Origin of the sequence: Celeribacter baekdonensis (genome assembly GCF_900102315.1) — a bacterium.
Taxonomy (GTDB): Bacteria; Pseudomonadota; Alphaproteobacteria; order Rhodobacterales; family Rhodobacteraceae; genus Celeribacter; species Celeribacter baekdonensis.
On the sequence record NZ_FNBL01000012.1, the window covers coordinates 1 to 111415 of the forward strand.

General features: G+C 60.0%; 119 protein-coding genes and 1 pseudogene (1 of these 120 cut by a window edge). 64 read left to right on the forward strand and 56 right to left on the reverse strand.

Annotated elements, in window-relative coordinates; genetic code table 11:
* The 3 genes and pseudogenes from BLT54_RS16550 to BLT54_RS16560 all read right to left on the reverse strand — a co-directional run.
* A pseudogene (locus BLT54_RS16550) lies at nt 1-401 on the reverse strand (helix-turn-helix domain-containing protein); the annotation flags it as partial.
* 129 nt (nt 402-530) lie between these two features.
* Nucleotides 531-1295, reverse strand: coding sequence for a TniB family NTP-binding protein (locus BLT54_RS16555; RefSeq protein WP_245708040.1), 765 nt, complete (start codon nt 1293-1295; stop codon nt 531-533).
* A gap of 90 nt (nt 1296-1385) precedes the next feature.
* Nucleotides 1386-2318: an IS5-like element ISRhba5 family transposase gene (locus tag BLT54_RS16560; protein WP_007803217.1), complete on the reverse strand. Its 933-nt coding sequence runs from the start codon at nt 2316-2318 to the stop codon at nt 1386-1388.
* A 251-nt stretch (nt 2319-2569) separates the two neighbouring features.
* On the opposite strand from BLT54_RS16560, the gene BLT54_RS16565 reads away from it, so the two are divergent.
* Nucleotides 2570-3412, forward strand: coding sequence for a hypothetical protein (locus BLT54_RS16565; protein WP_007803218.1), 843 nt, complete (start codon nt 2570-2572; stop codon nt 3410-3412).
* A 58-nt stretch (nt 3413-3470) separates the two neighbouring features.
* Here BLT54_RS16565 and BLT54_RS16570 read toward each other — a convergent pair whose 3' ends face one another.
* The 3 genes from BLT54_RS16570 to BLT54_RS16580 form a co-directional block, all read right to left on the reverse strand.
* Complete coding sequence (locus BLT54_RS16570) at nt 3471-4040, reverse strand: PIN domain-containing protein (RefSeq protein WP_007803220.1); 570 nt, start codon at nt 4038-4040, stop codon at nt 3471-3473.
* Nucleotides 4037-4501 carry an excisionase family DNA-binding protein gene (locus BLT54_RS16575; protein WP_007803221.1) on the reverse strand — a complete coding sequence of 155 codons (465 nt, stop codon included), beginning with the start codon at nt 4499-4501 and terminating at the stop codon, nt 4037-4039. The genes BLT54_RS16570 and BLT54_RS16575 overlap by 4 nt, the downstream gene beginning before the upstream one ends.
* 149 nt (nt 4502-4650) lie before the next feature.
* Nucleotides 4651-5718: a helix-turn-helix domain-containing protein gene (locus BLT54_RS16580; RefSeq protein WP_007803223.1), complete on the reverse strand. Its 1068-nt coding sequence runs from the start codon at nt 5716-5718 to the stop codon at nt 4651-4653.
* Between the two features lie 226 nt (nt 5719-5944).
* Between BLT54_RS16580 and BLT54_RS16585 the strand changes: the two genes are divergently transcribed.
* From BLT54_RS16585 to BLT54_RS16625, 9 genes are all read left to right on the forward strand, one after another.
* Nucleotides 5945-6826, forward strand: coding sequence for a recombinase family protein (locus tag BLT54_RS16585; protein ID WP_074646405.1), 882 nt, complete (start codon nt 5945-5947; stop codon nt 6824-6826).
* A gap of 134 nt (nt 6827-6960) precedes the next feature.
* On the forward strand, nt 6961-8154 hold the full coding sequence (repA, locus tag BLT54_RS16590) for a plasmid partitioning protein RepA (protein WP_074646406.1): 1194 nt from the start codon (nt 6961-6963) through the stop codon (nt 8152-8154).
* On the forward strand, nt 8138-9067 hold the full coding sequence (repB, locus tag BLT54_RS16595; protein ID WP_074646407.1) for a plasmid partitioning protein RepB: 930 nt from the start codon (nt 8138-8140) through the stop codon (nt 9065-9067). The genes repA and repB overlap by 17 nt, the downstream gene beginning before the upstream one ends.
* A gap of 213 nt (nt 9068-9280) precedes the next feature.
* Complete coding sequence (repC, locus tag BLT54_RS16600) at nt 9281-10492, forward strand: plasmid replication protein RepC (protein ID WP_074646408.1); 1212 nt, start codon at nt 9281-9283, stop codon at nt 10490-10492.
* 180 nt (nt 10493-10672) lie between these two features.
* On the forward strand, nt 10673-12841 hold the full coding sequence (locus BLT54_RS16605) for a ParB/RepB/Spo0J family partition protein (protein WP_074646409.1): 2169 nt from the start codon (nt 10673-10675) through the stop codon (nt 12839-12841).
* A 99-nt stretch (nt 12842-12940) separates the two neighbouring features.
* The gene (locus tag BLT54_RS16610; protein ID WP_074646410.1) at nt 12941-13414 is read left to right on the forward strand and encodes a hypothetical protein; all 474 of its coding nucleotides are present in this window, start codon (nt 12941-12943) and stop codon (nt 13412-13414) included.
* A 387-nt stretch (nt 13415-13801) separates the two neighbouring features.
* Nucleotides 13802-13966, forward strand: a complete 165-nt coding sequence (locus BLT54_RS22640) for a hypothetical protein (RefSeq protein WP_008335988.1) — start codon at nt 13802-13804, stop codon at nt 13964-13966.
* 254 nt (nt 13967-14220) lie between these two features.
* Nucleotides 14221-15273: a hypothetical protein gene (locus BLT54_RS16615; protein ID WP_074646411.1), complete on the forward strand. Its 1053-nt coding sequence runs from the start codon at nt 14221-14223 to the stop codon at nt 15271-15273.
* A 753-nt stretch (nt 15274-16026) separates the two neighbouring features.
* A complete protein-coding gene (locus BLT54_RS16625; protein WP_074646413.1) occupies nt 16027-16431 on the forward strand; it encodes a single-stranded DNA-binding protein in 405 nt (134 codons plus the stop codon).
* A 106-nt stretch (nt 16432-16537) separates the two neighbouring features.
* On the opposite strand, the gene BLT54_RS16630 is transcribed toward BLT54_RS16625, so the two are convergent.
* On the reverse strand, nt 16538-17611 hold the full coding sequence (locus BLT54_RS16630; protein ID WP_107718007.1) for a hypothetical protein: 1074 nt from the start codon (nt 17609-17611) through the stop codon (nt 16538-16540).
* A 236-nt stretch (nt 17612-17847) separates the two neighbouring features.
* Between BLT54_RS16630 and BLT54_RS16635 the strand changes: the two genes are divergently transcribed.
* The 8 genes from BLT54_RS16635 to BLT54_RS16670 all read left to right on the forward strand — a co-directional run bounded on the left by BLT54_RS16635 (nt 17848) and on the right by BLT54_RS16670 (nt 22550).
* Nucleotides 17848-19047: a DUF932 domain-containing protein gene (locus BLT54_RS16635; RefSeq protein ID WP_074646415.1), complete on the forward strand. Its 1200-nt coding sequence runs from the start codon at nt 17848-17850 to the stop codon at nt 19045-19047.
* Nucleotides 19048-19170: 123 nt separating this feature from the next.
* Entirely contained in the window at nt 19171-19611 is a 441-nt protein-coding gene (locus BLT54_RS16640; protein WP_074646416.1) for a JAB domain-containing protein, read from the forward strand.
* Between the two features lie 108 nt (nt 19612-19719).
* Complete coding sequence (locus BLT54_RS16645; RefSeq protein ID WP_074646417.1) at nt 19720-20238, forward strand: DNA repair protein RadC; 519 nt, start codon at nt 19720-19722, stop codon at nt 20236-20238.
* Nucleotides 20239-20339: 101 nt separating this feature from the next.
* On the forward strand, nt 20340-20831 hold the full coding sequence (locus tag BLT54_RS16650; protein ID WP_074646418.1) for a DUF6878 family protein: 492 nt from the start codon (nt 20340-20342) through the stop codon (nt 20829-20831).
* Between the two features lie 10 nt (nt 20832-20841).
* Entirely contained in the window at nt 20842-21219 is a 378-nt protein-coding gene (locus BLT54_RS16655; RefSeq protein WP_074646419.1) for a DUF6915 family protein, read from the forward strand.
* A gap of 1 nt (nt 21220) precedes the next feature.
* A complete protein-coding gene (locus BLT54_RS16660) occupies nt 21221-21418 on the forward strand; it encodes a hypothetical protein (RefSeq protein ID WP_074646420.1) in 198 nt (65 codons plus the stop codon).
* 75 nt (nt 21419-21493) lie between these two features.
* Nucleotides 21494-21913: a hypothetical protein gene (locus tag BLT54_RS16665; protein WP_074646421.1), complete on the forward strand. Its 420-nt coding sequence runs from the start codon at nt 21494-21496 to the stop codon at nt 21911-21913.
* The gene (locus BLT54_RS16670) at nt 21906-22550 is read left to right on the forward strand and encodes an antitoxin of toxin-antitoxin stability system (RefSeq protein ID WP_074646422.1); all 645 of its coding nucleotides are present in this window, start codon (nt 21906-21908) and stop codon (nt 22548-22550) included. Before BLT54_RS16665 ends, BLT54_RS16670 begins: the two co-directional genes overlap by 8 nt.
* A 55-nt stretch (nt 22551-22605) precedes the next feature.
* Here the strand turns inward: BLT54_RS16670 and BLT54_RS16675 are convergent, their stop codons facing one another.
* Nucleotides 22606-23220: an Abi family protein gene (locus tag BLT54_RS16675; RefSeq protein ID WP_245708041.1), complete on the reverse strand. Its 615-nt coding sequence runs from the start codon at nt 23218-23220 to the stop codon at nt 22606-22608.
* Between the two features lie 361 nt (nt 23221-23581).
* Complete coding sequence (locus tag BLT54_RS16680; protein ID WP_074646424.1) at nt 23582-23878, reverse strand: hypothetical protein; 297 nt, start codon at nt 23876-23878, stop codon at nt 23582-23584.
* Nucleotides 23879-24054: 176 nt separating this feature from the next.
* Here BLT54_RS16680 and BLT54_RS16685 point away from each other — a divergent pair, with 176 nt between their 5' ends.
* From BLT54_RS16685 to BLT54_RS16700, 4 genes are all read left to right on the forward strand, one after another.
* Nucleotides 24055-28431, forward strand: coding sequence for a strawberry notch family protein (locus tag BLT54_RS16685; RefSeq protein WP_074646425.1), 4377 nt, complete (start codon nt 24055-24057; stop codon nt 28429-28431).
* Nucleotides 28432-28434: 3 nt separating this feature from the next.
* Nucleotides 28435-29466: a DUF7146 domain-containing protein gene (locus BLT54_RS16690; protein ID WP_074646426.1), complete on the forward strand. Its 1032-nt coding sequence runs from the start codon at nt 28435-28437 to the stop codon at nt 29464-29466.
* Between the two features lie 362 nt (nt 29467-29828).
* A complete protein-coding gene (locus tag BLT54_RS16695; protein WP_009574188.1) occupies nt 29829-30761 on the forward strand; it encodes a DUF2493 domain-containing protein in 933 nt (310 codons plus the stop codon).
* Nucleotides 30762-30845: 84 nt separating this feature from the next.
* Nucleotides 30846-31118 carry a WGR domain-containing protein gene (locus BLT54_RS16700; RefSeq protein WP_074646427.1) on the forward strand — a complete coding sequence of 91 codons (273 nt, stop codon included), beginning with the start codon at nt 30846-30848 and terminating at the stop codon, nt 31116-31118.
* Nucleotides 31119-31379: 261 nt separating this feature from the next.
* Here the strand turns inward: BLT54_RS16700 and BLT54_RS16705 are convergent, their stop codons facing one another.
* The 3 genes from BLT54_RS16705 to BLT54_RS16715 are packed head-to-tail and all read right to left on the reverse strand — an operon-like array spanning nt 31380 to nt 33155.
* Nucleotides 31380-32168 carry an ImmA/IrrE family metallo-endopeptidase gene (locus tag BLT54_RS16705; RefSeq protein ID WP_009574185.1) on the reverse strand — a complete coding sequence of 263 codons (789 nt, stop codon included), beginning with the start codon at nt 32166-32168 and terminating at the stop codon, nt 31380-31382.
* Nucleotides 32165-32578: a hypothetical protein gene (locus BLT54_RS16710; RefSeq protein WP_074646428.1), complete on the reverse strand. Its 414-nt coding sequence runs from the start codon at nt 32576-32578 to the stop codon at nt 32165-32167. The genes BLT54_RS16705 and BLT54_RS16710 overlap by 4 nt, the downstream gene beginning before the upstream one ends.
* Nucleotides 32565-33155, reverse strand: coding sequence for a hypothetical protein (locus BLT54_RS16715; protein ID WP_009574182.1), 591 nt, complete (start codon nt 33153-33155; stop codon nt 32565-32567). Before BLT54_RS16715 ends, BLT54_RS16710 begins: the two co-directional genes overlap by 14 nt.
* 162 nt (nt 33156-33317) lie before the next feature.
* Between BLT54_RS16715 and BLT54_RS16720 the strand changes: the two genes are divergently transcribed.
* The 5 genes from BLT54_RS16720 to BLT54_RS16740 all read left to right on the forward strand — a co-directional run bounded on the left by BLT54_RS16720 (nt 33318) and on the right by BLT54_RS16740 (nt 36774).
* A complete protein-coding gene (locus BLT54_RS16720; protein ID WP_218129403.1) occupies nt 33318-33857 on the forward strand; it encodes a multiubiquitin domain-containing protein in 540 nt (179 codons plus the stop codon).
* Nucleotides 33854-34234 carry an E2/UBC family protein gene (locus tag BLT54_RS16725; protein WP_074646429.1) on the forward strand — a complete coding sequence of 127 codons (381 nt, stop codon included), beginning with the start codon at nt 33854-33856 and terminating at the stop codon, nt 34232-34234. The genes BLT54_RS16720 and BLT54_RS16725 overlap by 4 nt, the downstream gene beginning before the upstream one ends.
* Nucleotides 34231-35640, forward strand: coding sequence for a ThiF family adenylyltransferase (locus tag BLT54_RS16730; protein WP_074646430.1), 1410 nt, complete (start codon nt 34231-34233; stop codon nt 35638-35640). The genes BLT54_RS16725 and BLT54_RS16730 overlap by 4 nt, the downstream gene beginning before the upstream one ends.
* Nucleotides 35641-35648: 8 nt before the next feature.
* The gene (locus tag BLT54_RS22865; protein ID WP_009574180.1) at nt 35649-36005 is read left to right on the forward strand and encodes a ubiquitination-like system serine protease family protein; all 357 of its coding nucleotides are present in this window, start codon (nt 35649-35651) and stop codon (nt 36003-36005) included.
* Between the two features lie 82 nt (nt 36006-36087).
* Nucleotides 36088-36774 (forward strand): helix-turn-helix domain-containing protein, encoded by a 687-nt coding sequence (locus BLT54_RS16740; RefSeq protein ID WP_074646431.1) that lies wholly within the window; start codon nt 36088-36090, stop codon nt 36772-36774.
* Nucleotides 36775-36855: 81 nt separating this feature from the next.
* Here the strand turns inward: BLT54_RS16740 and BLT54_RS16745 are convergent, their stop codons facing one another.
* The 5 genes from BLT54_RS16745 to BLT54_RS16765 all read right to left on the reverse strand — a co-directional run bounded on the left by BLT54_RS16745 (nt 36856) and on the right by BLT54_RS16765 (nt 40523).
* On the reverse strand, nt 36856-37311 hold the full coding sequence (locus tag BLT54_RS16745) for a hypothetical protein (RefSeq protein ID WP_009574178.1): 456 nt from the start codon (nt 37309-37311) through the stop codon (nt 36856-36858).
* A 205-nt stretch (nt 37312-37516) separates the two neighbouring features.
* Complete coding sequence (locus BLT54_RS16750) at nt 37517-38629, reverse strand: Fic family protein (protein WP_074646432.1); 1113 nt, start codon at nt 38627-38629, stop codon at nt 37517-37519.
* A gap of 120 nt (nt 38630-38749) precedes the next feature.
* Nucleotides 38750-38989, reverse strand: a complete 240-nt coding sequence (locus BLT54_RS16755; RefSeq protein WP_074646433.1) for a hypothetical protein — start codon at nt 38987-38989, stop codon at nt 38750-38752.
* Between the two features lie 162 nt (nt 38990-39151).
* Nucleotides 39152-39793, reverse strand: a complete 642-nt coding sequence (locus BLT54_RS16760; protein ID WP_074646434.1) for a hypothetical protein — start codon at nt 39791-39793, stop codon at nt 39152-39154.
* Between the two features lie 10 nt (nt 39794-39803).
* Nucleotides 39804-40523 (reverse strand): ParA family protein, encoded by a 720-nt coding sequence (locus BLT54_RS16765; protein ID WP_038073754.1) that lies wholly within the window; start codon nt 40521-40523, stop codon nt 39804-39806.
* Nucleotides 40524-41075: 552 nt separating this feature from the next.
* On the opposite strand from BLT54_RS16765, the gene mobC reads away from it, so the two are divergent.
* From mobC to BLT54_RS16785, 4 genes are all read left to right on the forward strand, one after another.
* Complete coding sequence (gene mobC, locus BLT54_RS16770) at nt 41076-41663, forward strand: plasmid mobilization relaxosome protein MobC (RefSeq protein ID WP_074646435.1); 588 nt, start codon at nt 41076-41078, stop codon at nt 41661-41663.
* Nucleotides 41650-43998 carry a relaxase/mobilization nuclease domain-containing protein gene (locus tag BLT54_RS16775; protein ID WP_074646436.1) on the forward strand — a complete coding sequence of 783 codons (2349 nt, stop codon included), beginning with the start codon at nt 41650-41652 and terminating at the stop codon, nt 43996-43998. Before mobC ends, BLT54_RS16775 begins: the two co-directional genes overlap by 14 nt.
* Nucleotides 43991-45946 (forward strand): type IV secretory system conjugative DNA transfer family protein, encoded by a 1956-nt coding sequence (locus tag BLT54_RS16780; protein WP_009574171.1) that lies wholly within the window; start codon nt 43991-43993, stop codon nt 45944-45946. Before BLT54_RS16775 ends, BLT54_RS16780 begins: the two co-directional genes overlap by 8 nt.
* Before the next feature lie 313 nt (nt 45947-46259).
* The gene (locus tag BLT54_RS16785) at nt 46260-46979 is read left to right on the forward strand and encodes a HoxN/HupN/NixA family nickel/cobalt transporter (protein ID WP_009574170.1); all 720 of its coding nucleotides are present in this window, start codon (nt 46260-46262) and stop codon (nt 46977-46979) included.
* A 120-nt stretch (nt 46980-47099) separates the two neighbouring features.
* Here BLT54_RS16785 and BLT54_RS16790 read toward each other — a convergent pair whose 3' ends face one another.
* Genes BLT54_RS16790 through BLT54_RS16855 form a run of 14 tightly spaced genes read right to left on the reverse strand, consistent with a single transcriptional unit; the run spans nt 47100 to nt 58407 of the window.
* Complete coding sequence (locus tag BLT54_RS16790; protein WP_009574169.1) at nt 47100-48125, reverse strand: TrbL/VirB6 family protein; 1026 nt, start codon at nt 48123-48125, stop codon at nt 47100-47102.
* Complete coding sequence (locus tag BLT54_RS16795; RefSeq protein WP_009574168.1) at nt 48125-48544, reverse strand: hypothetical protein; 420 nt, start codon at nt 48542-48544, stop codon at nt 48125-48127. The genes BLT54_RS16790 and BLT54_RS16795 overlap by 1 nt, the downstream gene beginning before the upstream one ends.
* 16 nt (nt 48545-48560) lie before the next feature.
* On the reverse strand, nt 48561-49595 hold the full coding sequence (locus tag BLT54_RS16800; protein WP_043872329.1) for an ATPase, T2SS/T4P/T4SS family: 1035 nt from the start codon (nt 49593-49595) through the stop codon (nt 48561-48563).
* A 1-nt stretch (nt 49596) separates the two neighbouring features.
* Complete coding sequence (locus tag BLT54_RS16805; protein ID WP_043872330.1) at nt 49597-50922, reverse strand: TraB/TrbI/VirB10 family type IV secretion system protein; 1326 nt, start codon at nt 50920-50922, stop codon at nt 49597-49599.
* Complete coding sequence (locus BLT54_RS16810; RefSeq protein ID WP_009574160.1) at nt 50919-51620, reverse strand: TrbG/VirB9 family P-type conjugative transfer protein; 702 nt, start codon at nt 51618-51620, stop codon at nt 50919-50921. The genes BLT54_RS16805 and BLT54_RS16810 overlap by 4 nt, the downstream gene beginning before the upstream one ends.
* On the reverse strand, nt 51617-52264 hold the full coding sequence (locus BLT54_RS16815; protein ID WP_043872331.1) for a VirB8 family type IV secretion system protein: 648 nt from the start codon (nt 52262-52264) through the stop codon (nt 51617-51619). Before BLT54_RS16815 ends, BLT54_RS16810 begins: the two co-directional genes overlap by 4 nt.
* 14 nt (nt 52265-52278) lie before the next feature.
* On the reverse strand, nt 52279-53076 hold the full coding sequence (locus BLT54_RS16820; protein ID WP_028095516.1) for a type IV secretion system protein: 798 nt from the start codon (nt 53074-53076) through the stop codon (nt 52279-52281).
* Nucleotides 53073-54239, reverse strand: a complete 1167-nt coding sequence (locus BLT54_RS16825) for a lytic transglycosylase domain-containing protein (protein ID WP_043872332.1) — start codon at nt 54237-54239, stop codon at nt 53073-53075. The genes BLT54_RS16820 and BLT54_RS16825 overlap by 4 nt, the downstream gene beginning before the upstream one ends.
* Before the next feature lie 4 nt (nt 54240-54243).
* Nucleotides 54244-54459, reverse strand: coding sequence for a hypothetical protein (locus BLT54_RS16830; protein ID WP_043872333.1), 216 nt, complete (start codon nt 54457-54459; stop codon nt 54244-54246).
* Nucleotides 54456-56840, reverse strand: a complete 2385-nt coding sequence (locus BLT54_RS16835; protein WP_043872334.1) for a VirB4 family type IV secretion/conjugal transfer ATPase — start codon at nt 56838-56840, stop codon at nt 54456-54458. Before BLT54_RS16835 ends, BLT54_RS16830 begins: the two co-directional genes overlap by 4 nt.
* Nucleotides 56830-57108 carry a VirB3 family type IV secretion system protein gene (locus tag BLT54_RS16840; protein WP_009574151.1) on the reverse strand — a complete coding sequence of 93 codons (279 nt, stop codon included), beginning with the start codon at nt 57106-57108 and terminating at the stop codon, nt 56830-56832. Before BLT54_RS16840 ends, BLT54_RS16835 begins: the two co-directional genes overlap by 11 nt.
* A 21-nt stretch (nt 57109-57129) precedes the next feature.
* Nucleotides 57130-57444 (reverse strand): TrbC/VirB2 family protein, encoded by a 315-nt coding sequence (locus BLT54_RS16845; protein ID WP_043872335.1) that lies wholly within the window; start codon nt 57442-57444, stop codon nt 57130-57132.
* Nucleotides 57441-58124, reverse strand: a complete 684-nt coding sequence (locus BLT54_RS16850) for a lytic transglycosylase domain-containing protein (protein WP_043872336.1) — start codon at nt 58122-58124, stop codon at nt 57441-57443. The genes BLT54_RS16845 and BLT54_RS16850 overlap by 4 nt, the downstream gene beginning before the upstream one ends.
* Nucleotides 58081-58407 carry a hypothetical protein gene (locus BLT54_RS16855; RefSeq protein ID WP_009574148.1) on the reverse strand — a complete coding sequence of 109 codons (327 nt, stop codon included), beginning with the start codon at nt 58405-58407 and terminating at the stop codon, nt 58081-58083. Before BLT54_RS16855 ends, BLT54_RS16850 begins: the two co-directional genes overlap by 44 nt.
* A 314-nt stretch (nt 58408-58721) precedes the next feature.
* On the opposite strand from BLT54_RS16855, the gene BLT54_RS22645 reads away from it, so the two are divergent.
* The 6 genes from BLT54_RS22645 to BLT54_RS22875 all read left to right on the forward strand — a co-directional run bounded on the left by BLT54_RS22645 (nt 58722) and on the right by BLT54_RS22875 (nt 63322).
* Nucleotides 58722-58880 carry a hypothetical protein gene (locus tag BLT54_RS22645; RefSeq protein WP_169747690.1) on the forward strand — a complete coding sequence of 53 codons (159 nt, stop codon included), beginning with the start codon at nt 58722-58724 and terminating at the stop codon, nt 58878-58880.
* A gap of 651 nt (nt 58881-59531) precedes the next feature.
* Nucleotides 59532-59747 carry a hypothetical protein gene (locus BLT54_RS16865; RefSeq protein WP_066707477.1) on the forward strand — a complete coding sequence of 72 codons (216 nt, stop codon included), beginning with the start codon at nt 59532-59534 and terminating at the stop codon, nt 59745-59747.
* Complete coding sequence (locus tag BLT54_RS16870) at nt 59744-61144, forward strand: TolC family protein (protein ID WP_043872337.1); 1401 nt, start codon at nt 59744-59746, stop codon at nt 61142-61144. Before BLT54_RS16865 ends, BLT54_RS16870 begins: the two co-directional genes overlap by 4 nt.
* On the forward strand, nt 61141-62508 hold the full coding sequence (locus BLT54_RS16875) for a multicopper oxidase family protein (RefSeq protein WP_074646437.1): 1368 nt from the start codon (nt 61141-61143) through the stop codon (nt 62506-62508). The genes BLT54_RS16870 and BLT54_RS16875 overlap by 4 nt, the downstream gene beginning before the upstream one ends.
* 26 nt (nt 62509-62534) lie before the next feature.
* Nucleotides 62535-63011 carry a cupredoxin domain-containing protein gene (locus BLT54_RS22870; RefSeq protein ID WP_009574143.1) on the forward strand — a complete coding sequence of 159 codons (477 nt, stop codon included), beginning with the start codon at nt 62535-62537 and terminating at the stop codon, nt 63009-63011.
* A gap of 23 nt (nt 63012-63034) precedes the next feature.
* Nucleotides 63035-63322 carry a copper-binding protein gene (locus tag BLT54_RS22875; protein WP_009574142.1) on the forward strand — a complete coding sequence of 96 codons (288 nt, stop codon included), beginning with the start codon at nt 63035-63037 and terminating at the stop codon, nt 63320-63322.
* A 55-nt stretch (nt 63323-63377) separates the two neighbouring features.
* Here the strand turns inward: BLT54_RS22875 and cueR are convergent, their stop codons facing one another.
* Nucleotides 63378-63782 (reverse strand): Cu(I)-responsive transcriptional regulator, encoded by a 405-nt coding sequence (gene cueR, locus BLT54_RS16890; protein ID WP_038068304.1) that lies wholly within the window; start codon nt 63780-63782, stop codon nt 63378-63380.
* Nucleotides 63783-63794: 12 nt separating this feature from the next.
* Nucleotides 63795-66299: a heavy metal translocating P-type ATPase gene (locus BLT54_RS16895; protein ID WP_038068303.1), complete on the reverse strand. Its 2505-nt coding sequence runs from the start codon at nt 66297-66299 to the stop codon at nt 63795-63797.
* A gap of 174 nt (nt 66300-66473) precedes the next feature.
* On the opposite strand from BLT54_RS16895, the gene BLT54_RS16900 reads away from it, so the two are divergent.
* Nucleotides 66474-66671, forward strand: coding sequence for a heavy-metal-associated domain-containing protein (locus tag BLT54_RS16900; protein ID WP_009573644.1), 198 nt, complete (start codon nt 66474-66476; stop codon nt 66669-66671).
* 88 nt (nt 66672-66759) lie between these two features.
* On the opposite strand, the gene BLT54_RS16905 is transcribed toward BLT54_RS16900, so the two are convergent.
* The 8 genes from BLT54_RS16905 to BLT54_RS16940 all read right to left on the reverse strand — a co-directional run bounded on the left by BLT54_RS16905 (nt 66760) and on the right by BLT54_RS16940 (nt 72854).
* Nucleotides 66760-67080, reverse strand: coding sequence for a YnfA family protein (locus tag BLT54_RS16905; protein ID WP_009573643.1), 321 nt, complete (start codon nt 67078-67080; stop codon nt 66760-66762).
* A 118-nt stretch (nt 67081-67198) separates the two neighbouring features.
* Nucleotides 67199-67927 carry a DsbA family protein gene (locus BLT54_RS16910; RefSeq protein WP_028095397.1) on the reverse strand — a complete coding sequence of 243 codons (729 nt, stop codon included), beginning with the start codon at nt 67925-67927 and terminating at the stop codon, nt 67199-67201.
* Nucleotides 67928-67932: 5 nt separating this feature from the next.
* Complete coding sequence (locus BLT54_RS16915; RefSeq protein WP_009573641.1) at nt 67933-68403, reverse strand: c-type cytochrome; 471 nt, start codon at nt 68401-68403, stop codon at nt 67933-67935.
* The gene (locus tag BLT54_RS16920; RefSeq protein ID WP_028095398.1) at nt 68400-69794 is read right to left on the reverse strand and encodes a multicopper oxidase family protein; all 1395 of its coding nucleotides are present in this window, start codon (nt 69792-69794) and stop codon (nt 68400-68402) included. The genes BLT54_RS16915 and BLT54_RS16920 overlap by 4 nt, the downstream gene beginning before the upstream one ends.
* Nucleotides 69795-69850: 56 nt before the next feature.
* The gene (locus BLT54_RS16925; protein WP_096807334.1) at nt 69851-70786 is read right to left on the reverse strand and encodes a c-type cytochrome; all 936 of its coding nucleotides are present in this window, start codon (nt 70784-70786) and stop codon (nt 69851-69853) included.
* Between the two features lie 11 nt (nt 70787-70797).
* Nucleotides 70798-71370: a c-type cytochrome gene (locus BLT54_RS16930; RefSeq protein ID WP_066707483.1), complete on the reverse strand. Its 573-nt coding sequence runs from the start codon at nt 71368-71370 to the stop codon at nt 70798-70800.
* Between the two features lie 426 nt (nt 71371-71796).
* Nucleotides 71797-72261, reverse strand: coding sequence for a c-type cytochrome (locus BLT54_RS16935; protein WP_066707486.1), 465 nt, complete (start codon nt 72259-72261; stop codon nt 71797-71799).
* A gap of 29 nt (nt 72262-72290) precedes the next feature.
* Nucleotides 72291-72854, reverse strand: coding sequence for a L,D-transpeptidase (locus tag BLT54_RS16940; RefSeq protein ID WP_066707488.1), 564 nt, complete (start codon nt 72852-72854; stop codon nt 72291-72293).
* 163 nt (nt 72855-73017) lie between these two features.
* Here BLT54_RS16940 and BLT54_RS16945 point away from each other — a divergent pair, with 163 nt between their 5' ends.
* The 8 genes from BLT54_RS16945 to BLT54_RS16985 all read left to right on the forward strand — a co-directional run bounded on the left by BLT54_RS16945 (nt 73018) and on the right by BLT54_RS16985 (nt 84340).
* The gene (locus BLT54_RS16945; RefSeq protein ID WP_066707491.1) at nt 73018-73314 is read left to right on the forward strand and encodes a DUF2933 domain-containing protein; all 297 of its coding nucleotides are present in this window, start codon (nt 73018-73020) and stop codon (nt 73312-73314) included.
* Between the two features lie 251 nt (nt 73315-73565).
* On the forward strand, nt 73566-75746 hold the full coding sequence (locus BLT54_RS16950) for a protein-disulfide reductase DsbD family protein (protein ID WP_009573630.1): 2181 nt from the start codon (nt 73566-73568) through the stop codon (nt 75744-75746).
* A gap of 682 nt (nt 75747-76428) precedes the next feature.
* Nucleotides 76429-77490, forward strand: coding sequence for a YncE family protein (locus BLT54_RS16960; RefSeq protein WP_066707494.1), 1062 nt, complete (start codon nt 76429-76431; stop codon nt 77488-77490).
* 33 nt (nt 77491-77523) lie between these two features.
* Nucleotides 77524-78909, forward strand: coding sequence for an MBL fold metallo-hydrolase RNA specificity domain-containing protein (locus tag BLT54_RS16965; RefSeq protein WP_066707496.1), 1386 nt, complete (start codon nt 77524-77526; stop codon nt 78907-78909).
* On the forward strand, nt 78906-80420 hold the full coding sequence (locus BLT54_RS16970) for a thymidine phosphorylase family protein (RefSeq protein ID WP_009573626.1): 1515 nt from the start codon (nt 78906-78908) through the stop codon (nt 80418-80420). The genes BLT54_RS16965 and BLT54_RS16970 overlap by 4 nt, the downstream gene beginning before the upstream one ends.
* Nucleotides 80420-81310 carry a ribose-phosphate diphosphokinase gene (locus BLT54_RS16975; RefSeq protein WP_009573625.1) on the forward strand — a complete coding sequence of 297 codons (891 nt, stop codon included), beginning with the start codon at nt 80420-80422 and terminating at the stop codon, nt 81308-81310. The genes BLT54_RS16970 and BLT54_RS16975 overlap by 1 nt, the downstream gene beginning before the upstream one ends.
* A gap of 65 nt (nt 81311-81375) precedes the next feature.
* Entirely contained in the window at nt 81376-83736 is a 2361-nt protein-coding gene (locus tag BLT54_RS16980; RefSeq protein WP_009573624.1) for a copper-transporting P-type ATPase, read from the forward strand.
* 121 nt (nt 83737-83857) lie between these two features.
* A complete protein-coding gene (locus BLT54_RS16985) occupies nt 83858-84340 on the forward strand; it encodes a c-type cytochrome (protein ID WP_028095400.1) in 483 nt (160 codons plus the stop codon).
* Between the two features lie 57 nt (nt 84341-84397).
* Here the strand turns inward: BLT54_RS16985 and lgt are convergent, their stop codons facing one another.
* The 8 genes from lgt to BLT54_RS17025 form a co-directional block, all read right to left on the reverse strand.
* The gene (gene lgt, locus BLT54_RS16990; RefSeq protein WP_028095401.1) at nt 84398-85303 is read right to left on the reverse strand and encodes a prolipoprotein diacylglyceryl transferase; all 906 of its coding nucleotides are present in this window, start codon (nt 85301-85303) and stop codon (nt 84398-84400) included.
* A 97-nt stretch (nt 85304-85400) separates the two neighbouring features.
* The gene (gene ccmI / locus BLT54_RS16995) at nt 85401-86564 is read right to left on the reverse strand and encodes a c-type cytochrome biogenesis protein CcmI (protein WP_009573621.1); all 1164 of its coding nucleotides are present in this window, start codon (nt 86562-86564) and stop codon (nt 85401-85403) included.
* Nucleotides 86561-87031 carry a cytochrome c-type biogenesis protein gene (locus BLT54_RS17000; RefSeq protein ID WP_009573620.1) on the reverse strand — a complete coding sequence of 157 codons (471 nt, stop codon included), beginning with the start codon at nt 87029-87031 and terminating at the stop codon, nt 86561-86563. The genes ccmI and BLT54_RS17000 overlap by 4 nt, the downstream gene beginning before the upstream one ends.
* 1 nt (nt 87032) lies before the next feature.
* Nucleotides 87033-87593 (reverse strand): DsbE family thiol:disulfide interchange protein, encoded by a 561-nt coding sequence (locus tag BLT54_RS17005; protein WP_009573619.1) that lies wholly within the window; start codon nt 87591-87593, stop codon nt 87033-87035.
* 3 nt (nt 87594-87596) lie between these two features.
* Entirely contained in the window at nt 87597-89597 is a 2001-nt protein-coding gene (locus BLT54_RS17010; RefSeq protein WP_009573618.1) for a heme lyase CcmF/NrfE family subunit, read from the reverse strand.
* 47 nt (nt 89598-89644) lie between these two features.
* Nucleotides 89645-89965: an SHOCT domain-containing protein gene (locus BLT54_RS17015; protein WP_232616942.1), complete on the reverse strand. Its 321-nt coding sequence runs from the start codon at nt 89963-89965 to the stop codon at nt 89645-89647.
* 1 nt (nt 89966) lies between these two features.
* On the reverse strand, nt 89967-91352 hold the full coding sequence (locus BLT54_RS17020) for an ATP-binding protein (RefSeq protein ID WP_009573616.1): 1386 nt from the start codon (nt 91350-91352) through the stop codon (nt 89967-89969).
* On the reverse strand, nt 91349-92071 hold the full coding sequence (locus BLT54_RS17025; protein ID WP_009573615.1) for a response regulator: 723 nt from the start codon (nt 92069-92071) through the stop codon (nt 91349-91351). Before BLT54_RS17025 ends, BLT54_RS17020 begins: the two co-directional genes overlap by 4 nt.
* Nucleotides 92072-92239: 168 nt before the next feature.
* On the opposite strand from BLT54_RS17025, the gene BLT54_RS22880 reads away from it, so the two are divergent.
* The 6 genes from BLT54_RS22880 (at nt 92240) to BLT54_RS17055 (ending at nt 97290) form a co-directional block, all read left to right on the forward strand.
* Nucleotides 92240-92863 carry an EF-hand domain-containing protein gene (locus tag BLT54_RS22880; RefSeq protein ID WP_009573614.1) on the forward strand — a complete coding sequence of 208 codons (624 nt, stop codon included), beginning with the start codon at nt 92240-92242 and terminating at the stop codon, nt 92861-92863.
* Nucleotides 92864-92952: 89 nt separating this feature from the next.
* A complete protein-coding gene (locus BLT54_RS17035; RefSeq protein ID WP_009573613.1) occupies nt 92953-93339 on the forward strand; it encodes a DUF302 domain-containing protein in 387 nt (128 codons plus the stop codon).
* Nucleotides 93340-93360: 21 nt separating this feature from the next.
* Nucleotides 93361-93822, forward strand: a complete 462-nt coding sequence (locus BLT54_RS17040) for a rhodanese-like domain-containing protein (RefSeq protein ID WP_009573612.1) — start codon at nt 93361-93363, stop codon at nt 93820-93822.
* A 15-nt stretch (nt 93823-93837) separates the two neighbouring features.
* The gene (locus BLT54_RS17045; RefSeq protein ID WP_009573611.1) at nt 93838-95286 is read left to right on the forward strand and encodes a multicopper oxidase family protein; all 1449 of its coding nucleotides are present in this window, start codon (nt 93838-93840) and stop codon (nt 95284-95286) included.
* On the forward strand, nt 95283-95975 hold the full coding sequence (locus BLT54_RS17050; RefSeq protein ID WP_009573610.1) for a TVP38/TMEM64 family protein: 693 nt from the start codon (nt 95283-95285) through the stop codon (nt 95973-95975). Before BLT54_RS17045 ends, BLT54_RS17050 begins: the two co-directional genes overlap by 4 nt.
* The gene (locus BLT54_RS17055) at nt 95968-97290 is read left to right on the forward strand and encodes an APC family permease (protein ID WP_009573609.1); all 1323 of its coding nucleotides are present in this window, start codon (nt 95968-95970) and stop codon (nt 97288-97290) included. The genes BLT54_RS17050 and BLT54_RS17055 overlap by 8 nt, the downstream gene beginning before the upstream one ends.
* Before the next feature lie 208 nt (nt 97291-97498).
* Here BLT54_RS17055 and BLT54_RS17060 read toward each other — a convergent pair whose 3' ends face one another.
* Both BLT54_RS17060 and BLT54_RS17065 read right to left on the reverse strand, forming a co-directional pair.
* Nucleotides 97499-97819 carry a type II toxin-antitoxin system RelE/ParE family toxin gene (locus BLT54_RS17060; protein WP_009573608.1) on the reverse strand — a complete coding sequence of 107 codons (321 nt, stop codon included), beginning with the start codon at nt 97817-97819 and terminating at the stop codon, nt 97499-97501.
* A 5-nt stretch (nt 97820-97824) separates the two neighbouring features.
* Nucleotides 97825-98067: a type II toxin-antitoxin system ParD family antitoxin gene (locus BLT54_RS17065; RefSeq protein ID WP_009573607.1), complete on the reverse strand. Its 243-nt coding sequence runs from the start codon at nt 98065-98067 to the stop codon at nt 97825-97827.
* Between the two features lie 473 nt (nt 98068-98540).
* On the opposite strand from BLT54_RS17065, the gene BLT54_RS17070 reads away from it, so the two are divergent.
* Nucleotides 98541-99194, forward strand: coding sequence for a hypothetical protein (locus BLT54_RS17070; protein ID WP_040402907.1), 654 nt, complete (start codon nt 98541-98543; stop codon nt 99192-99194).
* A gap of 236 nt (nt 99195-99430) precedes the next feature.
* On the forward strand, nt 99431-100273 hold the full coding sequence (locus BLT54_RS17075; RefSeq protein WP_009573605.1) for a hypothetical protein: 843 nt from the start codon (nt 99431-99433) through the stop codon (nt 100271-100273).
* Between the two features lie 270 nt (nt 100274-100543).
* On the opposite strand, the gene BLT54_RS17080 is transcribed toward BLT54_RS17075, so the two are convergent.
* From BLT54_RS17080 to BLT54_RS17100, 5 genes are all read right to left on the reverse strand, one after another.
* Complete coding sequence (locus tag BLT54_RS17080) at nt 100544-100906, reverse strand: SpoIIAA family protein (protein WP_009573604.1); 363 nt, start codon at nt 100904-100906, stop codon at nt 100544-100546.
* Nucleotides 100878-101843, reverse strand: coding sequence for a cation diffusion facilitator family transporter (locus tag BLT54_RS17085; RefSeq protein WP_009573603.1), 966 nt, complete (start codon nt 101841-101843; stop codon nt 100878-100880). Before BLT54_RS17085 ends, BLT54_RS17080 begins: the two co-directional genes overlap by 29 nt.
* On the reverse strand, nt 101833-102588 hold the full coding sequence (locus BLT54_RS17090) for a transglutaminase-like domain-containing protein (protein WP_009573602.1): 756 nt from the start codon (nt 102586-102588) through the stop codon (nt 101833-101835). Before BLT54_RS17090 ends, BLT54_RS17085 begins: the two co-directional genes overlap by 11 nt.
* 95 nt (nt 102589-102683) lie before the next feature.
* The gene (locus BLT54_RS17095; RefSeq protein ID WP_009573601.1) at nt 102684-103262 is read right to left on the reverse strand and encodes a cation efflux transmembrane domain-containing protein; all 579 of its coding nucleotides are present in this window, start codon (nt 103260-103262) and stop codon (nt 102684-102686) included.
* A gap of 103 nt (nt 103263-103365) precedes the next feature.
* On the reverse strand, nt 103366-103794 hold the full coding sequence (locus BLT54_RS17100; protein WP_013959865.1) for a MerR family transcriptional regulator: 429 nt from the start codon (nt 103792-103794) through the stop codon (nt 103366-103368).
* Nucleotides 103795-103965: 171 nt separating this feature from the next.
* On the opposite strand from BLT54_RS17100, the gene BLT54_RS17105 reads away from it, so the two are divergent.
* The 10 genes in view from BLT54_RS17105 to lnt are tightly spaced (at most 28 nt apart) and all read left to right on the forward strand, a layout consistent with a single transcriptional unit that may run on beyond the window.
* The gene (locus tag BLT54_RS17105; RefSeq protein WP_232616941.1) at nt 103966-104568 is read left to right on the forward strand and encodes an SCO family protein; all 603 of its coding nucleotides are present in this window, start codon (nt 103966-103968) and stop codon (nt 104566-104568) included.
* 5 nt (nt 104569-104573) lie between these two features.
* Nucleotides 104574-104996 (forward strand): disulfide bond formation protein B, encoded by a 423-nt coding sequence (locus BLT54_RS17110; protein WP_009573598.1) that lies wholly within the window; start codon nt 104574-104576, stop codon nt 104994-104996.
* The gene (locus BLT54_RS17115) at nt 104993-105652 is read left to right on the forward strand and encodes a DsbA family protein (protein ID WP_009573597.1); all 660 of its coding nucleotides are present in this window, start codon (nt 104993-104995) and stop codon (nt 105650-105652) included. The genes BLT54_RS17110 and BLT54_RS17115 overlap by 4 nt, the downstream gene beginning before the upstream one ends.
* 23 nt (nt 105653-105675) lie before the next feature.
* On the forward strand, nt 105676-106143 hold the full coding sequence (locus BLT54_RS17120; protein WP_009573596.1) for a copper chaperone PCu(A)C: 468 nt from the start codon (nt 105676-105678) through the stop codon (nt 106141-106143).
* Nucleotides 106143-106769 (forward strand): SCO family protein, encoded by a 627-nt coding sequence (locus BLT54_RS17125; protein WP_009573595.1) that lies wholly within the window; start codon nt 106143-106145, stop codon nt 106767-106769. The genes BLT54_RS17120 and BLT54_RS17125 overlap by 1 nt, the downstream gene beginning before the upstream one ends.
* Nucleotides 106766-108139, forward strand: coding sequence for a M23 family metallopeptidase (locus tag BLT54_RS17130; protein ID WP_009573594.1), 1374 nt, complete (start codon nt 106766-106768; stop codon nt 108137-108139). Before BLT54_RS17125 ends, BLT54_RS17130 begins: the two co-directional genes overlap by 4 nt.
* 3 nt (nt 108140-108142) lie before the next feature.
* Nucleotides 108143-108598 carry a DUF411 domain-containing protein gene (locus BLT54_RS17135; RefSeq protein WP_009573593.1) on the forward strand — a complete coding sequence of 152 codons (456 nt, stop codon included), beginning with the start codon at nt 108143-108145 and terminating at the stop codon, nt 108596-108598.
* Nucleotides 108599-108610: 12 nt separating this feature from the next.
* Complete coding sequence (locus BLT54_RS17140) at nt 108611-109393, forward strand: ZIP family metal transporter (RefSeq protein WP_009573592.1); 783 nt, start codon at nt 108611-108613, stop codon at nt 109391-109393.
* Between the two features lie 28 nt (nt 109394-109421).
* Entirely contained in the window at nt 109422-109880 is a 459-nt protein-coding gene (lspA, locus tag BLT54_RS17145) for a signal peptidase II (protein ID WP_009573591.1), read from the forward strand.
* Nucleotides 109847-111415 carry the 5' portion of an apolipoprotein N-acyltransferase gene (gene lnt / locus BLT54_RS17150; RefSeq protein ID WP_009573590.1) on the forward strand. 9 nt of this gene lie beyond the right edge of the window, so 1569 of the gene's 1578 nt are visible here — the first part of the coding sequence; it begins with the start codon at nt 109847-109849; its stop codon lies beyond the right edge, outside the window. The genes lspA and lnt overlap by 34 nt, the downstream gene beginning before the upstream one ends.

Below are 111415 nucleotides of genomic sequence, written 5' to 3' on the forward strand. Positions count from 1 at the left end.
TGAACCGTCCGACGTGTCGGCGGTTGCAAGCCCTGCTGCCAGCACGCGCTTCGGATTTCTGTCACGATGCGCGACAGGCTTGGGCGTTCCCGCCGTAAGAAATAACGGCGAAGATGTTCTTCGATCACCGCTTCCACCTTGCCGGATATCAAGGTTGTACCAGTCGGGCGGCCCCGTTTCCGAGAAGCCAGCGCGCTGGTGCGCCCACCCTCTTCGGCCAGACGCTTTATCCAGCGCCAGACAGTCGCCCTGCTGACACCAAGCTCCCAAACGGCGTCATTGATGCCACTTTCCAGACTGCCAGTTCCTTTGAGATATGCCTGAACAAGCGGACGCAGAACGGCCGCCCTGCGCGCCTCCTCAGCACCAGCGGCAACGAAGTCTTCGCGATCATCATCCATCAATATTTGCCACACGAAGCTGCGAACCCTGTCTCAGGTTTAAGGGCAAAAATATCGGATTTAAAGGCAAAATATCATATTTAAGGGCAAAGCAAGGCCGTTGATTTCGTTGGATTTCTCATCTCACAATTAAGGGCTACGCGACACCAAGGCAAAGATGCGGGACGTCACCCCGCCAGTTAATGCGAGGATCTGCTTGAGCGACCGCACTTGCAGATTGGATTTCTTCTCCAGCGGCATGGCCGCGATCAATGTCTGGATCATATCCGAAAACTCGGCATCATCGCGCCAATTCGGCAGGTGGTGTTCATCAAGCCGACGGGCCAGTTGGACATCGCCGCGAATGGCATCGACGGCTTCGCTGACACCGTAGCAGACCAAAGATGCCTCCAGCTCGTTGCTGAGATACCTCAAGACATTGAGGAACCGGCGCTGTTCCCTATGCGTGCCCGCAAGAAGGTTGTGGACTTCGTCGATCATGATCATCCGCAGCCCGAGGTCGCGCAAAAGGCCCACGACCCGAACTTCCAGCGAGGCAACACTCTGCGCCTTCAGGCTCAGCGTCGACGACGGGGCTCCGACGGCTGCGAGGATGTGCATATAGAACCGCCGCTCATCAGGAGCGGGTGGCGCCTGCAACAGAAGTAACGGGGTGTGGGTGACGCCCGACTCCGGATCATACTCCGGCGCATAGCGTCGCGACAGGTTGCGGGCGATCATTGTTTTGCCGATGCCGGACGCCCCATGCACCAGAAGGCCAGGCATGCGGGTCTGCCGCGACATCTCAATCAGACCATGCAGCCGGTCCAGCACTTGCTCCGCTCGGGGAAAGCCGATCCAGATGTCCGATTGAATGAGGGCGATGCGGCCGTCGTCTTCAGTTTCTGCCCTCAATTCACCAGCGCTCCACCTTGAACATGGGGCGCGATGGGCGTTGTTGCAGAAAGTCGGCCTGAGTTGTGAGTGCCCCTTTCCCATTCAGTTTCATGCCACGCGGACGACGTGGGCGGTGCCGAGCGCGTTGAAGCGATTGACAAGGGCGACCCGGATGTGGATTTCGGCGGTTTGGCGATCTGGATCCCGCGCGGCGATGCGCTCACCGAAGGCCTTCAGGCATCGCATCTTGGCCTCCACTCGGCTACGGGCGTGGTATCCGGTCCACCGCTTCCAGAATGCCCGACCGTAGTGACGCGTGGCGCGCAGGGTTTCGTTGCGCGCCTTGGCAGCCGGGCAGTCCTCTTTCCAAGCTCGACCGTTCCTTCGGGTCGGTATGATTGCCGTGCCACCGCGTGCGATGACGGCGCCGTGGCAGCGGCGGGTATCGTAGGCACCATCCGCGGTCACGGTGCCGATGTCCTCGTCCTCGGGGATCTGGCCCAACAGGTCCGGCAGGACTGGGCTGTCGCCTTCCCGGCTAGGGGTGAACTCGACGGCCCGGATATCCGAGGTGGCGATATCCATCGCCAGATGCACCTTGCGCCATTGGCGGCGGCCCTGAACGCCATGCTTGCGGGCCTGCCATTCGCCGTCGCCAAGAAACTTGATGCCGGTGCTGTCCACCAGAAGATTCAGCGGCCCTTCGGCACGGCGATAGGGGATCTGCACCTTGAGGGTCTTCTGTCTGCGGCACAGCGTCGAGTAGTCCGGAACGGGCCAGTCTAGCCCTGCCAGGCGCAGGAGGCTCGCGACCATTCCGGCTGTCTGCCTGAGCGGTAGCTTGAACAGAACCTTGAGCGACAGGCAAAACTGGATCGCGGCATTCGAAAAGACCGGCGGGCGCCCTGGGCGTCCCTCATGCGGCGCGTGCCAGGTCATCTCCTTGTCCAGCCAGATCAGCAGCGATCCGCGCTTCCTGAGCGCATCGTTGTAGCTGGACCAGTTCGTCGTGCGGTAGCGGGCGGGCTTGGGCTTGCTCATGCAGATCGTCTAACCGCATGGATTCCCGATGTGAATCCTTCACCGACTGAGTTCTGCAACAACGCCCAGTGCATCACCCAAAAAAAGGGAAACGACGCCAGACCGAGAAGCCTGACGCCGCGCTAGAAAAAAACCCCTGAACACGGTTCTTCTAGCGCAGTGTCCGAACCCCTGCAACCAGCAAAGTGTTTTTGCTGGCAAGAATGTTGTTTGCTCTCGACATGGCATCGTCTCTCTCAGGAGATACGACCATGGAACCAACGACTGGCCTGATCCTAAGGCGGATCACGCAGACAGACCTCTCTGTTTCGGCGCACAAACTGGCCACGCTCATCCTCGACGGAATTGCGTGGAAGGACGGGTATAACGGCCTGCCCCGCGGCACGGCTGCCTTCACCCTGTCCTCTCTGGCAGCGAAGATGGGCGTCTCGCGCCAGTACCTGAGCGTTCTGCTGAGTGAGCTTGAAACTTCTGAACTGAAGCTTGAGCGCGAGAAGTCGAACGGCAAGTTCGCCCCCTGGCTCTTCCGCTTCGCGGCCTTTGACGACGGCGAACAGACCCACGATCTCGTGTCAGACGGAGACGACACATCACTATCTAGAGAAGAATCTAACAAAACTATATTCACAGGACAGATCAACATTGACGGTTGCTCGAACGTGTTCCGAACATGCTGGGCCGAGCTGATCAAGGCCGCGAAGAGCGCCCTACCCTGCTGGAACGTCGATACGCAAGTGATCTGGGAACGCTTCCTTGCCTTCAACCGGGCCCGTGGGAACAGCAAGGTTCCGGCCGGTTTCCTGCTCGGCTTCATGCGCCGGTGGCGCACCTCGCTTGGAGAAGCGACGCGCCCACCGGCTCTCCCCGCACCACAGCCGGTTCAAGAGCCACGAGAGCGCGAGCTGCACGAACAGATCAAGGCTGCGCCAAGCTCGAACCGCCAGTTTCACGCGTCAGACCTGTGTCGCGTCATAGGGCAAGCGGCGTACGATGCGCGCATTGTCGCCGTGATCCGGCAGTTCGGTTGCCCGAGGTTCACTGCTACGCTTGCAGTCCACGGGCGTGCAGTCCTGGCGGGCGAAATCTCGCGGTGATGATGGATCGGGTGCCACAACTCTGGCCAGAACGTATTCAGTCAGGGCAGTTCTGGGATCAAAGCAGGTCGGCGAATTGCTCCAGGTCGGCAACCGTGGCGACCAACCCCTGCTGTGTCAGGATCGCGAGATACTCGTCGACGCTTTTGAGCGGATTCTTGAGGCGCGCGCGAACTTTCCGCAGCGCGGAACAGACCAGACCGGGCGCGAGAGACAGTTGGTTCCGGAAAAAGTCGTCAGGGTGTTGGGTCTCGATGCCAAAGGGCGCAAGTGCCGCTGGTGGGAAGTCCTTCAGGTTCTGCGTGACGATCGCGTCACAGCGCCCAACGATTGCCGCCGCCAGAACGTGCCGATCGTCAGGGTCCGGCAGTGTTAGGGCCGGCACCAATGCCTCGTAGCCGGTGACCAGACAGTCGCGTGTGGCCCTGTCCATCAAGTCGCGAGTTCGTTCCAGCGCGGCGCGCTCCCGATGAGGTTCATTGCGCAGAAGCGCATCAATCCACTCCCGATGGATATCGGCCGTCCACTTGGCCTTGAAAAGGTCTGTGACCGCCAACTGCATCAGTGCATCGCGCATCGGCGCGGGATAAAGGACGTTCGCATCGAACAGGACCGTGTACTGGCTCATTTCGAGCGGTAGCCCATGTCCTGCTCTTGAGCGTCGGCGGCCAGTTGATCGAGCGCAGCTTCACGCTCGGTATCGATCGCGGCCTTGTAGGACATCACGTCTTCCATGCGGACGCGGCGATGCTTGCCGACCTTCCGATGCGGTATGGCACCATCCTCGAGCAGCTTGATCAGGAACGGACGCGAGACGTTCAGAACCTCAGCGGCCTGTACGGTCGAGAGTTCGGCGTTCTCGGGGATGATGGTGACCCCCCGCCCCGCTGCCATCGCCTCGAGGATCTCCATGAGCAGCGATACGGCGCCCGCAGGAAGCTCGATCGGCTCCATCTGCTCGGAGTCCGTCACACGAAGTTTCAACGGCGCGCGCGCCTGGGCGAAGCGTGACAATGCCTGGCCAGAGACGCGCGCAATCGCTGCGTCCTGCGGCGTGGGCGGAAGATGTCGGTGTGCCAGCATGTTCATGGTGGTCTCCTCTCCGGTTTCTGTTCTCTACCACCATATATGAAATAAGTGCAACAAATGCATTAAGTGTTGGTGAGTTTCTGCGCGCCCTGCCGCGTGCTCGCGGTTATCGCTGCTGTCGAGTGAGCGGGTGAGACCCACGCTAACCTTCAGTTTGTCGCCTTCCACATCCTGAACCGCCCCTGTCCTGTCACCTCGCGGATCAGACCCCGCTCTTGCATCCATGCAAGGTTGCGCTGAACAGCGGCGCGACTGGCACTCGTCAGGGCCTGGGCCATTGGCGCAGAGACGAGCGGCCATTCGGTCAGCACTGCGCGCAAGGCCGGCGGCGTCCTGCCCGAGAGCAATGTCATTTCGGCTTCCGCCCGCGCCGACCATGCCTCGATATCGTCAAGGTGCCGCACCGCGGTCAGGCACGCGGCTTCCATCCCGTATAGCCAGCGTTCCAGACGTTCGAACGGTGAACCACCGGCTCGTAGTCCCCCTGCCCCGCCCATGGCCAGAGGCGTGAAGACTGCGCCTCTTCCATCGCTGGCCGCGATCCGCGCAGCTGCGACAGCCGCTTCCATACGGTCGTCGTGCTGCCCGAGCCCCGCGAGGCGCCAGAGGTGAAAGCCCGCGCAAGCGCGAGTGATCGGGTGCAGGTCCGTGGCCTGCCCCATCAGATCCAGCCAACCGCTCGCGCGATCCACGAACGGCTCGGTCTCATCACTGATGTTCTCGGGGTCGCGACGGTCGAGGAAGGCGGAAAGGTCCTGCTCCGGTCCCGGTCCACCCGTCAGTCGCCGAATCGCCCATCCGACTCGCGCCAGCGCCGCCGTGTCGTCCTGGACACCGGACAGGCGCAGCGAGATCCAGAGCGCCAGCCGGTCTTGGCTGATGCGGTCACCGGTGTGCCAGCTCAAATCTGCGGCCTCCATCAGCGCAAGCCGATGCCGCCATCCTTCCGGTCCGCGCTTCAACCGGTCGTCCAGCGCGCCGACGCGACCGGCCACACGGGCAAGACGCGCGGCCTGCCCGCCCTCTGCCTTCCGCCATTCGTCGAGGACCTCGGTTTCACGCGGTTCGGCCCGTGGTCCCGGCGGCAAATAGTCCGGCTCGTCGTCCATCGGACCGGGCAGAAACCACAGGTCGTCCTCAGACGCCTGTTCGACCTCCTCAGCATAAATGCCGAGCGCGTCGGATTCATCATACAATGCGGGGGTTCCAGGCCTCATATGCGCAAAATACAGCTATTTTGAGCTTTACCCAAGGGTTTTATCAGAGTGCGTTTGTACACCTTACATAGCACGCGCGCGCGATGGTCCGCGAGACCTCCCTGATCGCGCTCTGCGTATGGAAACCAAGGGCTTTCTGATGAACAGCGCCACAGAGCGCGCCCTTGCATTCATTTACAAACGGTCGTTTATTGGTGGTACATAAAATTGCAAACGGCCCAGTTTCATGCCGCTGATTGGCTATGCGCGCGTCTCCACCGAGGATCAGACCCCCCTGCCCCAGTCTGAGGCACTGCAGTCTGCGGGATGCGCCGAGATTTTTGAAGAGCACGCCTCGGGCGGCAACCGCGCGCGGCCCGTGCTTGCACGTGTGCTGGAGCGGATTGGCAAGGGCGACACGCTGGTCGTCGTGCGGATCGACCGGCTTGCGCGGTCTTTGTCGCACCTACTTGAAGTGATCGAAAGACTGGAAGGCAAGGGGGCGTTCTTCCGCTCGCTCCAGGACCCGATCGACACTGCGTCGCCCCAGGGCAAGTTCACGTTGCAGGTTCTGGGCGCTGCGGCTGAGTTCGAACGCGCTCTGATCCGCGAGCGTACCAAAGCCGGACTTGCCTCGGCACGCTCAAAGGGCCGCGTAGGCGGCAACCCAGGTCTTCGCGCCAAGGACCCTGAAGCGCTGCGCAAGGTGCGGCTGGCGCGACAGGACGGCTACATGGAGCGCTTGAACGAAACTGCGCAGGATTGGGTGCCCCATGTGCGCCGTTTGCGCCCCGATATGGCTTGGGAAGACGTCCTGCGGATCATCAATGGCCCCCTGCCCCATGATCGGCGCTGGACGCAAAGCCGCCTGCTCCGCGCCGTGAAGGCATACGTGGTGGACGGATTCCTGCCTGCTGAAGTGCTTGGACGCGCTGGACGTCGCGAAACCGACGATCGCCTGCCTGCGATTGTCGCCGCAATCAAAGGTGCTGACCCGGAGATCACCTTGCAGGCAATCTGCGACCGACTGGAATCCATGCGTGAGCGCACCCCTCGCGGTCGCACCAGCTGGCAGCCTTCCTCAGTCAGAATGCTGCTGGAGCGTGCTGAAAAGCTGGGGCTCCTCTGAGGATCACACTTGTGTTGGCCTAACCGATTGCCACTAAATCTAGAAAGTGCTTGCACGAATCTGGTTGGTCGGGCAATAGTCTCGAAAAATAACGCGCGGTCACATAAAAAACGCGCCCACGGATCGGGGCAGACATGAGCGAAGTAGAGCAGGATCTAGACATCGCCATCGGGCACTACGCGGAACTTCTCGCGTCGAACCTGCATGCTCAGCGCGCCGCACACTTCCCTCCGGATGCAAAGAAGGTGATGCGCACTTTGACCAGCGGTGAAGCTGCTGAGCTCCTTGGCGTCGACCATACCTATCTTCGGAAGCTTCATCGAGAAGGAAAGATCGTTGACGTTGAGACGACGGCTGGAAGTCATCGTCGCTATACGCTCGACGATATCTGGGAAATCCGGCAGACGCTTGAAGGAAACGCAAAAAAGTCTGGAACTTACGTGCCTGGGCGTCGCGACGGTGACGACCTTCAAGTTATTTCAGTGGTGAACTTCAAGGGCGGGTCCGGCAAAACGACGACGTCTGCTCACCTCGCTCAGCGCTTGGCGCTCAAGGGGTACAGGGTTCTTGCGATCGATCTCGACCCCCAAGCATCTCTTTCGGCTCTTCACGGAATCCAGCCAGAACTCGACCTTATGGAGGGCGGAACCCTCTATGATGCCGTTCGCTATGACGATCCGGTTCCGATCGCCGAAGTGATCCGCAAGACCTACATCCGCGGCCTTGATCTTATCCCGGGCAACCTTGAACTCATGGAGTTCGAGCACGAGACGCCTGCTGCTATCCAGCGAGGCGGAGCGAAAGCGTTCTTCGCGAGAGTTCATGACGCACTCGATAGTGTTGAAGCGAACTACGACGTTGTTGTGATCGACTGCCCGCCGCAGCTTGGTTTCTTGACGATGTCAGCACTTTCCGCGTCCTCGGGTGTTCTCGTGACGGTTCACCCGCAGATGCTTGACCTCATGTCGATGTCCCAATTCCTGCGAATGACTGCGGATCTCCTGGGAGTGATCAGGGATGCAGGCGCAAATCTGCGCTTCGATTGGCTGCGCTTTTTGCCAACGCGATACAAAGTCGGCGACGCGCCACAAACCGAAGTCATCGCTTTCATTCGCGGGCTGTTTGGGAGGTCCGTCCTGACCAATCACATGGTTGAATCGACCGCAATTTCTGATGCCGGCTTGACCAAGCAAACGCTCTATGAAGCTGACAAGAAGGACTTCACGCGTCAGACGTTTGATCGTGCGATCGAATCCATGAACGCAGTCAACGATGAGATCGCTGAAATCATCCAGAACACATGGGGGCGGAATGGCAAGAAAGCCTAAACTCGGCCTGCCGCTGCAGACCCTTCGCAACGCTCCTGACGCTCTTGAAGGGCGCCGACTGCGTGGCGGTGTATTTGAGATCGATCCGGCGCAGATTGTTACCGAAGGACGATTGGATGACAGGCTTCAGATTGAAGTTGAGGGCCTGAAGAACTCTATCTCCAAGAACGGTCAGCGTGTGCCTGTATTGGTCCGCCCACTTGAAGGCGATCGCTACAACCTGATCTATGGCCGCAGGCGCCTAGAAGCATGTCGCGAACTCGGTATCAAAGTTCGAGCCATCGTCACTGAAGTTGAGGGTGATCAAGCGCTTCGAGATCAGCTTCTCGAGAACCAAGAGCGTCGTGATCTGAGCTTTATTGAACGTGCGCTTGTGGCGACGGCGCTTCTGGACGGTGACCATTTGGAAGGGGCTGAGCGCACCAATCGAGGTGTCGCCGAAGTCCTTAACCTCCACGAAGCTGGGGTTTCACAGCTCTTGAGTGTCGTTCGGACGGTCGGCGAGGAACTCATCCAGGCAATTGGTGCGGCTCCCGGGATTGGTCGCCCGAGATGGGAAGAGCTCAAAAAGGCTTTGGGTGCCTACGACGGTGATCGAGACCAACTGCAAGCCGTAGCTCATGCAGCCAAGTCCGAAAGTTCCGGCTCGGTCGATGAGGTTTCTGAGCGCGCGTTTCTCGCAGTTCTGGCAGCTGCGAAGAGCCCAGAGAAGAAAGCAAACCCGTCTGGAAAGGGCGTGCCTACTGTGGCGATCCCCGGTGTCGGAGCTGCGACGGTCAAGACCGGCCGCCAAGGCAAGCAGCTTAAACTCGATCTGACTACGGATGAACCTGATTTTATCAGCTGGTTGGAGGGTAATGCCCCAAAGCTGATTACCGAGCTTCATGAGCGCTGGAAGCGTTCAGGAGACTGAGGAAGAGCAACCAACAAGAAGGAGGCACGATACAGGCAAAAAGAAAAAGGCCCCGAGAAGCTAGCTTCACGAGACCTTTGTAAGGTTTCGCACCGGGACCAGCCCGCTACAAAATCTCAGTTTTCGCACTTCTGAATGTAGCGTTCTGGCCCCTACCCCGCAAGCGCAAAGCGATTCGCGGGCCGTAGAAATTTTGCCTTCGTGAACGTTTTCATGGAGTACACACCGATTTCGCCGTTTATGCGGCCGATCTCGCACGCCCATCTGCGCGTGATCGAGCGACCCGATGCATCTGTTCCGGGCAGACCCGTCAACAAGTGGGAACTCCTGCGCGAGCTCTCCAAGGCGCAAGCGGCCTTTGGCGTGTCAGAACGTGATTTGACTGTTTTGCAGGGGCTCCTCAGCTTCTTTCCAGACGATGCACTTGGCGGGAACGCCGAGATGGTAGTCTTCCCCTCGAACAAGGCGATCTGTGAGCGCCTGAATGGTATGCCCTGCTCCACTATGCGTCGTCACCTCGCGCGTCTTGTCGAGGCTGGTTTGCTCCAGCGGCGTGATAGCCCCAATGGAAAGCGCTACGTCCGCAAGCACGGCGAAGAGCGCGTCGCCTTTGGCTTCGATCTTTCCCCGCTCTACTGCCAGTCCGAGGAGATAGCACGGGCCGCAGAGGCCGTACGTGAGGCTGAGGAGCGCGTCAGGCGTCTGAGAGAGGTTGTAAGCCTCATGCGGCGTGATCTCGCGGCCCTCGCAGAGTTCGGAGACGAGATGCAGCCAGGCCTAGGCATCTGGGACCAGCTTCGTGACAAAGCTATCCTCACAGCGCGCGCGCTTCGCCGCAAGCTTTCAATTGAGGACCTCGCGGCCTATCGAGCAGATCTTGAAGCTCTCCTCGATCAGGCACGCAACATCATTGATGGCTCTGAAACAGAAGAAATGAACACCAATGATGCTCGATCTGAGCGTCACCATCATAATTCAAATAAAGAATCTATAGATCTTGAACCTGCTTTAGAAAAAAGCGGGGCGGCGGCCGACGTGCCAGATGTGGACAGGAATGAGCCCGTGGCTGACGTCGATGAACAGGACACAAGACACTTGCCAAAGATCCCGCTGCACCTGGTGATCGCGGCATGTCCCTCGCTCAAGACCTTCTACCAAGGCGAAATCCGGCATTGGCACCAGCTTTTCGATGCGGCATGCCATGTGCGACCAGCCATGGGGATCAGTGCATCTGCATGGGAAGAAGCGCAGCGGTTCATGGGTCCGGAGCAAGCGTCGATCGTCGTTTCTGCCATGCTGGAACGCTTTGAGGACATCAGATCGCCTGGTGGATACTTGCGAGCTCTGACTGCCAAAGCTGTGGCCGGTGAGTTTTCCTGTGGGCCGATGGTCATGGCATTGATTGGGCGACGATCTGCAGCTTAACAGCTGTTAAGGTTGAGAGACTGCGTACTGTTCCGCCACCTCGGGATTGACGACTTAACAGCTGTTAAGGTCCGGTCTCGGGAGCGCCAGAACAGGAGAGGGAAAGGTTTGTTGGTTTGAGGGGTGACGGGAAGTGAGATCGGAAGAGTGGCTTCCGGCGCCCGTCGTGGAGAAGATTTGATGGCGAAATCTGCCCAGAAAGTCACCCTGTCCCCGTCCCGGGACATTCCCTTCGACAAGCTCGTGCTGAGCCAGTCCAACGTCCGGCGCATCAAGGCTGGCATCTCGGTCGAGGAACTGGCCGAAGACATCGCCCGCCGCGGGTTGCTGCAGAGCCTGAGCGTTCGGCCCGTTCTGGCGGATGATGGGTCCGAGACCGGTAAGTTCGAAATTCCCGCGGGCGGTCGCCGCTTTCAGGCCCTGTCTCTCCTCGTAAAGCAGAAACGCTTGGCCAAGACGACGCCCATTCCCTGCATTGTTCGGGATGCCAATTCCACCATCCTCGCCGAAGACGACTCGCTCGCTGAGAACATGCAGCGCGCTGCCTTGCATCCGCTCGATCAGTTCCGCGCCTTCGTGGCGCTTCGGGAGAAGGGTCAGGGCGATGAAGAGATCGCGGCCGCTTTCTTCGTCACGCCGCAGGTGGTCAAACAGCGCCTGAAACTCGCCGCCGTGGCCCCTGCCCTGCTTGAGCTTTATGCCGAGGATGAAATGACGCTGGAGCAGTTGATGGCCTTCACGGTCAATCCGGATCACGAGCGTCAGATTCAGGTCTGGGAGGCGATCAAGTCGTCCTGGAACAAGGAGCCCTATCAGATCCGGCGCATACTGACGGAAACCTCGGTGCGGGCCTCCGATCGTCGTGCCGTCTTTGTCGGCGTCGATGCCTATGAGGCTGCTGGCGGCACCATGTTGCATGACCTCTTCCAGGGCGATGACGGGGGCTGGCTGGAAGACCCTGCCCTGCTCGATCGTCTGGTCAGCGAGAAGCTTCAGGCTGAAGCCGAAGTCATAGCGACCGAAGGTTGGAAATGGATCGAGGTCTCGCTCGACCTGCCCTATGGCTACAGCCACGGCTTGCGGCGTCTCAACGGAGACCCGGCGCCGATGACGGATGACGAAGGCGCGGCCCATGCCAGGCTGCTTGCCGAATACCGAGCGCTCGAAGAGGAATACGAGGGCCAGGATGAATTCCCCGAAGAGATCGACGCGCGTCTTGGCGAGTTGGAAGTCGCGATGGAGAAGCTCGAGACCCGGCCGCTGATCTTCGACGCGGGGGAGATCGCGAGGGCAGGGGCGTTCGTGACGCTTGACCGTTATGGCGAGCTTGCCGTTTATCGGGGCTTTGTGCGGCCCGAGGATGAGCCAAAAACAGACGTCGACGTCCACAGCGGTGAACAGGCAGCAGACGGGCCGGGCGTGGAGCTTTCAACGGGGAGCAATGTGGACGGTATCGGCCACAGCACGGTGATCACCTCTGCTGGTCAAGCGCTTGGCGTCAACGTGCCCGACGACGAGGACGATGGTGCGTTGAAGCCCTTGCCTGAGCGGCTGGTCATGGAGTTGACGGCGCACCGGACAGTGGCACTGCGGGAAGCTGTCGGGCGCTCCCCCGACGTCGCGCTGACGCTGCTGCTCCTGAAGCTCGTGGGTGACACCTTCCAGACGTCCAGTTCGGCCGGCAGCTGCCTCGAGGCTTCGGTCCGTCACGTCTACATGTCGGCGCAGGCGAGCGATCTGAAGGACAGCGTGGTGGCCAAGCTGGTCGACGATCGCCACGCCGAGTGGGAGGCCGACTTGCCGCTCGGCGACGATGCCGCTCTCTGGGACTACCTGACCTCCCTTGATCAAGGGAGCCGGCTGTCGTTGCTCGCGCATTGCCTCAGCTTCGGGGTCAACGCGCTCCATGAGAAGGTGAACCCCTATGGTGCCGGTATCTCCGCCAGCGGGTTGACCAGGCGGATGACCCAGTCTGACTTGGTCGCCCAGGCGGTCGAACTCGACATGGTCGAGGCGGGTTGGCAGCCGACGGCCGATACCTACCTGAACCGCGTGCCCAAGGCCCGGATCCTCGAGGCCGTGCGTGAGGCGAAAGGGGAGGGGACGGCGCAACTCCTCGATCACCTGAAGAAGGGCGAGATGGCGAGTGAAGCCGAGCGTCTGCTGAAAGGCAGCGGCTGGTTGCCGGAGGTTCTGCGCCGTCACGATCTGGCAGCACTCGATGGCGCGGAAGGGCAGGGGGCGCCTGAGCTCGTTTCCGACGCTGAGCAAGCCGAAGATGTCGACCTTCCCGCCTTCCTCACCGCTGACCTGCCGAGCAATGAGGCATCGATGATAGCTGCGGAGTGATCTGCGCCATCCGAGGGCGGGGAAACCCGTCCTAGATCACATAAAATACAACAATATCAATATGATGAATGCAAAATCACGCATTCAGGATGAGGAATCATGTCTGCATCGACCATTCTCGACACCGCGCCGCTAGGGGCGCTCATTCGCTACACCGACAACAGTCCGAAACCACCTGCGCGTTTCACGAAGAAGCTCGCGGCCTGGGAACGCTCGAACGGCGTTGGCCGTCTCGTCAAGAAGGAGCCGCCGCGACCCTATCCGACCCGGGCGGCGCCGGCGTCGTTCACGCTGCACGAGGGGAACTTCTCTTCGGACGGAGTCATTCTCGTGACGATCATGCGAACGCATTCGGCTGACAGCGCCTTGACCTTCGAGGTCGCTGAGGAACCACAGCCCGGGCAGGTTCGCGTCCTTTTGGATTTCGGCGGTTGCACGGAGCTGCTCCACCTGGCCGAGTCTGTCACGGCTGCCGAGCTCTGGATCGCCAAAGAAGGCTATCGCAATGCGCGGCTGGAGATTGTCGGCGAAGAAGGCGCTGCTAGGGCAGGGGGCGCGGAGCTTGCCGCCTGAGCCTACGTAGAACCCACGGGGCCCGCCAAAGCGCGGGCCTCTCACCCATCACGACCCTGTCCCGCGAAATCGCGGAGCACCATAGGATCCAATCCAACACGGAAGGAGGTCTTCTACCAAATGTCTGCCGGGAGGCTGGCAGCGATAGCATCAGCGGGACACCCGGCTCCAGTCAGCGGTCGCACCATCCCCCGCTCGCCATTCCCTTCCTTGCCCCGAATCCAGTCTTCGAGATCAACCCGCGAGGGGTCGGACTACGGGCGAGCCCGTGCCGCCGGGTGGATTCGGACGAGCCGAACGCACCCGGTGATGTCAGCCAGTTTTCGGGCCAGCGGGGTCCTGTCGCGCGGGGGATGGTCCTCCGCCTCCAAGACAGGAGCCAAACAGATGTCCCGCAAAGATGCACATGCCTTCGCCGCCTCCCTCGCCGCCACGCTCATGGTTTCGATCGTCGTCTTCCAGGCAGGTGATGGAACCTTTGGCGCCGTCCCCGCCGATGAAATCGACGGAGACGAGGTACAGGTGGTGGGTGAGATCGACCCCTGGGCGTAACGCCCACGGGATCGAAGACGGCTCGGGTTCGGAGCAAGGCTCCGATCCGGGCCTTTCGCCTGTCCACCGTTCCGGCCGACCGGCAGAATGAGCCGACGATGGTCGGCATGCCTTTGCATTAAGAAAACAAGCTCGAGCGTTAGCCAATCTGGCTTTGCACAGACATCAGCGGTCAATTGCAGTGCAATGAATGCAGCTTGAACATCGTCAGGGTTCGTCGGACACTGCGTTGTATTTGGTTCGGGTCACGTCGCATGCTCTACAAATCATTGATTTCCTTATACGGTTCATCGCTTGCGGGTAAATCGGCTCCTGCTGACGACCTGGTTTGGCACTTTACGCCGTCCGAGGATCTGAGGCTTTTTCGCGAGTATGCGCTCGATGCCCTACAGCAGGCAAAAGTATACCTGCTCGACCATATGGCTGCAGCCTATGCCGATACGCTTCATGACGCAGTCGCCAAGCAGGCTTCGGAAACCGGTCTTCCCGCAATGGCCATTCTGGGTGAGGTAAAGCTCCCCGCCGACGTTGTTTGGGTCGAATTTGACGATCGAGAGCTGGGTGTCGCGCGCTTTGAACGGGCTTCACATGTAACGAGACATGACGACAAACCCATAGGCACTGGTCTACGCGGCTATCTCATCGATGATCGAAACAATGGCCACTTGCGCATCACGATGTTCCATCGCCGCGACAATTCGAGGGTCGTCGATCCAATCTGCGCTTTGCTCGTGAAGCGAACTCCGACAGGCGAGTTGAACTACGACAACGTCGAAATCGAGTTGAGCCGTTCCATGGTCGAATTCCGTGTGCGGAGCGGTGATACGATGGAAATGATCAACGGTCGGCGCACGGTGCACCAAGTTGAAACAGGCTACGATCTTTTCATCCCCTACGCGCTCTTTGCGATGCTGGCTTCCCCGGACTTGGGTGGCATCATTCCCACGGAAAACGAGACGTTCACAGCCAAGGATGCCAAGACCGCTCGAAAATTCGGGAAGTCCTGGATTCTAGGCGCGCAGAAATCCCATCTTACAATCCGCATTGGTCCGCAGGCCGCGGCTCACATGGAGGAGCGGCAGGCTCGCCTTGAGTTCGAGCGTCAGGTCCAGGACGGGCGAAGCGGCCCTGTTCGCCATTGGGTGAGCGAACATGAGCGGCGCTATCGCAGCGGTAAGGTTGTGTTGGTGAAGGGGCACCACAGAGGGCAATTGCCTGCGCCTAATCTGCCAACGCGTGTGATGGGACCAAGACCCGAGGCAACGATTTTCGAGTTGGACGCAGTTGATCCGTCCGACCCAGACTGAACCCGGAGTTTTCCATGCAGCCATGTCGTCCGCCGTCAATCTATCGTCGCCACATTGACGAACAGCCGTAGTTTTCGGCCGTGACCGGACCAGGTCGGCGCCAAAAGCTCAGAATGCCGGAAACCCTGCGATACCGGCGCACAAGCGGTTTCCATTCTCCCCGATCAGTTCGGCCAGGAAGTGGTCCATCCCGTGGCGATAACTTCCGCCTTGGTGCAACCTTTCGCCATCTGCCAATCCGAGACCGTGGGGATTGACCTGGCGGCTTTCTTCCGCATTTTCTGCAGAGCGTTGGGCGACAATGTCCCGAGATCGAAATCAGCCGTTGGTGCGGTTCGTGTCCTGAATATTCCGGTATCGATAGCCTGTCTCGGCAAGGCCCTGCATTCCCCTGCAGGGAAGGGCAGTGGGGCGAGAGCTGGTGATAGCCACTTTGGCCGCTGGTGGGGTGCTGGGCTTTGGGTCAAACAGTCCGATTGGCAAGGGGACATGGTCTGGCATGGGCTCCCCGTATCTCTCTGTCTCCTGGGCCATCCCTTCGACTGACAATCCCCTAATCCCGTTCGGTCTCCTGCGCGCAACCCCGCGTCAGTCCGGGCCGTGTTGGCCGCCTTAGGCGTCCTGCCCGCTCCACCCCGGTCCTTTGGGGGTTTCCGGTGTCCATGCTGTCCACCGTGCACGCGTCACCCGACGGGCTTTTTCAGGGTCTTGTCGAAGGGACGGTCCCGAAGACAGGACACACAGGAGCTTATCATGCAGAACATCGTCATCCTCGCCGGCAACATCGGTCAGACCCCCGAAGTCCGCACCACCCAGAGCGGCACCAAGATCACCAACTTCAGCCTCGCCACCTCGCGCCCCCGCCTCTCGGAAGGCCGTGTGATGCGCGACGAGAACGGCTACCGGGTCATGGACACCGAATGGCACCGCATCACCTGCTTCAACGGTCTCGGCAAGACGGTCTCTGAGCATTGCGAAAAGGGCATGAAGGTCCTCGTCCACGGCCGCATCCACTACACCAAGTGGATCGACAGCATGGGGAACGACCGCTACGGCTGCGAGATCATTGCCGAGAAGGTCGACTTCCTGAGCCGCCCGAAGTCGGCCGAGAACGAAAACCCCGAACTGGTCGACCGCGACGATGAGATCCCGTTCTGAGGAACGGGGTCTCCCCCCCCCCTCAGGCCCGGCGGGGAAACCCGCCGGGTTCGCTGCACTGCTACAATGTAGCTTCGAGCCCACTTTGGCCGATGATGCAATGCAGCTATCTGCCGAGCAGTGCACGCATTAACGGGTTCGTCATGGCAATGTCGGGCATGCTTTCCGATCGGTATGGAATATTGAATTTAATCAGGTCGTCGGACTCGCGCGACGCTTCGACACCAATGCTCTCAGCCATGTCCTCTAAGATATCGCCGATTGCCTCGAAGGCATCCAAATTCTTCCATCTCCCAAACTCGTTCCAAAGCGCCTCCTGCATTTCAATCAAGCGTTCGTAGAACGGAGAAAACCACCCAAACTCAGCCTCATCGGTGAGAGCAGGCGGATGCGTTTCCGGGGTTTCCTGCGCCGCTGCAGCACCCACAAAGTAAGATGAATACTTCAGCAGATCGCCGAGCTTCCCATATACTTCCCCTACAATCTGCCCAACATCCCCGTGGGTCCGATATGCCTTAATCAGCTCATAGCATTGGCCCCTGGTATCGCCCAACACCTTGACCAAGGTTTCGAGGTAACCCTCTACGGGATCATCTCCAATGGAGCCTGCGATGCGGCATACAGCATACTCATCCCACGTTGCCAGAATAACCTGCCAGCGCATGTTATCTAGGATATTGCTGTGTGTTTTCTGAAGAAGAAACCCGGGGAACGACTTGTCAAATGCTGCTGTCACCTCCACATGCGCGCATTCGTGTGCAATTAGGTGAAGTGATTGCCAAAAGTATTCGGTTTCCTCCCCAGGTCCTTCTAGGATGCTGAGCGCGTAGTTCGCGTTAAGTACTAGATGCGTTTTGATCACACCGTCGCGAATTACCGTGGGCGCCATTGCAACACCGATGGCGACACCTTTGGTGGCGGTGAGTGTGTAGGTTGTCTCATATCCACGATCAAGATCAGCCAGTGCTTCGTCGTAGTCGAAGGCGACCGTCACGCCATCCAGGTTGGTTAGGTCGATGGATTGGCTGATGACGCTGAGAACGGAATGCAACTTGTACATCGCCTCCTTGGCGTAGTCCTCGTCTGGAAACATTCTGGCGGAAAACTGAAGATCGCTCGGAATCGTAGTGCCTTGTGGCAGTTCGGCGGTCTTGCCCTCTTCATCCTGCAACTTGCTCACCTTTCACCCCCTAAGTCTGAGATTCCCACGCACATCTAGAGATGGACACATACTGCGCTGGTACAACCGAATCTGGGTAGGAAATTCGGCGATTGCGCAATCGCAGCGAGCGCCCGCTTCGTCCCGCATTGCCGCCGCTCGTGCCTCTTTTGAAGAGTGAGAGAAAGGCTGGTTGCTTTCGCGACAGGTTAAAGGCTGGGAGAGTGGCTCCCGGCGCCTGTCGCGGAGGAATGCCGATGGGCGTTGTTGAAGTTCTGGATCCGGTACAGCCGACGCGGGCTGGTGGCTGGAAGGTGGATGTGAGCCGGGGTGAGCGGAACGGGCGGGTGTCGTCCGAATGGTTCAACCGGCCCGATGACGAGCGGTATCTGTCGCTCGACGATCTCTGGGCGAGCGTGAAGGGTCGCTCCGAGCGCAGCCGCAGCCGCGTGGTGCAGACAGCGGACATCCGCGTCGAGGCCGCGCGCGACAGCGCCGAGCGATTGCACCTGGTCCTGCCGAAGGCGCATGAGCCGGTCGTGCCTACCCATTGGGCGTTTGGCCAGCTTGCCAGCATTGTCGGCGCTCCGGCCTCCTACCTGCGGCAGTTGCCCGCGCCGCTGGCGGGGATCAACCTGCAATACGGCCTGACCAACCACCGCGCCGAGCAGGTGAAGACTCTCGAGACGGAAGACGGCCAGACCGAACTGCGCGCCGTGACCGGTCCCGACTACGGCCGCATCCATGACTTCGAGCTTGTCGAGGCGGTGCAGCGCATCGCGGGCAATGGCACGGGCGATACGCGCTGGAAGGTGCCGGGTGTGCTCGACTGGTCGACCGGGGTCTACAACCCCGATGTCGAAATCAGCCGCGATACGACCACGCTCTACGCTTCGGACCGCGATGTCTTCCTGTTTCTGGTCGACGACCGCAATCCGATCGAGGCGGGCAAGTTGCCCGACGGCTCCCCCGATCTCTATTTCCGGGGCTTCTATTGCTGGAATTCCGAGGTGGGCGCGAAGACCCTCGGCATGGCGAGCTTCTACCTGCGGGCGGTGTGCCAGAACCGCAACCTCTGGGGCGTCGAGGACTTCCAGGAGATCAAGATCCGCCACTCGAAATACGCCGCTTCGCGCTTTGCCCATGAGGCGGCCCCGGCGCTGACGCGGTTTGCCAACTCCTCGCCGCAGGGCTTCGTGAATGGCATCAAGGCAGCACGGCAGCAGGTCGTGGCGCGCAGCGACGAAGACCGCGCGGATTTCCTGCGCAAGCGGGGCTTCTCGAAAGCGGAGTCGGGCAAGATCATCGAGAAGGTGCTGATGGAGGAAGGCCGCCCGCCCGAGAGCATCTTCGACTTCGTGCAGGGCATCACGCGGCTTGCGCGCGACAAGACCCAGCAGGATGCGCGCCTCGACATGGAAGGGCGCGCCAAGAAGCTCCTCGACCGGGTCGGCTGACGCGAAGCCCGGCACAGCGACCGCCTGCATCCGCGGCGGTCGCGTTTTCCTCTTCCACATGCACGCCACTGGCCCCGCCTCGAGAGGGCAGGGGCTTCGAGGTGGGCAACTCGCGAGACCTCCATGACCCCCCAGGAAAAAACCGTCATCCTCGAGGCCCGAGACATCCTCGGCCGTTATCTTAGCCAAAACCCCGTCATCGACAGCTGGCAGGGGCTTTTGGACTATTGCGCGCTTACCGTCCGCGGCCCGATCGAGCGATTTCACGTGCTCTATCTCGACCGCAAGAACCGCATCCTTGCCGATGAGCTCCTGTCGACCGGAACGGTCGATCACGTCCCGGTCTATCCGCGCGAGGTGATCAAGCGGGCGCTGATGCTGAACGCCAGCGCCCTGATCCTGATCCACAACCACCCATCGGGCGATCCAACGCCGTCCGAGTCCGATCTCAGCATGACGAAGGAGATCCAGAATGGCTGCAAGTACCTGGGCCTGACGTTGCACGACCACATCATCGTCGGCGCCGGGACGGAGCTGAGCTTGCGGGCCCTCGGCAAACTCTGAGGGCCCATCGGACCCATCACCGCCGCCCCTTCGAGGAAGAGGGCGGCGGTTTGGTTTTTGACGGATGAGGCGGGGAGAGAGGCTTCCCGCGCCGTCGGAGATACTCCCATGTTCGACCTGTACTTGCCCATCCACCCGACCGCCTTCGCGCGGGGCATCCCGCCACATTTTCCCTTGGGCGACACCGATCCCGATCATCCCTTCGCCCTGACACTGTCGCGCCGCGCACCGGCTGACCTCATGTCGGGCCGGGCCGCCCCGCTGGTCCTCGCCCGTTTCGCTTCGCTGGCCGAGGCCATGCAGGGCGCGATCGATCATGCCGAGGGGATCGACCCGGGTGCCGCACCCCAGCTTCTGGCAATCCTCGACCGCGACGCCCGCCTTGTGCTGGCCGGGGCCGCCAGTGATTACGCGGTCGCCTGGTGCCACCCGGTGACGAGCGCGGCCGAGGCGCGGGGCGTGGTGACCGAGGCGAGCCAGCTGCGCGCACAGGCGGGCCGAGCGGCCACCTGGGGTGAGCCCGATCTGGCGCAGCGGCTGCGCCACCGCGCCGATCTTCTGGATGCGCGGCTGGTCGATCCGCTCTGGCGCGGTTTCGCCGCCCGGGCGCTGCAGGTCGCGGCGTGAGGCCCGAGAGACAGAGGAGGGCAGGGAGGAATTGGAGTTGTTCCGGGTGAGAGAGAACGCCCGGGACAGCTCCGATCCCTTCCCTTGACCGGAGACACCCGATGACCCTGACCGAACCCTCCCTCACGCCGCCTATGGTGCCCCCGACCGTCGACATGGCGCAGATCATCGCGGCGCATGCCGAACGCACGGCTCGCATCGAAGCACTGCGCCCTGGCAACAAGGACCGCCTCTTCGACGGCCTCATGGCAGCCGGCATCACCCATGTCACCGTGACGTTCGATGGTGCCGGCGACAGCGGCCAGATCGAAAGCATCGGCGCATGGTCCGGTGATACCGCCGTCGATTTCCCCGCCACCGAAATCGAATACGCCGCGCTGACCTGGGACGACCCCGAGGTCGAGATGCGCAGCCTGTCGCTCGAGGATGTTGTCGAACAACTCGCCTACGACTTCCTCTCCGACACCCATGGCGGTTGGGAGAACAATGACGGCGCCTGGGGCGAGTTCTGCTTCGACGCCGCTGCCCGCTGCATCCATCTCGAGTTCAACGAACGGTTCACCTCGTCCGAACTCACCACCCATGATTTCTGAGGGGGCGGGTATGGCACATCCCTATCACCACGCCCTCTCCTCGGTGAAGAAATGGGGCGGCACGGTCGACGACTTCATCGCCGTGCATTCCTGGTTCGACCAGAGCAAGGAGATCACAGCCGACTTTCGGCACCGGGCGCTGCGCCACCATGCGGAGGGGATCTTCATGGCCGAGACGATTTTCGGGCAGACTCTCACGCTCTCGACCGGGCGCATCATCCCGACCCGCTGGGTCGGGGAACAGCATGTGAAGGAAGACCTCGGCTTCATCCCGAGCTTCGCCGACTGGGTAAAGGCGATCCGGCCCGAACCCTGGATGGGCCGGGCCGAGCGGATCGAGGCCCTGGTTGATCCGCATCTCGCCTCGCCCGTGGTCGAGGTCACCTGAGATGAGCGATCCAGCCTATCAGCGCCTCGGCCTGTCCGAAACGGCTTCGCCCTACGCCGTCCTGCGGGCGGCGGTCAGGGCGCTGCATCCCGACACGCGCGCCCTTCGCACCTTCCGGACGGCGCGCAAGCGCTTCTATAGGCAGATGCTCTGCGCGCATGCCGCGCGACAGGCGGCAGGCGACAGTCCTACCGGCTGATCGCCCCCAACCACCCCTTCATTCCAACACAACGCCCGGCCGCCCGGCCGGGTTTTCCTCATTCAGGAGGTCCCCATGGCGGATTACTTCACCCATTTCTCATGCCTGCTCGACGTCGGCACCCCCGACAAGGCTGCTCGTGCACTCGCGCTGTTCCAGAAACTGCGCGCAGCGGATCAGGACGCCGACGATCCGGAGGTGGCGGGTTTCACCCTCGTGCATCAGGACGCGCCCGAGGGCAGCACCCTCTGGATCCATGATGACGACGACGGCGATGTCGAAGCCGTCATCCGCTTCGTGCTCCGCCTTGCGGACGACCTCGATCTCACCGGGCTTTGGGGGTTCCAGCATGCCCTGACCTGCTCTCGGCCACGACTCGACGCCTTTGGTGGCGGCGCGCATGCCATCGATCTCAGCACGCGCAAATCCATCGGCTGGTCCAGCACGCAAGAATGGCTGGCCGCAGCATTGAACGGGGAGGGCATCGATGCCTGAGGTGATCTGCACCACCGTCTACCAGTTCCCCGAACTCTCGGATGCCGCCAAGGAGAAGGCGCGCAGCTGGTATCGCGAGCTTGGCCCCCATGACGATTGGTGGGACGCGGTCTATGAGGATTTTGAGCGGGTCTGCGAGATCCTCGGCATCCGCCTGAAAACCACACCCATCCGCCTGATGGGTGGCGGGACGCGGGCCAAGCCTTGCATCTGGTTCTCCGGCTTCTGGAGCCAGGGCGACGGGGCCTGCTTCGAGGGCTACTGGTCCCACGCCAAGGGCGCGGCCGCGCGCATCCGGGACTACGTACCCACGGACACGACGTTGCATGGCATCGCCGACCGGCTGCAGGCCATCCAGCGGCGGAATTTCTACCAGCTCGCCGCGGAGGCCAGCCACCGTGGCCGCTATTACCATGAATGTACCATGTCAATCGACGTCACGCGGGACAGCGCGACCTGGCAGCCGCCGACTGAGGACGCGGAAGAAGTCGTGACCGAGGCGCTGCGTGATCTGGCCCGCTGGCTCTACCGCCGGCTTGAGGCCGAATACGACCACCTCACTTCGGATGAGGCCATCGAGGAGGGGATCATCGTCAACGAGTATACGTTCACGGAAGGAGGGCGGCGGTTTGGGTGAGCTGATCTCGTTCCACGCAGACAAGCGGGGGCTAGGTGTTGTCAGTCGGCAATGCTCACGGCTTCTGCCGCACGACCGTCATGACCCGGGAATATTGTTTGATCCAGATGGCCTTATCTGGGCTCAACCATTTAATCAGTTCCATGATCTGACTATACTCAGCGGTGATATTTCGATGATGAATTGGTTCATGATGAAAGACGCGGTTGCGAAATTCACGGACATCGTCACAGCGCTTGTATAGTTGTGCATAGGAAACAGGCCCCGGCAGGTGAGGGAAGTCTCCATGCAGATTTGCCCAGAAGACGGGTTCGTGCCTTGGCAGCAGCATTTTCACCCAGAATCCAAAATTGAGCTCTGCGGTCATTCGCCCTGAGGTAACCGCGCCCGTTGTGACGAGCTTGTCGCGTGCTGTTTTTACTATGCGCTTGCCGCCGCTCTTGATCTGCAAGAGAAAGGCAGGGTCATCCCACCATTGCGGACCATAGAGCGCGATGAGGCGAGCGACGATTATGTTCCTTAGACTGACCTCGGCTGCGCTCAGTACAGGGAAGAAAGCCTCACTGAGCTGAATGTTCCAGCCATAGAGGGCGAGAGCGTGATCTGGATCGTGACCAGCAGCAATGAGGTACTTCGTGAGGCGTTCTTGAGAAATTATATTTGTTACCAAGTACTTAATGCTCCGATCGACTGTTCGCACGACTTTCACACTGCGCTTGACAGTCGTGCGAAGATACCCATATATGAGAGCAATCGAAGGCAAAGTCAGGCCTTCAAACCCTTAGAAGCCCGCGACAGCCGTTACAGGTCCTCGCGGGTTTTCGCTTTTTATACATCTACTTACGGAAATCCAAGAAGATTTGGCGAGGCAAACTCTCAGCCCAATATGGTGCGGTGGCGCTTGGTCATCCCACTATTCTGCTTCTAGTCGACCTTCACCAGGAATGGCTTTTCCAAGCTCAGAGTTATGACGTGTGAAGATACCGCAGGCCTGTGACCCCGTTCGTCGGGGGACGAGCGCCCCGTTCCTGTCACTTGTTCCCGTCGATCCACTTCGACATGAGCCCCTTGTCGCGGAAGCATTCGTCCGGAACGGCGCGCCTTTTGATCCGGGCGAGTTTCTCAGCGAAGGCCACCTGCTTGGACGTGGGCAGCCGGTCCATGTCCGATACCGGTTTCATCTGGGCCTGAGCCTCGATCCAAGCGCTCAAAGATCGCCGGTCTTGCTGAACCTCCCAGGGCAGGAGCGTTCGGTTGCGCAGGGCGAGCGACCGCGCATAGGCAATCTGCTTGGGCGTTACGGGCAGGGCGTGCTTGGTGCTTTCCATTGTGGAACCCCCTTTCTGGCTTGGTTCTAAAATAGAACATAACAAGAACAAAATCAAGCCAAGCGTCGGGAACACCTTGGTGCGAGAGGGAGAGAGGGGCCGGGAAAGATCAGGTCCGAGGCTGCCCGAGATAGGGTGTCCGGGCCTGATCCTGTCCTTCATTCCGGAGTTTCCCGATGACCCATCTTGCCCCTGTTGCGCAGGCGTCCTTGCCTGCGCCCGTTGTTCCGTTGGCAGCAAATCCTGCCCCTGCGATCGTTGCTGTTGCCGAAGCGCTGCAGCCCGATCTGGCGCAAGGACTTCAGATCGACGCGCTGCACCTGCGCCGCGAGATGGAACATGCCTTTGGCGGTTCCGATGCGACCGGTGCCTGGGACTGGAAGCTCGCCTATGAGGCGGGTGAGGTGGCGCAGATCCTCTTTCTGCAAAAGTTCGGTCGGGCGCTGCTTGCGCGTGCCGGCTCGCCTGCGGCGCTCTTGCCGATCCTCGCCAAGGTGGCAGGCCTCTTACCCACGCACACCCGGCGGTCGGAAGAGATGGAGCGCTTTCAGCAATTCTCGACGCCGCTGCCTATGGGGCTCACGGCTGTGGCGGCAGCACAGCTCACGCCCCGAGATCTCGTCCTCGAGCCGTCGGCCGGGACCGGGCTTCTGGCGATCCTCGCCGAGATCGCCGGCGGCACTCTGGCTCTGAACGAGTTGGCGGACACCCGCGCCGACCTTCTTCGGCTGCTTTTCCCGGGTCGCCCCGTCACCCGGTTCGATGCCGCGCAGATCGATGATCATCTCGGCGAAGAGACCCGCCCGAGCGTCATCCTGATGAACCCGCCCTTCTCGGCCCAAGCCAATGTCGATGGTCGGTCGACCGAGGCGACGGCCCGGCATCTGCGCTCGGCCCTCGCGCGTCTGGCCCCCGGCGGACGGCTCGTCGCCATTACCGGAGCTGGTTTCGCGCCGGATGCGCCTGCCTGGGCCGAGACCTTCGGCCGTCTGACCGAGACCGCGCATCTGGTGTTCTCCGGCGCGGTGTCGGGCGCAGCTTTCGCCAAGCACGGCACCAGCTTCGAGACGCGGATTTCTGTCTTTGACAAATGCCGCGGCGGTGAGCCGGGCGGCACCACCGCAGACCTGCGCCAGCCCACGTCCCCGGACGTGGCACATCTGATGTCTCGGGTCACTGCCGAGGTCCCGCCGCGCCTGGAGCTTGATCCGGCAGCTACCGTGAGTCTGGGCCACACTTCCCTCTTCCCGGGAAGTCCTGCCCCGACCCCCCGCAAACCCGTCAGCCGATCCCGCGCGACCTCCGCAGCTCAACCGGCGAAATCAGACATACCGATCGAGGTCGAAGACCTAAACTACGCGCTTCGCGACGTCGCCGGGGACGAAGATGCCGCACGGCTGTCCGACGCGATCTACGAGACATTCCGTTTGCAGGCTATCGACATCCCAGACGCCGCATCGCACCCGACCAAGCTTGTGCAATCGGCGGCCATGGCCTCTGTCGCACCGCCGAAACCCACGTACCGCCCCAAGCTGCCCCCGGCCATCCTGCGTGACGGCCTGCTGTCAGACGCGCAGCTCGAGACCGTCATCTACGCGGGGGAGGCGCATGGCGCGCATCTCACTGGGTCTTGGACCGTCGATGAGACCGGTGACGTGGTCTCCGCTGCACCGGACGATGCCGCTGACGCCGTCCGCTTCCGCCGCGGCTTCTTCCTCGGCGATGGCACCGGAGCGGGCAAGGGCCGCCAGTCGGCTGGGATCCTGCTCGACAACTGGTGCCAAGGCCGCCGCAAGGCGCTCTGGATCTCGAAGAGCGACAAGCTTCTGGAGGATGCGCAGCGCGACTGGTCGGCGCTTGGCCAGGAGCGGCTTCTGGTGACGCCGCTGTCGCGTTTCGCACAAGGGCGCGACATCCCTCTGACCGAGGGCATCCTCTTCACCACCTATGCGACGCTGCGCTCCGAAGAGCGGGCGGCCAAGAAATCCCGCGTCGACCAGATCGTCGACTGGCTCGGGGCGGATTTCGACGGGGTGATCCTCTTCGACGAAAGCCATGCTATGGCGAATGCCGCCGGGGGCAAAGGCGAGCGGGGCGATACCATGGCATCGCAGCAGGGCAGGGCGGGTCTGCGCCTGCAGCACAAACTTCCGAATGCCCGCGTGGTCTATGTCTCGGCCACGGGCGCGACGACGGTCCACAACCTCGCCTACGCGCAGCGTCTCGGGCTCTGGGGCGGGGAGGATTTCCCCTTTCAGACCCGGTCGGAATTTGTGGAAGCCATTGAGGCTGGCGGTGTCGCGGCGATGGAGGTTCTTGCCCGCGACCTCCGGGCGCTCGGTCTCTACACGGCGCGGTCGCTGTCCTATGACGGTGTCGAATACGAGATGCTCGAACATGCGCTCAGCCCCGAGCAGCGCGGCATTTACGATGCCTATGCCGGGGCCTTCGCCATCATTCACAACAACCTGATCGCGGCGTTAGATGCGGCGAACATTTCTGGCGAGAGCGGCACGTTGAACCGTCAGGCGAAATCCGCCGCGCGGTCAGCCTTCGAGAGCGCCAAACAGCGCTTCTTCGGCCATTTGCTCACCTCGATGAAGACCCCCACGCTGATTGCATCCATCGATGCCGATCTGGCTGCGGGTCATGCGGCGGTCATCCAGATCGTCTCGACGGGCGAGGCACTGATGGAACGCCGCCTGACGGATATCCCGACTGACGAATGGAACGATATCCGTTGTGACATCACCCCCAGGGAATACGTCCTGGACTACCTTGCCCATTCCTTCCCGGTGCAGCTCTACGAGCCTTTCACCGACAGCGAAGGTAATCTTTCGTCGCGCCCCGTCACGCGAGACGGCCAACCGGTCGAATGCCGCGAGGCCGTCCGACGGCGCGATGCGCTGATCGAGAAACTGGCTTCGCTTCCGCCCGTGCCGGGCGCACTCGACCAGATCGTCCAGCGCTTCGGCACCGACCTCGTCGCCGAGGTCACGGGCCGGTCGCGCCGTATCGTGCGCAAGGGCGAAGGAAGTGCTGCGCGCCTCGTCGTGGAAAATCGGGCGGTCTCGGCCAACCTCGCGGAAACCGCCGCCTTCATGGATGACGAAAAGCCTATCCTGATCTTCTCGGATGCCGGGGGCACCGGGCGCAGCTACCACGCCGATCTCGGGGCGAAGAACCAGCGCTTGCGGGTCCACTACCTCCTGGAACCCGGCTGGAAGGCAGATGCGGCGATCCAGGGCCTCGGGCGCACCAACCGCACCAATCAGGCGCAGCCGCCGCTGTTCCGGCCGGTCGCCACCGATGTCAAAGCGGAGAAGCGGTTCCTCTCGACCATCGCGCGTCGTCTCGACACGCTTGGCGCGATCACCCGCGGCCAGCGCCAGACTGGCGGGCAAGGGTTGTTCCGACCCGAGGACAACCTCGAGTCGCCTTACGCCCGTGATGCTTTGCGCCAACTCTACCGCCGCATCTATCGTGGCGATGTCGTTGGCTGCTCGCTCGGGGCGTTTGAGGACGCGACAGGTCTCAGCCTGACCGACGACAACGGGCTAAAAGACGACTTGCCGCCGATCACGACTTTCCTCAATCGCCTGCTGGCGCTGACGATCGACATGCAGGCCGTGCTGTTCGCGGCCTTCGAGGAGCTGCTCGATCAGCGAATTGCGGGTGCTATCGCCGCCGGGGTCTACGATCTCGGGCTCGAGACACTCCGTGCCGAGAGCTTTCGAGTGACCGACGCACGTGTCATCTACGCCCATCCCGGCTCCGGCGCAGAAACCCAGCTTCTCACCATCGCGGAGAAACGCCGCAACACGCCGACCTCGCTCGCGGATGCGTTCGACTGGCTGGATGACCCGAAGGCGCGGTGTCTCATCAACAGCCGCTCGGGCCGGGCTGCCGTGCAGGTTCCCGCCACTAGTCACATGCTGGACGATGGGACCATCGAGCCGCGCCTGCGCCTGATCCGCCCGCTTGATGCCAGCACGGTCCCGGCCAAGGTCATGGAGGACACCCACTGGCTCGAGGCCGACCGCGCGGCCTTCACTGCGGCGTGGACTGCGGAACTGGCCGAGGTGCCGGAGTTTTCGGGCTCCACGCTGCACATCGTGGCAGGTCTGCTGCTGCCGATCTGGAAGCAGCTTCCCCAGGATGAAACCCGGGTCTATCGCCTGCAGACCGATGACGGGCAGCGCATCATCGGCCGCCGCGTCTCGCCTGCCTGGGTCGCGACCACGCTGGCCACCGATGCGCCCAAGCTCTCGGCCGCTCAGATCCATGCCCTCGTTCTGGAGGGCAAGACCGTGGTGTGCCTGTCCGAAGGGATGGAATTGTACCGCTCGCGCGTCATGGGCGCGAACCGGATCGAACTGTCGGGCTTCTCGGAGGCAGCCAAGGATCGGCTCAAGGCCGATGGCTTCTTCTCGGAGATTATCAGTTGGAAGCTTCGGCTGTTTTGCCCGACCGACGCCGATGGCATCGCGATACTGGATCGTCTGCTTGCACGTTGTCCTGTTGCAAGGCTACATGATCGCGGAGGTTGTTGACCCATGTATTCCGAGACCGAAGACCTCGTGCGCGATCTGGCTGAAAATGCCGAAGGCGTCTGTCGTGCCTACCTTCCCGCCGGACGGCGGGAAGGATCCTACTGGATCGTCGGCGATCTGCAGAACAACCCCGGCCGGTCGCTCTTCGTGCGGTTGACGGGCCCTGCGTCGGGACCAGGGGCAGCGGGCAAGTTTACGGATGGGGCCACAGGCGAGCATGGCGATCTCTTGGACATCATCCGCGCCCGGATGGGGATCACGCGCTTCCCCGACCTTCTCGCCGAGGCCCGAGCGCATCTTGGCCGTCCGCAGCCGGTCGTCCCGGATAGGCAAGAGCCGAGGAAGGCCAAGGCGCTCGGTGGCACTCCTGCGGCGGCGGCGCGTTTGTTCGCTGCCTCGAACCCGATCACAGGCACGCTTGCTGAGACCTACCTCCGTTCCCGAGGCATCACCCAATTCGGGGCGAACGGCGCCTTACGCTTCCACCCGAAGTGCTGGCATCGGGAAGAGGGGCAGACCCGGAACATCCCCAGACCGGCGATGATCGCGGCGGTTACCGATGGGGCAGGGGCCGTTCAGGGCGTGCATCGCACCTGGTTGGCCGCTGACGGGCAGGGGAAGGCGGCAGTGAAGCCAGAGCGTCGGGCTATGGGTCACCTCCTCGGCAATGCTGTCAGGCTGACCCCGCAGGATGACATCCTCGTCATCGGCGAAGGCATCGAGACCATGCTGTCCCTGTCCGAGGCAATCCCAGGTCTGCCCGTCTGGGCGGCGCTCTCGTCGGGACACCTCGGGGCGGTTCTGCTGCCGGAGGGGCTCCAGCGCCTCTACATCGCCATCGATCGCGATCCGGCCGGGCATCGCGCGGCAGAGAAGTTGAGCGCCAGAGCCTCCGAGGTCGGGGTGCACGTGCGCGTGCTGGAGCCGCGGCTCGGGGATTTCAACGATGATCTTCGGGCAAACGGCAAGGACGCGCTGCGCCAGCATCTGGCGGGTCAGATCGGGCCAGAGGATCGGCATCGCCTGCCCAGCTGAGCTGCATCGCGCAGGGGGGGCTGGGAGTACGGGGAAGGGGGCTGCATCCCAGTCGTGGCTTTGGATCGTCGTCCTCACCCCATCCCGGGCCTTCCGCATCCACCCGTCACCCGAGCGGCCTTCAAGAGATGGGCAGGCCGTCAAAGCAGTTGCCCCTGCAAGGTCGGAAGGGAAGCTATTTCCGCCGGCGGCAAAGCCGCCTTTGCATCGCGAGACAAATAGCTTCCCTGCCGACCTCCTCCACGTTGTTCCGGCCCCGGTGAAGCCGGGGTGAAGGGGCAACCGCCCCGACGGCTCGGGTCTGCCCATGAAGGCCGCGCGGGATGACGCGCGGACGAGACAGGCCCGGAGGCAAGAAACCGATGACGATCCACACCCACGACGACGCGTATGAACCCGCCCATAGCGCATCCCAGACCGCCCATGCGCTCGACGAGCTCCAGCTCTACGGCTATCGCCCCTTTGACGGGCCCGATCCGCGCCCGATGCCCGATGGGCAGCGCCTCGCCGTCGCCGTCGCCGACATCTTCGACGCCCTCGTCGCGACCCTGGAAGACACCCGTATGGAACCCGACCTCGAAGAGGTGCTCTGGGGCCAGGTCAACCTCTTCCACCGCGCCACGGCCCGGATCGAGCGGACGCTCGATGAGAACGAGCAGGCGCAGCGCCGCCTCCAGCGCGAGCAGGACGGCTCCGAAGTGAAGTCCGTCGAACTCGAGCGCCTGACGGCCGAAGGCCTGACTCTCGTTGAACGGCGCAACTGCATGGACATGATGCGCGATCACGCCGCCACCGAGTTCGTCCATCACACGGGATCGACCTGGCGCCCCCGCACCGGATCAATCGTGAACCGCCAGCACATGACCGCCGCTCTGATCGACAGCCGCGATTTCCTGGCCGCCAAGCGCCGCGCCGAGACCGAAGTGATGCTGCCCGCTGGTCCCAAGGTCGCCCTCACCGGCGGGACCGATTTCAACGATCACCGCCTGATCTGGGGCAAGCTCGACCAGGTCCGGACCAAGTATCCCGACATGGTCCTCCTGCACGGTGGCAGCCCCAAAGGCGCAGAGCTCATCGCCGCCAAATGGGCCGAGGCTCGCAGCGTGACGCAGGTGGCCTTCAAGCCCGACTGGACCAAGCACGCCAAGGCAGCGCCCTTCAAGCGCAACGACGCGATGCTGGATGTGCTCCCGGTCGGGGTCCTCGTCTTCCCCGGAACCGGTATCCAGGAAAACCTCGCCGACAAGGCCAAGAAGCTCGGCATCCCGGTCATGAAGTTCGAGAAGGGGGCGTGAGCCCTCTCTTTCTTTTCGGGACAGAACAATGTGGAAACGTCGAAGAGCGCTTGATATTGTGGTCTGGAGAGAGGCGCCAACAACATGTTCGACACGTCGCAGCAAATGGAAGTGTTCCCGACAACGGTCGATCTCAAGCGGATCGACCCGTCTCTCAACATGCGGCGCTTCTATCGAATGAGCGTTCAGCCGGACCTGTTTGGCGGCGCATGCCTTGTGCGGGAATGGGGCCGTATCGGGCTTCGAGGGCAGATGCTAATCGAACAGCATGATGACGAGGGCAGGGCGGTCAACGCTCTGATGAAGCTGTCGGCGACGAAGAAGCGGCGGGGCTACAAATTATTGGGCGAAATTTGAAGAAGCGGCCCGATGCAGCCACTGACTTTGAACTCAAACGCTGCACGGTCATTTCCCAAGAGATGTATTGCTTTGAAGCGATACGCGAAAGGCTGTGAACGTGAAGCGCAAGCCGACCAAGCACGTGATCTAGAGCAGGAGCGGCAGGTGTACGAACGCATGCTTGGGAGACAGTCTGAGGCATCTCGTCAATACAGCGTGGGTAAATTTAAGTCAGCTTGAGCACTTGCTGGGTGAAGAAGCTATTGAAGTTGTGAATTTTTATCGCGCCATCATGTATTCGCTCTTCAGGACCAGCAAGGTCATGACCTCGTCGTCACCCACACGGAACGACTGCTCAGCAAGCTCATACCGATCGGCGCCCTCTGTATCGAACCAGGTGTCCGCGTCCATAAGAGACAGCGAGATGTCGTCCCGGGCTCCCTTGTGCAGGATATCGTGAGCGTTGCTCTGCGGGTCAAGTGTTCGACGCAGGAACCATCGCTCCCCGACGCTCTTCGATCTCTTGAACCAGTTGAGGCCGCCGCGGCTGTAAGAGGCCAGGAGGCTCGGCTCGAAATCCAGATCCACCAAGCGATACGCCATGGCCGTCTTGCTGACAGAAAAGGCGTCCGAAAGAAGACGGACGGTGCGCATATCGAATTTCTTGAAGTCATTCAGAGCGCTCTTGAGCATGAACTCCGGCATCAACAGCTCTGAGGCGAACCGGTTGGCGCCCTTCTCTCGGGACATTCCTCGTTCCCGCCCCTTGCTACCCCCGATATCCTCTTTTGCACAAAACAGATGTTCTCCCCTGTGCCATTCCCAGTGCCCCAGTTCGTGTGCGAGGGAGAACCTCTGGCGCCGTAGATTTCCATGCGCGTCATTCACGGCGATTATCGCGCGGCCGACGTCAGCTCGACCATGGATGCAAGCCTCACATCCGTCCATTTCCCGGTAGTCAACCTTGGCACCTTGAAGCCAGGCAATGGCTTCAAGGTTGATGTCTTCCGGTCGCTTCAGGCGCAAAGCCTGGAGGATCTCCTCAGCACGACGCGGAGAATGAGTCATTCTTCATCGCCGTTTTTGTCAGGCCAAGCGTCATCGTCGAACAGGTCTTCCAAGTCCTTCTCGATCCCTTTTCTGTCTCTCTCCGACAGCTTCTTTCCATGACGAGCGGCCACCGTATCGGGCATGAAGTTGCCAGGCCTGTTCGCAGGCCTGCGTTGAGCCATGGAGACGACATTTTGGTCGCGCGTTGCACGATCTTGCTCAGCTGCGGCCTTGGCTTCCTTCATTGCCATTTCGGCGACCTCGTCTTTCGCGGTCTCCAGCCAAGCTCTCATGCGATCACCGAAAGCAGCAATGTCCTCCCCGGCCTCTTCAGCCTCTTTTCGAATATCCTCGTCTGAAGCGTTCGTGATAGCTTCGTCGATTTCCTCCGCCAGGCGATCTTGAAAGGTTTTCTTATCCTTCGCCATTGAGCATCTCTTTCATTTCCGGGTGTGCGTTGCGTGTCCTTTTGACCCGCTGCACCACCGTGTTGTATTCCCTTTCATTCCAGTCGAGGCCCGTCATGATCTCGGACTTCGATTGCCCTTCCTCCAGAGCCAGGAGGTATAGCTGTGAATCGTCATCACCCTCGAAGAGCGCCATGAAGCGGGCCATAAATTCTTTCTCGAAGAGCTGCCCTTCTTGGTTGCACGACGAGGCAATGTCCTTCGCGGCCTCCATGTCTTTGTCGGCGTTCTTGCGAAACCCGATCTTAGGCCGCTCCGATGCAATGCTCCGCATCACGCCGGAGAGAAAGTCCATAAGTGCAACACCTTTGGGCCATTGGCGTGTCCCGGTGATCTCACTTTTCATCACCCTCATGACGGCCTCTTGAAGGACCTCCTCCTCGTCGCCGACTCGGTTGTTCCGAATGCACCAGTTGCGCGCCTTCTGAAGGAGCTTTCTGAGTGCGACATCATCGCGGAAGAGAAGGTCCAGTTCGTCAGTGAATTCCTTGAGGGTATTGAACTCTTGGGGTGTGTCTTTCGCCATGCCAATCGCCATCTTCGCTGCTCTTAATATACATATGCGCACGCAGCGACCTATCGCAGTCAAGAAAATTCAAAAAAATATCAAGGCTAAGAACGCGAACCCTCTTGTGCCGCGCATACACCATTGATGGCGCCTGCTGCGGGCGTCGAGCAGACAAGAAAAGGATTTGCTGCCATGACTACCGAACAGATGGAAATCGAAGATCTCCAGGCCGCCCTGAAGGCCGGCCGCAAGCCCCGCGACCACGGACCCTACAAGGTCAAAGTCGGCGACCACGACCTGAAGTTCACCGACGCCGTCATCGACGATCCGACGCCCACCGGCCGCCAGATCATCGAGGGGGCCGACTTCCGTAAGGCCGAGGAACACCTCGTGTTCCAGGTGCTGCGCAACGGTGAACTTGAAGAACTGCGCCTCGAGGAAACCACGGATCTGCGCCCTGGCCAGGTCGAGCGCTTCCTGGTCTTCCCGAGCGCGGAATCCTTCCGCTTCGACATCGATGGCAAACGCCTCGAGTGGGGCCACAAGGTCATCAGCGGGCGCGTGCTCAAGAAGCTGGCCGGGGTCGATCCCGCGAAGTTCGCCGTCTGGCAGGTGATCCCCGGCAAGGATGACATCCTGGTCGGCGACACCGATCTGATCTGCCTCGCGGATACTGGCCTGGAGCACTTCTTCACCGGCGTGCCCCAGACCACGGAAGGGGGTGCGGCATGAGCCTCCTCCCCCGTCAGGATCGCCGCTACCTCGAGGGTCGCGGCATCACCGTTCGCGAGGTCATCGAAGGCGGAAAGAAGGGCGTGATCCTCACCGGGATCACGCTGCCGGAAGGCAAGTATCAGGTCGCCCAGGTGGATATCCTGATCCTGCTGCCGCCCTCGTATCCCGAGGTCGCCCCCGACATGTTCTACGCCGTGCCGCATCTGAAGCTCCTTGTCGGCCAGCGTGAGCCCCGCTGCACGCAGGCACGCCAGGCCTTTGATGGCCAGAACTGGCAGCGCTGGTCTCGCCATAACAACCAGTGGCGTCCCGGCACCGACGGCATCTGGACCATGCTGAAGCGGGTCGAAGAGGCCCTGGAGGTGGCGGCATGAAGCGCAGCGACATCACCCTCCACGCCCGTCACCGCGACAAGCTGCAGGCGCTGCTCGCGCACCCCCGTGGGCACGAGGGCGCCGCCTACATGCTGCTCGGCAAAAGCGAGATCGCGCAGGACCCCTGGGACCTCGAGCCGCGGACCCGTTACACCTCCTACGAGGTCATCGCGATCCCGCAGGAGGACCGCGTCGATGCCAGCGACAAGCACGTCACCTGGAATACCAACTCCTTCGCCCAGCTCTGTCGCCGGGCCAAGGAGGAAGGCCTGGTGCCGGCGATCGTTCATAGTCACCCGGGAGGCTTCGACGGTTTCTCGGACCAGGACGATCGCAACGAGCGCGACCTCTTCACCATGGCTCGGAACCGTAACGGCGAGGGGACACGCTTGGTGAGCGTCGTGCAAGTCGGTGACGGCCTCTACCGGGCACGGGTCTGGGAAGACGACATGACACCCTTGCCCTGTCGCCGCGTGACCGTCATCGGCACTCGGCTCGAGATCCAGTCGACCGACGTGCCGACCCCGTCGGAAGCCTTGGCCCGGCAGGCACTGGCCTTCGGGCCGGAGGTCAACGGACTCCTCAAACAGCTCTCCGTTGCCGTGGTCGGCTGCGGCGGCACCGGCAGCCCGGTGGTCCATCTCCTCGCTCGCCTCGGCGTGGGGCGCATCTTGGTCATCGACGATGACGTGGTCGAGCATTCCAACCTGAACCGCCTGTATGGCGCGACCCGAAAGGATGCTGAAAACGCGGTGCCCAAGGTCGACGTCATGGCGCGCGAGGTGACGATGATGGGCCTCGACGTCGAGATCCGGTCGATGAACGGCTGGGTGGATGCGCCGCATATCCGTGACGCGCTGAAATCCTGCGACGTCATCTTCGGATGCACGGACGATCACGCCGGGCGCCTCTACCTGAACCGCGTGGCGCACTTCTACCTGATCCCGGTCATCGATGTCGGGCTGGTCCTCATGCCCCGTGATGATGGTGAGCCCGGCCTCCTCGAGATGGCCGCGCGGGTCAGCGTGCTGTTTCCCACGTCGGCGTGCCACGGCTGCCGCGGCACAGTCGATCGCGTCAGGGCTCGCGAGGAGGACCTCCAGCGATCGGACCCCGTCGAATATGAACGGCAGAAGACCGAAGCCTACGTCCGCGGCGGAGGTAATCCCGCGCCGGCCGTCGTGACCTTCACCTCCGAGGCCGCCACCATGGCAGTGAACGAACTTCTTGCCGGTCTCGTTGACTTCCGCGGCGGCGGTGGATGGACATGGCAACGCTATCGCAAGCTCGACAAGGGTTTAGAGCGTTCGCAGGCGGCGCAGCCTCGGTCCGACTGCCCGGTCTGCGGCAGCGAGGAATACTGGGGTCTCGGCGACATCGATCCGTTCCTGGATCGCATCGGGTGAGCGGGATGATGATCGACATTCTGCGGAAGAGCCTCGAGCTCTTCCGCCTCATTCCACGAAGTGACCTGCTTGCCAGGGTAACACCCAGACACCCGACGCCGGATCAGATCGTGCCGGGGGAGATGACCATCGTGCGCGATGGCGTCGACAAATGGGCCTGCTTCCACTGCCCTGGTGGGTGCGGCGAGACCATCAAACTGTCCCTCAGCAAGAACCGGAGGCCCAGGTGGACGGCCATGTCAGACTGGCTGAGGCGCCCGACCATCTCGCCGTCGGTCCGCCAGACGAACGAATGCCGGTGTCACTTCTGGATCCGGCAGGGGCGGATTGACTGGTGCAAGGACAGCGGCCCCGGGGCGGGATAGCAGTCGAGCGTTCGGGTTGCGTTCGGGGACCCCCCAGAGCCGGCGTGCCATGCTATTCCTGTCAGCAACATGGAGTGATCTGATGGAAACGATGGAACGAGACGCCGAGTATATCGCCAACCAGTGCAAGTATATCCGCAAGATGTTCTCTCTAACCCAGGAGAACCTTGCGGACACCTCCGGGTTGACGGTCCGCACGATCCAGAAGGTGGAAAGCGGACGGCACGTGCCCGAGGTGCAGACCTTGCGAAGCCTCGCGCGCGGCCTCGGGTTCGACATCACGGTCTTCTCCAAGCTCACCCCCGAGGAGGAGAAGCGCCAGCAGGAAGAAATGGAGCGCGCGCTGAAAAAGACGGTGCTCGTGCCCACGTCCCCCATCAGGAAGCCCAACGACTTCTATTCCCGTAACCGCGAATGGCACGGGCTCCTGTTCAACGCCGGCGCGGTGGAGGCCGGCAATGCCCTCGAACTGACTGCCGCGATTTCGGACTGGATGACCGATCTGGACGGGATCTGGGATATGAGCAGCGCCGGCCAGCGGCTTGAGTATTCGGCCGCGATCTCCGCGCTGTGTCTCGAGTTGGAGGGCCTCGGATATCTCACGCACTTCGGTCACTTCCGACAGCAGCACATGCACGACAAGGGGATGATCCTGGATATCGGGATGATCACCTTTCTTCCGAAGGCCGGCCGCGATGGCGTCCGCTACGGCATCGTCACCCTGGAGGACCCGTGGGAGGTTCCAGAACAGGATCGCCCCAAGCTGTGATTTGTTCTCGACGGGCCTCTCTGTCTGGTCATGACCATCATCTGCACGTCTGTCGCAGGCCTGGCCATATCGGCCGGGCCTCTACTTTTCAGAGCTGACCGTCATGAGACGACAGGCGAGTTCACGGTCGCCCCATCGGGCCGCGAAGGCCTCGCTTGTCGAGAACCAGCCGCCATCGTCGCCCTGGCCGTGGTTGGCCCCCATACAGGAACACTGGCACTCATGGCCGATGGCGTTCATGCAGGCCGGAGCGCAGATCTCCTGCTCCCGGTAGGGTTGGATGACATAGATCAGGCCCCAGCGGCGAAGACAGCGGTTCACGAGGTCATTGAACCATGCCTTGGGACTCTCCCAGCATCCCAGTGCCGAGTTCCAGCTTGGCCGGATGCGCCGGCCATTCCTGAGCCAGGCATAGTTGTCGTCCGCATAAGGAAGGCGGACCCTGACCCGTTCGCCCTTGCCGTCACGGCGAAGCGCGACAGGGATTGTCTTCTGGTTCCATGCCGCCTTCAGGCGGCCTTCGTCCTGTATCGTCATGCTCGTTGCAGCTCAATCAGGCTGAATCCGGGGAAGCATTCTCAATAAAGCGCTACTTGGAGCTATTTTATCGCGCTGGTTTTTTCAGATTCTTAGCTAGCCCGATTCAAATATCAATAGGGCAAAAAAATTACATAAAACGAATTATGCGTATTTTGGTAACATATTGATAATAAATACCAATATGAAGTCATCGTCGCTTGCGCTACTCCATATGGTCTAGGTTCAACCAGTACCTCGTATGCCGTCGCTCACCGGTCCGGCTGAGCGCACCTTTCTCGACCAGATCCTGCAGATCGCGGGTTGCGGTTGCGCGTGAAGTTCCGGTGATCTTGAGATAGTTGTCGGCGCTGAGGCCGCCTTTGAAACCGCCAGGGCCTTCCTGAAACATTCGAGCGATGGCCTTGGCCTGGCGTTCGTTCAAGTGGTCTCTGTGACGATCGTAGAAGTGTGCCTTGCTGATGAAGAAGCCTACGCGGTCGAGTGTTGCCTGTTGGGCCTTCAAGACAACTTCTGCGAACCAGACGAGCCAATCGGTCACGTCGAGCGTTTTTTGATGCTGCTCAAGCTGATCGTAGTATCCCTTGCGCTCCTTCTCGATGGTGAAGGCGAGCGAGATGAGGGTGGGCTGGCCAATGTTCTGCGCCAGCGACTTTTCAGCGAGGGCGCGACCCAAGCGGCCGTTGCCGTCTTCGAATGGGTGGATACTCTCGAAATAGAGGTGGCTTAGCCCTGCGCGCGTCAGTGCTGGAAGCGGCTCTGCTCCCCCCGGACCGGTCTTGTTGAACCAATCCGCGTATCGCTCCATCTCAGGCATGACCCGCTCCGAGGGCGGCGCTTCGAAATGGATCGTGGGCCGGTCAAGGCGGCCGGAAACGATTTGCATCGCCTCGGCGTGTTGTCGGTAGGCCCCAATGGTTTCCAACCGACGGTCATGGGACAGGAGCATCCGATGCCAGCGGTACAGTGTCTCATGGGTTAGCAGCTCTGCAAAACTGGAATAGACGTCGACCATCATTTCCGCGACGCCCTGTTCGCGCGGTTTGGCAGGGTAGCTGTCCGGATCGAGGCCCAGATGGCGGCGCAGCGAAGATTGCACACTGAGCCGATCGAGGATTTCACCCTCGATGGCGCTCGTCTGCATCGCTTCCTCGCTGAGCAGTTCGATGCGGAGTTGCTCGCGTTCCGGCTGGCTGACATGATGGACCGCGCCGAGGATTTCTCCGGACGACAGCAGGAACGTCTGCTCAAACGGCTCCAGAGCGGAGGCGTCATACCGGAAATCCGGCCAATCAGGCAGCGTCCAGTTCCAAGCCATGAGTTATAGACATCCTTTCTATAACTCACATCTAGACCACTTCTGAGGCATAGAAGTCAACTCTATCGCTCAAAGGACCTGCGCGATGGGGTGACCCACAAAACGACGCGAGGCCTTGAGCTATGCCTTTTCAAGGTGCGTCAGACCTTGCTGACGCGGTCTGGGGGCCTTCGGATCGGCGGGGTTTTGTTCCGGCGCTTGAAAGAATGGTTCATAGCGAACGTCCGCCATGGCGCCGTCGAACCAGGCAGGCTGCACGTCACCATTGTTCCATTGGTACAGGTAGCCAACCAGATTTTCAGATGTCTTGCAGAGGATGCGCATGATCGGTTCGCCAGTCAGGCGGGGCTTCGTGTTCATAATGCGTTCCTCCAAAATGGACCTCGTAACTCTTTAACAATGAGGTCATAAAAAAATCTGTTCGGCGGTGTTAATGGCGGCATTATGCAACTTCAAGGCGAATGGCCGCGTATGGGCAAAAATCCACCGGCGAAGTGAAAGTTGTCCTTTCAGATAGGTTCCTTAAGGTCCGGGCTGCTCATGCGGCGATGCAGCGGGAACAGCAATTTCTTCCAAGATTCTGTCGATCTCGCCCCATATGCGTGGTTCCACCTGACCGCGGATCAGAGCCCATTTACTCAAGACGTCGAGGGGGTCGTGGTCCCGGAGGAGGACACCCAGGCTGGCTGCATCTACTGCCAGAGATGTCCGGGCCTGCCACTGCGTGTTTCGAGTGCGTCGCTCCTCAGCGACTGGGGCGAAGACCGGCGACAGTTGCCAGCCTTTGACTGCACGGCGCAGGGCGGCACGCACCACATGTGCTGGCTCAACACCACAAGTCTCCAGCGCTGCTTCCTGTCGTTCGAGTGCGTTGACCCTGATGTCGATCTTCCGGGTCGGGCTCAATGCGCGCGCCGATACGGGAGCTCTCAGGCTGGTATGCGGGTCAGAGCTTTCCGCGGTGACTTGGTGCGGCGCCACGGTACCTCCCGGCATAAGCTCTGACTCGTGCCGATCAGCGTCAACGTCAGTGGCTGGGGTGCCTGTCTTTGTTGCTGTGACCTGTGCCTCATCTTCCGTCCCGGGAATCTCGCGGTCACCCTGTTGCAGGGTGGCGGCGTAGGCTGGGTCGGGCCTGGTGATGGTCGGGATCTTCTTGCGCAATCGACTGTCCTCACGCAGCAAGAATGTTGTTGAGGATGTCCGTCGCCTCCTCGAGCGCCTCGACGACATGACGTACATGTGGACGCATCAGAGGGTTTGGATCAGATTGCTTTTCCAGTGCCAAGGCGTGGAGAAGCCCCTTCTGGTCCATCTCCTTGTAAGTGTTCCGCCGCATCATGACGGTCTCAATCACCGGGAAACGGGTGAGCGCTTCTTCAATCAGGGCGGCGTCAGCACGGGTCGTTTTCGGGTCGACCATGTTCAGGACGACGTGGTGGCGCGGAAGGCTGGAGGGGTCGTCAACACGGGATTTCAGTTTCTCAAACCAATCAGCCGTCTGCGCTCCGACATCGAAATCAGATGTCGACAGCATGACGGGCGTCACAATGTGGTCCGCAAGCACCGCGATGCCGTCTGACCATTCGGCACCGACCCCCGCGGTATCGATGAAGATGAAGTCTGCCGTGCCTGCCATGTAGACCTGATCGATCTGACCCTCGACACCCGCCACGCTTTCGACGGTGGCCGAGCAGAGAAGCGGCGAACTCAGCCCACCGGCTTCCGCCCGAGCATGCCATGCCCCGAGTACTCTCGTGCTGTCCGTGTCGATCAACATCACTCTGCGTCCGGCGGCGATCGCGGCACTGATCAAGGCGCGCGAAAGCGTCGTTTTTCCACTGCCCCCTTTCCGGGCCATCGCTGCGATCACCACAAGATTTTCGTTCGGCATTCTGATCCTCCGCAAAAATAGTGAATCGCAACGATAATGCAAAAGCGTCGCTAAACGCATGAGGCGGAGGGGTCAAGCAGAAGTCGGGATGCGAACTGCGTTTGGCATGCAGCGGGTGGCGTAATGCGATGACCGTGCGACGTCTGCCGTGGCGCCGTCAGCATTCGTCGCGGGGCACCGCACACCCTCCAAATGTCGGGATGCGCTCGGCGATGTGCTGCGGACGGAATGCAGGTGACGGATAGCGCGCTCCAGACGACGGGAGGCAGTCTCGCGTATGGCGTTCTGCGGGTGACGCGAGACGGTCAGCGCGCGGCAGAACCCGTCTTGCGGGGTGCAAGAGACGGGGCGCAAAAGACGCGATGCGCGATGCGGAGACCGCATCGCGTGGTGCAATGAGCGCGGCGCGCGATCCATTTGACAAAGGACGGGAAATCGCCCCTGCAGGGCGATTTTCTACATTGAGTACAATCCCTTATGGCCGACTCCACTTGCGTTGGGAGTCGGCGGGCTTGTACGAAGTTGGCAAGAAATAGGAACGTTAACTTCAAAATGTCCCGCCGCCGCAGACTGTCAGAGATCGAGCGATCGACCATCGCCCAGGAGCGCCGGAACGGCGTCTCCGCGGCGTCATTGGCCGCGCGCTACGATGTCAGCCTGAAGACGATCTACAACGTGGTGAACCACCGGGATGAGCGTCAGACAGCGAACGGCAGCCGATCGCGGGTTGTGGGGATCCGGGTCTCGGACGACGACCTGCGCCGGTTCGACGCGGCACTGTCGCGGCGCGGGATTGCGCACCGCTCTGATGCCATGCGCCGCCTGATGCTGGCGGCCGAAGGTGTCTTCTTGCCCGACGACGAGATGTGTGACGAGTTGCGCAGCCTCGGCGCCGCGCTCAACCGGGTCGGCAACAACGTGAACCAGATCGCGCGACGTCTGAACGAGGCCAAGGTGCGGGGCGAGAGACTGTCCTACCCGGCCTCAAGTCACCGTGACGTCCGCGCCCTTGCGGGTCTGGTCTTCGATCTGGCCGACCAGGTCCAGGAGATGTCGCGTGCGCGGCGCAGCCTGCTGGACCTTGAGATCAGCTCTGCCCTGGCGGGCCTCGCCGAGAGGGATGAGAATGGCGCGGAGTGACCGGGTCCGTGGCATCGATCCGGCGCTTTTCGACCGCGGCTGGAGCCGGGTTTCGGGATCCTGGCAGGGGCTTTCCAAGGGCGCGCAGATGGTCCGGGCCGCGCGCGGCTATTCGCCAGCGATCTTCAAGGCTATCTCGAAAGGGGGCTGCCACACCGGGGCGCAGCTACGGGCGCAGCTCACATATCTCACGACGAAGTCGACCCATATCCTCGACAGCCGCGGCACCCATGACGGGAAGAAGCAGCTCTCGGAAGCCGAGATCAACCGAGTGGCGCGGCGGTTCGAGAACCAGTGGAACGAGCGCTACAGCCCCAAGCTTGGCCATACGTCGCATCTGCTGATGGCATTCCCGGTTGGGACCAGTGGTGAAGAGGTGCGCGATATCACCCAGGCCGTCTGCGAGAAGTTCTTTCAAGGTGAGGGCTCGCAATTCGACTATATTGCTGCAATACACCAAGATCGCGCGCATCCACATGCGCATATCGTTCTGAACCGCCGCAGCAAGGATGGCGAAATGTTCTTTCTCGGGAAGGATCATCACTTCAACTACGACGCCTTTCGCGAGGCGATGGTCGAAGCGGCCAGAGGACACGGGATCCGGCTCGAGGCAACGCGTCGTCTGGATCGCGGCGTCACGACCTACCGCGCCGAGATCGATGAAATCTACAAGGCCCGCGACGAAGGTCGTCCCCCAGTCGAGCGCCAGAGAACCGGTGCTGACCTGGCGGCCGCTCTGGAAACCGTCCGGCACAACGCTTTGATCTATCGCGGGCTCGCGGCGGAGGCGTCCCGTTCGAATTTCGAAGACGTGTCCGAGGCGCTCGAGAGGGCCAGCACCATCCTTGCCAGTGGCGGTCAGATTCAATCTGACGGAGCCATCTACATGTCCCAAGACGAAGCAGCGTTCGACACGCTGATCACCGAGTTTTCTCAGAACATTCGCCAGATCGAGGCGGCGATCGACAGGGCGCCAGCGGCCGAGAGGCCGGTGATCGAGCGCAAGCTGACCGACGTTCTGGCCTCGGTCGCGCATTTGAACCCGCTCGGGGATCGCTCCGCCGCCCTGGTCGATGCCCCATCCCGGGACGGCATCTATGCAAGGCCGAACTTAAGTGAAGAACACCTCGCGCGTATTGACGATGGAGAGGTGGCATCAAAGCTGGCCGAGGCGTTGCAAGGCACGGGCATCGATGCCGAGGCTGTGGCCGCGCGCCTGCGGGAGGGGGCAGGCAATGCCGCATTGGAGCGCCAGTGGCTGGCACAGGATCTGCAGGGGATTGCCAAAGCAAGCGACCTCGATCTGGAGAAATCTGCGGACCGGGAAGACGCGCTCGACCGGCTGGAAGCCGTGCATGTTCGGTTGGGCGATGTTCTGACTGACGTGCGCGTCCTGCGCGCGCCAACCGAGGTCGACGAGGTGGATGACGCTGAGGCAGCGCTTGGTGAGCGGTTGACGACACCTAGGAGTGATCTCGCGCAAGACGGGTCCGACATCTTTGCCCCATCGGAGCGGCAGGCGTTCAGGGCGCTGGTGGCGCAGTTCCGTCGGACGGATTTCGATCATCCGTTCTCCGACGACCCCTCGGTGCGGCGGGCGGGCGCCGTGGAGGTGGAGGAGGCCCGCGTTGCGTTCGACGCCTATGCGCAGAGATCTCCGCAGCATGCCGAATTGGCCTCGATGGCTTGGGAACAGATGACTGACAGTCGAATGCCGCCGCAATATGCGGTATCGGAACAGGACCGCACACTTCATGCTGGCGACATGGACCTCGCCTTGCGGGATCCTTCGGATCATCTCGGTCCGATTACCGAAGAGCTCCGTACCCTCGCCCGCTATCGCACGGAGATGCCGGATGACGAGTTTGGGCAGGCCGTCCAGGACGAAATCAACCACCTTCGTTCGCTCGGCGCGTCGCGTGCCTATATCAGCGAGCGCAGTTTCGAGATCGAGGACCAGGCGCGACAAGACTACGCCGAGCGCCGGTATCTGGAAGAGACAGCGCCAACCGTCATGGCCTTTGTGCGAAACGCAGACGTCGAGGGCCCGCTCTCCGAGGCAGAGCGACATGACATCGTCCGGCAGGTCAACGAACGGCTAAGCCCCGACGCAATCGACGCGCTGCGGGCCGGAAACGCAGAAGTCCTCGATAAGTTCACTGAGGATCCGCTCCGCCAGCTGGAACTCGCTAGAACCTATCTCCAGAGCAGCGAGGTCACTGCGCATGGCCCGGCCATGGAGCGCGTTCTCGATGCATTGGCGGAAGAACAGATAGAGGCGCAGCGCGCACGCCACGCCGCGGCACATGGTGAGAAGGGGATCACCCATGGATAAAGGCAAGATTGCCCTAGGAGTGTTGAGCCTCGTGCTGGTCGGTCTCGCCATGGGCTATGTCGTGGCGACCGGCTTTGTCATGTTCCGCTATGGGCTTTCTCCCACGCGTTTCGACGTCACCCTGCTTGCCCGCGAATATCGGGGTCTGTCTCAGTCCGCACCAAAAGACTTCCTCTGGGTGAACCTCATACTTGGCGGCTTCGGTCTGGCATCGCTGATGCTGAGCGTCACGCTTCTGGGGGATGCATTGACCCGCTTCGGGACGACGCATTGGCAGACTCGCAGCGAGATGAAGAGGAACGGTTTCTTTGCCAAGCCCGGCGGCGGCTTCCTTCTGGGCAAGCTCGGCTCCCCGAAATCCAAGCGCCCGTTCCTAGTCTCAAAAACCTTCCCCCACGCGCTGATCGTGGCGCCCACGGGCCGGGGCAAGGGCGTGGGGTTCGTGATCCCGAACCTGCTGACCTACAAGGGCTCCGCCGTGGTGCTCGACGTGAAAGGCGAGAACTTCCGCGAGACCTCGCGCTTCCGCGCCAGCATGGGGGACAAGGTTTTCCGCTTCGCGCCGACCGACTGGGACCGACCAACACATCGCTATAATCCGCTGGCGCGCATTGCTGCCATGACCAACCCCGACCGGCAGCAGATGGAGCTTAAACTCACCGCGAAGCTCTTCCTGCAGACCGACAACGAAAAGCTGAGCGGCCTTCTCGCAGGCGGTATCGACTTGTTCGTGGCGGCCGGTCTTCTGGCTTTCGAGCGCGGCGTGCCGACCATCGGCGAGATCTACCGCATCACCGCCTCGGGGGGCGACAAGCAGAAGGAATATCTGAAGCGTTCGCAGGAGGTGAAGAACACCTCGGCCAAACTGATCTTCGAGCGTATGGCCTCGACCAACAACGACACCCTCACCTCCTACCTCTCGCTTCTCATGACATCGGGTCTCGACACCTGGGACAACCGCGCGATCGACGCGGCCACCGCGACCTCTGACTTTTCCTTCCGGGATATCCGCCGCCGCCCACATGCGATCTATCTTGCGGTCGAATCCGAGATGATCCGCCCGCTTGCCCCGCTGATCCGCCTCTTCTTCTCGGACCTGATCGCCTCGCTGCAAGCACAGGAACCCGGCGATGACGAGCCCTGGCCGGTGATGATCATGCTCGACGAGTTTGACCGGCTCGGGAAAATGCCAATCGTCGCCGAAAGCATAAAGACGCTGCGCTCCTTCGGCGGCAACCTCGCCATCGTGACCCAGACGATCCCGGCGCTGGACGAGATCTATGGTGAAAACACCCGCAGGTCGCTGCAGGGCGGCGCCGGGGTAAAGCTCTACCTCACCCCATCCGAGCAGAAGACCATCGAGGAATTGAGCCAGGCTGTCGGCAAGACCACCAAGCGTGTGGTGACCCGCTCCCGTGCTGTTGGACGCAATCCATTCGAAGGGCGCAGCGTCTCGGAGAGGACAGAAGATACCCCGCTCCTGACCGAGGATGAGGCCCGACGCATGGACCTCGACGAGGTCATTCTCGTGATCGACGCGCAGATGCCCATCCGCGGGAGAAGGGTGAAGTATTTTGAGGATCCGGCATTGCAGATTCTGCACGCCGGTCAATCGGGAAGCTTCCCATATCCAGACGAGGACAAACTGAGGCGGGATCGGCAGATGTCCGAGACCCGCGAGACGGTGGCTAGGCTGAAGCAAGAACTGCAGGAGGTGCGGGCGGCTGCGGGACCGCGGGACGTCGGCCCGAATGCGCCCAACGTATCGAAAACCGACCCTGTCAGCGCAGCGAAGGCCCGCGGCCGCGCGGCTCGTGTCGCTGCAAGCGGCGGTGGCCAGGGCCAGCTGTCGCTTGATGTTGAGGGCCTAGGTATCACGAACACAGACCGGACAACGCTTGCTTCGGCAGTTCAGACAACGAGAGCTATCATCGCGGAGCACGGATGAGTTTCGCAGGAGTTGACGTTCATTCTCCTCGCGGCGAATGTAACTGAAGAGCCCTTTGCGGACGACAGCTGCACATGCGGTCTTGACCGCGTTCCGGCCATTGGTAGCAGAAGGCACGTATGGCCGTCATGCCAGACACGGGATGCGGTCTGGCGTGACGGGTTGCGCGCATCGTCGACAACTGCGATCGGGAAGGGGGCCGCATGGGAAGTTCGAAGCGGTGGTTTAGAAGGGCGCTGTTGGTCCTGCAGGAATGGTGGGACGGCGCCTATTCCGGTGATGCGTCCCGGGCTCAATACATGAGGTCTAAGGCATGAGTTACTCCGCGATCCTATTGCTCGCCTTCGTCATCGGCATGGGGCACGCGCTTGAGACCGATCACTTGACCGCCGTATCCAACATGCTGGCTCAGAAGGGCAGCCGCCGAGCGCTGATTGCCCGTGGGGCATTCTGGGGGCTGGGACATACACTCGCGTTATTCGGTTTCTGCGCTGCTGTAGTGCTGCTGGGCCTTACAATTTCGGGCCAAATGCAAGCAGGACTTGAATTTGCGGTTGGCGTGATGATCGTGGCGCTCGGCACGCAGACACTTTGGCGGTTGCACCGAGACCGCGTACACATCCACATGCACGAACATGACGGCTCCCAGCACATGCACGCCCATTCGCACAAGGGAGAGACGCTGCCTCACGGCGAGGTGTGGCACAACCACAGCCACCACAGGACCAACGCCAAGGCCCTTGGTATCGGGCTGGTTCACGGCGCCGCAGGCTCAGGAGCGCTCTTGGTGCTAGCAATCAGCGCGACACAGAACATTAGCCAAGCTTTGGCGTATTTCGCCGTGTTTGGACTGGGTTCGATGGCCGGAATGGCGGCGTTGTCCACGGTGGTCAGCTTTCCGTTGCTGCTAGCTCAGCGCGGGGCGAATTGGCTTCGAATTGGGACCTCTGGAGCAATCGGGATAGCAGCGCTATGGATCGGCGCAACCATCATCGTTGAGAACGGAACAGCGCTTAATATCTTCGGAGGCTGAAAGCGTACTCGTCAACGCCTCACGGCCTGCACGCTTGATTCGGTCGAACAGCAGAAGGTGCGGAAAGTCCCGCATTGTGTGAGTTCATGCACAGTGCGGCGAAAGGCTGCTTTCTCCTTTCTACTCTCGCAAACGTTTTGCCCGTTCCGCCATTCTGACCACCTGCGCGCTTGTCGTTGCCGCGGCGCTCCGCACAGCGGCAGGCGTCTGCACCGCGCCTCGTCCGATTACTTCGCTTGTCGTGAGCGCACCGATCCGCGCCCGGCCCTTCACGCCGTCGGTATTGAAGATCCCCCGCATGATCCCGGTCGATCCAGCGACCACAGCGGGCGCTGCGGCTACCATCAGGTTCCCAGAGATCCCCCGCACAATCAGGGGCGTTGCAGCGACGAAGCCCTTGGCTAGGAACACCATGACGAAGAACGGCACGAGCGATCCGATGTTGGTTGCCGAGTTTGGATCACCGAGCTGCGCGAGAAGCGAATTCGCCATGCCGACGACGGTCGAAAACATTGCTGCGATGACGATGGGGTAGAAGGCATAGCTGACCGTCGTCGAGACCCACCTATGGAAGAAATCCTTGGTCGCGTCGAAGAGCGACAGAGCGATCATGATCGGAGCAAGGCCGAGCATGAGGGTCAGCATCATCTTGGCGAATATGAGGACGATGCCGGTCATGAAGCCAAGGAGGCTCAAAAGAATAAGCCCGATGCCGCCTAGGATCGCGCCCGTCATCCAGTTCAAATTGCTGCCGATGGCATTCAGGTACTGGCTGAATTTTTCGATCAGGATGTCGAATTCGCCGGCAAAGTGTGTGGCTCCGGCTCCTCCGCCGCCAACCGAAGACACTAGTGCGCCAGCGACGTAGTCCAAGCCTCCAATGACGGCGTTCGCTACTGCATTGAAGTTTGCCCAGTTGAAGGCGAAGAGCCCTATCAGCATCAGCTTGATCAGGTACCAGAAGAAGCTGGCCCCATCCATGCTGCGGAACTGGAATGCCATGTTGATGCAGACGCCGATTAGCGAAAGCGTGACCATCAGCAGGACGATCGTGCCGGTATTGCTTGCCACGGCCCCGAACTGGGACTCAGCCGCATCGACAAGGAACGCGTCTGCCGTTCCGACCATCCAGCTGACGACGCCCATTACCAGTTGCCTTGAGCTTCGCAGATTGTACGCACGCTCGGCTCGAGTTGCTTCCTTACTTCAATCCAGTCGCGGCGAAACGCTGAATGCTCGGCTTGGCTAAGGCCTGCATACCTTTCATGATACTCGCCATCGGAGCTACCCCAAGCGGGAAAGCGGGTTTCACAGCCGCAGTCGCCAGATTCAGCGATCTCCTCCCAGGCCCGAATTTCGTACAATTCCATCAAAGCTGCTGCCTTGTAGGCTTCCCGCGGATTGATTTCGTCCATCCAGGTCGGGCGCGCCGGACGATCGTTGCAGATCCGGTATTGTTGAGGCGACATATCGACCGTGAGATCGTTTGAGATCGGAGGCGAAGTCTGTGCCACAAGTGGGCCCGCAAGGGCGGCAAGCATGACTGCGAGGATTGGTTTTCGCATCTGGGGGGTTCCTTTTTTACTCAGCGGCAACGGAGGGGCTCTTGTTGCCTCTGCCGTCGACCGTGTCGAGGTTCAAATCAGTGGTTTGGCCCGGGAGAAAGAACTCGGTGATTCCGCGCGCGCCTTCATGGCGGCCTGCCTGAATGATCACGTCGATTGAGCCCTCGATATAATCGAGCATGTCGGCATAGGTCATCGGCACATCGGTTTTCAGGGCGGCGATGGCGAGGCGGCGAACAGCAAGTTGTGGGGTCTCGGCATGCAGCGTGGTCAGCGATCCACCGTGGCCGGTGTTGATTGCCTCGAGAAACGTCATCGCCTCGCGACCGCGGACTTCGCCTAGGACAATCCGGTCGGGTCGCATGCGAAGCGTTGAGGCCAAGAGCACATCGGCACTGCGGGCATCCGTGTCCCGGTCCGCGATCAACGTCACGGCATTGGGCTGCTCGGGGCGCAGCTCGGCCGCCTCCTCGATGGTGATGATCCGCTCTTCGGGCGGGATCAGCGAAAGGATCTTGCGCGCCGCCACCGTCTTGCCGGTAGATGTACCGCCCGAGACGATCATGTTGAGCTTGTTCTCGACGCAAAACCGCAGCGCAGCGTCGATGTCGCCGGACCTCACCACATCACGAAGCGCGGCGTTCCGTTCCCGGCGCAGACCCTCAAGGCTGCGTTCCTTGCCGAAAAGGAATCCGAGTTTGACCTTCTCAAGCGGCAGGGAGGAGAAGAACCTAAGAGAAATCGAGAAACCGCCCTCGACTGCCGGCGGCTGGATCACCTGCGCGCGGATCGGGCGATCACGATATAGGATCGAGACCGAGACGATAGGCTTCTTGGTGCTGAGCGTGGTCGAGGCGGCGGAGGCGATCTGGTTGCCGAGGTCCTTGATCTCGGTCTGGCTCAGCGGGCTGCCGAGACCTCGCATGAAGTGGTCGCCCTGGAATTCGCCCCAGACTTGTCCGTCGGGATTGATACAGATCTCGATCGTGTCGTCGCGCAGGACCTCGGGGCCGAAACGGTCGAGCGACGCTTCCAGATAACTTGCAGCCATGTCAGAAAATCTCGAGGTCACGATCAACCATGACCGTGATCCGTGTACCCTGGTCGACATGTATCACTGGCCGGATCGCCAGATAGTCCTGCATCACGCTTTGCGTGCTATCGCGCAGGTCGGTGCCGACATCACTCGCAACATCGGCCGCCGCCTCGCTGTCGATTTGACCCGCTGCAGCCGCAGGCAGAGCGCCGATCAAGGAGATCAGCGCGGCGGAGCCGAAGCGTTGCGCGAAACGGGTGTCGACAAACCCGGTGGTGCCAGTACGGCCGAGTTCGTCTCCACCGAAGGCGCTGATCTGCACAGTCTGATTGTCGGGCAAGATGATCCGGTCCCATGCCACCATGACGCGCGATTGGGCGAGTGCGACATCGGAGCGGTAGCGCCCGATCAGCCGCGCGCCGCGCGGGATCAGGATACGGGTTCCATCGAACGAATGGACGTCTTCCGAGACGATGGCGCGGATCGCGCCGGGCAGTGTGCTGTCGAGAGCCGTCTCTGTGACAGCCTGAATCATGGTGCCCTGAACAACCGTGTTCGATGGGTTCGCGATCACTTCGGCACGTGTCACCTGCGCAGGTTGTGCGCCCGAACGAACAAAGGCTTCATCTGCATTCAAACGTGCGGCTTCCAGCGTGTTCTCCCTATCCGCACCCGCGCCCATCCCGGAGAATGCGATCATAGGAGACGCGATACGCTCTGCGCGGGCCTCAGCTTCAGCAGCGCGCCGCCTTTCGAGTTCGGCCAGCCGCAATTCTTCTTCACTTGGTCCCAATGAGGTCGGCTCTGGTGGTGCAAGCCGTGCAAGTTCCAAGTCCATGCGGAGCTGATCCAATTCGCGGTCCCGCTCGGTCAGCTGCCGCTCGAGGGCACGCTGAGCCTCGGCGGATGCTTCCTGTAAGGTGGCAATTTGCGCCGTCAGGTCCGCAATAGCCTGCTCCGCCCCGCTATCCGCGGCCTCGGCCGGTCTTGCGCGCAGGTCCTCGAGTTCCGCTCTCAATGTCGCAAGACTTTCCATCAGCGCGAGTTCAGACTCGCTCGGACCTGTGTCCGCAGGCGGGGCTTGGCTGGGCTCCGGGGTAGAAATCGGCGCCAGATCTCCGAATCCGGGGCCGCTGCTCTGGAACTCCTCCGGCGCGGCGGTCGCCATTGGTGCTTCTGCCGACGGCTGTAGGGCAGCCCACGCCAGACCACCTGCTGCGGCGATGCCGACGACTCCAAGGATCGCGGCAAGCGGTGCAGGCCGCTTGTTTGCCTTCGCTTTGCCTGTCGAACCTTCGAGAGCCGCGAGGCGCGCGGCGAGGTCTTCCGTACCTTCGGTCATGATGTGGCCTGTCCTGCGTCCTGGACGCAAATCACCTCTTCGCCAAGGCGAAGGACCCATTGCCGGTTGACGCCGGACACGCGGATGACGCCGTCACTCAAGGCTTGGCTGTTCACCGCGCGTTCCCTGCCGTTCGAATATCGGAAGATGGCGGGCACCGGCGCGTTCCGTGCAAACCGGAAATACGTGAAGGTACCATCATCCCAGATGGCCGTCGGCGTGAACTCTTCTCGGGCGCTGACCGCATAGTTCGCGTTCGGCGCATCGGCCGCAACCGCCCTGGTGGGTTGCACGCGGTTTTCAGGATAGCGGAACTGCACGACATAATGCGGCGTCTCCCGGGCTTCGACGACATGGAAGTAGTAGGAGCGGCGGTTGGTGTAGACGGTGATGTTGGTGGCGACGCCAGATGCTGTCGGCTTGATGGCGAAGGCACGGCCACCCGGGACACCGTCGAATTGAAACCCGACCGTATCGCCGGCGATGATCGAGCGGATGGTTTCACCCTCACCGAATTCGACTGTGGTGACGCGGGTCAGAGTCGTGACGACACGGTAAACCTGGCCTTCAGTCCAGGTCGCGACGCGCACGCGATTGTCATGAGAACCTGGACGGGGCGTAGTTTCGGCCAAAGCAGTCGTTCCCGCGAACGCGAGAATACTGGCGGCCAGCAGCGCAGAGATTGGAGTGCGAGTCATTCGGAACGGTCCGATCGGATGGCATATTGGGTAACGGTGAAACCGAAAGGGTTTTGCCAAACATCGTCGATCGCTCGGGTCCGCTCGGGCCGGAATTCGAACATCAACGTGGCAGTGAACGATCCATCCTGTACCCCCTGAGGGCTGGTCAGGCGCTTTCTGAGCCGCACCTGGGCGCGGTTATCGCCAATAAGGGTGATCGATGCGATCTCAACGGCCATCTCGGCCGCAGCCCCGTAACGCGTCGGCGGATAGCTGTCCTGCCCCGATGTCCACATCGCGCGCATGCTGGCCTCGGCCGATCCGGAAGACTGTGCCAGGACACGGCGGACACGAAGATCGTTGTCGAGCTGGTTGTAGGTTTCGCGGTCGAAAATGTAGCGGTAGATTTGCGCTTCGATCACGGCAGGCCGTTCGGCGAGCGACACGGTTTCAACCGTGGCATTGGGGAGCGCCATCCCGGTCGCGGGATCGTAGGGCACAACCACGGGAGGCGGCGTCTCGACCATCAGCGCGACAGCCGCAGCCGTCAAACAGCCGAATACGCCAAAGCCTGCCCCGGAAATGCCGATCATCCGCCAAAGCTGTTCCCGGCGCAGGGCACCGTAGACAAGTTCCTCTTCCACGAGCTCGCGCGCAGTCATCACCCCTGCCCCACTCATGGCTCAAGATCCGGCAAGGTGAAGTCCATGTAGCGGCGTTCTTCGGCAACCGTGGCGGCGTCGACCACGCCTGCATTGCCTGCGCCTAGGGTTTGGATCGCTTCCAGCTCCCACATCCGGGTCATGGCGATGGCGAGTTCCGCCGTGACGCGTGTGTTATGATCCATCGAGGCTTTGAGATCCTCCATGTCGGGGATCATCTCGACCAGACGTTCCACCCGTTCGAGAGACTGTTCCGCCTCTGCGTGGCTGTTCTGCGCCGCCGCCGACATCACAGCACCTGTGGTGGCCCGCGTGGCCACGCCTTCGGCGCCCGGATTGCCGCTGGTGGCGATCTCGCGGAGTGAATCCTCGTCGAACCCGGCGCTTGCCAGCGCCTGTTCCATCTGCGTGCGCATGGGCCCGGCATTGGGCCCGATGAGCGCGCTCCAATCGCCCGCCTGGATGCCTCGGATCAGGCCGGGGATGTCTTCGAAGTTGGCCTCAAGCAAGGTATCGAGGTCCCCGCCCATGGCAAGTCCGAGGATGCTGCGCGGCCCGGTGAGCGAGGCATACATCTCGTTCAGCTGATCGAGTTGGCTTTGCAGCATGTCCAGTTGCTCCAACGCATTGTCCAGAAGATCGGTCTGGATCCCGAAATCCTGCAGCATCTGCTGAAGCTGGCGGATTTCCTGGGCAATGTTCTGAGTGTCCACCGTGGGCACACCCTGTGCCGCGACAGGTCCGGTAACATTGAGGGCAAGCGCGAGAGCGATGCTACCGGCGAAAAGGGAACGGGGCAGGCGCAGGTTCAACGCAAATCCTCCTGACTAAAATCCATGTATTGCCGCTCGGCAGCTTGCGCTGCCGCCAAGGCGATCTGCTCGGCGCTGAGTGGCTCGGTTCGGGCGGCCTTGATCCGGGTCCGGATTGCGACCAGCCGGGCCAGTTCGGCCCGGGCATAGGTGTTGAGCGCGATGGCCTCGTGGAGATCCTCGGTCTCACCAATGCGGGTGATGATGTCCTGAACCCGCAGGGCGGCGGCACGGACCGAGACCAGCGAATAGTCGCCATAGACCCCTGCGCCGTGGGCCGAGAGGCTGAAACTCGCGTTGGCGAGGAGCACAGGATCGATGGTGCCGAGCGCATCGATGCCGCCCACGGCCGCGAGGTAGCTGTTGTACTGCTGCGGGATCACCACGACATAGTGCTGGGTTTCCGCGAAAGGCGGCACACCGCCATAATCCTGCACATTGCCAGGACCGGCGTTATAGGCGGCGAGCGCATGGATAATGTTGCCATCGAACATGTTCAGCATTTGTGCGAGGTATCGCGCACCGCCGGTGACCTGCAGATAGGGATCGTCGTAATAGGCCGGGTAGATCCCGAGATCGCCCGCGGTACCGGGCATGATCTGGGTAAGTCCGAAGGCCCCTACGGGTGAGCGTGCCCCGATCTGGAAGCGGCTCTCCTGCCAAATCAGCGCCTGCAAGAGACAGCGCCATTGCACGAGCGAAAGACCTGCGCGGCCGACCCCGGACAGACTATGGGTGTCGCGTGCTGCGCGGATGATCAGCTCCTCGATCCCCTCCCTGGCATCGCCGAACATCCGCGCTGCCGCTGGATTGGTGTCCTCGGGCGCATAAAGACTGGCGGCCGCGCTTTCGACGTCGTCTACCGCCCCCTGCCCCGCCTCGAGCCCCGCCACGGTTCCGGCCACGTCTCCAGCGCCAAGCGACATGGCATCCATCAGCCCTTCGAGGGAGGCGAGTTGCTGGCGCTCGATTTCGGCCAGTTCCTCCTCGCGGCTTAGCCGGACCTGCTGCAGTGCCAGGTCCCGATCGGTCTGCTCAAGGATGGCCTGCCGCTCTGCGAAGAGGCGCAGATCGAAGGTCGGCACGCCTTGGGCGACCGCTGGCCCTGCCGTGGGACCTGCCAGTGCAAAGCCGATCATCGAGAGAGGTAGCCAGGTCCGCATTGGCTCAGCCGCCCGCCCCCAAGAGGACGAAATCGCAAGGACTGTCGCGGCGCGTGACCTCCGCCCCCATGGTCGAGATCGTGGCGGTGGCGGTTCCTGCCTGCGCAGGAGCCTCGCGAAAATTGAAGCAGTTGGCTTGCGGGGGGTTATGCTGCGCACAGGCTGTCAGGGTCAGGCCGAGCCCGAGCAGCACTACGCTGCGAATGATGGTACGGGTCATGTCACTCTCCAGAAATCAGGACGTTCGCGATAATCGGCGCCGACAAGCGCTTCGCCCTTCTCCATTCCGCCAAGGATGGTCACGAGCGGGCCGAGCGCGCTGAGATCGGCATCGATCACGACGGAACCACGGTCGTCGCGTACAAGCGCGAGCCGCGAGGCCGAGCCGACGCCCAGAAGCACGTCGAGCTCTTTCTCGGTCAGGCCGAGCATCGCGTAGTCAGCGGCGGAAGCACGAATGTTGGGCAAGAGCACCTGCGTCGGCACCGCTTCCACGATGGTCTTGCCGGTGCGCGTGCGCTCGAGCTGGCTGGCATATTGCGTCATCATCACGACGACGGCGTTCTGCTTGCGGGCGGTCACCAGCCAGTTGCTGAGGCGCTCCGCAAAGTAGGCGTTGTCGAGGGCTTTCCATGCCTCGTCGATGACGATGATGGTGGGCTTGCGGTCCTCGATCACCCGCTCGACCCGGCGGAAGAGGTAGGACAGGACCGCCATGCGTTCCCGCTCGCTCTCGGAATCGAGGATGCCGGTGAGGTCAAAGCCCGCGACGTCTCCATCGATGCTGAAACTGTCCTCGGCATTGGCCCCGAAGATCCAGCCGTAGCGACCCTCGGCCGTCCATTCCTGCATACGCTCGAAGAGATCGCCCTCGTCATCGGTCGAGACCAGCAGCGAGGCGAAATCCGACCAGTTTCGTAGGCCCGCATGTCCTGCGCTCGCGTTCTGGCGCACGACTTCCTGCAATCGGTTGGTCTGAACCGGGGTTAGCGGTCGATCGCGCCGCTCCAAGAGGCTCGCGAGCCAATCAGCAAGCCATGCCTGGCCCCGCATGTCGATCTCGGTCTGGAGCGGATTGAGGCCCGTGGGGCGCCCCGCCCGCACGGTCGAATAGCTGCCGCCGAGCGCGCGGACGGCCATCTCCATGCCCGCGCGATAGTCGAATACGAAGACCCGCGCACCTGCCCGCCGTGCCATGGTCATCAGGAAAGCCGCCAGGACGGATTTGCCGGAGCCGGGACGGCCGAGGATCAGCGTGTGGCCTCCCGTGGGCTCGCGATCCGGCGCGCCCTGTTCGTGGAAGTTGAAGCGAAAACCACTGCGCTCGGGTGTCGGAAAGAGCGTGATCGGCACGCCCCAGGGGACTTCCCGACCTGTCTTTCCGAGCGGGGTGCGGTGAAAGGTGGCGAGATCGGTGAAGTTGTGGTTCGTGATTGCGGCCTTGCGGCTGCGCGCCCCTGTGTTCCCGGGATGCTGCGCCATGAAATGCGCCCGCGCCCCGAAAGCTTCCGAGATCAGGTTGATCCCGGAAGTGGCGGAGATGTTGCGGATTTCGGCCGCGATGTCGTCAAGCGCCGTCTGGGTGCGGGCATAGACGGCCACGGTCATGTGGTGCTCGCCGAAGATCAGGCGTTTGGATTCCAGATCGTCCTGCGCGAGTTCCAGTTCCTGGGCGAGACTGACGGCTCCGTCATTGGCGGCCTGCATTAGCCGCAGCTGCCGCTTGATCCGGCCCGCCATGATGTTGGCGTTGATCGGCACAAAAGAGTGCGTGACCACCATGTCGACGGGCAGATTCAACTCGTCGAGCATCAGGCTATCGGTCTTGGCCGGGTAGTTCTTCACCGCAAAGATCGCCCCGAGCTTGTCGCCGACGGCACCGTCCGAGAGTGCGATGGTCGTGCCGCGGAAGGTGACGCGCGTATTGGCTACGTCCTCGGCGATCACACCGAGGCGCGACCGGGGGAAAAGCGGGGACTCCTCGCCCGTGTTGAGTGAACCGAGGAAGCCCAGAAGCTCGCCGGTGCTTGCGGCCAGCGGGCGGGGCTTCAGCTCATCGAAGGAGGACAGCAGAAACCCCACAACCTCGTCGAGCTTGCGCAAGCGGCGGGTGGTGTCGGCCGCATGTCGCGAGCGAGACGCCCCCAGACCGAAGGGCAGACGGCTGCTCGCCTCGGGGCGCTTCAGCACGGTCAGAGTCAGCGTCTTGTCGCGCAAACTCGCGCGGCCGAGATGCGCGTGCCATCGTTTGTCGACGGCGGCCGCAAACCCTTCGCCCGGAACGGGCGGCAGGGTCACGTCGACCGCTTTCGAGACCTTGTGCAAGTAGAATGAGAACTCGGTCCCGACCTGCGCCACGATGCCAGCCAGCAACCCTCCGATCCGGTCGAGATGCCCGTCCTCGCTCGTGGTGCTGTTCACCCCCTCGAGCCGGATGCATTGCATCAGCTCGTTGCCGCGTGTCCGGATCGTTCGGTCGTTCACGAGGCTCACATAAGGCAGCATCATTGAGAGCCGCTTCTCGCCCTTGACCCATGCGGGTAGCGCGGTCAGCGGATCGATGGCGTTCTCAATCTCATCGGCAATTCCATCACGGGGCATAGCTGTCGCCTCCATGCAGCTTGCGGTTCGTCGTGGGCGGGGTTTCCTGCAGGGTGATCACCAGGACATCGAGGAAGTTCGGATCCCAGTCCGCGGCCTTCCAGAGCGCCGGCCAGGCCAGCCCCGCGAAAACAGCCACCACCCAGCTCTGCACCCAGAGGAACAGAAGCGTCGAGCCGAAGAGCCAGACCATGGCGTACATGATCGGCAAGCCCATCAGCTTGGGTGGCCTGAGAAGGCCGATGAACACGCGGGACTGGTCAGCCATGGCCAAGAACTCCGGGATTGCTCAGGTGGTCCAGATGGCGGCGACGATGGTGGGTGCTGCGGCGATGCCCGCGATTGCAACCACGACCCAAAGCGCCTGACGAAAGTCGAGGATGCCAAAGAGCCAGGAAAGAAACACACCGATCAGTGCGAGCGTGCCAATCACGATGCCCAAGGGACCGGTGATCGCATCGACAATGCCTTGAAGCAGGGTCTGTACCGGCGAGAGGTCGATGCTTTGCGCAAGCGCTGGACCCGCCAGCACGATAAGGGCCGTCGCGCCGAGCGCGACGATCGCCCGCGTGCGGAGCACGCTTTGACGTTTCCTCGATGTCATGAAAGATCTCCTCTGAGCCGCTCAAACACGGCAGTCACACGGGCCACATGCCCTTGGGTTTCTCGAAAAGGGGGGATGCCGCCGTGGCGTGTGACCGCCTCAGGGCCAGCGTTGTACGCGGCAAGGGCCAGAGAACCCTCACCGAACTGGTCGAGCATCATCAGCAAGTAGCGGGCTGATCCGTCGAGGTTCTGCGCAATGTCATGTGGGTCCACGCCGAGGTCGCGGGCGGTATCCGGCATAAGCTGGCCAAGGCCTATGGCACCGACAGGGCTACGTGCAGCCGGATTGTATGCGCTCTCGACTTCGATATTGGCCCGGTAAAGGAGCGCCCAATCAGTGACTGAAAGCCCTGCGCGACGCAGCGCACCATGCCCGGCATACCGCAGAGCCGTGGTCTCGATCGCATGGAGGATTTCTGGGGTGGCGCGGGCGGCGGATCGAGCCGGGATCGCTGTCTCGCTCGTTGCGTCAGGAACGCGAGGTTCTGCGAAGAGAAAAAGGCGCCCGTTTGCCTCTTGAGAAGAGGAAATCAATTGGCCGTCTGGGCCAACCGAAAAGATGAAACCGTCGGCCAGGGCCGGGGGCGCGGAACAAACGCCTGTACCCAAAGCAACGACGAGCGCAGTCGCGCGGTCAGCTGCCTTTGACCGGAGGCGCGGCGTGGCGCTCGCGGCCACCTTCTTCAAGTGGGATGCTAGCGGTCGTACAGCCCATGTCGGCCAGGAAACTGACAAGGCCAACGATGGTTTTGAAGTCGCGGAGCTTGAGGACGCTTCGGCTGGTGACGAGCATCTTATCGTCACGCTCATCAGTGGCGACGGCGCGGATGACCCACGAGCCGTACCAGCTGTTATGGCGCTTCTCTGCTCTCTCCTTGCAGACCACCTCAATGAGGTAGCCCTCGGCGAGCAAGCCGCGCAGTCCGTCTTCTGTAACCACATTCGGGGCTTCTTCAATCATGGCCTTCCCTTGGGTCCTTGTTCTGCCTGGGTGCAGTATCAGGCCCACGGGGTCGCAACACCGTGAGCGATACAAAACAACATTAATGATAGCAAGACAATAATAACGTGTTGACGAAGTTCGCCTTGCTCCGATAACGGTGATAGCCGACAGAATGATAATCTTAAAGGCGGCAAAGGAGTTTTGCCCTGCGGCTGTTTATTGCGCGCAACGCACCGTTGCTGTTCGCGTTCCTGCTTGGAAGCATGCCGATAGCCGCGGCAGCAGATTGCGTACCTCCCGAACGACCGTTCTTGCCTCAGTCGCAAGACGACATGCGTGCCTACGCCGATCTGATCAGAAGCGATTTCGAGACCTACATTGCCGATGTGCAGGACTACTTTCGTTGTCTCGACGCCGAGCGCGCTCGCGCCTTTGTTGAGGCGAGGGAGGTCAGTGATGACTACGCCAGGTTCCTGAATGCTCTCGAGTAAGCGACTACGGGTTTGTGCCGCCAGTAGAAATCAACCGTTAGACCAACGCTCCGTCAGTCTCTAACGCAATGATGTTTTTCAAGCGGGCGATCATGTCGTCACCGCTTGCGACATCCGCGCTCGCACATTCATTGATCGATTAGGATTTCAGCAGTTTGTTCAGACTTCTACGAAGAATGTATGAAAAATTGGCCCACACGTTTTGGTGACTTGCCGACATTTTGTTTCAGCAATACAGCTTCAAAAATGATGTACAGGATTCGGGCCTTTTTTGGGATACTCCAGATTGCCTCCATATTGGTGGCAGTGACCCTGATGCCGTCCAATGCATCAGCCATGGTTTCGTGCTCTGTTGAACAACTCGCCCAGGAGTCTTCAAACGAGCGCCACCATCATGAAACGGACATTCCGGCTGCAGATATCGACCATGGAGCAGACCACTGTGCGTCACATATCTGCGTGGTCGGAGACTTCGTAGGTGCCGAAAGTTGCACAAAGCAGTCCGCTAATGTTTCCCTCCGGTCCTGGGATATTGCGTCCCTAGTCCGTTCGGCCACACCCGAAGGTTTGCGGCGCCCTCCTCGCGCCTGATGCACCTGTAGCCGCAGTTTGACTGCGACCATCTGCATCTGACATTTCGAGGAAATCTAAGTGAAAATTCTGCTTGCGGCATCCTTGCCGCTGTTCGGGGCCGCCTGCTCGGCGCTTCCTGAACTTGAAACCGTGCCAGCGCTTACGGCGGCGGTTACATCGCCTGTGGTCGCGTCTGCGCAACCCGGGCCTGTTGTTGCTTACGCGGGCTACTCGGTCGGAGAACCGGCCGAATGGCGGACGCTGAATGATGAACAACGGGAGGGTGGCGAATGAAACTGCCTCTTCTCATGGGGTCCATGTTGCTGGTGTCCGCCTGCGCCAGTCCTGCCGTTCTTGAGCGCGCAAAACCAGATCGCGCGGGCTTTGGCAGTGTCGAGACGGGTGCACGCCAGGCTCTAGGGGCCACACCGATCTGGAACCTGTCTGCCGCGGACCTTGAGGAAACGCGCAAGAGGGTTCACGCCATGGTGCATGGTAAGACCGTCAGCGCCGACACCGCAGTGCAGGTTGCCCTGATAAACAGTCCCGCACTTCAAGCCAGCTTCGCTGAGCTAGGTCTGTCCTCAACTGACTTATGGGAAGTGGCTATGGGGCCGGTGCCCTCGATCGGTGTGTCAATCTCCGGGTTGGCTGGCGATGTCACTCGCACACTTGAGGCAACATTAATCAACTCCCTGCTCGACGTGGCAACATCCGCACCGCGGACCCAACTTGCGGAGATTCGCTTCAGACAATCCGAACTTGCTGCGCTCGCCGACACGATAGACTTGGCCGTTGAAACCCGCCGGGCCTGGATTGAGGCGGTTGGCGCTTTCGAAGCCGCTGCACTGATCGCTCAAACTCAGGGCACTGCCGAGGCAGCGTCCGAACTTGCTGTGCAACTGGGCCGTACCGGCGCGATGAGCAAGGCCGATCAAGCAAGAGAGCATGCCTTTACTGCTGAGCTTGCCGCCGAACGTGCAGCCGCCCAATTGGAGGCGCAATTGGCCAAAGAAAAACTGCTTCGGCTGATGGGGCTTTGGGGTAGCGACACCACTGTATTCGTGCCGGACTCGCTGCCCGCCTTGCCTGGTGGCCCGCGCGTTGCAGGAAATATCGAACAGCTGGCACTGGCAAACCGCGTAGACCTGGCATCTGGAAAGCTGGAACTCGAGGCGCTCGCGCTGGACTACCGTCTGACCGGGCAAACCCGTATGGTCTCGGACGTCCAGTTGGTGGCTGGTTTCGACCTGGAACGTGCAGCCGGAGAAACCGAGGCCAATCCAGCGCTTGCTCTAGATTTCGAGATCCCGCTCTACGACACCGGTCCGCTGGTGTCGAAGCGTGGCCGCATGGCCTATCTGCAGGCAGCGAACAGGCTGGCCCAGCAGGCCGTCGATGCGCGTTCGGACGCACGCATGGCCTATAGGGCCATCACCGGTCGCCATAGCATCGCGCGGCATTGGCGCGACTCTGTTTTGCCTCTGCGACGCCAGATCGATGACGAAGCGCTGCTGTCCTACAACGGCATGCTGACCTCGACCTTTGAATTGATCGCTGATGCCCAGGAGGGGCTCGCTTCGCGCCTCTCTGCCGCAGAAGCGAAACGTGACTACTGGCTTGCCGAAACAGACGCGACCGCGGCGATTTGGGGCGGGGCAATTACTCTGACCGGAGGTAGCGAAGAATGATGAACCGTCGTCAATTACTGGGCGCGGGATTGACCGCGAGCGCTGGAGCTGTGCTGGCGAACGCCGGGGCCGCGCAAACACGCTTTCGCGATCTGCCCGAGGCCGCCTTTACCGACAGCCCCTATACACAAGTTCCCCCAAGGCCTTCGGATCGGTTCGACTACAACCCCGTTGTAACACTGAACGGATGGTCTTTGCCGTATCGCATGAACGGAGATGTAAAGGAGTTCCACCTCGTTGCAGAGCCTGTTGAAAGGATTATGGCGGACGGGATGATTGCGCGGCTCTGGGGCTACAATGGCCAATCCACCGGACCCACAATCGAAGCGGTCGAAGGCGAGCGGGTGCGTATTTACGTAACCAACCGTCTTCCGGAACATACCAGCGTGCATTGGCACGGACTGATCCTGCCATCGGGAATGGATGGAGTTGGTGGTTTGTCGCATCCCGGCATCCCGCCGGGTAAGACCTTCGTCTACGAGTTCGACCTCATCAAGTCCGGCACCTTCATGTACCACCCGCATGCGGACGAGATGGTACAGATGGCCATGGGCATGATGGGGCTCTTCATCGTGCATCCGCGCGACACGGCGTTCATGCCGGTGGACCGGGATTTCGCGTTCCTCCTTGCGGCCTATGACATCGACCCGGGGACCTACATCCCGCGCGTGGCCGAGATGACCAATTTCAACATGTGGACCTGGAACAGCCGGATCTTCCCGGACATCGATCCTCTGGTGGTCAACAAGGGGGACCGCGTCCGTGTGCGTTGTGGCAACCTGACGATGACCAACCACCCAATTCACATGCATGGCTATGACTTTCAGGTCACCTGTACTGACGGAGGCTGGGTGCCGGAAAGTGCCCGTTGGCCCGAGGTCTCGATCGACATTCCTGTAGGCGCCATGCGCGCCTACGAGTTCGACGCGATTCACGAAGGTGACTGGGCGATCCACTGCCACAAGTCGCACCACACCATGAATGCTATGGGCCACGACATCCCTACATTTATTGGCGCCGACAAGTCCCGCCTGACCCAAATGATCCGCCGCCAGCAGCCTGGCTACATGCCGATGGGCACGGCGGGTATGGCGGATATGGGCGAGATGTCGATGGAGATCCCCGAGAACACCGTGCCGATGATGACCGGATGGGGGCCGCATGGCCCATTGGAAATGGGTGGCATGTTTAGCGTGGTGAAGGTTCGCGAGGGCATCGACCGCGACGATTACAGCGATCCTGGCTGGTACGACAACCCGCCCGGAACACAGGCCTACGAATGGACGGGCGAGCTGCCCGAACATGCATACAACACCAGTCCGAAAACCGTGATCACGCCGCGCGGCGGCGTGCGGCAGGGCTGATGCCAGAGCACAGGAGAAACACGCTCATGAAAACTGCACTTTTGACATTGGGGCTGGCCCTGATTCCCGCCCTCGCAATTGCGGACGCCGGGCACGGCAACGGTCAAATGGCCATCGGCATGCCTGCGATGCATGGCCATGAACCCACGCGAACCATCGATGTGATAATGCGTGAGGACTACGACAAGGACGCACCGTTCGTCTTCGAACCCTCCTCGGAAATGACTTTTTCTGAGGGTGAAACCGTGCGCCTGCGCATCACGAACATGGGTGAGGAAACCCACGAGTTCGTGATGGATTCGATGGCACAAAACGCTGAACACAAAGAGCTGATGGCCAAGTTCCCTGAGATGGAACATGACGACCCTAACGCTGTGCGCCTTGAACCAGGTGAAGAGGCGGAGATCCTTTGGACTTTCAACAAGGCCGGCAACTTCGAATTCGCCTGCCTGCTGCCCGGCCACTATGAAGGCGGCATGCACGGCGCCCTTACTGTCAACTGATCTCAAATCAAAGGAAACCAATCATGACCAAATTTTTGACGCTCGCCGCTGCCCTTCTGATGACCGCTGGAACTGCAATTGCTGCTAGCGATAGTGCCATGTCCTCGGGCACGGTGACCAAGATCGATGCCAAGTGGAACAAGATTACTGTCGACCATGGCCCGCTGGAAAACCTCGACATGCCAGCAATGAAAATGGTCTTCGTTCTCGCCGATCCCGCGATGCTGGAAGGGCTGAGTGAAGGCGCACAGATCAACTTCGTTGCCGACCGTGTGAATGGCAAGCTGACTATTACAGAGCTGGTGCAGTAACTACAGGTCGCGCGCCCTGTCTCGCAGGGCGCGCGATTTCATTCGTCGTCGGAGATCATGAGAAAGTTGCGTCGTCTACGACAGAAAGATCCGCAAGAATTGGACAATCCGGTCGGTGATCGCCAGCACACTGGTGCACGAGAGACGAAAGAGTTTCTTTCATCGACATGAGTTTAGAGATCTTTTCATCAATCTGGCGCAGGTGCTCCTCTGCGACGGCCTTTACCTGCGCACTTTCTCGATTGTCATCGTTATAGAGCGCCAAAAGCGTACGGCAGTCTTCGATTGTAAATCCCAAGGCTCGCGCTCGTCCGATGAATGCCAGCTTATGAAAATCGATCTCTCTGAAGCTTCGATACCCGTTTGCAGCGCGCAAAGGTGTTACTAGACCGATATCCTCATAGTAGCGAATGGTCTTGGCCGGCACTCCTGACCGCTCGGCAACATCACCAATGTTCATTTCTGCCTCCTCTCACTCGGCCGGGACGGGGGCGAAGTCCTCCACCCGCCCAGACTCTTGGCGCTCGTCCATCGCCGGTCTTACGCGCCGCAGCCGCAAGGCGTTCGTCAAGACAAAGACCGAGCTAAGTGCCATCGCACCGGCAGCGACGACCGGTGACAGCAGCACGGCGAAACTCGGATAAAGCGCTCCGGCGGCCAAGGGTATCAAAGCCACATTGTAACCAAAGGCCCAACCAAGGTTCTGTTTGATGTTTCGCATGGTGTGTCGCGAGATCTCGAAAGCGTTCACAACGCCGCGAAGATCACCGGACATCAATACGACATCTGCGCTTTCGATCGCCACATCCGTGCCAGTGCCGATGGCGATGCCAACATCCGCGTGGGCGAGCGCGGGTGCATCGTTGATGCCATCGCCAACAAAGGCCAATGTGCCCTGCTGGCGCAGATTTTCCAGTGCCGCCACCTTGCCGTCGGGCAAGACCCCCGCGATCACGTGGTCGATACCAGTCTCTTCGGCAATTGCTTCTGCCGTTTCGCGTTTGTCGCCGGTAATCATTGCCACCTTCAAACCCAGACTGTGCAGTGCGGCAATCGCGGCTCGGCTCGAGGGTTTGACCGGATCGGCGACGCCAATCGCAGCCACCGCCTTGCCATTGATTGCGGCGAAGAGTGCGGTGCGACCTTGCCGTGCGAGCATAGTTTCAGCCTCTGCGAGTTCACCAAGATCGATCCCTTCGCGCTGCATCATTCGGTCAGCTCCGACAACAACCTCGGCCCCGTCAACGATGGCGCGCACGCCATACCCTGTAATCGAAGTAAACGCGCTCGGTTCCGACAGTCTGATGTTTTCCGCCTGCGCGCCGCGCACGATAGCTTCGGCGATCGGGTGTTCTGATCTGGCTTCGACCGATGCGACTGCCGCAAGAACGGTGCAGCGCTCGGCTCCTTCCGCCAGCACAAGGTCGGTCAGCGCGGGACGTCCGGCGGTGACGGTGCCGGTCTTGTCCAGAGCGACAACCTTGACGTCCCCCAATGCTTGCAGAGCATCCCCCTTGCGGAACAACACGCCCATTTCAGCAGCGCGACCGGTCCCGACCATGATCGACGTCGGCGTCGCCAGTCCCATCGCGCAGGGACAAGCAATGATGAGAACTGAGACACCCGCGACCAGCGCATAGGTGAGGGCGGGATCAGGGCCGAATATTAGCCAGACAAGGATCGTCAAGGCGGCGAGGGTCATCACAGCGGGGACGAACCAAAGCGTGATCCGATCCACCAACCCTTGAATGGGGAGCTTGGCGCCCTGCGCATCTTCGACCATGCGGATGATTTGGGACAACGTGGTATCCGCACCAACACGCGTTGCTTTATAGGTCAGACTGCCCGCGCCATTGACCGTACCGCCCGTGACAGGATCACCAGCCGACTTGCCGACCGGCACGGGTTCCCCGGTGATCATGCTTTCATCGACATGGCTTTCGCCGTCCACAACCTCACCGTCCACGGCGAGTCGTTCTCCGGGGCGCACAACAATCAGATCTCCGGTGCGCAAGGCATCGATCTCGACCTCGACCGCATCGCCGTCACGCAAAATACGCGCCGTACGAGCCTGTAGGCCGAGCAGCTTCTCGATTGCAGCCCCTGTTCGCCCTTTCGCTCGCGCTTCGAGCCAGCGCCCGATCAGGATCAGGACCACGATGACCGCGGCGGCCTCGAAGTAGACAGCGCGGACGGCCTCGGGCATCAGCGACGGGAAGAACGTTGCGACAACTGAATAAAGATAAGCTGCGCCTGTGCCGACGGCGACCAGACTGTTCATGTCTGGAGCACCTTTCAGCAAGGCCGGAAACCCTTTCAGATAGAACTGTCGGCCGGGCCCAATGAGCACAGCCGTTGTGAGGATGAACTGGATCAACCAGCTGGCCTGCTGTCCTATGGTATTGTTGATCGCCATATGCACGGCCGGGATCAGGTGCCCGCCCATTTCCATCAGGAAAACCGGCAAAGCGAGTGCTGCGGCCAGTGCCACCCGGCGTGCCAACCCGCGCGCTTCCTCTTCTTTTCGCGAAGTGCGATCCTGTGTTGCCGTGGCCTCGGCCACGCTGGCTGGATATCCGGCTTGCTCGGATGCACGGATGAGGGCCACAGGGTCGGTCATGCCCTCAAGATATGTGATGCGCGCATTTTCCGCCGCAAGATTAACGTTGACCTCCAACACGCCGGGAACCGAGGCAAGTGCCTTATCGACGCGCCCGACACAAGAAGCACATGACATGGACGCGATGTTCAGCGTCACGGATGCCGTTCGCGCTGGATACCCGAGATCTTTCAGGGCTTGGACCGCATCTTGCAGGTGGGACGAACCATCCACGCTGAAACGCGCAGTCTCGTTCGCGAGGTTCACCGAGACATCGGATATTCCCCTCAACGCGGCTAGGCCCCGATCCACGCGCCCTACGCATGAGGCGCAAGACATTCCTTCAATCGAGAGTGTCACTTTGGATTGATCTGTCATTTCAGTCTCCTGGAATCCCATTTGACACCCCAAATAGGAGTTCCAGTGACTGGAAGGTCAATACCCAATTTGAACTTTCCTGGCTTCGCTTTAAAAATCTACGGAGACCCTTGACCTTCCCCCCACTGGAAGCCCCATCTGCACTGAACAAGCTGTCACAGAGGAGACATCGACATGAAATTCAACGTTCCCGACATGAGTTGTGGTCATTGCACCAGTACGATCGAAAAGGCGATCAAGGCAGCTGACGCAAATGCGAGCGTATCTTGCGACATTCCGGCCCGCACGGTTTCTGTTGAAGGTGCACTGTCAACAGAACGGCTGACGGCCCTGCTTCGTGAAGCTGGGTACGAAAATACCGTGACTGCCTAATCTATGGGTCATCGCACCCGTCGTGACGGGTGCGATGACCTAGCGATTTCTAGCGACGGATTTGCCTGGTTTTCTGAGGTTCCGCAGATCATGAGCGCGAAGGCAACAGGATGAGAGCACTGCCTAGGAGGCAAAGAAGAATGCCTGCAATGTCCCAGCGGTCCGGTCGGCTCCCCTCCACTAGCCACATCCAGATCATGGACGCCGCTATGTAGACGCCCCCGTAAGCTGCATATGCCCGACCGGCCATTTCGCTTTCTGCGCGCGTCAAAAGCCATGCGAAGAGTGCCAAACTTACCAGACCTGGCCCGACCAAAAGCGGCGAACGATCGAGCCGCAACCATGCCCAGAAAGCAAAACATCCAGCGATCTCGGCAAAGGCAGCAATAAGATACCAAAGGTAAGTCATCTTCTCGCCGCCTCTTTCAGTGGTAGGCCGTGCCTAGGTCTTTTGGTCTGTAGGGGCTCCGACTCATTCGCCTGCATCATTGCTCATCGGGCGTGATGTCAGAACCCACCGCAGAGTGCTAGTTTGCCGACGCCCGCACGTTGTCGACCAGTTCCGTGAGCTTATCGCTTTCCACGAAGCCTGGAACCAGATTGTCGCCGATCACAAATGAAGGCGTGCCACTGAAGCCGAGCGACTGCGTCAACCGCATCGAGGTCGCGATATGCTCTTCAATTTCGGGGCGCTCCATGTCAGTTTGAAGGCGTTCGATGTCGAGACCGACCTCTTGTGCTATCCTGAGAACGCTTGCTTCTTCCGCCCGGCCGTTCATACCCATTAGGGCCCAGTGGAATGCCTCATACTTGCCTTGCAGCCGCGATGCGAGTGCAGCTTTGGTTGCAAACACGGATCCGTCCCCGAGAATTGGCCATTCGCGATAGACCAGACGCACATTGGGGTCAGCCTCCAGCAGTGCCAGAACTTCCGGCATAGCGCGGCGACAATATGGGCAGTTGTAATCGAAAAATTCGATAACGGTCACATCCCCATCGGGATTGCCGAGAACCGGTGCATTCGGGTCTTGCTCGAGCAATTGTCGCTGATCGCGCAAGACGGTTGCCTGCGCTTGTGCCTGGGCTTCGGCGTCCTGACGTTGAAGTATTTCGACTGCTTCCATGATGATTTGCGGATTCTCGCGGATAGCCTCATATACAAGTTCCTTGACCCGCGCTTCGTCCAGGTCTGCGGCCTGCACTGCCATTGGAAGTAAGGCAAATGACGATACGAGCATCAAATTTCTGAAAATCATGTCCATTATCCCTCTTGTTCTGCTGCTGTGCGTGCGGCCTGAGCATTGCGCTCTCGCTCTGGCCAGGTCGACTTAATGAAGCCGAGAATGTTCCAAATTTCCTGATCTGTGAGTTTGCCGGCGAAGCCCGGCATGCCACTGTCGAAATCTGAGCCCTGTTGTCGCATCAGTTCCGCCCCCCCGAGCTTGGTGTAGGAGAACAAAATCTGGTCACTATGGTGCCAGGTATGACCGTTGCGATCATGCGGCGGCGCGGGCAGGCGGCCATCTGAACCAGGGCTTCGCCAGTCTGGTTGCCCTTCGAGATTGGCGCCATGGCAGGACGCACAGTTTTCAGAATAGAGAGCTTGCCCCAGTTCGATATTGACGTCGTCAAACGGGGAAGAACCCTGGGAGGCATTGCCGCTGAACCACCAGGTTGCACCTAGCCCAATCAGGCCAATGGATGAAATTACCGCCAGGTAAGCTGATCTCATGCGACCTCCAGCCACGTCATCATGCCGGATGCCGCGTGCGAGAGCATGTGACAGTGAAACAGCCACTTTCCCGGATTGTCGGCAACGAAGGCGATCTCGCGAGTCTCGCCACCGAACATCAGCAAGGTATCCCGCAGGGGACCAACTTCACCGCCCTCCAGCACCTCCCGGAAATGCATCCCGTGCAAATGCATGGCGTGGGGGAAGGATGTATCGTTGTAGATCTCCACTCGCGCTGTTTCACCGCGTGACAGGCTAGCCAGTGGCTTCTCGGTCATGCCCACGGTACCATTGAAAGCCCAGAACTGGTTCGCGTCGACCAGTTGGCGGAACGTTTTTCGCTCACCCTCAAGTATGGCTGCGTCAAGGTTGCCCATTGCCCCGCCTTCCATGTTGAGCCTGATGCGTCTCGCCTGCTCCAGTCCCGGCACATCCATATTAGGGTTCGGTGGCAGAACTTGGGGGACATCCCGCACAGCGGAGGCCAAAGTGCCGGTCACGCGAAACTCGGTTTGGGCAAATCCCTGGCCGTCTTCAAGCCGCACCAGATGAGCACTTTCCCCTTCATCCGCAATGACGTCGACAAACAAATCCGCTCGTTGGCCCGGCCCAAGGATGATCGGTTCGCTGATCTCACTCGGCGTCACCAGTGGCATTCCGTCGAACGCCATCACCCACCCCTTTAGACCTGACAGGCCCAAAACAAAGATCCTGGCATTTGCCGCGTTGATCAACCGAAGCCGCATCCGCTCACCCTGGCTCACGTTGAGCGTAGAATTGAAGCTTCCGTTGGTGGCGACAAAGTTGCCACGTCGGCCTGCATGGCTACGATCATGAACGGCTTCAAAATCTGGGTCGAGTTGTGCGGTCTCCGGGTTGAGGAGCCAATCGTCAAGAATAAGGACTTCATCGCGATCAACATCCGGGGCTATCGGTTCTTCGACGATCAACGCTCCGTAGAGCCCACGAGCGACCTGTTCGACGGAGCGATTATGCGCGTGAAACCAAAAAGTTCCTGCATCTGGAACGGCAAAATCGTAGTCGAAGGTTTCGCCTGTGGGGATGGCATCTTGGGTGAGCCCGGCCACGCCGTCCATCGCATTTGATATCCGCACGCCATGCCAGTGCAGGGACGTCGCCTGCGGCAACTTGTTGACGAGCCGACGTTGAAGACGCGCGCCCTGCCGAACACGGATCACGGGGCCAGGAAACTTTCCGTCATAGCCCCAAATCTCCGTCTTGGGGTAGTCCGGAGGGGCGAGTTGTACGGCGCCACTTTGCGCTGTCATCACCTGAAATTCAGGGGTGGCTGCAGATCCGGCCTTGGGGAAGAAGCTCAACGCACTCATTGCCAACCCCGATTGAATGAATGCTCTTCTGGTGTGTGTCATTTCGTTCTCGTTTGTTGTGCGAGCCAGTTTTGGCTCACACATTGTCTCTATTGCAGTCACATGTCTTTATTAGCAGCGGCGCCCTCGCCCTGAGCGACCCGGTCGGCTCGAGGTTCGTCACCATCAAGCAAGTACACGGCCATCGCTTCCAGATCATCGGGGGACAAAAAGCGCGTATTGCCCTGCACGACCTCCACCATGCTGCCGCCGAAAGCGTCGCCTGACGGCGTCACGCCAGTACGCAACGCATAGGCGAGGTTGGAAACGGTCCAGCCGCGTTCCGCCAGTGAGTTCGGCGTGATCGAAGGCGCCTTGCTCCCCCCTGGCAATGCCTCATTTCCAGCAAAAACCGCGTCAAGCAGGCGCCCGCCTCCGATATTGCGTGGCGTGTGGCAAGCACCGCAATGTGCTGCACCTCGAACCAGCTCGCGACCGCGGTTCCATTGTGCGTTTTTCTCGTCAATGGGTTCCGTGGGTGGATCGTAGAGATAGGCCGCCCGCCATAGCTTCAGGCCCCATCTCTGATCGAAAGGAAACTTGACATCATGCTCAAGCGCTGCCTCGGCGACCGGTGGCACGGTCTGGAAAGCTGCCCAAAGGTCGGCAATGTCCTGATCCGTGAAATCCGCATAGAACGGATAGGAAAAAGCGGGATAATACGGCTCTCCGCTAGGACTGATGCCCTGGCGAACCGCCTTGGCGAACTGCTCAACCGTCCACCCCCCGATGCCGCTCTCTTTGTCTGTCGTCAGATTGGGCGGAAAAAACGTGCCAAAATCTGTCGCCAGCCCCGCGCCGCCTGCGAGTGCGGCGCCGCCAGCCTCTGAATTGGTGTGGCATGAAATGCACCCGGATACGCGAGCCAAATAGGCGCCGCGCTGGACATCACCCGTTTGCGTGATCGACGCGGGCACCTTGCCAATCGGCCAGATCACAAGGCCGCCGACCACAAGGGCGCCAAGCGCCCCTGCAGCAAAGACCAGTTTTTTCATCCGGCCCATCTTTACTTCGCCTCGTAGCGGAATTTCGCGTGACATGCCGAACATGTCTGGGTCACCATGTTGAATGCCCCATCTGCGGGCATCGAGGCATAGTCCATCATCGGGCTTCCTGACGAAGTTCCCATCATGGACGAAGCTCCCATCATGCCACCGGGGGATTGCGTGCCCATCATAGAGCCTGCATCCATTCCCGCCGCTGACGCCATAAGCCCGTTGTCGGCGGCTTTGGCAAGACCTTCGCTAACCACCTTGAGCTGCTCTGCGAGCGCACTGAATTCTTCCCAATCCGACCAGATCTCGGGCTTTGCTTCCGACGGTTTCCCAGCAGACCCTTCGGGAAACAATTCGGTCATGCCTTCGCTATGTTCGACAAAGACGCGTGCTCCCGCACGAACAGCTTCAGCATCATAGGTGATTTCACCACGCATCATCGGAGCCAGTTCTTTGACCGATTGCCCCATGGCCATCATGCCGTCCATGCGTTCCTTGACGACGCCTTCCGCGCCACCATGTGCAAATGCAGCTGCGGCCATTGTCGTTCCTGCCAAGAGGCCGATCATCAGTTTGCTTTTCATCGTTCCGTATCCTGTATTTCCATGCTTGATAGATTTAATTTGATGAGGCGTGGTTGCCCCTAGGTCAGGATAGGTGTTTGGGAGGCGGGGTGTCCCTTAGGACATTCCGGTTAGAAAAGCTCTGATCTGGATGTTCGCGAGGCAATTGCGACAAGTTGGTCGAAGCTCTCGGAGCTGATAAAATGACAATTACCATATTTTTCGAGCAGTCCGGCCCCGGATCGCAATGCCCGGGGAGAAGATTATCTGCATCTTCCTCATGAGAGGTCTGATGTTTTTGCGCACTTCGTTCGGAAACTTTGGCAGCGACCGTTTCATGGCCAATTGCATCGAGAGATCCCGCCGGGAGAACGACAAATAACGCAATCGAGACCAGCAGGAGAATCTGGATCGCGCTACGGAAGATGTTCAGCCTGACGACCAAAGTCAGTTGATCCCGTTCGCGCGCTGCAGTTCGCGCACGTATCCAGCAATCATCTTCACATCACCTTGGGTGAGGCCTTCAACGGGAGGCATATTGCCAAAATTCCAATGATGAGATTGGACGCCGTTTTGCGCCGCATTCAGGAACGCGGCATCGGAATGGTGGTTCGGCTCGTAGATTTTGTGAACAAGCGGAGGAGCGACCCCATTCTGGCCTGCGGCATTTTCACCATGACAGCTGGCGCATTTTGCCTCGAACGCGCGTTGCCCCATTTGGGCTTGCGGCGAAAACTCAGCGGGAATTATTACATTGGCAATGGGCGCGCCCTGAGGAATGCCGCTCGTGTCCGGCGGAACCATTGAGTGTCCTTGAGCGGTCTGCGCCGGGGCCGGCTGCAACGCTTGCCAACCGACCGCTCCAAGGCCGAGCACGAAGAACCCGCTAACGAACCATCCCCAGAAATTCATAGTGTTTTACTCTCCTGCATGTGATCCGTTCAGATCAACTTAACCTGCGTCCCGACCGGCGTGCGATCGAAGACCTCTTCTATATGTTCGTTGTAAAGGCCGATGCAGCCGTTTGATGATCGACGCCCGATTTTCCGCGTGTCTTGGGTTCCGTGGATCCGGTAGTATTGCCACGACAGATAGAGCGCACGCGTTCCCAGAGGATTGGAGGGATCTCCTCCAGGCACATAGGCTGGCCATTCCGGATTGCGTTCCCGCATTGAAGGGGTCGGCGCCCAACTTGGATTTTCCCGTTTCTCGACAACTTCTGTATACCCGCGCTTCGTCAATTCATCAGTCAAGGGAACAGAGGTCGGGTAAATCCGCATCTCTTCATCCTCTGTCCAGTGTTGGAGCACCTTTGTGACAGTATCCGAAATGATGATGCCCTTCCCGAGACGGTCAAAGTGATCACGCCAATTGTGGAGAACGAACGACGAGATATTGCGTCTTACCACACCAGCCTCTTCCGCCCGAAGAGTGTGGGGGGTCATCAAGAATGCGCCTGAAATTGCAATCAGGCTCCGCCTGTTCAAACTCGGTCTCTCTGCCATTTGTTCGTCCTTGGTTACTCAATTGGACGAGACAGGCATTGCTCAGATGGGGCTGAATCTCAACCGCAACAGGCCGCAAGATTTGTATCGAAGTGTATCCTTGACCTTCCAGCGGGAGATCAAGCTAAACAGGATGCGTTGACCAAAATCAGAGGTGGATTCCATGCAAGAGGATAGCGAGTCAGGTGGCAATCGCCACGGAAAGTTGATGCACTGGGGCATGATGGCTTGCTGTGCTGTCATGCTTCTACCCATCGCAGCTTTCCTGATTGGCGGAGGCACCGTCGCAGGCCTTTGGGCAAACGCTACCGTCTTTGCGCCTCTGGTGCTCTGCGTTGGCGCCCATTTTGTGATGCACAAGATGATGGGGCGTTCATGCCATGGAAGCAAAGAGCACAAGCAGACCGCCCCCCAGCCAGTGCCGATTGAAGATATGACCGACAGCGCCGTCCGGCGGTAAGTCGAAATGAGAACAAGAGCGCGGCTGGCGACTGTCTTCTTGGGAGCGATTTTCGTGAGCGCTTGTTCCGGCGGACCAGTCCTGTGCCCGACAAACCCGCCGCCAACTTTGTCGACAAAGTCACCAGAGCTGGAGCTGCCCAATGGATGTCGTCTGGCAGGGCCTATCTCCAACGGTGTGGGCCAGTTGGATTGTGTAAACGGCCGATCAGGCTTTGTTGCCACTCAAGTTCAAAGCCTGGAGATAGTGCGATGACCATCTGGCGCTCGCCAATCCGTCTTGCTTTCTGCGGTACCCTCGCTGCCGCAATGTTCTGGCTCTTGATCCCCTTTGCTGCAACGGCCGAGGTATCAGTCGCCCACAAGGTCACTGCGGTGGAAGCGCGGCTGATCTCCGCCGAGGATGCCGTTTCCGCCGAAGCTCAAACGCTCTCCGCCGGTCTGGATCTGAACCTTGCTGACGGATGGAAAACCTATTGGCGTTCGCCTGGCGAGGTTGGCATTCCGCCACAGATCGACTGGAGCGGGTCGACGAATGTCGCGGGCGTTGATTTCCTATGGCCTGCGCCCGAGCGGTTCACTGCCTTTGGCATCGAAAACTTCGGCTATCATGATGAGGTTGTCTTTCCACTTCAGATCACCCTGAAGGATCCTGGGGAACCTGTCGAACTCAGAGCAAACGTCAAGCTCTTGACCTGCTCAGCAGTTTGTGTCCCCCAGGATTTTGACTTGGCACTTTCGTTGCCTCAGGGGAACTCAATCGATCAAGTCTCGGCTAATCGTATCGGGGCATTTCTCGCACGCGTTCCGGCGGAAGGAGGAGCGGCAGGCGTGACCGCCGCCACATCCCATATAAACGATGATTTCACCCGCCTAACGATAGAAATAGCTGCCACGACTGCCTTCAAAACCCCGGACGTCTTTCCTGAAATTGGTGATGGCAACACGTTGGGGAAGCCCGACATTCGCCTTGGGGCAAGCGGGCGAACGCTTTGGGCTGAATTCCCAATTCTTGCCTACATGGCAGATACAGACGCGCCGCCACGGGTAACCGTGACGGACGGGCCGGATCACGCCCTCACCGTCACGCCAGATCGGGCAACAACCGCCCCAACTCCCCCTTTCAGTATTGATCGGGTGGTCCCCGGCATTGATCAAGTGATCTGGATCGCCATCATCGCTTTTCTTGGGGGCTTGATCCTGAACGCCATGCCTTGCGTGCTTCCTGTTCTGTCGATCAAGTTATCTTCTGCCCTGAAATCCGAAGGACGCGGCAATGCCCAAGTCAGGGCAGGCTTCTTGGCCGCCGCCGCCGGAGTCATGGTCTTTATGTGGGCACTCGCGGCTGTTCTCTTCGCATTGCAAAAGATTGGCGTTGCCGTCGGTTGGGGGCTCCAGTTCCAGAGCCCAACGTTCCTGGTTCTGATGCTCCTGATCCTTGGTCTGTTCACCGCAAACCTGTTTGGACTGTTCGAATTCTCTTTGCCAGCCGCCCTGACAACGCGGTTGATGAAAGCAGGAGGTACGGCCGGTTATGGAGCGGATTTTGCCACCGGATTTTTCGGGGCGGTCATGGCTACTCCCTGCTCCGCGCCGTTTCTTGGAACAGCTATCGCATTCGCACTTGCGGGGCGGGTGATAGACATCGCTGTCGTTTTCACCTTTCTCGGGTTAGGTCTGGCCAGCCCATATCTGTTGGTGGCCATCGTGCCGAACGTTGTTCGGTTCGTGCCCAAGCCCGGCCGCTGGATGATCGCCTTGAAAGCCGGCCTTGGCATCCTCCTGATGGGTACCGCGGCATGGCTGTTCTATGTCCTGCTCGGCGTTGCTGGATCGCGCGCGGCCCTAACAGTTGCATCTCTCGGTGCGGTTATGCTCTTCATAGCGGCATCGCCCTGGGTGCCAAGATCTCTTCGCTGGCCCTTTGGGCTGGCGCTGGCGGCACTCGCGGTCGCGGCCGCGCCATTCTTGGCAACACCCGCCGCACCCGATGCCCAAGCAGGAAAAATTGCCTGGGTCACATTTGACCGCGGCGATATTGCCCGTCGGGTTTCACGCGGAGAGGTCGTTTTTGTCGATGTAACCGCCGATTGGTGTTTGACCTGCAAAGCCAACAAGGCGCTCGTTCTTGAACGCGACCCGGTTCTTTCGGCATTGAACAGCTCTGGTGTCACGCCGATGCTGGCCGACTGGACCCGCCCAGATGACGCGATCACCCGTTTTTTGGAGACCAACAACCGTTACGGCATTCCATTCAACGCGGTTTATGGGCCGTCTGCTCCCGAAGGAATTATCCTGTCTGAAATATTGTCGACTCAGGATGTTCTTGCTGCTCTGCACGCGGCGCGTCCGGGGGCCGCTCAAGCAACGCTCATCGAGGACGATGTGAAGGTTTCCAGATTTGGAAACACTTTGGAGCAAAGTGCCGACTGAGTAATTTCGCCTAAGCTGCGCATCAAGGACGCCGAGTCAGGCAGCATTTAACGCCCTGATTTAGATCAACCACACCATCTGGATAGCGTGTTATAATCACCTAGGAAGGACTCAAATCATGCGATCAAGGCCACATATCGATGTCAGAAGAGTGTCGCGTATTCGCGTCAGCTTCGTCCTGATATTGATCGGAGCCTTGTTTTTCGGTCTCATTGCCGATGGTTTGCATGCGCATGAGGGCGAGCCTGCCGGGTTAGAGACGCAGATTGTTCAGGTCACCGACGCAAATTCCTCCGTCCACGTTATTCTGGACGCGGATTGCGGAATTCATCCCGGTTGCGCCGCTGCTCTGATCCCTAACGGGCTTGTCAGCGCAGTAGTTTCGAACCGTAGCACGCGAATGGTAATGTCGTGGCGGCAATCGGCGTCTTTCGCCGATGACGAATTCATACACGTCCCCATTCTCTTCTGAGCATTCCAGTCAGCGAGGTAGCGAAGCGCCTCCCTTTCGGCTTTTACGCCAATCGTGACGCTTAGGTTTTTCGACAGGCTCGTAGTCTGGATGTCCGGATTCTGCCTGACCGCGCTCCTCACTTCATTCGCTCCTATTAACCGTGGATCCGCCGGTTTTCTGCCCTCGCCACGGCCACCGCATGATCTCGACCAGATAAAGGTTCCAAAAATGAACATGTCGCCCCGCATCGCCTATACGCTCGCCACTTTGTTCGTGTCAGCACCAGCTTTGGCCGCTCCGCCTACGGTCTTCATTCCAGAGGGCAGCGCCAATTCAGTCCTGATGGTTCAGGCGGAGACTGGAAAAGTCCTGCGTCGGATCAATGATGTCGAGGCGGTCCACGGTCTCGCAGGCGCACCCGGCGTGCCGTATCTGGTCGCCGGCAGCTATTCGGAGATCCCGCGCGAGGATGTCGCGGCGCTAGAAAAGCCCTCCACCGTGTCTGCAGACGATCACGCCGCGCACCACGCACCAAAGGCCGCGCCAATGGGGCCACCCGATGCCGGGATCAGTCTTCTCTCGATTCTGGACGCAAAAAGTGGCGATATCCTGCGTCGGATAGAGGTGCCGGGTGCCGTACATCATACGGCAGTTTCCCCTGATGGACGCTTTGCCGTTGCGACCCATCCGGCAGGTGACGGAATATCGGTGATTGACCTGGCGACTTTCGGCATGACGGCATTTGTCCCGACTGGATCGATGCCGAACTATGCAGCGTTCGGAACTGATCCCAATCTCGTCTACGTCTCCAACACCGGTAACGGAACGATCAGCGAAGTAGACCTGTCGCGGGGTATCGTTCGTCGCAACTTCATTGCAGGTGACACCCCGGAACATACGGCGGTTTCGCCCGAAACTGATCGACTCTTTGTGGCAGACGCGGACGCAGGTCAGGTTCTGGAACTGTCTTTGAGTACCGGTGAAAAGCTGCGGACCTTCGAAATTGGCGGCGAGATTCATGGACTGGGGCTGTCAAATGATGGGGCAACTTTGTTCGTCGCGGGTAGGGGAGAGGACAAACTCGCCTCAGTTGCACTCGCTACCGGGGAAGTGCGCACAGCCACGCTTGCACCAGAACCCTACCACCTGACGGTAATTCCAGGCTCCGACATCCTTTATGTCTCAAGCCGTGCAGAGCCCGTGGTTTGGCTCATCGATACCAGCTCACTGCAAACGCGTGAAACAGTTTCTGTCGAAGGAGAAGGACATCAGATGGTGGCGCTTCCCTGAAGGGCTGCCGATGGGAATGAAAGGCACAGGATCATGGCACAGGACACTCGCCCAACACTTCGTTTTCTGGGAGCCGCCGGAACAGTAACCGGATCGCGCTATCTGATTGAAACCGGGGATCGCCGCATTCTAGTTGATTGTGGCTTGTTTCAAGGCTTCAAATCGCTGCGGGACCGCAACCGCAAGGCGTTTCCGGTACGCCCCTCCACCATTGACACCGTACTTCTGACGCACGCGCATCTCGATCACTCAGGCTATCTGCCTGCGCTGATCCGCGGCGGGTATCGAGGGAAGGTGATGTGTACCGAAGCGACGGAGGAACTCTGCGGCCTGATCCTGCCGGACAGCGGCCATATCCAGGAAGAGGAGGCACGTTTTGCCAAAAGGCACCGATACTCCAAGCACAAGAACCCCAAGCCGCTCTACACGTTGAAAGATGCTCAGGCGGCGCTTGAGCATTTGCACAGAGTTCCCTTCAACAGCACAATCGATGTTGGTGACGGAATATCCGCAGAGTTCATCCCGGCGGGCCATTTGCTCGGTGCGGCGCAGATCCGTATCAGACTGCCGGGAAGGACAATCCACTTCAGTGGCGACCTCGGCCGACAGAACGACGCACTGATGCGACCACCACAACCGTTCTCAGGTGCGGACGTGTTGGTTTGTGAATCCACCTATGGCAATCGCCATCACGCAGCCATCGACGCGGAGGAAGAGCTTCTGCCAATCCTGAAACGTGTTTTCGGGCGGGGCGGTACGGTTCTCATCCCCTCATTCGCGGTTGGGCGCGCGCAGGGGCTTATGTATCACATTGCACGCCTGCAAAACCGCGGCGAGATCCCATATGTGCCGGTTTATCTCAACTCGCCAATGGCGATCGACGCGACCGAAATCTACCACGGCCATCACGAAGAACATCACGTTGCCTGGGAGGATTGCCTTGCGATGTTCCAGATCGCCAAGCGGGTCACTTCGGTCGAGGAGTCGAAGAAGCTGAACACGCAGCATGGCCCGATGATCATCATTTCGGCGAGCGGCATGTTGACCGGCGGGCGGATCCTGCATCACCTCGCCAGCTTCGGCGGCGACCCGCGCAACGCAATCCTGCTGTCGGGCTTTCAGGCTGGCGGTACCCGCGGGGCGGCACTGGCCGCTGGCGCGGACAGTCTGCGCATGTTCGGTCGAGATTTCCCGATCAGGGCAGAGGTGATCCAGCTCGAAGCCTTTTCCGGACATGCCGATGCCGAAGAGTTGCTGGCCTGGATGCGCGCGTCGGATCGCGCGCCGCGCATGACCTATGTGACTCACGGCGAACCTTCTGCCTCGGACCGGCTGCGCTGGCGGATCGAACATGAACTCGGCTGGCCTGCCCGCGCCCCCGAACACCTCGAAACGATCCGGCTGGACAATCCAAAATGACAGAAATCGACAATACGCTCGCCCTGTCCCGCGCGGGGATCGACACTTACCGGCAACCCGTTGTCTTCATGCGCGAAGACTGCCACGTCTGCCGCGCCGAAGGCTTCGCAGCCCTGACCCGGATCGAGGTCACGCTCGGCGACAGGTCGGTGATTGCCACGCTGAACGTGTTGACCAATGGCGACTGGCTGCCCGACGACACTGCCGCCTTGTCGGAAGAAGCCTGGGCCGCCCTGAAGCCCCAACCGGGGGACCGGGCAAGTTTTACGCACCCGGAGCCACCGGACTCCGTCTCAGCGATCCGCGCCAAGGTCTATGGAGAAACCCTTGAGCAGCAAAGGTTCGACGCAATCATTCGTGACGTCCTCGATCATCGTCTCTCCGATCTCGATCTGGCAGCCTTCATCACCGCCTGCGCGGGCGACCGGCTTTCGATTGCGGAAACCATCGCACTGACCCGATCCATGCAGGCGGCGGGCGAAACGCTGGATTGGGGCGGCGCCGAGATCTACGACAAGCATTGCGTCGGGGGGCTTCCAGGAAACCGCACCACGCCGATCATCGTTTCGATCATCGCGGCGGCGGGGCTGATGATCCCCAAGACCTCTTCTCGCGCGATCACTTCCCCCGCAGGCACGGCCGACACGATGGAGGTCATGGCTCCCGTCTCGCTCGACATCCCCGCGTTGAGACGCGTCGTCGAGGCTGAGGGCGGGTGCATCGTTTGGGGGGGCAACCTCGCTCTCAGCCCTGCGGACGATGTTCTGATCCGGATTGAACGGCCACTCGATTTCGACAGCGACGGACAGCTGGTGGCGAGCGTCTTGTCGAAGAAGGCTGCGGTCGGTGCGAAGCGCGTGCTGATCGATGTGCCCGTCGGACCAACGGCCAAGGTCCGCTCGGCGGAAACCGCCGCTGCGCTGGCAGAGCGGCTCCGCGCCGTTGGCAAGGCCATCGGCCTGACGCTCTCGATCCATCAAAGCGACGGGACTGCACCTGTCGGACGCGGAATTGGACCCGCACTTGAAGCCCAAGATGTCCTTGCCGTGCTACGCCGCAACGAGAACTTCCCTGTCGACCTGCGCGACCGTGCACTCGACATCGCTGGAGCGCTGCTGGACCTTGTCCCCGAGACGGGCGGCGCGGGCGGGCGAAAGGTGGCCGCACAGCTGCTCGACAGCGGCGCTGCCGAGGCGAAGTTCATTGCGATTTGCGATGCACAAGGCGGTTTCACTGAGCCCGGTGAGGCGCGTTATCATGCGGTGATCACCTCCCGCACGGCGGGGCGCCTCATTGCGATTGACAATCGCCGCATCGCGCGCACAGCGAAACTCGCCGGCGCACCGCGGCAGCAGCTCGCAGGGCTGCGCCTTCTGGTCCAGATCGGTGACCATATCGAATTTGGCAAGCCGCTGTTCGAGATCCACGCCGAAACGCTGGGAGAACTGGAATACGCCCGCTCCTATGCCGAGGCGCAATTGGGACTTTGCACAATTGAGGAGGCAAACTGATGACCATTATCGCCCCCTTTCCCGGCATGGAGCCATTGGCGCGCAGAATGGCGGCGACATCCGGTGCCGAAATCCAGCCGGTGGACTTGCACCATTTTCCCGATGGTGAAACCCTCGTGAAGCTCGGCGGCGATCCTGCAGGACGCGAAATCGCCTTCCTCGCCACGTTGCGCGATCCTGATCGGCTGGCGTTGCCTCTGCGTTTCGCAGCTCTGACGGCGCGCGAACTTGGGGCCGCGCGTGTGGGGCTGGTCGCGCCCTATCTTGGCTACATGCGCCAGGACAAGCGGTTTCATCCACGCGAAGCTGTGAGCGCCCCGATCTTCGCGGGATTTCTTGATGAATGTTTCGACTGGGTGATGACCGCTGACCCCCATCTGCATCGCAACCCGAGCCTTTCAGCGCTGTTCCGCATTCCCGCATATCGTGTCGCCACAGCCCCTCTGCTGGCCGACTGGATTGCGGCGAACGTTCCAGAGGCCGTGCTCCTTGGGCCTGACAGCGAAAGCCAGCAATGGGTGGCTGAAGTCGCCAGGCTCGCCGGACGCCCCTACGAAGTGCTGACAAAACATCGCTCCGGGGATCGGCAGGTCGAGATCAGCCTGCCGGGCAGCGCCGTTTTCCGACAGGGGACACCCGTGATCCTCGATGATATCGCCTCGTCCGGACACACGCTGATCCGAACGCTCGAACAACTCGAGCAGGCCGGTGCCCGACCTGCGACTTGCGTAATTATCCACGCGGTTTTCGCACACGGCGCAGAGGAAGCAATCCGCCATGCCGGTGCCGCGCGGATCGTCAGTACCGATACGATTCCACACTCAACGAACGCAGTCTGCGTCGGCGAGCTGTTAGCGACAGAAATGAAAGTTGCTCAATGCGCCACTTGACCTTCCAGTTACTGGAAGAATTAGGTTTGAGGCAATGAGCTAGAAATACGGGAAAGGATCCCCGAATGAACAACCATCACGAACATGCCAACGGATCTGACGATCAAGTTCCTTCTGGCTACGCGGGCACGGTCTTCACTTGCCCGATGCACCCCGAGGTACGCCGCGCCGAACCGGGAGATTGCCCGAAATGCCAGATGCATCTGGTGCCGGAGGGCGAGCCCTCGCAACACCACGCCCATCATCAGCACACGGGCGACGCGGTGGAGCCAAACCACTTGGACTCGGTTCCCAACGACTACACTGGCCCGGTTTATACCTGTCCGATGCACCCTCAGGTGCGCCAGACGCATCCCGGGTCTTGTCCGATCTGCGGTATGGGGCTGGAACTGGAATCGGCCGCCATGGAAGCGGAAGGCCCGAACCCGGAGCTTGTGGACTTCAGCCGTCGTTTCTGGGTGGGGGCCATTTTGACCGTACCGCTCCTTGTGCTGACCATGGGCCCCTATCTTGGCCTGAGCGGGGTGCGCGAGATATTCGGTGAACGCGTCACCCTCTGGGTCGAACTCGCGCTCGGGACACCCGTTGTCTTTTGGTCCGGCTGGCCTTTCCTTGTTCGTGGCTGGAACTCGTTCCGGACAAGGAACCTCAATATGTTCAGTCTCATTGCCATGGGTGTAAGCGCCGCATGGCTGTTCAGCATCATCGCCGTCCTGGCACCGGGCATATTCCCCGATGGGTTCCGGGATGCCGAAGGGCATGTCGGCGTCTATTTCGAGGCGGCGGCTGTGATCGTCACGCTGGTCCTTGTGGGACAGGTGATGGAGCTGCGCGCTCGCGAAGGCACTGGCAAGGCGATCCGTGCTCTTCTGGATATGGCCGCCAAGACGGCACGTATTATCCGCGACGACGGAAGCGAGGAAGAGGTTCCATTGGAACAGGTCCAGGTCGGCGACCGACTACGTGTGCGACCCGGTGACAAGGTGCCGGTCGATGGTATGGTCGTCGAAGGCAGGTCCTCAGTTGACGAAAGCATGATCACGGGCGAGCCGGTACCGGTAGAAAAGGTCGGAGGAGACCCTGTAACGGGCGCCACGATCAACGGAACCGGCAGCCTGATCATGGAGGCGACGCGCGTCGGCGCCGACACGATGCTGAGCCAAATCGTCGAGATGGTGGCCAATGCGCAGCGGTCTCGCGCGCCGATCCAGAAATACGCCGACAAGGTCTCCGGATATTTCGTGCCTGCAGTTATTGGCATCGCCGTGCTGGCCTTCATTGGCTGGGCCATTTGGGGCCCGGTCCCGGCCCTTTCCTATGCTCTTATTGCGGCCGTTGCCGTTCTCATCATCGCTTGTCCCTGTGCCCTCGGCCTTGCGACACCGATGTCTATCATGACGGCGACGGGGCGCGGCGCGCAGGCGGGTGTCCTGATCAGGAATGCAGAGGCACTGGAACGGTTCGAGAAGGTCGATACCCTGATCGTCGACAAGACCGGCACGCTGACGGAAGGCAAGCCGAAACTTGTCGGCGTCTACCCTGAACCGGGTCACGATGAGGTAGAAGTGCTTCGGCTTGCCGCATCGCTGGAACGCGGCTCCGAGCATCCTCTCGCGGAAGCCATCGTACGCGGTGCTGAAGAGCGTGGCGTCGACCTGGCAAAAGCCGACGCCTTCGAGGCGGTCACCGGCAAGGGCGTCAAAGGCACGGTGGACGGGCGGGTAGTGGCGCTCGGCAACGTGAAACTCCTGACTGACCTCGGACTTGATGCAGCAGAGCTTCGGGACAAGGCGGATGCCCGTCGGGATAATGGCGAAACGGTTATGTTTGTCGTCGTCGAGAATGACGTTGCCGGTCTTGTCAGCGTCGCAGACCCGGTAAAGGCGACCACACCGGCCGCCCTGAAGGAACTGCACGCACTTGGGTTCCGTATTATCATGGCGACGGGAGACAATGAGCGTACCGCTAGGGCCGTCGCGTCCAGTCTAGGCATCGACGAGATCCGCGCCGATGTGATGCCGGAAGACAAAGCGAAGATCATCAAGGAACTTCAGGCCAAGGGGCACAAGGTTGCCATGGCCGGCGACGGTGTCAACGATGCACCTGCCCTGGCTCAGGCCGATGTCGGGATTGCCATGGGCACCGGCGCCGATGTGGCCATTGAGAGCGCAGGGTTCACGCTCGTCAAAGGGAACCTCGACGGTATCGTGCGTGCGCGCAAACTCGCCCGCGCGACCATGCGGAACATACGCCAGAACCTGTTCTTTGCTCTGATCTACAACACTGCGGGCGTGCCCGTCGCTGCGGGGATCTTGTTCCCATTCCTCGGGATCTTGATCAGTCCGATGTTTGCGGCCTTTGCCATGAGCGCTTCCTCAATCTCGGTCGTCCTAAACTCCCTTCGGCTACGGCGCGCGCAGATTTGAGGGGAAACAAGAACGATCGCGAGGTCCATCAGACCGTTCAATAAACAGTATTGGGTACAATCCATCGCCGGAGAAGGGGCAACAGCGTTCAGACAATCACCTGCAAACCAAGGAGACCAAAATGACCTACATTTCCAGACAGATGATCTTAGCCATTGCTGTGGTGTGGGGGCTGCCAGTCGGCGCCCAAGACAGCGGGCATATGACAGATAATGGGGCGATGAGTCAGATGATGAGCTCCGGACTGTTCCTGCCAAACATGGATGCAGCCAAGGGGCGTGCGCTGTTCGCCTCGAAAGGCTGTGTCGTTTGTCATTCTATCAACGGGGTCGGAGGCGAGGATGCCCCCGCCCTTGATGCAGCGTATATGGACCTGCCAATGAACCCGTTTGAATTTGCCGCCCGAATGTGGCGCGGCGCGCCGGCGATGGTCGCTGCCCAAGAGGATGAGCTCGGCGGGCAAATTGAATTCACAGGTCAGGAGCTTGCCGATATCATCGCGTTCGTTCACGATTCCGAAGAACAGAAGGCATTCTCTGCCGGCGACATCCCCGAAAAGATTGAAGAAATGATGCACCAAATGGGTGAGGAGGATCACGACTGAAGCGTCAGGGGATATCGCAGTAGAATAAGGCAATGCGTCGAAAGTTTCATTTGCGCCCTAAGATGCCGATCCTATGGCGGACCGCTTCTGCGCCAGCCAAAGTAATCCAAATCCCGCGGCTAACATCGGCAAGGAAAGGACTTGCCCCATCGTAAGCCCCCAGTCACCAAACTGCACAACATACCCAATCGGATTGTTCACGTCTGCGAATTGAGCGTCGGGCTGGCGAAACAACTCTACAAAACTTCTCGCAAAACCATATCCGGCCAGGAAGAGCCCGCAAATTGCCCCTGGTGTCCTAAGCCATCCGCGCCGCCACGCAAGGAATAGGAGAGCGAAGCCAAGCAACAGGCCTTCCAAAAGGGCTTCGTACAGTTGCGAAGGATGCCGTGCGCAAATGTCGGTTATTCCCGGGCATGATTGCGCTGCGTCACCGGGAAATATGACGGCCCAGGGCATGTCCGATGGGCGGCCCCATAGTTCATTGTTTATGAAATTTGCGATCCGGCCCAAGAACAAGCCCGGAGGCGTTGCCAGAGCGAGAAGGTCAGCCATGCTCAGGAGCGGCATACGCTGACGGATGCCATAAACAAGCGCGGCAATGGTTACTCCAGCAAACCCACCATGAAATGACATTCCCCCTTGCCAGACCTTCAGAATTTCTAACGGATTGGCAAGATAGAACCCGCGCTGATAGAACATCACGAACCCTAACCGCCCGCCAACGATCACCCCGATGATAATCCAGGTCAAAAGATCCTCAATTTGGCGCGGTGTTAGCGGGGCGCCCGATGCAGGCCACAGAGCGGCGCGTTTGACCGTGGCAACACAAATTCTCCAGCCGACGAGAAGGCCGATGATATAGGCCAACGCATACCAGCGGAGAGTCAACGTAAACGTGCCGATCTCAACCGAAAATATATCCGGCCCGATATTTGGGAACGGAAGTGCGGACAAAGGCATGGACATTCTTTCTAGTCATTCGGGTGAGGTCGGATCGTGCACATACGCCGTTCGTGCTCTCTCATGGTTTGTTCATCGCGAGTGAAGCTTCCGCGGGCTATTGGCCCGACTGGAGTTCTTCCAAGGACTGCAAAATGACACTTTGGCGCGGGTCTTCGGAGGAAACGGGCACCAATAGCTCTTTGGCTCGACTGTACGCGTTCAAGGCGAGGTCAGTTTCGCCGAGCACCCTGTAGGCCCTGCCAAGACGCATCCATCCATCGATATCGTCTGGTTCAGCCTCAAGGCGTGTTGCCAAACGTTCCACCATGGATCGGATAAATGCATCTCGATCGACATCATCCATCTGGCTGGCCGCTTCGACATCTGCAGCAGTGGGGCCGGGCGAATTGCCTGACATTACTGGAGCATAATCCGACAAACTGATAGGCGCTCGGCCTAGTGCCGCACCTATCCGGTTTGCTTCCGCGACAAATGTTTCCATCCAGGGTGCGAACCCATCCACTTCGTCCAATCGCGTGAGAAGACGATTGTAGGCCTGCTCATTCGCACCCGCTTGCGCAAGCCCGACAGCATCGTAAAAAGTTCCAGCAGGATTGGTCGGATCGAGCTCAAGTGCTCTTGCAATGGCCCGCTTCGCTTGGGGTGTCACGATCCCCTGTTCGGAAACGATGAGAGCTTCCGCATAGATCGAAAACACAGCAGAATCGGCATTCATGGATTGTGTTGCACGCTCGTAGGCCGATGCGGCATCCGAAGCGCGGCCCAATTTCATGAAGGTCTGTCCAAGGAGCATCCAGCCCTCCAAGGCTCCGCCTTCTGAATCCGCCTGCAACCGCTGCAATAGCTTCTGCGCCAACGCTTCGATTTCACGATTTTGCGCGACCTCTGCCTGGCGATCCTCGAAAGCGATGCTGGATAGGTTTGGCGCTCCAGCAAAACTGTAATACCCCGCCGCGAACAGCGGCACAAAGACCGCAGCAGCCATGAGTATGACCCTGCCGCCGCCGTTGGATTCCCCGGTGTTTTTTACTCTCCCCACGGAGAGAACCCGCCGCTTGATTTCCTGTCGCGCCGCATGCGCCTCTGCGACAGAAAGCAGGCCGCGTTCAGCATCCCGATCGACTTCAGACAACTGGTCCTTCAAAACTGCGAGAGTCCTGTCTTCGGCCGGACCTTGCACCAAGGCAGGCTTCCACGCCGAAGCCGCAACAATACCTGAGGCAGTCAAGGCGAGGACTGCCATTGCAATCCATATCATCGGTGGTCCCCTTCGCTGGATGAAGTGAAAATGCGTGCGACCTCGGCCTCCTCGTCATCGCTCAGGTCTGCGATTTTTTTTCTTTTTCGAGAGCCCATCAGGATGCCGCCACCGATCCCCAGAGCCAAGAGCCCAAGGAGTGGGGGGGTAAACCAGAGAGCGTAGGTCTCGGGTTTAAACGGAGGCTTCAGTAGAACGTAATCGCCGTATCTCGCTTGGATGAAAGCAATTGCATCTTCGTTCGTGTCACCCGCAACCAACCGTTCCCGGACCAAAAGTCGTAGGTCGCGCGCAACGCCGGCGTTCGAGCTGTCAATATCCTGATTTTGGCAAACTACGCAGCGAAGCTGCCTGGAAACCTCCCGTGCCCGAGCCTCGAGGATTGGATCGGAGAGGATTTCGTCGGGCTCAACAGCCTGCGCAGACATTGGCATGATGAGTGCCAACACAAGGAAAAAACGACGCATGTCAGCTCCTCTCCTCTAACACACCCGCTTGTCGGAGAGCCTGGCGAAAGGTTGATACAGCCTCTTCACCGACGATCGGGCCGACGTATCGGTAGAGCACCGTTCCATCGCCTCCGACAATGAATGTCTCGGGCACACCCGAAATCCCCCACTCGATCCCGGCACGACCTGACAGATCCAAGCCAATACGTTCGTACGGGTTCCCGAGATTTTGAAGCCAATTGACCGCGTCTACCGGTTGATCCTTGTAGTTGATCCCGAACAAACGCACGCCATCGCGCTCAACCAAAGCGCTCAGAACCGCGTGTTCGGCACGACAGGGAACGCACCAGGAAGCGAACACATTAACGACGACTGGCGTTGGGTTTCCGAGCAGGTTTTCCCGAGACAGTCCCTGTACATCAAGACCCGGCACCGGCCCGAGAATGAACGAGGGAGCTGGCTGAGAAATGAGAACCGAAGGAATCTCGCTTGGGTCACGATTGGGATTCAGGCCCCACAAGAAAAATCCGCCGACAATCACTGCCAGTACCAAGGGAATAATCGCTACAGCTCGTTTCATTGCTCACTCCGCTGCGACCGGTTTCGTGGATCGTGCCTTGGAGCTTTGGGGTGCCCCGACCCGGAAGCGGCGATCGGACAAGGACAGACTGCCGCCTATGACAAGCATGGCCGCACCCAACCAAAGCAAGCCGACGAATGGCTCATAGAGAATACGCAGAGTCCAGGCACCGCTCTCTTCGGCTTTGTCCAGAGAGGGTTCCGTGATCGAAGCGTATAGGTCTCCCGCCAGGGTTGACCGTATCGCCGATTCTGTTGTCGTACTTTGTGCGACCGGATAGCTGCGCCGTTCAGGTTTGAGAGCCGTCACGAAAGAGCCGCCCCTTTCGACGCGCAGGGTTCCCTGATCCGCAATATAGTTCGGGCCACGAACGCGCTGCACACCTTCAAATGTGACATCAAATCCCGCAATGTTGACACTCGTGCCGGGCTCTACAAATGCGATCTCTTCAGATTTCCAAACCGAAGAGCCAATCATGCCGATCATCAAGACCGCAACTCCCGCATGAGCGAGCGTCATTCCATGCGCCGCGCGGGGCAAATTGCGGGCACGCCGGATGCTTTCCTGGAGCGGAACCTCGAACAAACGGACCCGCAGCGCCCATTCACGTAAGGAAGCAAAAAACAACCAAAGCGCGATGAGGATCGAAAGATATGCCAACACGGGCCCGCCTTTGGCGAAATACCAAATTGCGAGCGTTGCCAGCACCGCCAGCACCACCACGAAGCGGACACGTTGAAGCACTCCGACGAGATCGGCTCGTTTCCAGGACAAAAACGGCCCCAGACCCATGACAAAAACCAAGGGGAGCATCATTGGTACGAACGCGCCATTGAAGAACGGCGGACCGACGGAAATCTTGTCACCAGAAACGGCTTCGAGAAACAGCGGATAAAGCGTACCGAACAGAACCGTGCCAGTCGCTGTAGCCAGGATCAGGTTGTTTAGCAACAACCCTGCCTCTCGACTAATCGGCTTAAACAACCCGCCACCTTCCATCATTGGCGCCCGCCACGCATAGAGTGCAAGTGAGCCACCAATTGAAATCGCAAGCAGGCCAAGAATGTATAGGCCTCGCTCCGGATCCACGGCAAAAGCATGCACAGAGGTCAGCAAGCCAGACCGAACCACAAATGTGCCGAGGAGTGACAGCGAAAACGTCAAGATCGCGAGTAGGATTGTCCAGCTTTTGAACGCGTCACGCTTTTCAGTGACAATCGCCGAATGGAGAAGTGCTGTCCCGAGAAGCCAGGGCATAAAACTGACATTTTCAACCGGGTCCCAGAACCACCATCCACCCCAACCCAGTTCGTAATATGCCCACCACGATCCCAGAGCTATCCCCGCAGTCAGGCTGATCCACGCGGCCAGTGTCCAGGGTCGAACCCATCTTGCCCAGGCTGTGTCGATCCGTCCCTCGATCAAGGCTGCGGCTGCAAACGAAAAGACGATCGAGAAACCGACATATCCAAAATACAGCAGAGGCGGGTGCATCGCGAGGCCGATATCCTGGAGCAGAGGATTGAGGTCAGCGCCATCAAGCGGCGGAGGAAAGACGCGCTCGAACGGATTGGATGTGAAGAGAAGGAAGGACAGGAACCCGACGCTGATCCATGCCTGCATTGCCAAAGTTCGCGCTCGAAGTGTTTCCGGTAGGTTTGAGCCGAAAGCAGCAACCGCAGCACCGAAGATGGTCAGAATGAAGACCCAGAGAAGCAACGATCCTTCATGACTTCCCCAAGTCGCCGCGACTTTGAAGATCATTGGTTTCAGCGAATGCGAATTGTTCGCAACGTTCAAAACAGTGAAATCAGAGACAACAAAAGCGCGCATCAAGGCTGCAAAGGCAAGTCCGACGAAGACGACCTGCCCAAAAGCAGTCGACCGGGCCGAACGCATCCAGAGAAGATTGCCCCGGGCCGCGCCGAAAAGAGGAATAGTCGATTGGACGAGGGCCAACGCCAATGCGAGGGCCAGCACAAAATGGCCGAGTTCCGGGGTCATAGGAGCCTCACGATCTTTAGCAGTGGGGTCGACTGGTGATCACTTTCTCAGTCGTCTAGAGCGGCTTTGCGCTTGCGATACTCTTCTTCATCAATCTCACCGCGCGCGAAGCGATCCCTGAGAATGTCATGCGCGCTCGACCCGGAGGCACGGCCCTTTTCGCTGAACCAGCGAACGGCGAAGAATATCAGCGCAATAATCACGCCCCAGAACACGATCATCATCAGCCCTCCCAGCATTCCAAATCCACCGCCCCACATGTGGCCGTAATAATCTCCGCCGGGGTCCGCCATGGCGGTCGTCGCGAACAGTGTGAATGCTGCGGTTGTGTTGGTAAGTCTAAGCATGTCGGTTTCCTTTTCTGTCATTTCATGTTTCAGCAACTGGCAATCGAATTGTCGCGATAAGCCCCCCGTCCGGGTGGTTCGCCAGACTGATCTCCCCACCCTGCGCACGAAGAATGGACCTTGCGATCGACAGGCCCAGCCCATGCCCGCCGGTTTCCAGAGATCGGCTTTCTTCAAGCCTGAAGAATGGGTCAAATATGCGTTCCAATTCTGCGGTTGGAATCCCCGGCCCTCTGTCAGTGACGGAAATTTCTATTTCCCCCTCGGCTGATATCCAGCCCAGGGTTGCGGACCCGCCGTAGCGCACCGCGTTCTCGATCACGTTTCGCAATGCGCGTCGAATGGCATTGGGGCGCAATCGAACCGTGACTTCGGGGCCGTCAGAGAGCACAAACGGTACGACCATATCCCCCCGCAGAGCTTCTAGGAACGATTGCAGGTCAACATCCTGCATTGGTTCGTTCCCTGAGAGACCTTTCGCGAAGGTAAGGGTTGCTTCCACCATCGACTGCATTTCTTCGACGGTTGCGACGAGACTCTCTCGGGTTTCGTCTTCCTCTACCATTTCTGAATGTACTCTCATTGCGGTGAGCGGAGATCGAAGATCATGTCCAAGGGCCGCCAGAACCCTCGTTCTGTCGGCAACGAACCGTGTCAGCCTGTCCTGCATACGGTTGAAACCAGCGGTCAGCTCCCGAACCTCCTGGGGTCCCCGTTCTGGCAACGCGTCTATGTCTTCTCCACGCCCCAATCGTTCCGACGCCCAGGCCAATCGCCGCAGAGGGCCCAGCAGTCCGGTCATGACAAACCAGCTCACTGCGACCAACAGGGCCATTGCCGTCAGACCAAATGTCAGCATGGAATAAAGCGGCCACTGGATCGGCGGACGCTCAAAGCGCGTACTTACGTTCAACCACTGGCCGCCGGCGATCGAAATTGAAAGGTTCATCTCGATTGCGGACAGTTCACCTCGCATCATGGCCAAGTGCATCTCGGTCATTTCGTGCGAAAGGTTCGGTAGCGGCAGGATCGCGCCTTGGATCTGGTGAAGCTCCACACGAATGTCGCGACTGTAGCTGTCGTTCAGGAGTGCGCGGACGCGGGTTTCAACCAACCCGCCATCCGAATGGTCGCTATGTTGCACAAGCGGCTTCGTCCCGAGGTCAAAGCGAACAAGGGGCGAGTTCGCCGCGCGGATAATTGATGGGCGCAGGTCAGCGGGTGCCTCTTCAATCAAGCGCGCAACATTTGCCGCTCGTCCAGCTGCCTCAAACCCAAGAGCAGCCCGTATGGCGAGGCTTCGTTCATCGGCGAAGAGCCACAGGCTGACAAACTGTGCGATCCCCAACGCGATAATGATGAGAAGAACGAGTTGGACCCGGAGAGATCGTAGGAGCCGCCAGATCATTCGGACACCTCGACGTCGACCGACAGGCAGTAGCCGCCGCTTCTGATCGTCTTGATAATACGTGGACGGAGAATGTCGGGCTCGAGCTTTCGCCGAAGGCGCGAAATCTGGTTGTCAATTTTCCTGTCCAACGGACCAGCGGAAATGCCCTGAGAAAGATCTAGCAACTGATCGCGGCTCAACACCATCCGAGGGCGCTCCAGAAGGACCGTCAGCAGTTTGAATTCTGCGACCGTAAGAGCGGTCTCTTGTCCCGCGTCGTCGAGAAGCACCTGCCGGTCTACATCCAAGGTAAGGTGTGCAAAGCGGACTTTGCGGCCGCTCAGAGATCCGGTGAAGGCCTCTTTGTGCTCGCTTCTTCGCAGGACGGCTTTGATCCTCGCAAGGAGTTCGCGTGGATTAAACGGCTTGGGAAGATAATCGTCCGCACCGATCTCCAAACCGACAATACGGTCCGCATCTTCACCGAGCGCGGTTAACATGATGATCGGCAGTCGCCCTTCGCTTGACAGACGTTGGCAAACGGAAAGGCCATCCTCGCCAGGCATCATGATATCCAGGACCAGTAGGTCGAAGCTTCCGACAGCCAGCTTCGCGTCCATCTCCGCCGCATCCTTGGCAGCGGTTGCTCGCATGCCATTCTTTTCCAGATAGCGGGTTACACTTTTCCGGATCTGTTCATGGTCATCCACGACGAGAATATGTGGCGCGTGTTGCATGGGGCCCTTCTAAAGCATTGGAAATCAGACGGTCAGGTTCCTTTTTGTCGCCAATTGTATCAGCCCCTGTCCATTGCGACAGACGGATACAAATCCACGGGTGTACGTCCTTACATTCAAATGTTTGATGCCAAGTTGTATGAGGTCAAAAGAAGGAAAGGCTTCAAAATGTCCTACTCAACAAAAGTTTCTACCGGTCTTCTGGTTGCCGTTCTCACAGCAGGTGCTGCGCTCGCCGATGACAGCCATCACCAAGCTGCGGGCGGTGAAAGCGTCTCTCCCAATGTACTTGCTCAACCGATGGCAGGGACGGGCGGGCCCGGAATGATGATGGGTGGCGGCATGATGGATCCCAGTCAGATGGCCGAGCATCTTCAGATGATGCACGGCATGATGCGCATGATGATGCAAATGCATTCGGGCATGATGAGCGGAAACGGCAGCATGATGGGACCAAGCACAACCGGTCAAGGTATGTTCCCGATGATGGGGGGCAACATGATGTCAATGTTCGATATGGATGGAAACGGCGCGGTGTCTCCCGAAGAGGCGCATGAGGGCCTTCAGTCGATGCTGTCGGACTATGACGCCGACGGTAATGGCACGCTCTCGATTGACGAATTCGCGTCGCTTCACGCCAAGGCGATGCGCGAGACCATGGTCGATCGTTTCCAGATGCTTGATGCTGATGGCGACGGCCAGATTTCTCAAGGCGAAATGGTCGCCCCTGCCGACAACATGGCACAGGGTATGGCCGCAAATCCCGGAATGATGACGGACGAAGACAACTGAACCCCGTCGTTCAGAAATTCCCCATTCAGGTAAGCCCGTCAACGGTTCGGTGCTTTGGGTTTGCCTGAACAAGATCGAGAGGGCTCAAAATGAGTTATACCTACAACAGACATCTGCCCAATACGGCGATTGATGATGCGGAGATGCGCCTGCGCGAAGCCCTGAAAGAAAAGGGATTTGGTGTACTGACCGAAATCGACGTACAGGCAACAATGAAGAAAAAGATTGACCGCGACATGGATGGATACCGCATTCTGGGTGCGTGCAACCCTCATATGGCATGGGAGGCCATTGGGCTGGAGCCCCGTATAGGATCGATGCTGCCTTGCAATGTGATCTTGCGGACGGTCGAAAACGGCACTGAAATCAGCGCTGTTGATCCAGTGGCTTCGATGGCCGCTGTCGAGAATGAGAAGCTGCACGAAGTCGCCGCGCAGGTGCGCGATATGCTGCGATCTGCGGTTGATAATGCATAAACTAAACTGAGGAGGCAGACCATGCTGAGCCGCCGTCAAACTTTTGGCCTGTTCGCATCGAGCACCTTGCTTGCCTATTCGCCAGCTTGGGCTGACAACCATGACGTATGGGCGCTCGATACTCTCCATGATGCGCTGAAAAGCGATTTGGCAAGGCTTGTGGACATCCGCAGACCCGAGGAATGGCAAGATACCGGCGTCGCGGAGGGGGCGTGGCCAATCGACATGACCCATCCGCGGTTCGGGGAGCGCCTCTTCGACGCCCGCGATCTTGCTGCGGGACGCCCGGTCGCCCTGATTTGTCGGACCGGCCATCGCTCAGGTCTCGTAATGAGCAAGTTGCGTGAAGCGAAAGCTGCCGGCTTTGTTGACGCCGTAGGCGGGATGCTTGGCGCCCCGGGGAGATCCGGCTGGATCGAGCAAGGTCTGCCGACAGTAACAAGAGAAGCCGCACTGGCCGCCCTCCCAAGTGAGCTAGCGTGAGACACAAGCTATACCATGACAAATCGTAGAGCCTTCATCGCCGGCTTGGCTGGCCTGCCGTTCGCCACAGGTCCGCTGGCGGCCATCGCACAGGGGAGTGTCAGGGCGTTGGCTATGCCACCATTGCTCGACGCAACCCGCGATCGGCATTTCCGTCTGACTGCCCAAAAGGGCAAGACCGATTTTACAGGACTGGGCGGCGGTGAGACCTGGGGGTTCAACCAATCCTTTTTGGGGCCTACGCTACGTCTTCCCGCAGGAGCTTCGACGCAAGCACAGATCGACAATACGCTGTCAGAGAAAATCTCGGTGCACTGGCACGGTATGCTGATACCCGGCGAAGTTGACGGCGGCCCACACCAGACCATTGAACCGGGCACGACTTGGTTTCCCGAACTGGATCTGACACAACCACCCGCTACTCTTTGGTACCACTCGCACGTTCATGGTGACACCGGACGACAAGTTCAAAGGGGATTGGCCGGTGTGATCCACGTTGATGACGGTCGGGACGATGCTCGGGGTCTCCCGATCTCATACGGCGTCGATGATTTGACCTTGGTTCTGCAAGACCGCCGGTTCGACCGGCAGGGCCGCATCGATTATGGCCTGTCTATGCCAGATCAGATGATGGGTTTCATGGGCAATGTCATTCTTGTTAACGGTCAGCTAGGCACCCAGGCTGTCGTCCCTCGCGGTATTGTCCGTTTGCGCTTGCTCAACGGCTCGAACGCGAGGATTTATCCCCTATCGTTTTCTGACCGTCGCGAGATGCACCTCATCGCGACGGACAGTGGCTATCTCAATCAACCTGTCGCCATTGAGTCCCTCGTGATCGCTCCCGGCGAACGATACGAAGTCCTCGTCGATTTTTCGGGAGGAGAGGCTGGCACGCTGGTATCCTCTGCAAATCCCAATCAGATGATGGGTGGGATGATGGGCGGCGCGAGCACTGCTGGGGGGAGCTTCGTAGTTGTACCCTTTGGTGTGGATGCGAGACTTCCTGCCCGCATTCTGGAAATACCCGCCGACTTGGGCGGCGTCCTGCCTGACGGTGAGGCCCGATCAGTCAATACACGTCAGATCACACTCGATATGCCAATGGGGATGGGCATGATGATGCGTAGGTCGAATGATCGGTTTGCGATCAATGGGCAGTCCTTCGACATGGGGAGGATAGACTTGTCTCTTTCGAAGGGGGCGACCGAGATTTGGCAAGTCTCCTCAAACATGATGATGCACCCGTTTCATGTTCATGGCGTGAGGTTTCAGGTGCTCGCCGAAAACGGAAAGAAACCAAGCATACAAAATTCTGGCTGGAAGGATACCGTGCTCGTAAATGGCCGAGTCGATATCCTGGTCAGCTTTGAGCAGACGGCAGATCGCGCCAATCCCTTCATGTATCACTGTCACATCCTTGAACACGAAGATGGAGGAATGATGGCGCAGTTCACGGTCACATGATCGTGCAAGCATGGGGATATGGTCGCCTGATTGGTTGTTTGGCGATAGCAACAGTTCTGTCTCTTGCAGCTTTCGGTTTTTTTTCGGGCACGGTTTCTCTGAGCAATCTTGGGGTCGCCTTTTCACAGGCTGAAGTGCAGCGCCATATTGAAAATGCCGGAGCCGTTGGCCCCCTCGCGGTTATTGCACTCATGGCCCTCGCGATTGTCGCAAGCCCCATACCGAGCGCACCAATCGCACTTGCCGCCGGGGCTGCATTTGGTCACTATCTCGGAGCCGCCTACGTAGCCATAGGCTCGGAGCTCGGTGCTACAATCGCATTTGTCTTCGCGCGAAAACTCGGTCGAAGCACAGTTCGGCGTTTTTTGGGTAAGTATTCAGAGTTCGGGCTGTTGGGGTCGCAAAAGGCTCTGATGTTATCAGTGTTTGCGTCCCGCCTGCTTCCATTCGTTTCTTTCGATGCAATCAGCTATGTTGCGGGCTTGAGCCAACTTCATCTATGGCGCTTCATGCTGGCAACTTTTGCCGGGATTTTGCCGGCGAGTTTTGTTCTTGCCCATTTTGGAGCTGTGGCCATGTCAGGGGATTGGGGAACGGCTGAATGGATCACGATAGGACTTGGGGTTGTGACAGCACTGCCTTTTGTCTTTTTGACCCTCAAAAATAGAAAGCAGATCGACGATGAATAGCGACTATAAAGCGGGCAGCATTTCTCTTTGGGATGCCGTCGCCATGGGGACTGGTGTCATGATTGGCGCCGGAATTCTGGCACTCACAGGCCAAATTGCGGAACTGGCCGGCCCTACCTTTCCACTTGTGTTCATCGTTGGAGCCATCGTTACAGCCTTCAGCGCTTACACTTACATAAGAATGTCCAATGCCTACCCGTCAGCTGGCGGAATTGGAATGATCCTGCAAAAGGCCTATGGACCAACCGCCGTAGCCGCTGCAGCGGCTTTGCTTATGGCTCTGTCAATGGTCATTAACGAAAGCCTAGTCGCACGGACCTTCGCAAACTATTTGCTCCGTGGACTGGGCATTGCACCAGATGGCTTACTGGTTCCGGCAATAGGCGTTGCTCTCATTATCGCAGCCTATGTCGTCAACATCTCGGGCAACCGCTCTGTAGGCTGGATTTCCCAGTTGCTCGCGGTACTGAAGGTTGGCGGTATCACTCTGTTTGGGATCTCTGCGCTTTGGGCCGGCGGGTTTACTTTTGGCACAACAGGAGATGGAACAGCTTCACAGGGTCTCAGCGGATTTGTTGGTGCCACAGCGTTGGCAATTCTGGCATTCAAAGGGTTCACGACAATCACCAACAGCGGCGCCGAGATAGTGGACCCACACCGCAACATCGGACGCGCGATCATCATTTCATTGGCGGTCTGCGTAGTGGTGTATCTCTTGGTAGCATTTGCGGTGGGAAGCAGCTTGCCGCTTGGCAAGATCGTCGAAGCAAAAGACTATGCGCTCGCGGAAGCGGCAGCACCGTCCCTTGGGGAAACGGGCTTCTATCTGACCGTCGCGCTCGCTTTGATCGCAACTGCATCAGGCGTGATTGCCAGCATCTTTGCGGTATCTCGTATGTTGGCAATGCTGACAGAGATGAAATTGATCCCGCACAGTCATTTTGGGATGTCAGGCGGAGTCCGCGACCATACACTGATCTACACAGTAGTGATTGCGAGCCTGCTGACCATTCTCTTCGACGTTAGCCGAATAGCGTCGATGGGGGCCTTCTTTTACCTTGTAATGGATATGGTTATTCACTGGGGAGTGTACCGAAACCTTAGGGCCGAGCTTTCTGCGCATGGATGGATCATGTTGACTGCAATCGGTCTCGACGCGATCGTGCTTGCCGTATTCGCTTCACTAAAGTGGCAGAGCGATCCAATGATTGTAGTGGTCGCATTCGCGATCATGGCTTGTGTATTGATCTTTGAGCATTGGTTTCTTCAGCGCACAAAAACCGAGCCACATCAACATGATCACAATGGGCATTGAGTGCTCGCGTGATGACCAGGTATCGAAGCAGTAATTCTTAGCGCTTCCAACATTCAAATTGGTCGGGTTTGAGCGATTTTGAGACCCACTTTGCCGATGTGTAGGACTACTTTCGTTGCCTCGATGGCGGGCGCCAACGCGCGTTTCACGAGGTCAGTGAAGACTATGGAAGACTGGTCGAGCCATTGAAATGAGGAAACGCAAGGGCTTAACCGCCGTCGAGATCCTCGTAGTAGACGAGCGCGGGCATGTTGCGGCGCTGATGCACGATGCGCAGGATGACTGCCGCCCCATCCGCCGCATCTAGCCGCTTGTAGAAGATCACGTGACGTTGGCAGTTGACGGACCGCAACCCCGGAACGAAGAGACTCCTGTCCCGACCCCGGTCGGGATCCCCGGTGATCTGCTCGAAGGCGTTGACCAACTGGCGGTAATAGACGAGCCATTGGTCCCTACCCCAAGTTTCGACGGTGTAGGCACGGATCTCTTCAAGGTCGGCCCTGGCCCGACCGGAAAGTCGAATAATCATATGGGTCAGCGATCAAATGCATCCGGTTCGAAGGCATGAGCATCGAACTCGGCGAAATCCCCATTTTCGGCCAGGGAGGCTGCTTCCTCTAGGTCGGCCTTGAGGGCATAGAACTGCCGGGCGCCATCCTTCTCCATCAGCATCCTTACGCCGGCGCGCACGACTTCGCTCAGATTGGCGTAGGCGCCGGACTCGATCTGCGCCTGCACATATTTCTGCATCGGTTCGGTCAGGTGGACGTTTGGCATCAGACTCTCCTATCCATGCTCAATCGTATCAGATACTGACATAGATATTCAAGCTCATGCTCGATCCCAACTTGGGCCCCAAATCGGCTCGCTGGCTGCTCCCGCCCTTCTGCTCCCGGATTCCATGCGGAGAGCCGGGCCGGGCAGTTTCCCGATACAGCCCTTCCCGAGGCCAGGAGCGCTGCGCCACGCGGTTTGGAGGGCTCATTCGATCTGTCCTTCCGTGACCACTTTCGCGGCCACATTGGAACACCCAATTTCCCCTTTGTAACAGACGTTTGTTTAGCAGCTAACATGAAAGGGGTCCGCAATTTTGGCCACTTTCAAGACGCAGAAGCAGCCAGAACCGGCGTCAGATCTTGGAAGCGGTCAAGCGACACAAGCGAACAGTCGCAAGCAACCATCAATCAAATCTCCTTGCTATCATTAATGTTGTTTCGTATCGCTGCACCATTATAGATGGAGTCGGCATCATGAAGCACGTGATCCACAGCGTGGCAACAGCCACGGCACTAACCATATCCGGACTAATGGCCTCGTCAGGTCCGGCTCAGGCCTATCAGGTGGACTGTGCAATCCTCCTCTGCCTTGCGGGCGGCTGGCCTGCCTCCGCGCCCTGCGCGCATGCCAGAGCGGTCTTCATTCGGCGGATCACACCATGGCCGATCGAGCCGCCCTTACAAATCTGGCGGTGTCCGATGGGTGTGTCGTTCAACGATCCCAGCCCGATGTCGCCTATGGAACGCCTTTATGACACCACGTTCCGCGATCCGCCCGAACCGCAGGAATCGACTTCGAAACCCCTTGTTCGCGTCCAAGCAGATGAGCAAGCTGACATCGACATTTCGGGCGACGCCTTTGATTTCGTGCGCAGCATACGGGTCTATCACATCCAGTATCGCCAGCACGAAAACCGAGATGGCGACTGCAATCGCAGCGACTCGACGCGATTGGGGTCCTACGGCGTGCAGGGCGACTACCGATGGACAAGATCCACCGTGGGCCAGGTGCCAGCCGCATCCGGCCTGAGCATCCCGAATGGATGCGGCAGCTACTTTTACCGTTCCGTCTTCGTCGACTGGCGTGATCACGCCGGGAACTATGGCTCTGAAGAGGTTCGCTACTGACAAAATCTGCGCGCGGTATTACCGCGCGCGTCCTGACAACCCCGCACGGAAGGCTGTGCAAAACCCCCGAAAAGGAGACGACGCCAGACCGTGAAGCCTGACGCCGTGCTAGAAAACTCCGTGAACAAGAGTTTCCTAGCGCACCGCTAAAACACCCGCAACCAGCAAAGTTGTTTTGCTGGCAAGAATGTTGTTGTCTCACGACATGGCGTCGGTTCTCCAAGGAGACCTCGACCATGGAATCTACGACCGGCCTGATCCTGCGACGGATCACACAGACAAATCTCTCTGTTGCTGCGCACAAGCTTGCTACCCTCATCCTCGATGCCATCGCCTGGAAGGATGGCTACAACGGTTTGTCGCGCGGAACGGCAGCCTTCACCCTCTCGGCCCTGGCGGAGAAGATGGGTGTTTCACGACAATATCTTTCGGTTCTATTGAGCGAACTTGAGACGTCGAAGTTGCAGCTCGAGCGGGCAAAGCCGAATGGAAAGTTCGCGCCCTGGATCTTTCGGTTTTCCGCCTTCGACGAGGAGAGTGAAACCCATGATCTCGTGTCAGGTGAAGGTGACACATCACTATCTAGAGATAATAATAACAAAACTATCTTCTCAGGACTGATCGACATCACCGCGAGTTCGAACGTTTTTCAGACCAGTTGGGCAGAGCTCATCAAAGCAGCGAAGGCCACGTTGCCCTGCTGGAACATCGACACCCAGGTCATCTGGGATCGCTTCCTCGCCTTCAATCGGTCCCGAGGCAACGGCAGGGTGCCGGCCGGCTTCCTGCTTGGCTTCATGCGCCGGTGGCGAAATTCGTCGGGAACTCCAACTCGTCCCGCGGTCAAGCCGCCCGCGAGACCAATAACGGACCCCAAAGAGCGCGAATTGCTGAGACAGATGCAAGCCGCACCAACTTCGAACCGCCAGTTCCACGCGTCCGACTTGTGTCGCTTGATCGGATACACTGCCTACGAAGCGCGTGTACTCGATGTGATCCACGAGTTTGGGTGCCAGAGGTTTTCAGCGACGTTGGCGGTGCACGGACGAGCGGTGCTGGCAGGGGAGATATCCAGGTAGATTCACCTGCCAAGCTTTGGATCCGGGAAGGCTCTGCCCCCGCGTACAGAAAATCGGCAGATAATGAAGTTTATGTTAAATTTCGAAGAATTCAGCGCGTAGGGACTTATTTTGCAGCCTAAAGTCGACATCAAACTTCATCGGATTTTTTCATCCGAGCAGACAAATGTTGCTGACTACATTTAGATCGTTCCGATCCTCCATTAATCGTGAAGCATCTGATGTGATGTCAATTTCCAGGCCAGAATCCTTTTCTTGCAGAATCGCTGGCTACCCGTCACGCGCCCACGCAATTGCGGACTCGGTATCGCTGGATTCGAACCACTGCATCTCGGAGCCCGTCAGTAGGTTGACCACCCGTGCGCCCCATTCCATCCATCTGCGTTCTCCGACAACCGCTATGCGACCGAAATCGTTCACGTGGGCGGTGTCGACCTTCAGATCTTCCAGCATCGCCGAAGGCTCTTCGTAGCCCTCGAAACTTGTAAGGTCGAGAACCAGACCCGGATTATCGGTTGTTCCAAGACGCTCATGAAGCAGCGCGTGCATTTGCTTGAATTCTGTCTCCGTCAACTTGCCTTCGCAGACGAGCCCGATGACATCATCACGCTCGGTCAGCGTTTCCTTGAACATTGGTCTTCTCCTTTTCACTTGCGTTGCCGTGACAGTAGAGATCGGCGTTCTGATGAGCGCGATCCTCGTGCTCGAATTCGAGGCTGGAATGGCTGATGCCGAATTCTTCCTTCAGCCGCTTCTTGATCGCGCTCTTGATCTCTTCAATCTTCGACCACCCTTCGGCTGCCACGACGACATGGCAGTCGAGCGCAGCCTCGTGCTCTTGCATTTGCCAGAGATGGACGTGGTGGACGTCGGCGACGCCTTCGACTTTCCGCATCGCTTCGACGACGGCCTCGTTGTCGATGTCCGGCGGGCTCCCGAGCATCAGGGTTCGGATTGGGCCGCCTATTTCAGTGAAAGACAGATACAGGATGTAGATCGCGATGCCGATGGTGATGGTAGGATCGACCAAACGCATGTCGTAAAGGATGATCATCGACCCAGCGACGATAACCGCGACCGAAGCAAGCGCGTCCGACAGGTTATGCAGGAAAAGCGCGCGGATGTTCACGCTCCCCTTCTGCATCGAATAGGTCAGCATTGCGGTCAGCGTGTCGACCACAAGCGCGATTCCACCGAGAATGACGACGGTCCACCCCATGACTTCGGGTGGATCAATCATGCGCATGCCACCTTCGTAGATCAGATAGAAGCCGATCACGATGAGGGTGGTGTAGTTGATCAGGGCCGCGACGATTTCGACCCGACCATAGCCGAAGGTCATGCGCTCATCGGCCGGGCGGCGCGCGATCTTGCGTGCGGCGAAGGCAATGACAAGCGAGGCCATATCGGAAAAGTTGTGCAGCGCATCGGCGATCAGTGCCAAACTACCCGAGAATATGCCCCCGACGATCTGCGCAACGGTAAGAAGCCCGTTCGCCCAGATCGCGATGGCAACCCGCCGATCGCCAGAATCCGGTTCGATATGCGCGTGCCCATGATCATGCGGCATTGGCAGGCTCCTCATGCGCGTGTGTCGCGCGTCGGTCAGTCTTGAGGCGGCCGCTGCGGAAACCACGTACGCGCGCATTCATCCAGTGGCGGATGATATGACGGTAAAGGGCACCACGCAGCCACCCAAAGGATTGCTCATGGGACAAATAGAAGGCGTCCGGCGTATCGTACACGCCAAAATCTTGCACAATGCCGGTTTTCTGAATGTAGGTATCTTCTCCGTTCCAGGCGACGGGAGGCGCGCCAAGGCAATCCGTGCCCGCGCCATAACCGCAGAGACTTTCTGTGTCCGAGAATGACGTTTGCAGGACATCGAGGAAAGCGTCATCCAGGATGAAGCCTTCAAGGTTGATCCAGGCACCTTGAAATTCGATCTCGACCCATGAGTGGAGAATTTCCTGCGGAGCAAGCGGATACACCAGCTCAGGGACAACACCGCGCTGCAAGCCTTTGTGGATCGTAAACCCATGCAACCGGCAACGAATGCCGACACCACGCAGCAGCGCCATCAAGAGCGTGCCTTTGGTATTGCACTGCCCATAGCCGTCGGAAAGCACTTCGGATGCGGGGATGTCGTCAGCTCGATTGTATCCGAACGCGATTTCATTCCGAACGAAATCATAGGCAGCTCCGATCCGATCGTATTCGGATAAGCCGCGCCAGCTGCGGTTCTCAATTAGACGCGCAAGAGGCGCGGCATCAAAATCCAGTAGTTTGGTGGGTACAAGTAGGGGGTCGGTCATCTGCAACGGGTCGCTCCTCGAATCGTCTTGGAACAAGACTAATTGCTATAGTCACTATAGCTTCAATCCTTTCTTTCAGAAAGAATCTCCCGCAACTATTTGTCCGTGTGAACCGCTTTGTGGTGTTCGCCGTGTGCGTCGCGCAGGATGTCGATACCGCCCCAGGCCGCGATCCCGGCGACGATCACACCGACGACAAGGTCCGGCCAGTTGGTTCCTAGCCAAGCGACGAGGCCACCGGCCACGACGATCCCGAGGTTCGCGGCGAAATCGTTGTAACTGAAGGTGTTGGCCGCGCGGATATTGACGTTTGGATTTTTGAGCTTAGCGAGCAGCCAAACGCAGACTGCGTTGATAGCCGCCGCGATCAGGGCCATTGCAATCATGATCGTCCCGAGCGGATCTGACCCACCGATGTAGCGGCGCCACGCATCGTAGAGGATGCCTGCAGCGAACAGGATCAGCAGCCCGCCGGAAACGTTCGCCGCCCCGCGTTTCCATTTGGCGGATCGGGACAAAGCGAAAAGGCTGATCGCGTAGACGAAGCTGTCGGAGAGGTTATCGAGCCCGTTGGCGATCAGGGCACTTGAGTCGCCGAAGGCGCCTGTTGCGAAAAAGGCCACGGCCAAACCGATATTGAGCGCCAGAACGATCCAAAGCGTCCGTCTCTCCATTGAATCTTGTCTAGCGGCCATTTTGTGGTTCCAGCTTGTGTTGTACGACACATTAACTTCTGCGGCTGATCTGCGTTCCAGCCGGAATGTTGGCTGAATTCCTTCAGGCCCCGATTTCCTCGTGTTCGGTCAAGCATTCCGAATGGTCCCGCAACACCTCAAGCACCTTGCAATCTCCCGTCCGCCCGCCGCTGCATTCGTGAACCATGCGTTTCAGTTCCGTGCGCAGCGCCTTCAGGCGGGCCATGCGCTGCTCCACCTGTTTGAGCTGGCGACGCGCGATGGCATCAGCTTCATCACAGGGCCGATTGGGATGGTCGCTGAGGTCGAGCAGCTCGCGGATCGCATCGAGCGAGAAGCCGAGTTGCCGCGAGTGGCGGATGAAGGACAGTCGATCAAGCTGTGCATTGTCGTAGCGCCTCTGTCCGCCTTCGGTCCTGCCAGGTTCGGGCATGAGTCCGATCTGTTCGTAGTACCGGATGGTCTGCACTTTTGTGCCAGTCTTCTTTGACAGAGTACCGATCGTGAGCATTTTCGCCTCCATGAAAAAGATACAGTTTGTGTAGGTTTTGCCGTCGGAATAGACAAGTGTCGGATTCACAGACGCGTGAGTTCAAGCTATACCATGATTTCGTGCTTGAACCTCTAGCAGCTAGAGGATGTATCCGCACAAGCAATAAGAATCAAAATCAGGCGAACAGGATTGTCCCTTACATCGGCACAGAAGTTTCTTTGGGTTTTGGCAGGCGTGGCAGCGCTTGCCTTCGTATGGCTTTTGCTATGGTCCGATTATCGTGCCGATAGCGCCCGAACCGACGCCGAACCGCCTTTTTTCGCTGAGTTCGAACTGACGGACCACCAGGGTATGGTTCGAACCGAGGAGGACTTTGCGGGGCGCTGGATGCTGGTTTTTTTCGGCTTTACCAACTGCCCCGACGTCTGCCCGACGACCCTATCCGAGGTCGCGGCGGTGATGGACGGTCTGGGCGACGATGCCGCCAAGGTCCAGCCGATTTTCATAACAATCGACCCTGAACGAGACACGCCCGCAGCACTCGCCGAATACGTCCCGCTGTTCGATGCGGGCATCATCGGGCTGACCGACACGCCGGAACAGATCGCCGCCACATCCGAGACCTTTCCGATCTTCTTCGAACGCGTCGAAGAGGCTGCGGCGCCGGATGGTTACACGATGGGCCACACGTCGCATCTGTTCCTCTTCGATCCCGACGCGGGCTTCGCCGACTCGTGGCCCTACGGCACCTCCGCCGAAGAGATCCTCGCCAATCTGGAAGAGAGGATCTGACCGACATGAACCGTATGTCCGGAGAAACAGCCCTCGGGCTGGCGTGGATCATCGCGCTCGTCGCCTCGCTTGCCGTGCTTTTCATCGGCGAGGTGCTGGGGCAGACGCCCTGTGTGCTGTGCTGGTTCCAGCGCGCCTTCATGTTCCCCTTGGCCATTGTCCTCGGGCTCGGCCTTTGGTGGCGGGACGGCCGCGTGGGGCGCTACGGCATCGCATTGGCGCTTGGCGGCGGCGCAATCGCCCTCTGGCACATGGGGCTGTACGTCGGTCTTGTTCCCGAACGCGTCCAGCCCTGCACGGCCACCGGCCCCTCTTGCACCGATGACAACCAACTGGTCTTCGGCATCCCTATCCCGCTGATGGCGCTCGCCGCCTTCGCGCTGATCGGGGCGCTGTCGGCCCTTTCATTAAAGGACACACGAACATGAATCGACGCGGCCTGATCCTGTCCGTTCTTGCCCTCGGCGCCGCCGGTTTCGGCGGAGCCACCTGGTTTGCAAACCGCCCCGGCCCAGTGGCCGAAGCGGAGCCCGTTGCTCCGGAACTTGCGGAGGCGATGATCCGCCCCTACTCGCCCATCCTCGGGCCTGCGGATGCGCCCGTCACGATCGTCGAATTCTTCGATCCGGCCTGCGAGGCCTGTCGCGCCTTTCATCCCATCGTGAAGGACATCATGGCCGAGCATGGGGATGCTGTCCGCGTCGTGATCCGCTACACGCCTTTCCACGGCGCGGCATCCGAGGAAGCGATCCGCGTGCTCGAGGCGGCGCGCATGCAGGACGTTTACATGCCGGTGCTCGAGGCCGTTCTGCGGGAACAGCCGAGATGGGCGTCGCACGGTGCCCCGGAGCCCGGCCTGATCCTTCAGATCGCCGCCACGGCCGGGCTCGATGCCGAGGCCGCCCGCACGCAAATGCTGGCACCCGGTGTCGTGGCGATCCTTAACCAAGATCGTGCTGACGTCGAGGCCGTGGGAATTCGCCAGACGCCCACATTCTTTGTGAACGGCAAGCCGCTCGATCCATTCGGGGAGGCAGAGTTGCGTCGTCTGGTGGCCGCCGAAGTCGCTGCCGCGCAAAGCTGAATGGAAAGGGCAGGATCAGAACGATGAAAAAGTATATTTTGACTGGCACACTGGCCGCGCTTTTGACCCTAGGAGGGCTCTCAGTGCCCGCGCTGGCCGGACCCGAGGATGTTGTCGTCGAGAACGCGTGGTCCCGCGCCTCCATCGGGATGAACCGTCCCGGGGCCGCTTACATGACGATCCGCAACACTGGCGACGAGCCGGTGACGCTGATCGGCCTTACAACACCGCTCGCGATGATGCCCGAAATTCACGAGACGAAGACAAATGCCGAAGGTGTGAGTTCCATGAGCCCGGCGGGGGAGATCGCGATCGCCCCGGGCGAGAGCATCGCGCTCGAACCGGGGGGCCTGCACGCAATGCTGATGCGGCTGCAAGAACCAATGACGGAAGGGGACACTTTTCCGCTGACACTGCTTTTCGACGACGGAGGCGAAGTGACGGTCGAGGTTCCGATCCTCGGCATCGCCGCGCGGGGGCCAGAGGACTGATGCAGCGACGGGCGATCCTGGGGTACGGCGCGGCTGGTGTCGGGGCGGTCGCCCTGATGCTCTTCGTCGGTTGGTGGCGGGTCGACGGACCCGGTGCACCCGCACCTGTCGGGCAGCGGCCTGTGACCCTTACCGAGATGGACTTCCGTCTGACGGATCATGAGGGCAACGCGGTCGGGCCGGAAACCCTGATCGGTCGCCCGACGATGGCGTTCTTCGGCTTCACCTACTGTCCCGATGTCTGCCCGACCACGCTTTCTGACATTTCGGGATGGCTCGACGATCTGGGAGACGAGGCCGACGAGATGAACGTGGTTTTCATCACGGTCGATCCCGAGCGCGACACTGTAGAAACGATGGCCGAATATGTCGGCTACTTCCATCCGGCGATCCGCGGCTGGACGGGACCGGAAGAGCAGATAGCGCGCGTCGCGGACGGCTTCCGCGCCACCTACGAGCGAGTACCGGCGGAGAGCGGCGATTACACGATGAACCACACCGCGAGCGTCTTCCTGTTCGCAGCCTCTGGGCGATTCGTCACCATGATCGACTATCACGAGCCCAAAGAATTCGCGGTGCCGAAGATCCGCCGCGCGCTGGAAGAAGAAATGGAGGGGGCGACATGAGGCTCAGAACTTTGGCGGCTTGTGTCGCAATTGCGGGGACGGTTTCGGGAGCGGCTATCGCCATCTCTGATTCCATGTCGAAAGAACCCGTGCCGCCGGAACTTGCCCAGGCAGGTAGCTGGATGCCCCAAGGTCCTGAAGCCCCCCAGAACGTTGACATCCCCGTGACGCTGCCCGCGGCGGCATGGGCAGACGATGCACCCGACCTCAGCCCGCTGCCCCTTCTGCAGGCCGCGTTTGCCGACAGGCCGGTGCAAGCGATCGAGCCACCCCTGTCGACGTGGTCGCGCGACATTGCTCCGGGCGAAACGCTCGATTTCTTGCTGTCAGAGGCCGGTCTTGCGGCACCTGACAGAGCCGAAGTTGCCCTCGCGCTTGGCGCGGAATACGATCTGCGACGGCTGCGGCCGGGGCACTCGGTCACTGTTGCTTCGACCATGGACGGCAGCCCCCGCACCGTCTCAGTCGCCGTCGAGGACGGGGTTCGGATCGAGGTGGTTTTCGGCGAGCAGTTGTCCACACAGGTCGTGGCTCCGGATCCGGAGATCGTAACCCTTGCCGGCGAAGCCGTGATCGACAGCTCGATCTTCGCGGCACTCGACGAAGCCGGCATACCCGCCCGTTTTTCCGTGGACCTTGCGCAGATGCTGGGTGGGACCGTGGATTTCCGCCGCGAGATGGCCGGCGGCGAAACACTAAGGCTTCTCTGGCGTGAGGCGCGGGTCGGCGAGGACAGGATCGGACAGCCCGAACTCGCCTTCGCCGCACTGGACATCGGCGGTTCGCTCTACGAGATCGTATGGCCTGACGACGGCAGCGGTCAGGCGACGATCTACGTCGATGGCGAGGTGCTGCGCGTCTTCGCACAGCCGGTCGAGGGTGCGCGCCTCAGCTCGGTGTTCGGGCGCCGCACGCATCCGGTCTTTGGCAACGTCCGGATGCACACCGGCGTCGATTTTGCAGCGGCACGTGGGACACCGGTTCAATCGACGGCACCGGGGCGGGTTAGTTTCATTGGCTGGCGCGGTGGCTATGGCCGTGTGGTCGAAATCTCGCACGGCTCCGACACCATGACGCGCTACGCGCATCTGAGCGCCGTGCCGGAAGACCTGGCACAAGGCCAACGCGTTGCGGCGGGAGATGTGATCGGCCGCGTCGGCGCGACTGGCACGGCGACAGGTCCGAACCTGCACTACGAAGTCCTCGTGGATGGGCGCCCGACTGACCCCCTCACTGACGACCGGCTCGCCGAAGCAGCCGAGAGCGAAGCGGATGATACCGCCGCGCTCTCGCGTCTGGCCGAGGCGCGCGCGCTTCTGAATGAAAACCTCGGCAGCGAGATTGCCGAAACGACAACCGAAAGGCTCTGACCCATGAAACGCATGACCCAAGCTCTGGCAATCACCCTCGCCCTGTTACCAGCGGCCCAGGTTCTCGCAGAGGCAACGGCGATCGAGGTCCGCAAGACGAACGGTTGCGGCTGTTGCCTGTCTTGGATGAACCATCTCGAAGAGAACGGGTTTGTGCCGACCGGCCAGGACATGTTCGGCGGGCTTCTCGTGCGCTTCAAGCTAGACAACGGCGTGCCGCAGCGCATGGTCTCCTGCCACACCGCGCTCATTGACGGCTACGTGATCGAGGGCCATGTACCGGCCGCTGACATCCGCCGCCTTCTCGAGGAGCGCCCGGACGCCGTCGGCCTCGCTGTTCCGGGGATGCCCTATGGCTCGCCCGGCATGGGGCCAGAAGACGACCGCGAGGCCTATGATGTCTTCCTCATCCGCAAGGACGGGTCGACGGAAGTCTTTTCGAGCTACGCCGAAGGATAATCTGGCCCGCCCATGGAAAATCTGTCTCCGATAATGCTTGGCTTTCTCGGAAGTCTCGCCGCCGGTTCGCTCACGGCAGTCGGAGCAGTTCCCGTGCTGTTTGGGCGCATCCCGTCCCGGGCCACGCGCGATCTGTCGCTCGGCTTCGCCGCCGGTGTCATGCTGTCAGCCTCGTTCTTTTCGCTGATCATCCCGGCATTGAATGCGGCAGAGCCAATGTTCGAGAACGGCGCGATGCCTGCGGCCATCGTGTGCGTCTCGATCCTTCTGGGAATGGGGGCTGTCGCCCTGATGAACGAAAAGCTGCCGCACGAGCACTTCAAGACAGGACGCGAAGGGCCCGAAGCGGCGTCTTTGCGGCGGGTCTGGCTGTTCATCATCGCAATCACGATCCACAACTTCCCCGAAGGCCTTGCGGTTGGGGTCGGCTTCGGATCCGGAGGTATGGAGGGCGGTCTGCCTCTTGCTGTCGGAATCGGGCTTCAGAATGCGCCCGAAGGATTGGCCGTCGCTGTATCTCTGCTGGGCGAGGGATATCCGAAGCTGCGCGCCTGGGGCATCGCGGCGCTGACGGGCATGGTCGAGCCGATTGGCGGCCTGCTCGGGGCCGGGATCATCACACTGTCGGAACCGCTGCTTCCATGGGGTCTGGCCTTTGCCGCGGGCGCAATGCTCTACGTTATCAGCCACGAAATCATCCCCGAAACCCATCGCAGCGGCCATCAGAACAGGGCGACGCTCGGTCTCGCAGTCGGGCTCGTTCTAATGCTGTTCCTTGATGTCTGGTTGGGATGAGGCAATGTCACTAAACAAGGTATCTCCGATGATCGGCGTCTTCGCAGCACTTGCTGCGTTCGCGATCGATCAGATCACCAAAGCCATTGTCGTTGCGAATGCCGTCACTTTAAGCGCCGGGATTCCTGTGTTTCCGGGATTCAACCTCGTCTTTTATCGTAATGACGGCGTGACTTTCGGGATGTTGGGCGGCGCGCCGTGGTGGAGCCTCATCGCTCTCGCTCTTGCCATCTGTGTTTGGCTAGGGGTTATGCTGTTTCGCGCCGAAAATGCGGTCGAAACACTTGCCTATGGCGCGATCATTGGCGGAGCCCTGGGCAATGTCATCGATCGTGTGCGGTATCGGGCTGTAACAGACTTTCTCGATTTCTACATTGGCACAACACATTGGCCTGCCTTCAACTTGGCCGATGTATTTGTCGTCAGTGGCGTGGGGCTCTTGCTCGCCGCGCCATGGATCAGCGCGCGGCGTTCGATCAAGTCGTGAAGCCGGAAATTCTGAACCGCATCGCTCTGCGCCACCGTTTTCTTTCGCGGGTGACGCTTGGTTTCGTCGCCGGGGCGCTGACCGTTCTGACTTTCCCGCCTTTCTCGATTCTCCTACTCGTTCCCGTTGCCTATTCCGCGTTGTTTGTCGGTCTTCGCGGTCTCTCCTTCGGGCGTGCTTTTCTCGTCGGCTGGGCGTTCGGACTCGGCCAGTTCGGTTTCGGGATTTCATGGATCGCGGAGAGTTTCTACGTCGAGGCCGAGCGGTTTGGGGCGATGGCGATCCCGGCCGTCGCGGGATTGTCCGCAGGTCTCGCGATTTTCCCAGCCATTGCCGCTGTGCTCTTCGCCGAAATCGCGCGGCGCGGAGCCCTGGGCAATCTCCTGGCCTGCCTCCTGTTCGCGACCTTCTGGACCGTGGCCGAGTGGTTGCGAGGTCACGTTCTGACAGGTTTTCCGTGGATCCTCGCCAGCTACGCTCTGGTCGATTACGCCGCGTTGCGCCAGCCCGCCGCCTGGGTCGGAAGCTATGGACTAAGCTTTCTCACCGTGTTCGTCGCGGCACTTCCCGTCGCGGCTGTCATGGCGTCCGGGCGGCAACGACTGACCATCTCGCTCATGGCGCTGGCCGGCATCGCGACGATGTGGGCCGTCGGCACACTTCGCCTCCAGTCGGATACAGAACAGCCACCCGGTGTGGAGCTGCGCATCGTCCAGGGCAACGTTCCCCAAGAGGAGAAATGGGCGCCCGAGAACCGCGAGGCAACCTTCGCGCGTTATCTTGAGCTTTCAACCCGGCGCGGCGATTTCGACGTTCTTCTCTGGCCGGAAACCGCCTTTCCGGGTTTCCTCGATGAGGATACGGAGGCACGGGCCCGCATTGCCGCAGCGCTACCAGACGGCAGAGTGCTGCTTACCGGTGTGCCGGACCGTGTACCGAGCGAGGATGGCACCCGATATTTCAACACGGTCCAGGCATTTGACGAGACCGGCGAGATCCTGACCGGATACGCGAAACACCATCTCGTGCCCTTCGGCGAATATGTGCCATTCCGCGGCTGGTTGCCCATCGAGCGGCTCACGGCGGGTCTGGGCGATTTTACGCCCGGACCGGGCCCGAGAACGCTTGCGCTTCCGGGTGTGCCGCTGGTCGCCGTGGCGATCTGCTATGAGATCATCTTCCCAGGGCATGTGGTCGACGACCTGTTCCGGCCGGACTGGATTTTCAACGCGACAAACGATGCCTGGTTTGGCACCAGCATCGGACCCGAGCAGCATCTGGCTTCCGCACGTATGCGCGCCGTAGAGGAAGGCCTTCCAGTCATCCGAGCCGCGAATACGGGCATCTCTGCGGTCATCGACGCGAGCGGAGAGATCGTTGCGCGGCTCGATACCGGCGAAACGGGCATCATCGACGCTAGCCTGCCCTCCGCGCGACCGCCGACACTCTACGCGAGCTTCGGGGACTGGATGCTGTTGGCGCTCATCTTGGCTTCGTGGAGCTGGGCAATGGCGCCAATGCGACGGCTCACTACC

Coding starts and splice junctions, on each gene's coding strand:
- BLT54_RS16875 (WP_074646437.1), top strand. CDS start 61,141: ATGATGAACCGTCGTCAATTACTGGGCGCGGGATTGACCGCGAGCGCT.
- BLT54_RS17075 (WP_009573605.1), top strand. CDS start 99,431: ATGGAATCTACGACCGGCCTGATCCTGCGACGGATCACACAGACAAAT.
- BLT54_RS16970 (WP_009573626.1), top strand. CDS start 78,906: ATGACAGAAATCGACAATACGCTCGCCCTGTCCCGCGCGGGGATCGAC.
- BLT54_RS17050 (WP_009573610.1), top strand. CDS start 95,283: ATGATCGTGCAAGCATGGGGATATGGTCGCCTGATTGGTTGTTTGGCG.
- BLT54_RS16650 (WP_074646418.1), top strand. CDS start 20,340: ATGACCCTGACCGAACCCTCCCTCACGCCGCCTATGGTGCCCCCGACC.
- BLT54_RS17110 (WP_009573598.1), top strand. CDS start 104,574: ATGAACCGTATGTCCGGAGAAACAGCCCTCGGGCTGGCGTGGATCATC.
- BLT54_RS16965 (WP_066707496.1), top strand. CDS start 77,524: ATGGCACAGGACACTCGCCCAACACTTCGTTTTCTGGGAGCCGCCGGA.
- BLT54_RS16835 (WP_043872334.1), bottom strand. CDS start 56,840: ATGCCCCGTGATGGAATTGCCGATGAGATTGAGAACGCCATCGATCCG.
- BLT54_RS16840 (WP_009574151.1), bottom strand. CDS start 57,108: ATGGCTGACCAGTCCCGCGTGTTCATCGGCCTTCTCAGGCCACCCAAG.
- BLT54_RS16570 (WP_007803220.1), bottom strand. CDS start 4,040: ATGAGCCAGTACACGGTCCTGTTCGATGCGAACGTCCTTTATCCCGCG.
- BLT54_RS16685 (WP_074646425.1), top strand. CDS start 24,055: ATGACCCATCTTGCCCCTGTTGCGCAGGCGTCCTTGCCTGCGCCCGTT.
- BLT54_RS16605 (WP_074646409.1), top strand. CDS start 10,673: ATGGCGAAATCTGCCCAGAAAGTCACCCTGTCCCCGTCCCGGGACATT.
- BLT54_RS16935 (WP_066707486.1), bottom strand. CDS start 72,261: ATGAATTTCTGGGGATGGTTCGTTAGCGGGTTCTTCGTGCTCGGCCTT.
- BLT54_RS16640 (WP_074646416.1), top strand. CDS start 19,171: ATGACCCCCCAGGAAAAAACCGTCATCCTCGAGGCCCGAGACATCCTC.
- BLT54_RS17140 (WP_009573592.1), top strand. CDS start 108,611: ATGGAAAATCTGTCTCCGATAATGCTTGGCTTTCTCGGAAGTCTCGCC.
- BLT54_RS16625 (WP_074646413.1), top strand. CDS start 16,027: ATGCAGAACATCGTCATCCTCGCCGGCAACATCGGTCAGACCCCCGAA.
- BLT54_RS16655 (WP_074646419.1), top strand. CDS start 20,842: ATGGCACATCCCTATCACCACGCCCTCTCCTCGGTGAAGAAATGGGGC.
- BLT54_RS16960 (WP_066707494.1), top strand. CDS start 76,429: ATGAACATGTCGCCCCGCATCGCCTATACGCTCGCCACTTTGTTCGTG.
- mobC (WP_074646435.1), top strand. CDS start 41,076: ATGTCCCGCCGCCGCAGACTGTCAGAGATCGAGCGATCGACCATCGCC.
- repB (WP_074646407.1), top strand. CDS start 8,138: ATGGCAAGAAAGCCTAAACTCGGCCTGCCGCTGCAGACCCTTCGCAAC.
- BLT54_RS16775 (WP_074646436.1), top strand. CDS start 41,650: ATGGCGCGGAGTGACCGGGTCCGTGGCATCGATCCGGCGCTTTTCGAC.
- BLT54_RS16825 (WP_043872332.1), bottom strand. CDS start 54,239: ATGCGGACCTGGCTACCTCTCTCGATGATCGGCTTTGCACTGGCAGGT.
- BLT54_RS16740 (WP_074646431.1), top strand. CDS start 36,088: ATGGAAACGATGGAACGAGACGCCGAGTATATCGCCAACCAGTGCAAG.
- BLT54_RS16980 (WP_009573624.1), top strand. CDS start 81,376: ATGAACAACCATCACGAACATGCCAACGGATCTGACGATCAAGTTCCT.
- BLT54_RS16720 (WP_218129403.1), top strand. CDS start 33,318: ATGACTACCGAACAGATGGAAATCGAAGATCTCCAGGCCGCCCTGAAG.
- BLT54_RS16940 (WP_066707488.1), bottom strand. CDS start 72,854: ATGGCAGAGAGACCGAGTTTGAACAGGCGGAGCCTGATTGCAATTTCA.
- BLT54_RS16895 (WP_038068303.1), bottom strand. CDS start 66,299: ATGACAGATCAATCCAAAGTGACACTCTCGATTGAAGGAATGTCTTGC.
- BLT54_RS17080 (WP_009573604.1), bottom strand. CDS start 100,906: ATGTTCAAGGAAACGCTGACCGAGCGTGATGATGTCATCGGGCTCGTC.
- BLT54_RS16870 (WP_043872337.1), top strand. CDS start 59,744: ATGAAACTGCCTCTTCTCATGGGGTCCATGTTGCTGGTGTCCGCCTGC.
- BLT54_RS17040 (WP_009573612.1), top strand. CDS start 93,361: ATGCTGAGCCGCCGTCAAACTTTTGGCCTGTTCGCATCGAGCACCTTG.
- BLT54_RS16670 (WP_074646422.1), top strand. CDS start 21,906: ATGCCTGAGGTGATCTGCACCACCGTCTACCAGTTCCCCGAACTCTCG.
- BLT54_RS17065 (WP_009573607.1), bottom strand. CDS start 98,067: ATGCCAAACGTCCACCTGACCGAACCGATGCAGAAATATGTGCAGGCG.
- BLT54_RS16845 (WP_043872335.1), bottom strand. CDS start 57,444: ATGACATCGAGGAAACGTCAAAGCGTGCTCCGCACGCGGGCGATCGTC.
- BLT54_RS17010 (WP_009573618.1), bottom strand. CDS start 89,597: ATGACCCCGGAACTCGGCCATTTTGTGCTGGCCCTCGCATTGGCGTTG.
- BLT54_RS16975 (WP_009573625.1), top strand. CDS start 80,420: ATGACCATTATCGCCCCCTTTCCCGGCATGGAGCCATTGGCGCGCAGA.
- BLT54_RS17085 (WP_009573603.1), bottom strand. CDS start 101,843: ATGCCGCATGATCATGGGCACGCGCATATCGAACCGGATTCTGGCGAT.
- BLT54_RS16855 (WP_009574148.1), bottom strand. CDS start 58,407: ATGATTGAAGAAGCCCCGAATGTGGTTACAGAAGACGGACTGCGCGGC.
- BLT54_RS17055 (WP_009573609.1), top strand. CDS start 95,968: ATGAATAGCGACTATAAAGCGGGCAGCATTTCTCTTTGGGATGCCGTC.
- BLT54_RS16745 (WP_009574178.1), bottom strand. CDS start 37,311: ATGACGATACAGGACGAAGGCCGCCTGAAGGCGGCATGGAACCAGAAG.
- BLT54_RS16645 (WP_074646417.1), top strand. CDS start 19,720: ATGTTCGACCTGTACTTGCCCATCCACCCGACCGCCTTCGCGCGGGGC.
- BLT54_RS17135 (WP_009573593.1), top strand. CDS start 108,143: ATGAAACGCATGACCCAAGCTCTGGCAATCACCCTCGCCCTGTTACCA.
- BLT54_RS16930 (WP_066707483.1), bottom strand. CDS start 71,370: ATGAAAAGCAAACTGATGATCGGCCTCTTGGCAGGAACGACAATGGCC.
- BLT54_RS16805 (WP_043872330.1), bottom strand. CDS start 50,922: ATGACCGAAGGTACGGAAGACCTCGCCGCGCGCCTCGCGGCTCTCGAA.
- BLT54_RS16680 (WP_074646424.1), bottom strand. CDS start 23,878: ATGGAAAGCACCAAGCACGCCCTGCCCGTAACGCCCAAGCAGATTGCC.
- BLT54_RS16795 (WP_009574168.1), bottom strand. CDS start 48,544: ATGCGAAAACCAATCCTCGCAGTCATGCTTGCCGCCCTTGCGGGCCCA.
- BLT54_RS17115 (WP_009573597.1), top strand. CDS start 104,993: ATGAATCGACGCGGCCTGATCCTGTCCGTTCTTGCCCTCGGCGCCGCC.
- BLT54_RS17070 (WP_040402907.1), top strand. CDS start 98,541: ATGAAGCACGTGATCCACAGCGTGGCAACAGCCACGGCACTAACCATA.
- BLT54_RS17100 (WP_013959865.1), bottom strand. CDS start 103,794: ATGCTCACGATCGGTACTCTGTCAAAGAAGACTGGCACAAAAGTGCAG.
- BLT54_RS16665 (WP_074646421.1), top strand. CDS start 21,494: ATGGCGGATTACTTCACCCATTTCTCATGCCTGCTCGACGTCGGCACC.
- BLT54_RS16755 (WP_074646433.1), bottom strand. CDS start 38,989: ATGAACACGAAGCCCCGCCTGACTGGCGAACCGATCATGCGCATCCTC.
- ccmI (WP_009573621.1), bottom strand. CDS start 86,564: ATGATATGGATTGCAATGGCAGTCCTCGCCTTGACTGCCTCAGGTATT.
- BLT54_RS17025 (WP_009573615.1), bottom strand. CDS start 92,071: ATGCAACACGCGCCACATATTCTCGTCGTGGATGACCATGAACAGATC.
- BLT54_RS16810 (WP_009574160.1), bottom strand. CDS start 51,620: ATGACTCGCACTCCAATCTCTGCGCTGCTGGCCGCCAGTATTCTCGCG.
- BLT54_RS17015 (WP_232616942.1), bottom strand. CDS start 89,965: ATGACAGAAAAGGAAACCGACATGCTTAGACTTACCAACACAACCGCA.
- BLT54_RS16690 (WP_074646426.1), top strand. CDS start 28,435: ATGTATTCCGAGACCGAAGACCTCGTGCGCGATCTGGCTGAAAATGCC.
- BLT54_RS16730 (WP_074646430.1), top strand. CDS start 34,231: ATGAAGCGCAGCGACATCACCCTCCACGCCCGTCACCGCGACAAGCTG.
- BLT54_RS16830 (WP_043872333.1), bottom strand. CDS start 54,459: ATGACCCGTACCATCATTCGCAGCGTAGTGCTGCTCGGGCTCGGCCTG.
- BLT54_RS16610 (WP_074646410.1), top strand. CDS start 12,941: ATGTCTGCATCGACCATTCTCGACACCGCGCCGCTAGGGGCGCTCATT.
- BLT54_RS16915 (WP_009573641.1), bottom strand. CDS start 68,403: ATGAGATCAGCTTACCTGGCGGTAATTTCATCCATTGGCCTGATTGGG.
- BLT54_RS16585 (WP_074646405.1), top strand. CDS start 5,945: ATGCCGCTGATTGGCTATGCGCGCGTCTCCACCGAGGATCAGACCCCC.
- cueR (WP_038068304.1), bottom strand. CDS start 63,782: ATGAACATTGGTGATGTTGCCGAGCGGTCAGGAGTGCCGGCCAAGACC.
- BLT54_RS16700 (WP_074646427.1), top strand. CDS start 30,846: ATGTTCGACACGTCGCAGCAAATGGAAGTGTTCCCGACAACGGTCGAT.
- BLT54_RS16705 (WP_009574185.1), bottom strand. CDS start 32,168: ATGACTCATTCTCCGCGTCGTGCTGAGGAGATCCTCCAGGCTTTGCGC.
- BLT54_RS16695 (WP_009574188.1), top strand. CDS start 29,829: ATGACGATCCACACCCACGACGACGCGTATGAACCCGCCCATAGCGCA.
- BLT54_RS17095 (WP_009573601.1), bottom strand. CDS start 103,262: ATGGAGAGACGGACGCTTTGGATCGTTCTGGCGCTCAATATCGGTTTG.
- BLT54_RS16925 (WP_096807334.1), bottom strand. CDS start 70,786: ATGAAAAAACTGGTCTTTGCTGCAGGGGCGCTTGGCGCCCTTGTGGTC.
- BLT54_RS16565 (WP_007803218.1), top strand. CDS start 2,570: ATGGAACCAACGACTGGCCTGATCCTAAGGCGGATCACGCAGACAGAC.
- BLT54_RS16615 (WP_074646411.1), top strand. CDS start 14,221: ATGCTCTACAAATCATTGATTTCCTTATACGGTTCATCGCTTGCGGGT.
- BLT54_RS16560 (WP_007803217.1), bottom strand. CDS start 2,318: ATGAGCAAGCCCAAGCCCGCCCGCTACCGCACGACGAACTGGTCCAGC.
- BLT54_RS16985 (WP_028095400.1), top strand. CDS start 83,858: ATGACCTACATTTCCAGACAGATGATCTTAGCCATTGCTGTGGTGTGG.
- BLT54_RS16945 (WP_066707491.1), top strand. CDS start 73,018: ATGCAAGAGGATAGCGAGTCAGGTGGCAATCGCCACGGAAAGTTGATG.
- repC (WP_074646408.1), top strand. CDS start 9,281: ATGGAGTACACACCGATTTCGCCGTTTATGCGGCCGATCTCGCACGCC.
- BLT54_RS22865 (WP_009574180.1), top strand. CDS start 35,649: ATGATCGACATTCTGCGGAAGAGCCTCGAGCTCTTCCGCCTCATTCCA.
- BLT54_RS17045 (WP_009573611.1), top strand. CDS start 93,838: ATGACAAATCGTAGAGCCTTCATCGCCGGCTTGGCTGGCCTGCCGTTC.
- lspA (WP_009573591.1), top strand. CDS start 109,422: ATGATCGGCGTCTTCGCAGCACTTGCTGCGTTCGCGATCGATCAGATC.
- BLT54_RS17090 (WP_009573602.1), bottom strand. CDS start 102,588: ATGACCGACCCCCTACTTGTACCCACCAAACTACTGGATTTTGATGCC.
- BLT54_RS16580 (WP_007803223.1), bottom strand. CDS start 5,718: ATGAGGCCTGGAACCCCCGCATTGTATGATGAATCCGACGCGCTCGGC.
- BLT54_RS16910 (WP_028095397.1), bottom strand. CDS start 67,927: ATGATTTTCAGAAATTTGATGCTCGTATCGTCATTTGCCTTACTTCCA.
- BLT54_RS16725 (WP_074646429.1), top strand. CDS start 33,854: ATGAGCCTCCTCCCCCGTCAGGATCGCCGCTACCTCGAGGGTCGCGGC.
- BLT54_RS17120 (WP_009573596.1), top strand. CDS start 105,676: ATGAAAAAGTATATTTTGACTGGCACACTGGCCGCGCTTTTGACCCTA.
- BLT54_RS16790 (WP_009574169.1), bottom strand. CDS start 48,125: ATGGGCGTCGTCAGCTGGATGGTCGGAACGGCAGACGCGTTCCTTGTC.
- BLT54_RS17130 (WP_009573594.1), top strand. CDS start 106,766: ATGAGGCTCAGAACTTTGGCGGCTTGTGTCGCAATTGCGGGGACGGTT.
- lgt (WP_028095401.1), bottom strand. CDS start 85,303: ATGCCTTTGTCCGCACTTCCGTTCCCAAATATCGGGCCGGATATATTT.
- BLT54_RS16715 (WP_009574182.1), bottom strand. CDS start 33,155: ATGGCGATTGGCATGGCGAAAGACACACCCCAAGAGTTCAATACCCTC.
- BLT54_RS16635 (WP_074646415.1), top strand. CDS start 17,848: ATGGGCGTTGTTGAAGTTCTGGATCCGGTACAGCCGACGCGGGCTGGT.
- BLT54_RS17035 (WP_009573613.1), top strand. CDS start 92,953: ATGAGTTATACCTACAACAGACATCTGCCCAATACGGCGATTGATGAT.
- BLT54_RS16660 (WP_074646420.1), top strand. CDS start 21,221: ATGAGCGATCCAGCCTATCAGCGCCTCGGCCTGTCCGAAACGGCTTCG.
- BLT54_RS16710 (WP_074646428.1), bottom strand. CDS start 32,578: ATGGCGAAGGATAAGAAAACCTTTCAAGATCGCCTGGCGGAGGAAATC.
- BLT54_RS22870 (WP_009574143.1), top strand. CDS start 62,535: ATGAAAACTGCACTTTTGACATTGGGGCTGGCCCTGATTCCCGCCCTC.
- BLT54_RS22880 (WP_009573614.1), top strand. CDS start 92,240: ATGTCCTACTCAACAAAAGTTTCTACCGGTCTTCTGGTTGCCGTTCTC.
- BLT54_RS16785 (WP_009574170.1), top strand. CDS start 46,260: ATGAGTTACTCCGCGATCCTATTGCTCGCCTTCGTCATCGGCATGGGG.
- BLT54_RS17125 (WP_009573595.1), top strand. CDS start 106,143: ATGCAGCGACGGGCGATCCTGGGGTACGGCGCGGCTGGTGTCGGGGCG.
- BLT54_RS16780 (WP_009574171.1), top strand. CDS start 43,991: ATGGATAAAGGCAAGATTGCCCTAGGAGTGTTGAGCCTCGTGCTGGTC.
- BLT54_RS16905 (WP_009573643.1), bottom strand. CDS start 67,080: ATGACTTACCTTTGGTATCTTATTGCTGCCTTTGCCGAGATCGCTGGA.
- BLT54_RS16950 (WP_009573630.1), top strand. CDS start 73,566: ATGACCATCTGGCGCTCGCCAATCCGTCTTGCTTTCTGCGGTACCCTC.
- BLT54_RS16815 (WP_043872331.1), bottom strand. CDS start 52,264: ATGACTGCGCGCGAGCTCGTGGAAGAGGAACTTGTCTACGGTGCCCTG.
- BLT54_RS22875 (WP_009574142.1), top strand. CDS start 63,035: ATGACCAAATTTTTGACGCTCGCCGCTGCCCTTCTGATGACCGCTGGA.
- BLT54_RS17000 (WP_009573620.1), bottom strand. CDS start 87,031: ATGCGTCGTTTTTTCCTTGTGTTGGCACTCATCATGCCAATGTCTGCG.
- BLT54_RS17020 (WP_009573616.1), bottom strand. CDS start 91,352: ATGATCTGGCGGCTCCTACGATCTCTCCGGGTCCAACTCGTTCTTCTC.
- repA (WP_074646406.1), top strand. CDS start 6,961: ATGAGCGAAGTAGAGCAGGATCTAGACATCGCCATCGGGCACTACGCG.
- BLT54_RS17060 (WP_009573608.1), bottom strand. CDS start 97,819: ATGATTATTCGACTTTCCGGTCGGGCCAGGGCCGACCTTGAAGAGATC.
- BLT54_RS16575 (WP_007803221.1), bottom strand. CDS start 4,501: ATGAACATGCTGGCACACCGACATCTTCCGCCCACGCCGCAGGACGCA.
- BLT54_RS16750 (WP_074646432.1), bottom strand. CDS start 38,629: ATGGCTTGGAACTGGACGCTGCCTGATTGGCCGGATTTCCGGTATGAC.
- BLT54_RS22640 (WP_008335988.1), top strand. CDS start 13,802: ATGTCCCGCAAAGATGCACATGCCTTCGCCGCCTCCCTCGCCGCCACG.
- BLT54_RS22645 (WP_169747690.1), top strand. CDS start 58,722: ATGCGTGCCTACGCCGATCTGATCAGAAGCGATTTCGAGACCTACATT.
- BLT54_RS16800 (WP_043872329.1), bottom strand. CDS start 49,595: ATGGCTGCAAGTTATCTGGAAGCGTCGCTCGACCGTTTCGGCCCCGAG.
- BLT54_RS16920 (WP_028095398.1), bottom strand. CDS start 69,794: ATGACACACACCAGAAGAGCATTCATTCAATCGGGGTTGGCAATGAGT.
- BLT54_RS16765 (WP_038073754.1), bottom strand. CDS start 40,523: ATGCCGAACGAAAATCTTGTGGTGATCGCAGCGATGGCCCGGAAAGGG.
- BLT54_RS16900 (WP_009573644.1), top strand. CDS start 66,474: ATGAAATTCAACGTTCCCGACATGAGTTGTGGTCATTGCACCAGTACG.
- BLT54_RS17005 (WP_009573619.1), bottom strand. CDS start 87,593: ATGAAACGAGCTGTAGCGATTATTCCCTTGGTACTGGCAGTGATTGTC.